Source organism: Candidatus Pelagibacter sp., assembly GCF_052049675.1.
GTDB lineage: Bacteria > Pseudomonadota > Alphaproteobacteria > Pelagibacterales > Pelagibacteraceae > Pelagibacter.
Window position 1 is genome coordinate 1,052,375 of sequence record NZ_JBNGZM010000001.1, and the last position, 113,342, is coordinate 1,165,716.

General features: G+C 30.0%; 127 protein-coding genes and 1 tRNA gene (2 of these 128 running past the window's edge). 88 read left to right on the forward strand and 40 right to left on the reverse strand.

What is annotated here, in order from left to right; all coding sequences use genetic code 11:
• The 8 genes from ACTT9L_RS05700 to hemE form a co-directional block, all read right to left on the reverse strand.
• Positions 1–712, reverse strand: the 5' portion of a protein-coding gene (locus tag ACTT9L_RS05700) for a ParA family protein (protein ID WP_440928351.1). 83 nt of this gene lie to the left of the window's left edge; the window shows 712 of its 795 coding nt (coding positions 1–712); the start codon lies at positions 710–712; its stop codon lies beyond the left edge, outside the window.
• Positions 713–732: 20 nt separating this feature from the next.
• The gene (locus ACTT9L_RS05705) at positions 733–1,377 is read right to left on the reverse strand and encodes a 16S rRNA (guanine(527)-N(7))-methyltransferase RsmG (RefSeq protein WP_440928352.1); all 645 of its coding nucleotides are present in this window, start codon (positions 1,375–1,377) and stop codon (positions 733–735) included.
• Entirely contained in the window at positions 1,377–3,248 is a 1,872-nt protein-coding gene (gene mnmG, locus ACTT9L_RS05710; RefSeq protein WP_440928353.1) for a tRNA uridine-5-carboxymethylaminomethyl(34) synthesis enzyme MnmG, read from the reverse strand. Before mnmG ends, ACTT9L_RS05705 begins: the two co-directional genes overlap by 1 nt.
• Before the next feature lie 117 nt (positions 3,249–3,365).
• Positions 3,366–4,697 (reverse strand): tRNA uridine-5-carboxymethylaminomethyl(34) synthesis GTPase MnmE, encoded by a 1,332-nt coding sequence (gene mnmE / locus ACTT9L_RS05715; RefSeq protein WP_440928354.1) that lies wholly within the window; start codon positions 4,695–4,697, stop codon positions 3,366–3,368.
• 62 nt (positions 4,698–4,759) lie between these two features.
• Positions 4,760–6,028 carry a transcription termination factor Rho gene (rho, locus tag ACTT9L_RS05720; protein WP_440643944.1) on the reverse strand — a complete coding sequence of 423 codons (1,269 nt, stop codon included), beginning with the start codon at positions 6,026–6,028 and terminating at the stop codon, positions 4,760–4,762.
• A 66-nt stretch (positions 6,029–6,094) separates the two neighbouring features.
• Positions 6,095–6,529: a protoporphyrinogen oxidase HemJ gene (gene hemJ, locus ACTT9L_RS05725; RefSeq protein ID WP_440928355.1), complete on the reverse strand. Its 435-nt coding sequence runs from the start codon at positions 6,527–6,529 to the stop codon at positions 6,095–6,097.
• A gap of 3 nt (positions 6,530–6,532) precedes the next feature.
• Entirely contained in the window at positions 6,533–7,528 is a 996-nt protein-coding gene (gene hemH / locus ACTT9L_RS05730; protein ID WP_440928356.1) for a ferrochelatase, read from the reverse strand.
• On the reverse strand, positions 7,525–8,529 hold the full coding sequence (gene hemE, locus ACTT9L_RS05735; RefSeq protein WP_440928357.1) for a uroporphyrinogen decarboxylase: 1,005 nt from the start codon (positions 8,527–8,529) through the stop codon (positions 7,525–7,527). Before hemE ends, hemH begins: the two co-directional genes overlap by 4 nt.
• A gap of 266 nt (positions 8,530–8,795) precedes the next feature.
• On the opposite strand from hemE, the gene ACTT9L_RS05740 reads away from it, so the two are divergent.
• The 5 genes from ACTT9L_RS05740 to dnaQ are packed head-to-tail and all read left to right on the forward strand — an operon-like array spanning position 8,796 to position 12,218.
• Complete coding sequence (locus ACTT9L_RS05740) at positions 8,796–9,623, forward strand: pyruvate, water dikinase regulatory protein (protein WP_440928358.1); 828 nt, start codon at positions 8,796–8,798, stop codon at positions 9,621–9,623.
• Positions 9,613–10,197, forward strand: a complete 585-nt coding sequence (locus ACTT9L_RS05745) for a Maf family protein (protein ID WP_440928359.1) — start codon at positions 9,613–9,615, stop codon at positions 10,195–10,197. The genes ACTT9L_RS05740 and ACTT9L_RS05745 overlap by 11 nt, the downstream gene beginning before the upstream one ends.
• Positions 10,197–10,991: a shikimate dehydrogenase gene (gene aroE / locus ACTT9L_RS05750; RefSeq protein ID WP_440928360.1), complete on the forward strand. Its 795-nt coding sequence runs from the start codon at positions 10,197–10,199 to the stop codon at positions 10,989–10,991. The genes ACTT9L_RS05745 and aroE overlap by 1 nt, the downstream gene beginning before the upstream one ends.
• Positions 10,984–11,553, forward strand: coding sequence for a dephospho-CoA kinase (gene coaE / locus ACTT9L_RS05755; protein WP_440928361.1), 570 nt, complete (start codon positions 10,984–10,986; stop codon positions 11,551–11,553). Before aroE ends, coaE begins: the two co-directional genes overlap by 8 nt.
• On the forward strand, positions 11,553–12,218 hold the full coding sequence (gene dnaQ / locus ACTT9L_RS05760; RefSeq protein WP_440928362.1) for a DNA polymerase III subunit epsilon: 666 nt from the start codon (positions 11,553–11,555) through the stop codon (positions 12,216–12,218). Before coaE ends, dnaQ begins: the two co-directional genes overlap by 1 nt.
• Here the strand turns inward: dnaQ and ACTT9L_RS05765 are convergent.
• Together ACTT9L_RS05765 and ACTT9L_RS05770 are read right to left on the reverse strand one after the other, a co-directional pair.
• Positions 12,211–12,633, reverse strand: coding sequence for a protein-export chaperone SecB (locus tag ACTT9L_RS05765; RefSeq protein ID WP_440928363.1), 423 nt, complete (start codon positions 12,631–12,633; stop codon positions 12,211–12,213). The genes dnaQ and ACTT9L_RS05765 overlap by 8 nt on opposite strands.
• Positions 12,617–13,042: an FxsA family protein gene (locus tag ACTT9L_RS05770; RefSeq protein ID WP_440928364.1), complete on the reverse strand. Its 426-nt coding sequence runs from the start codon at positions 13,040–13,042 to the stop codon at positions 12,617–12,619. Before ACTT9L_RS05770 ends, ACTT9L_RS05765 begins: the two co-directional genes overlap by 17 nt.
• Positions 13,043–13,100: 58 nt before the next feature.
• Between ACTT9L_RS05770 and ACTT9L_RS05775 the strand changes: the two genes are divergently transcribed.
• From ACTT9L_RS05775 to ACTT9L_RS05785, 3 genes are read left to right on the forward strand one after another with little or no spacing between them, the layout of a single operon-like run.
• Positions 13,101–13,697, forward strand: a complete 597-nt coding sequence (locus tag ACTT9L_RS05775; RefSeq protein WP_440928365.1) for a Tim44/TimA family putative adaptor protein — start codon at positions 13,101–13,103, stop codon at positions 13,695–13,697.
• The gene (locus ACTT9L_RS05780; RefSeq protein WP_440928366.1) at positions 13,698–14,111 is read left to right on the forward strand and encodes a Smr/MutS family protein; all 414 of its coding nucleotides are present in this window, start codon (positions 13,698–13,700) and stop codon (positions 14,109–14,111) included.
• A gap of 19 nt (positions 14,112–14,130) precedes the next feature.
• The gene (locus ACTT9L_RS05785; RefSeq protein ID WP_440928367.1) at positions 14,131–14,985 is read left to right on the forward strand and encodes a sulfotransferase domain-containing protein; all 855 of its coding nucleotides are present in this window, start codon (positions 14,131–14,133) and stop codon (positions 14,983–14,985) included.
• Between the two features lie 4 nt (positions 14,986–14,989).
• Here the strand turns inward: ACTT9L_RS05785 and hslU are convergent, their stop codons facing one another.
• Both hslU and hslV read right to left on the reverse strand, forming a co-directional pair.
• Positions 14,990–16,363: an ATP-dependent protease ATPase subunit HslU gene (gene hslU / locus ACTT9L_RS05790; protein ID WP_440928368.1), complete on the reverse strand. Its 1,374-nt coding sequence runs from the start codon at positions 16,361–16,363 to the stop codon at positions 14,990–14,992.
• Positions 16,363–16,878 carry an ATP-dependent protease subunit HslV gene (gene hslV, locus ACTT9L_RS05795; RefSeq protein WP_440928369.1) on the reverse strand — a complete coding sequence of 172 codons (516 nt, stop codon included), beginning with the start codon at positions 16,876–16,878 and terminating at the stop codon, positions 16,363–16,365. The genes hslU and hslV overlap by 1 nt, the downstream gene beginning before the upstream one ends.
• 89 nt (positions 16,879–16,967) lie before the next feature.
• Between hslV and hisB the strand changes: the two genes are divergently transcribed.
• Genes hisB through ACTT9L_RS05830 form a run of 7 tightly spaced genes read left to right on the forward strand, consistent with a single transcriptional unit; the run spans position 16,968 to position 20,799 of the window.
• Positions 16,968–17,558 carry an imidazoleglycerol-phosphate dehydratase HisB gene (hisB, locus tag ACTT9L_RS05800; RefSeq protein ID WP_440928370.1) on the forward strand — a complete coding sequence of 197 codons (591 nt, stop codon included), beginning with the start codon at positions 16,968–16,970 and terminating at the stop codon, positions 17,556–17,558.
• A 5-nt stretch (positions 17,559–17,563) separates the two neighbouring features.
• Positions 17,564–18,190, forward strand: a complete 627-nt coding sequence (hisH, locus tag ACTT9L_RS05805; RefSeq protein ID WP_440928371.1) for an imidazole glycerol phosphate synthase subunit HisH — start codon at positions 17,564–17,566, stop codon at positions 18,188–18,190.
• Positions 18,190–18,915, forward strand: a complete 726-nt coding sequence (gene hisA / locus ACTT9L_RS05810) for a 1-(5-phosphoribosyl)-5-[(5-phosphoribosylamino)methylideneamino]imidazole-4-carboxamide isomerase (RefSeq protein WP_440928372.1) — start codon at positions 18,190–18,192, stop codon at positions 18,913–18,915. Before hisH ends, hisA begins: the two co-directional genes overlap by 1 nt.
• Positions 18,908–19,663 carry an imidazole glycerol phosphate synthase subunit HisF gene (gene hisF / locus ACTT9L_RS05815; RefSeq protein ID WP_440928373.1) on the forward strand — a complete coding sequence of 252 codons (756 nt, stop codon included), beginning with the start codon at positions 18,908–18,910 and terminating at the stop codon, positions 19,661–19,663. The genes hisA and hisF overlap by 8 nt, the downstream gene beginning before the upstream one ends.
• A 1-nt stretch (position 19,664) precedes the next feature.
• Entirely contained in the window at positions 19,665–19,937 is a 273-nt protein-coding gene (gene hisE / locus ACTT9L_RS05820) for a phosphoribosyl-ATP diphosphatase (protein ID WP_440928374.1), read from the forward strand.
• Positions 19,934–20,299 (forward strand): histidine triad nucleotide-binding protein, encoded by a 366-nt coding sequence (locus tag ACTT9L_RS05825; protein WP_440928375.1) that lies wholly within the window; start codon positions 19,934–19,936, stop codon positions 20,297–20,299. The genes hisE and ACTT9L_RS05825 overlap by 4 nt, the downstream gene beginning before the upstream one ends.
• The gene (locus ACTT9L_RS05830) at positions 20,296–20,799 is read left to right on the forward strand and encodes a GNAT family N-acetyltransferase (RefSeq protein WP_440928376.1); all 504 of its coding nucleotides are present in this window, start codon (positions 20,296–20,298) and stop codon (positions 20,797–20,799) included. Before ACTT9L_RS05825 ends, ACTT9L_RS05830 begins: the two co-directional genes overlap by 4 nt.
• Here ACTT9L_RS05830 and ACTT9L_RS05835 read toward each other — a convergent pair.
• Positions 20,796–21,344, reverse strand: a complete 549-nt coding sequence (locus tag ACTT9L_RS05835; protein WP_440928377.1) for a LolA family protein — start codon at positions 21,342–21,344, stop codon at positions 20,796–20,798. The two genes, ACTT9L_RS05830 and ACTT9L_RS05835, sit on opposite strands and share 4 nt — an antisense overlap.
• Positions 21,344–23,428: a DNA translocase FtsK gene (locus tag ACTT9L_RS05840; protein WP_440928378.1), complete on the reverse strand. Its 2,085-nt coding sequence runs from the start codon at positions 23,426–23,428 to the stop codon at positions 21,344–21,346. Before ACTT9L_RS05840 ends, ACTT9L_RS05835 begins: the two co-directional genes overlap by 1 nt.
• A gap of 23 nt (positions 23,429–23,451) precedes the next feature.
• Between ACTT9L_RS05840 and ACTT9L_RS05845 the strand changes: the two genes are divergently transcribed.
• Positions 23,452–24,564: a ubiquinone biosynthesis protein UbiB gene (locus ACTT9L_RS05845; RefSeq protein WP_440928379.1), complete on the forward strand. Its 1,113-nt coding sequence runs from the start codon at positions 23,452–23,454 to the stop codon at positions 24,562–24,564.
• A gap of 7 nt (positions 24,565–24,571) precedes the next feature.
• On the opposite strand, the gene ACTT9L_RS05850 is transcribed toward ACTT9L_RS05845, so the two are convergent.
• A complete protein-coding gene (locus tag ACTT9L_RS05850) occupies positions 24,572–25,210 on the reverse strand; it encodes an LON peptidase substrate-binding domain-containing protein (RefSeq protein ID WP_440928380.1) in 639 nt (212 codons plus the stop codon).
• A gap of 36 nt (positions 25,211–25,246) precedes the next feature.
• Here ACTT9L_RS05850 and ACTT9L_RS05855 point away from each other — a divergent pair, with 36 nt between their 5' ends.
• The 3 genes from ACTT9L_RS05855 (at position 25,247) to ACTT9L_RS05865 (ending at position 26,585) form a co-directional block, all read left to right on the forward strand.
• Entirely contained in the window at positions 25,247–26,098 is an 852-nt protein-coding gene (locus ACTT9L_RS05855) for a sulfotransferase domain-containing protein (protein ID WP_440928381.1), read from the forward strand.
• Between the two features lie 57 nt (positions 26,099–26,155).
• A tRNA-Gly gene (locus tag ACTT9L_RS05860) sits at positions 26,156–26,230 on the forward strand.
• Positions 26,231–26,240: 10 nt separating this feature from the next.
• Positions 26,241–26,585 carry a 4a-hydroxytetrahydrobiopterin dehydratase gene (locus ACTT9L_RS05865; protein WP_440928382.1) on the forward strand — a complete coding sequence of 115 codons (345 nt, stop codon included), beginning with the start codon at positions 26,241–26,243 and terminating at the stop codon, positions 26,583–26,585.
• Here ACTT9L_RS05865 and purH read toward each other — a convergent pair.
• The 6 genes from purH to ACTT9L_RS05895 all read right to left on the reverse strand — a co-directional run bounded on the left by purH (position 26,575) and on the right by ACTT9L_RS05895 (position 32,927).
• Positions 26,575–28,113, reverse strand: coding sequence for a bifunctional phosphoribosylaminoimidazolecarboxamide formyltransferase/IMP cyclohydrolase (gene purH, locus ACTT9L_RS05870; protein WP_440928383.1), 1,539 nt, complete (start codon positions 28,111–28,113; stop codon positions 26,575–26,577). The two genes, ACTT9L_RS05865 and purH, sit on opposite strands and share 11 nt — an antisense overlap.
• Positions 28,113–29,738: a heparinase II/III family protein gene (locus ACTT9L_RS05875; RefSeq protein WP_440928384.1), complete on the reverse strand. Its 1,626-nt coding sequence runs from the start codon at positions 29,736–29,738 to the stop codon at positions 28,113–28,115. The genes purH and ACTT9L_RS05875 overlap by 1 nt, the downstream gene beginning before the upstream one ends.
• 4 nt (positions 29,739–29,742) lie before the next feature.
• Entirely contained in the window at positions 29,743–30,402 is a 660-nt protein-coding gene (gene rpe / locus ACTT9L_RS05880) for a ribulose-phosphate 3-epimerase (RefSeq protein WP_440928385.1), read from the reverse strand.
• 34 nt (positions 30,403–30,436) lie between these two features.
• Positions 30,437–30,787: a hypothetical protein gene (locus ACTT9L_RS05885; protein WP_072090963.1), complete on the reverse strand. Its 351-nt coding sequence runs from the start codon at positions 30,785–30,787 to the stop codon at positions 30,437–30,439.
• A 68-nt stretch (positions 30,788–30,855) separates the two neighbouring features.
• Entirely contained in the window at positions 30,856–32,670 is a 1,815-nt protein-coding gene (locus ACTT9L_RS05890) for a sodium:solute symporter family protein (RefSeq protein ID WP_440928661.1), read from the reverse strand.
• Positions 32,667–32,927, reverse strand: coding sequence for a DUF4212 domain-containing protein (locus ACTT9L_RS05895; protein ID WP_440928386.1), 261 nt, complete (start codon positions 32,925–32,927; stop codon positions 32,667–32,669). The genes ACTT9L_RS05890 and ACTT9L_RS05895 overlap by 4 nt, the downstream gene beginning before the upstream one ends.
• Positions 32,928–33,062: 135 nt before the next feature.
• Here ACTT9L_RS05895 and ACTT9L_RS05900 point away from each other — a divergent pair, with 135 nt between their 5' ends.
• Positions 33,063–33,686 (forward strand): esterase, encoded by a 624-nt coding sequence (locus ACTT9L_RS05900; RefSeq protein ID WP_440928387.1) that lies wholly within the window; start codon positions 33,063–33,065, stop codon positions 33,684–33,686.
• On the opposite strand, the gene acs is transcribed toward ACTT9L_RS05900, so the two are convergent.
• Entirely contained in the window at positions 33,683–35,779 is a 2,097-nt protein-coding gene (gene acs, locus ACTT9L_RS05905) for an acetate--CoA ligase (RefSeq protein ID WP_440928388.1), read from the reverse strand. The two genes, ACTT9L_RS05900 and acs, sit on opposite strands and share 4 nt — an antisense overlap.
• A 15-nt stretch (positions 35,780–35,794) precedes the next feature.
• Positions 35,795–36,208, reverse strand: coding sequence for an EVE domain-containing protein (locus ACTT9L_RS05910; RefSeq protein ID WP_440928389.1), 414 nt, complete (start codon positions 36,206–36,208; stop codon positions 35,795–35,797).
• An 82-nt stretch (positions 36,209–36,290) separates the two neighbouring features.
• Here ACTT9L_RS05910 and ACTT9L_RS05915 point away from each other — a divergent pair, with 82 nt between their 5' ends.
• Positions 36,291–36,809, forward strand: a complete 519-nt coding sequence (locus tag ACTT9L_RS05915; protein WP_440928390.1) for a 2OG-Fe(II) oxygenase — start codon at positions 36,291–36,293, stop codon at positions 36,807–36,809.
• 4 nt (positions 36,810–36,813) lie between these two features.
• On the opposite strand, the gene tsaD is transcribed toward ACTT9L_RS05915, so the two are convergent.
• Positions 36,814–37,887 carry a tRNA (adenosine(37)-N6)-threonylcarbamoyltransferase complex transferase subunit TsaD gene (gene tsaD, locus ACTT9L_RS05920; RefSeq protein WP_440928391.1) on the reverse strand — a complete coding sequence of 358 codons (1,074 nt, stop codon included), beginning with the start codon at positions 37,885–37,887 and terminating at the stop codon, positions 36,814–36,816.
• Between the two features lie 53 nt (positions 37,888–37,940).
• On the opposite strand from tsaD, the gene hemC reads away from it, so the two are divergent.
• Genes hemC through ACTT9L_RS05970 form a run of 10 tightly spaced genes read left to right on the forward strand, consistent with a single transcriptional unit; the run spans position 37,941 to position 44,907 of the window.
• Positions 37,941–38,858 (forward strand): hydroxymethylbilane synthase, encoded by a 918-nt coding sequence (gene hemC, locus ACTT9L_RS05925; RefSeq protein WP_440928392.1) that lies wholly within the window; start codon positions 37,941–37,943, stop codon positions 38,856–38,858.
• Position 38,859: 1 nt separating this feature from the next.
• On the forward strand, positions 38,860–39,558 hold the full coding sequence (locus ACTT9L_RS05930; RefSeq protein WP_440928393.1) for a uroporphyrinogen-III synthase: 699 nt from the start codon (positions 38,860–38,862) through the stop codon (positions 39,556–39,558).
• Positions 39,559–39,560: 2 nt separating this feature from the next.
• The gene (locus ACTT9L_RS05935; protein WP_440928394.1) at positions 39,561–40,646 is read left to right on the forward strand and encodes a mechanosensitive ion channel family protein; all 1,086 of its coding nucleotides are present in this window, start codon (positions 39,561–39,563) and stop codon (positions 40,644–40,646) included.
• Positions 40,643–40,933 (forward strand): YggT family protein, encoded by a 291-nt coding sequence (locus tag ACTT9L_RS05940; protein WP_440928395.1) that lies wholly within the window; start codon positions 40,643–40,645, stop codon positions 40,931–40,933. The genes ACTT9L_RS05935 and ACTT9L_RS05940 overlap by 4 nt, the downstream gene beginning before the upstream one ends.
• A 9-nt stretch (positions 40,934–40,942) precedes the next feature.
• Complete coding sequence (locus ACTT9L_RS05945; protein ID WP_440928396.1) at positions 40,943–41,788, forward strand: bifunctional 5,10-methylenetetrahydrofolate dehydrogenase/5,10-methenyltetrahydrofolate cyclohydrolase; 846 nt, start codon at positions 40,943–40,945, stop codon at positions 41,786–41,788.
• Positions 41,789–41,826: 38 nt separating this feature from the next.
• On the forward strand, positions 41,827–42,030 hold the full coding sequence (locus ACTT9L_RS05950) for a hypothetical protein (RefSeq protein ID WP_440643901.1): 204 nt from the start codon (positions 41,827–41,829) through the stop codon (positions 42,028–42,030).
• A gap of 3 nt (positions 42,031–42,033) precedes the next feature.
• Positions 42,034–42,309 carry an SHOCT domain-containing protein gene (locus ACTT9L_RS05955; RefSeq protein ID WP_440928397.1) on the forward strand — a complete coding sequence of 92 codons (276 nt, stop codon included), beginning with the start codon at positions 42,034–42,036 and terminating at the stop codon, positions 42,307–42,309.
• Between the two features lie 11 nt (positions 42,310–42,320).
• Complete coding sequence (locus ACTT9L_RS05960) at positions 42,321–43,208, forward strand: alpha/beta fold hydrolase (protein ID WP_440928398.1); 888 nt, start codon at positions 42,321–42,323, stop codon at positions 43,206–43,208.
• Positions 43,186–43,977 (forward strand): TauD/TfdA dioxygenase family protein, encoded by a 792-nt coding sequence (locus ACTT9L_RS05965; RefSeq protein ID WP_440928399.1) that lies wholly within the window; start codon positions 43,186–43,188, stop codon positions 43,975–43,977. Before ACTT9L_RS05960 ends, ACTT9L_RS05965 begins: the two co-directional genes overlap by 23 nt.
• Before the next feature lie 3 nt (positions 43,978–43,980).
• On the forward strand, positions 43,981–44,907 hold the full coding sequence (locus tag ACTT9L_RS05970) for an AEC family transporter (RefSeq protein ID WP_440928400.1): 927 nt from the start codon (positions 43,981–43,983) through the stop codon (positions 44,905–44,907).
• Here ACTT9L_RS05970 and ACTT9L_RS05975 read toward each other — a convergent pair.
• The 3 genes from ACTT9L_RS05975 to ACTT9L_RS05985 are packed head-to-tail and all read right to left on the reverse strand — an operon-like array spanning position 44,902 to position 47,666.
• Entirely contained in the window at positions 44,902–45,885 is a 984-nt protein-coding gene (locus tag ACTT9L_RS05975; RefSeq protein WP_440928401.1) for an MBL fold metallo-hydrolase, read from the reverse strand. The two genes, ACTT9L_RS05970 and ACTT9L_RS05975, sit on opposite strands and share 6 nt — an antisense overlap.
• Before the next feature lies 1 nt (position 45,886).
• The gene (locus ACTT9L_RS05980) at positions 45,887–46,981 is read right to left on the reverse strand and encodes a PQQ-dependent sugar dehydrogenase (RefSeq protein WP_440928402.1); all 1,095 of its coding nucleotides are present in this window, start codon (positions 46,979–46,981) and stop codon (positions 45,887–45,889) included.
• A complete protein-coding gene (locus tag ACTT9L_RS05985) occupies positions 46,956–47,666 on the reverse strand; it encodes an SDR family NAD(P)-dependent oxidoreductase (protein WP_440928403.1) in 711 nt (236 codons plus the stop codon). The genes ACTT9L_RS05980 and ACTT9L_RS05985 overlap by 26 nt, the downstream gene beginning before the upstream one ends.
• Before the next feature lie 27 nt (positions 47,667–47,693).
• Between ACTT9L_RS05985 and ACTT9L_RS05990 the strand changes: the two genes are divergently transcribed.
• Positions 47,694–49,184 (forward strand): cryptochrome/photolyase family protein, encoded by a 1,491-nt coding sequence (locus ACTT9L_RS05990; RefSeq protein WP_440928404.1) that lies wholly within the window; start codon positions 47,694–47,696, stop codon positions 49,182–49,184.
• A 2-nt stretch (positions 49,185–49,186) separates the two neighbouring features.
• Here ACTT9L_RS05990 and ACTT9L_RS05995 read toward each other — a convergent pair whose 3' ends face one another.
• Entirely contained in the window at positions 49,187–49,894 is a 708-nt protein-coding gene (locus ACTT9L_RS05995; protein ID WP_440928405.1) for a glycosyltransferase, read from the reverse strand.
• A 33-nt stretch (positions 49,895–49,927) separates the two neighbouring features.
• Here ACTT9L_RS05995 and ACTT9L_RS06000 point away from each other — a divergent pair, with 33 nt between their 5' ends.
• From ACTT9L_RS06000 to ACTT9L_RS06015, 4 genes are read left to right on the forward strand one after another with little or no spacing between them, the layout of a single operon-like run.
• Complete coding sequence (locus ACTT9L_RS06000; RefSeq protein ID WP_440928406.1) at positions 49,928–51,121, forward strand: hypothetical protein; 1,194 nt, start codon at positions 49,928–49,930, stop codon at positions 51,119–51,121.
• Between the two features lie 6 nt (positions 51,122–51,127).
• A complete protein-coding gene (locus ACTT9L_RS06005) occupies positions 51,128–51,256 on the forward strand; it encodes a DUF2256 domain-containing protein (protein ID WP_440928407.1) in 129 nt (42 codons plus the stop codon).
• 5 nt (positions 51,257–51,261) lie between these two features.
• On the forward strand, positions 51,262–51,981 hold the full coding sequence (locus tag ACTT9L_RS06010) for a type 1 glutamine amidotransferase (protein ID WP_440928408.1): 720 nt from the start codon (positions 51,262–51,264) through the stop codon (positions 51,979–51,981).
• Complete coding sequence (locus tag ACTT9L_RS06015) at positions 51,978–52,199, forward strand: hypothetical protein (RefSeq protein ID WP_440908485.1); 222 nt, start codon at positions 51,978–51,980, stop codon at positions 52,197–52,199. Before ACTT9L_RS06010 ends, ACTT9L_RS06015 begins: the two co-directional genes overlap by 4 nt.
• On the opposite strand, the gene ACTT9L_RS06020 is transcribed toward ACTT9L_RS06015, so the two are convergent.
• The 6 genes from ACTT9L_RS06020 to ACTT9L_RS06045 are packed head-to-tail and all read right to left on the reverse strand — an operon-like array spanning position 52,196 to position 56,967.
• Positions 52,196–53,335: an FAD-binding domain-containing protein gene (locus ACTT9L_RS06020; protein ID WP_440928409.1), complete on the reverse strand. Its 1,140-nt coding sequence runs from the start codon at positions 53,333–53,335 to the stop codon at positions 52,196–52,198. The two genes, ACTT9L_RS06015 and ACTT9L_RS06020, sit on opposite strands and share 4 nt — an antisense overlap.
• A gap of 6 nt (positions 53,336–53,341) precedes the next feature.
• A complete protein-coding gene (locus tag ACTT9L_RS06025; RefSeq protein ID WP_440928410.1) occupies positions 53,342–53,722 on the reverse strand; it encodes a phosphate-starvation-inducible PsiE family protein in 381 nt (126 codons plus the stop codon).
• Positions 53,722–54,180: a hypothetical protein gene (locus ACTT9L_RS06030; protein WP_440928411.1), complete on the reverse strand. Its 459-nt coding sequence runs from the start codon at positions 54,178–54,180 to the stop codon at positions 53,722–53,724. The genes ACTT9L_RS06025 and ACTT9L_RS06030 overlap by 1 nt, the downstream gene beginning before the upstream one ends.
• 57 nt (positions 54,181–54,237) lie before the next feature.
• On the reverse strand, positions 54,238–55,425 hold the full coding sequence (locus ACTT9L_RS06035) for an argininosuccinate synthase (protein ID WP_440928412.1): 1,188 nt from the start codon (positions 55,423–55,425) through the stop codon (positions 54,238–54,240).
• 4 nt (positions 55,426–55,429) lie between these two features.
• Entirely contained in the window at positions 55,430–55,942 is a 513-nt protein-coding gene (locus tag ACTT9L_RS06040; RefSeq protein ID WP_440928413.1) for an invasion associated locus B family protein, read from the reverse strand.
• Positions 55,933–56,967, reverse strand: a complete 1,035-nt coding sequence (locus tag ACTT9L_RS06045; RefSeq protein WP_440928414.1) for an aldo/keto reductase — start codon at positions 56,965–56,967, stop codon at positions 55,933–55,935. Before ACTT9L_RS06045 ends, ACTT9L_RS06040 begins: the two co-directional genes overlap by 10 nt.
• Positions 56,968–57,046: 79 nt before the next feature.
• On the opposite strand from ACTT9L_RS06045, the gene ACTT9L_RS06050 reads away from it, so the two are divergent.
• Positions 57,047–57,808 carry a Bax inhibitor-1/YccA family protein gene (locus ACTT9L_RS06050; protein WP_440928415.1) on the forward strand — a complete coding sequence of 254 codons (762 nt, stop codon included), beginning with the start codon at positions 57,047–57,049 and terminating at the stop codon, positions 57,806–57,808.
• A gap of 2 nt (positions 57,809–57,810) precedes the next feature.
• Here ACTT9L_RS06050 and ACTT9L_RS06055 read toward each other — a convergent pair whose 3' ends face one another.
• A complete protein-coding gene (locus ACTT9L_RS06055; protein WP_440928416.1) occupies positions 57,811–58,155 on the reverse strand; it encodes a DUF2794 domain-containing protein in 345 nt (114 codons plus the stop codon).
• Positions 58,148–58,699 (reverse strand): septation protein A, encoded by a 552-nt coding sequence (locus ACTT9L_RS06060; RefSeq protein WP_440928417.1) that lies wholly within the window; start codon positions 58,697–58,699, stop codon positions 58,148–58,150. Before ACTT9L_RS06060 ends, ACTT9L_RS06055 begins: the two co-directional genes overlap by 8 nt.
• Positions 58,700–58,786: 87 nt before the next feature.
• Between ACTT9L_RS06060 and hspQ the strand changes: the two genes are divergently transcribed.
• From hspQ to mmsB, 15 genes are all read left to right on the forward strand, one after another.
• Positions 58,787–59,107 (forward strand): heat shock protein HspQ, encoded by a 321-nt coding sequence (gene hspQ / locus ACTT9L_RS06065; protein WP_023854596.1) that lies wholly within the window; start codon positions 58,787–58,789, stop codon positions 59,105–59,107.
• A gap of 179 nt (positions 59,108–59,286) precedes the next feature.
• Positions 59,287–59,994, forward strand: a complete 708-nt coding sequence (gene ccmC, locus ACTT9L_RS06070; RefSeq protein WP_440928418.1) for a heme ABC transporter permease CcmC — start codon at positions 59,287–59,289, stop codon at positions 59,992–59,994.
• The gene (locus ACTT9L_RS06075) at positions 59,991–60,218 is read left to right on the forward strand and encodes a heme exporter protein CcmD (protein ID WP_440928419.1); all 228 of its coding nucleotides are present in this window, start codon (positions 59,991–59,993) and stop codon (positions 60,216–60,218) included. The genes ccmC and ACTT9L_RS06075 overlap by 4 nt, the downstream gene beginning before the upstream one ends.
• A 10-nt stretch (positions 60,219–60,228) precedes the next feature.
• Entirely contained in the window at positions 60,229–60,648 is a 420-nt protein-coding gene (ccmE, locus tag ACTT9L_RS06080) for a cytochrome c maturation protein CcmE (RefSeq protein WP_440928420.1), read from the forward strand.
• 1 nt (position 60,649) lies between these two features.
• Complete coding sequence (locus tag ACTT9L_RS06085; RefSeq protein WP_440928421.1) at positions 60,650–62,521, forward strand: heme lyase CcmF/NrfE family subunit; 1,872 nt, start codon at positions 60,650–60,652, stop codon at positions 62,519–62,521.
• Positions 62,518–63,039: a redoxin family protein gene (locus ACTT9L_RS06090; protein ID WP_440928422.1), complete on the forward strand. Its 522-nt coding sequence runs from the start codon at positions 62,518–62,520 to the stop codon at positions 63,037–63,039. The genes ACTT9L_RS06085 and ACTT9L_RS06090 overlap by 4 nt, the downstream gene beginning before the upstream one ends.
• Entirely contained in the window at positions 63,036–63,398 is a 363-nt protein-coding gene (locus ACTT9L_RS06095; protein WP_440928423.1) for a cytochrome c-type biogenesis protein, read from the forward strand. The genes ACTT9L_RS06090 and ACTT9L_RS06095 overlap by 4 nt, the downstream gene beginning before the upstream one ends.
• 44 nt (positions 63,399–63,442) lie before the next feature.
• On the forward strand, positions 63,443–63,922 hold the full coding sequence (locus ACTT9L_RS06100) for an acyloxyacyl hydrolase (protein ID WP_440928424.1): 480 nt from the start codon (positions 63,443–63,445) through the stop codon (positions 63,920–63,922).
• 12 nt (positions 63,923–63,934) lie between these two features.
• The gene (locus tag ACTT9L_RS06105) at positions 63,935–65,086 is read left to right on the forward strand and encodes an alpha-hydroxy acid oxidase (protein WP_440928425.1); all 1,152 of its coding nucleotides are present in this window, start codon (positions 63,935–63,937) and stop codon (positions 65,084–65,086) included.
• A gap of 103 nt (positions 65,087–65,189) precedes the next feature.
• Positions 65,190–66,353, forward strand: a complete 1,164-nt coding sequence (locus ACTT9L_RS06110) for a pyridoxal phosphate-dependent aminotransferase (protein ID WP_440928426.1) — start codon at positions 65,190–65,192, stop codon at positions 66,351–66,353.
• 3 nt (positions 66,354–66,356) lie between these two features.
• Positions 66,357–67,853, forward strand: coding sequence for an FAD-linked oxidase C-terminal domain-containing protein (locus tag ACTT9L_RS06115; RefSeq protein ID WP_440928427.1), 1,497 nt, complete (start codon positions 66,357–66,359; stop codon positions 67,851–67,853).
• Complete coding sequence (locus tag ACTT9L_RS06120) at positions 67,807–69,087, forward strand: FAD-binding protein (RefSeq protein ID WP_440928428.1); 1,281 nt, start codon at positions 67,807–67,809, stop codon at positions 69,085–69,087. The genes ACTT9L_RS06115 and ACTT9L_RS06120 overlap by 47 nt, the downstream gene beginning before the upstream one ends.
• The gene (gene glcF / locus ACTT9L_RS06125; RefSeq protein WP_440928429.1) at positions 69,087–70,376 is read left to right on the forward strand and encodes a glycolate oxidase subunit GlcF; all 1,290 of its coding nucleotides are present in this window, start codon (positions 69,087–69,089) and stop codon (positions 70,374–70,376) included. The genes ACTT9L_RS06120 and glcF overlap by 1 nt, the downstream gene beginning before the upstream one ends.
• A 5-nt stretch (positions 70,377–70,381) precedes the next feature.
• Positions 70,382–71,335 (forward strand): 2-hydroxyacid dehydrogenase, encoded by a 954-nt coding sequence (locus tag ACTT9L_RS06130; protein WP_440928430.1) that lies wholly within the window; start codon positions 70,382–70,384, stop codon positions 71,333–71,335.
• 1 nt (position 71,336) lies between these two features.
• Positions 71,337–72,251 carry a 3-hydroxyisobutyrate dehydrogenase gene (gene mmsB, locus ACTT9L_RS06135; protein WP_440928431.1) on the forward strand — a complete coding sequence of 305 codons (915 nt, stop codon included), beginning with the start codon at positions 71,337–71,339 and terminating at the stop codon, positions 72,249–72,251.
• A 6-nt stretch (positions 72,252–72,257) separates the two neighbouring features.
• On the opposite strand, the gene ACTT9L_RS06140 is transcribed toward mmsB, so the two are convergent.
• On the reverse strand, positions 72,258–73,346 hold the full coding sequence (locus tag ACTT9L_RS06140; protein WP_440928432.1) for a GAF domain-containing protein: 1,089 nt from the start codon (positions 73,344–73,346) through the stop codon (positions 72,258–72,260).
• A 146-nt stretch (positions 73,347–73,492) separates the two neighbouring features.
• Between ACTT9L_RS06140 and ACTT9L_RS06145 the strand changes: the two genes are divergently transcribed.
• The 16 genes from ACTT9L_RS06145 (at position 73,493) to ACTT9L_RS06220 (ending at position 91,029) form a co-directional block, all read left to right on the forward strand.
• On the forward strand, positions 73,493–74,248 hold the full coding sequence (locus ACTT9L_RS06145; RefSeq protein WP_440928433.1) for an SDR family NAD(P)-dependent oxidoreductase: 756 nt from the start codon (positions 73,493–73,495) through the stop codon (positions 74,246–74,248).
• 216 nt (positions 74,249–74,464) lie between these two features.
• Positions 74,465–74,593, forward strand: coding sequence for a hypothetical protein (locus ACTT9L_RS06150; RefSeq protein ID WP_440925813.1), 129 nt, complete (start codon positions 74,465–74,467; stop codon positions 74,591–74,593).
• 97 nt (positions 74,594–74,690) lie between these two features.
• Complete coding sequence (locus ACTT9L_RS06155) at positions 74,691–75,752, forward strand: NAD(P)-dependent alcohol dehydrogenase (protein ID WP_440928434.1); 1,062 nt, start codon at positions 74,691–74,693, stop codon at positions 75,750–75,752.
• A 25-nt stretch (positions 75,753–75,777) separates the two neighbouring features.
• Positions 75,778–77,313: an ABC transporter substrate-binding protein gene (locus ACTT9L_RS06160; protein WP_440928435.1), complete on the forward strand. Its 1,536-nt coding sequence runs from the start codon at positions 75,778–75,780 to the stop codon at positions 77,311–77,313.
• A 59-nt stretch (positions 77,314–77,372) separates the two neighbouring features.
• Complete coding sequence (locus tag ACTT9L_RS06165) at positions 77,373–78,239, forward strand: carbohydrate ABC transporter permease (protein WP_440928436.1); 867 nt, start codon at positions 77,373–77,375, stop codon at positions 78,237–78,239.
• On the forward strand, positions 78,239–79,087 hold the full coding sequence (locus ACTT9L_RS06170; protein WP_440925809.1) for a carbohydrate ABC transporter permease: 849 nt from the start codon (positions 78,239–78,241) through the stop codon (positions 79,085–79,087). Before ACTT9L_RS06165 ends, ACTT9L_RS06170 begins: the two co-directional genes overlap by 1 nt.
• Positions 79,087–80,166 (forward strand): ABC transporter ATP-binding protein, encoded by a 1,080-nt coding sequence (locus ACTT9L_RS06175; RefSeq protein WP_440928437.1) that lies wholly within the window; start codon positions 79,087–79,089, stop codon positions 80,164–80,166. The genes ACTT9L_RS06170 and ACTT9L_RS06175 overlap by 1 nt, the downstream gene beginning before the upstream one ends.
• Positions 80,159–81,232 carry an ABC transporter ATP-binding protein gene (locus ACTT9L_RS06180; protein ID WP_440928438.1) on the forward strand — a complete coding sequence of 358 codons (1,074 nt, stop codon included), beginning with the start codon at positions 80,159–80,161 and terminating at the stop codon, positions 81,230–81,232. Before ACTT9L_RS06175 ends, ACTT9L_RS06180 begins: the two co-directional genes overlap by 8 nt.
• Before the next feature lie 132 nt (positions 81,233–81,364).
• Positions 81,365–82,522 carry a TRAP transporter substrate-binding protein gene (locus ACTT9L_RS06185; protein ID WP_440928439.1) on the forward strand — a complete coding sequence of 386 codons (1,158 nt, stop codon included), beginning with the start codon at positions 81,365–81,367 and terminating at the stop codon, positions 82,520–82,522.
• Between the two features lie 89 nt (positions 82,523–82,611).
• Entirely contained in the window at positions 82,612–83,196 is a 585-nt protein-coding gene (locus tag ACTT9L_RS06190; protein ID WP_440925805.1) for a TRAP transporter small permease subunit, read from the forward strand.
• Positions 83,186–84,547 (forward strand): TRAP transporter large permease, encoded by a 1,362-nt coding sequence (locus tag ACTT9L_RS06195; protein WP_440928440.1) that lies wholly within the window; start codon positions 83,186–83,188, stop codon positions 84,545–84,547. Before ACTT9L_RS06190 ends, ACTT9L_RS06195 begins: the two co-directional genes overlap by 11 nt.
• A gap of 4 nt (positions 84,548–84,551) precedes the next feature.
• A complete protein-coding gene (locus ACTT9L_RS06200) occupies positions 84,552–85,889 on the forward strand; it encodes an amidase (protein WP_440928441.1) in 1,338 nt (445 codons plus the stop codon).
• Complete coding sequence (locus ACTT9L_RS06205; protein WP_440928442.1) at positions 85,882–86,058, forward strand: hypothetical protein; 177 nt, start codon at positions 85,882–85,884, stop codon at positions 86,056–86,058. The genes ACTT9L_RS06200 and ACTT9L_RS06205 overlap by 8 nt, the downstream gene beginning before the upstream one ends.
• A 127-nt stretch (positions 86,059–86,185) precedes the next feature.
• Positions 86,186–87,319: a TRAP transporter substrate-binding protein gene (locus ACTT9L_RS06210; RefSeq protein ID WP_440925801.1), complete on the forward strand. Its 1,134-nt coding sequence runs from the start codon at positions 86,186–86,188 to the stop codon at positions 87,317–87,319.
• Between the two features lie 71 nt (positions 87,320–87,390).
• On the forward strand, positions 87,391–88,374 hold the full coding sequence (locus tag ACTT9L_RS06215) for a TRAP transporter small permease subunit (protein WP_440928443.1): 984 nt from the start codon (positions 87,391–87,393) through the stop codon (positions 88,372–88,374).
• A 3-nt stretch (positions 88,375–88,377) separates the two neighbouring features.
• Entirely contained in the window at positions 88,378–91,029 is a 2,652-nt protein-coding gene (locus ACTT9L_RS06220) for a TRAP transporter large permease subunit (RefSeq protein ID WP_440928444.1), read from the forward strand.
• A 39-nt stretch (positions 91,030–91,068) separates the two neighbouring features.
• Here ACTT9L_RS06220 and ggt read toward each other — a convergent pair whose 3' ends face one another.
• On the reverse strand, positions 91,069–92,652 hold the full coding sequence (gene ggt, locus ACTT9L_RS06225; RefSeq protein WP_440928445.1) for a gamma-glutamyltransferase: 1,584 nt from the start codon (positions 92,650–92,652) through the stop codon (positions 91,069–91,071).
• 30 nt (positions 92,653–92,682) lie between these two features.
• On the opposite strand from ggt, the gene ACTT9L_RS06230 reads away from it, so the two are divergent.
• From ACTT9L_RS06230 to ACTT9L_RS06240, 3 genes are read left to right on the forward strand one after another with little or no spacing between them, the layout of a single operon-like run.
• Positions 92,683–93,894 carry an MFS transporter gene (locus ACTT9L_RS06230; RefSeq protein WP_440928446.1) on the forward strand — a complete coding sequence of 404 codons (1,212 nt, stop codon included), beginning with the start codon at positions 92,683–92,685 and terminating at the stop codon, positions 93,892–93,894.
• Positions 93,887–94,702: an alpha/beta hydrolase gene (locus tag ACTT9L_RS06235; protein WP_440928447.1), complete on the forward strand. Its 816-nt coding sequence runs from the start codon at positions 93,887–93,889 to the stop codon at positions 94,700–94,702. Before ACTT9L_RS06230 ends, ACTT9L_RS06235 begins: the two co-directional genes overlap by 8 nt.
• Before the next feature lie 48 nt (positions 94,703–94,750).
• The gene (locus ACTT9L_RS06240) at positions 94,751–95,314 is read left to right on the forward strand and encodes a hypothetical protein (protein WP_440928448.1); all 564 of its coding nucleotides are present in this window, start codon (positions 94,751–94,753) and stop codon (positions 95,312–95,314) included.
• Here the strand turns inward: ACTT9L_RS06240 and ftsY are convergent.
• Positions 95,307–96,224: a signal recognition particle-docking protein FtsY gene (gene ftsY, locus ACTT9L_RS06245; RefSeq protein WP_440928449.1), complete on the reverse strand. Its 918-nt coding sequence runs from the start codon at positions 96,222–96,224 to the stop codon at positions 95,307–95,309. The genes ACTT9L_RS06240 and ftsY overlap by 8 nt on opposite strands.
• Entirely contained in the window at positions 96,224–97,048 is an 825-nt protein-coding gene (dapF, locus tag ACTT9L_RS06250) for a diaminopimelate epimerase (protein WP_440928450.1), read from the reverse strand. Before dapF ends, ftsY begins: the two co-directional genes overlap by 1 nt.
• 160 nt (positions 97,049–97,208) lie before the next feature.
• Here dapF and ffh point away from each other — a divergent pair, with 160 nt between their 5' ends.
• The 17 genes in view from ffh to ACTT9L_RS06335 are tightly spaced (at most 39 nt apart) and all read left to right on the forward strand, a layout consistent with a single transcriptional unit that may run on beyond the window.
• Positions 97,209–98,567 carry a signal recognition particle protein gene (ffh, locus tag ACTT9L_RS06255; protein ID WP_440928662.1) on the forward strand — a complete coding sequence of 453 codons (1,359 nt, stop codon included), beginning with the start codon at positions 97,209–97,211 and terminating at the stop codon, positions 98,565–98,567.
• Between the two features lie 14 nt (positions 98,568–98,581).
• Entirely contained in the window at positions 98,582–99,031 is a 450-nt protein-coding gene (gene rpsP / locus ACTT9L_RS06260; protein ID WP_440928451.1) for a 30S ribosomal protein S16, read from the forward strand.
• A gap of 13 nt (positions 99,032–99,044) precedes the next feature.
• Positions 99,045–99,731 carry a tRNA (guanosine(37)-N1)-methyltransferase TrmD gene (trmD, locus tag ACTT9L_RS06265; protein WP_440928452.1) on the forward strand — a complete coding sequence of 229 codons (687 nt, stop codon included), beginning with the start codon at positions 99,045–99,047 and terminating at the stop codon, positions 99,729–99,731.
• 16 nt (positions 99,732–99,747) lie between these two features.
• Complete coding sequence (rplS, locus tag ACTT9L_RS06270) at positions 99,748–100,305, forward strand: 50S ribosomal protein L19 (protein ID WP_440928453.1); 558 nt, start codon at positions 99,748–99,750, stop codon at positions 100,303–100,305.
• Positions 100,306–100,316: 11 nt separating this feature from the next.
• A complete protein-coding gene (gene leuC, locus ACTT9L_RS06275) occupies positions 100,317–101,720 on the forward strand; it encodes a 3-isopropylmalate dehydratase large subunit (RefSeq protein WP_440928454.1) in 1,404 nt (467 codons plus the stop codon).
• Entirely contained in the window at positions 101,721–102,326 is a 606-nt protein-coding gene (leuD, locus tag ACTT9L_RS06280; protein WP_440928455.1) for a 3-isopropylmalate dehydratase small subunit, read from the forward strand. It begins immediately after the preceding gene.
• Positions 102,319–103,425, forward strand: coding sequence for a 3-isopropylmalate dehydrogenase (leuB, locus tag ACTT9L_RS06285; RefSeq protein WP_440928456.1), 1,107 nt, complete (start codon positions 102,319–102,321; stop codon positions 103,423–103,425). Before leuD ends, leuB begins: the two co-directional genes overlap by 8 nt.
• A gap of 26 nt (positions 103,426–103,451) precedes the next feature.
• Positions 103,452–105,215, forward strand: coding sequence for an acyl-CoA dehydrogenase family protein (locus ACTT9L_RS06290; RefSeq protein WP_440928457.1), 1,764 nt, complete (start codon positions 103,452–103,454; stop codon positions 105,213–105,215).
• Positions 105,215–106,831, forward strand: coding sequence for an acyl-CoA synthetase (locus ACTT9L_RS06295; RefSeq protein WP_440928458.1), 1,617 nt, complete (start codon positions 105,215–105,217; stop codon positions 106,829–106,831). The genes ACTT9L_RS06290 and ACTT9L_RS06295 overlap by 1 nt, the downstream gene beginning before the upstream one ends.
• Positions 106,832–106,838: 7 nt before the next feature.
• Entirely contained in the window at positions 106,839–107,615 is a 777-nt protein-coding gene (locus ACTT9L_RS06300; protein ID WP_440928459.1) for an alpha/beta fold hydrolase, read from the forward strand.
• A complete protein-coding gene (locus ACTT9L_RS06305; protein ID WP_440928460.1) occupies positions 107,612–108,721 on the forward strand; it encodes a dimethylsulfoniopropionate demethylase in 1,110 nt (369 codons plus the stop codon). The genes ACTT9L_RS06300 and ACTT9L_RS06305 overlap by 4 nt, the downstream gene beginning before the upstream one ends.
• 15 nt (positions 108,722–108,736) lie before the next feature.
• Positions 108,737–109,732 carry an aspartate-semialdehyde dehydrogenase gene (locus tag ACTT9L_RS06310; protein ID WP_440928461.1) on the forward strand — a complete coding sequence of 332 codons (996 nt, stop codon included), beginning with the start codon at positions 108,737–108,739 and terminating at the stop codon, positions 109,730–109,732.
• Positions 109,733–109,735: 3 nt separating this feature from the next.
• Positions 109,736–110,116 (forward strand): succinate dehydrogenase, cytochrome b556 subunit, encoded by a 381-nt coding sequence (gene sdhC / locus ACTT9L_RS06315; protein WP_075484702.1) that lies wholly within the window; start codon positions 109,736–109,738, stop codon positions 110,114–110,116.
• Positions 110,116–110,445 carry a succinate dehydrogenase, hydrophobic membrane anchor protein gene (gene sdhD / locus ACTT9L_RS06320; RefSeq protein WP_075484699.1) on the forward strand — a complete coding sequence of 110 codons (330 nt, stop codon included), beginning with the start codon at positions 110,116–110,118 and terminating at the stop codon, positions 110,443–110,445. Before sdhC ends, sdhD begins: the two co-directional genes overlap by 1 nt.
• Positions 110,442–112,217 carry a succinate dehydrogenase flavoprotein subunit gene (gene sdhA, locus ACTT9L_RS06325; RefSeq protein ID WP_440925781.1) on the forward strand — a complete coding sequence of 592 codons (1,776 nt, stop codon included), beginning with the start codon at positions 110,442–110,444 and terminating at the stop codon, positions 112,215–112,217. The genes sdhD and sdhA overlap by 4 nt, the downstream gene beginning before the upstream one ends.
• Positions 112,217–112,996 carry a succinate dehydrogenase iron-sulfur subunit gene (locus tag ACTT9L_RS06330; RefSeq protein ID WP_440928462.1) on the forward strand — a complete coding sequence of 260 codons (780 nt, stop codon included), beginning with the start codon at positions 112,217–112,219 and terminating at the stop codon, positions 112,994–112,996. The genes sdhA and ACTT9L_RS06330 overlap by 1 nt, the downstream gene beginning before the upstream one ends.
• A 39-nt stretch (positions 112,997–113,035) precedes the next feature.
• On the forward strand, positions 113,036–113,342 hold the beginning of the coding sequence (locus ACTT9L_RS06335; RefSeq protein ID WP_440928463.1) for a CoA-acylating methylmalonate-semialdehyde dehydrogenase. 1,187 nt of this gene lie beyond the right edge of the window; 307 of the gene's 1,494 nt are visible here — the first part of the coding sequence; the start codon lies at positions 113,036–113,038; the stop codon falls past the right edge of the window.

Consider the following 113,342-nt stretch of genomic DNA (forward strand, 5'->3'; position numbering starts at 1 on the left):
TGTCATAAATTAAAACTGGCATACCGTGTGAAGGTGCTTCAGATAATCTAACGTTCCTCGGTATTACCGTTGTATAAACTTTATCACTAAAATAGTCTCTCGCTTCTTTTTCAACTTGTGAAGAGAGTTTATTTCTTTTGTCATACATAGTTAAAAGTATCCCTCTGATTTTCAAATCTGGATTTAAACTTACTTTTATCCTTTCAATTGTTTTCATCAGCTGCGTTAAACCCTCCAAGGCAAAAAATTCAGTCTGAAGTGGTACCAAAAGTGAGTTTGAGCTTACAAGTGCCATTACCGTCAATAAGCTCAATGAAGGTGGGCAATCAATCAAAACATAATCATATATTCCTCTAGAATTGTTTAAATATGCGGCTAATTTAGTCTTTAATATAAAAGCTCTGTTACTATCATCAGCGGTCTCTACTTCAAGACCTGATAAATCCACATTTGATGTAATAATATCTAAATTTTCAAACTGTGTTTTTTTAATTATATCACTAATTTCTCTAGTTCCATTCAATACTCCATAGATAGTATCACTTGAGCTATCCATATTCGATAAACCCAGACCTGTAGTAGCGTTGCCTTGTGGGTCTAGATCAATTACTAAAATTTTTTTACCTATTTGAGATAAACCGGCTGCAAGATTTATCACCGTAGTGGTTTTTCCAACCCCACCCTTTTGATTTATGACTGAAATAATTTGCATTTAATTTTTTTTTAATCCTATTATTTTTTTTTTTTAATTTTTTTAATATTTATTAAAAATGAATCTTTGCTTGTTAAACTTTTTTTTTCCGTATACTCCATTTCCCAATTTTTTTTAGAATTTTCAAAAATTTTTTTTCCACTCTTCCCCATAAAAAAAATTAAATTTTTATATTTTGTAAAATTTTCATATACTAAATCCAAAACGACTGGCATTGGTTTGAATGCTCTTGACATTATTGTTCCTGTTTCTAAATTTTTTATTTCAAAAATGTTTTCTTGAAAAACTTTTGTTTTTAAATTTAATTTTTCTGAAACTTCCTTTAAAAAATGGCTTTTATGGTAGCTTTTTTCATACAGATGCACATTCATATTATTTTTCATATTTTTTAGTATAATTGCTACAATAATCCCAGGCATACCCCCTCCTGAGCCTATATCTGTGGTTGTATTGCAATTTAAGTCAACAAATTCAATTATTTGTGCTGAATCTATAATATGTCTCTCAATTATAGCTTTTTTTGATGCTGTATTTTGGCTAATTATGTTAATTTTTTTATTTTTTTCAAGAATCATAGATATATAGTTTTCAAAGTCCAAAAATGTTTCACGTGAAACATTTAAGTGATTGATTCTAGAATAAGAATTTAAAATTTCATGATCCATTAAGCTATATGCTTAATAGACTTTCTTTTGACATGTGACAACAAAATATATACAGCTGCAGGAGTTATTCCGTCAATTCTTAGAGCTTGACCCATAGTTTTAGGTTTAATTTGTTTAAATTTAGCTTTTACCTCATTAGACAAGCCTGATAGTCCATCATAATTGATTTTATCAGGGATAATTAGATTTTCATCCCTCTTAAATGCTAAAATATCGGCTTTTTGCTTCTTTAAATAACCCCTATAATGGGCATTTATTTCGACTTGCTCGTCAATTTCTTCACTAAAAAAAGGTATATCAGACCATATTTTCCTAATTTTGCTCATATTAATTCCTTTTTGTGTTAAAACTTCACTAGACGACCTCAATATTCCGTCTTTTGCAATTTTAATTCCAAATTTCTCTGCTTTAGATGGTGAAATCTTGGATTCGCTCATTTTTAGATTTATTTGTCTGATCTGTTCAAATTTACGCAAATATATATCTTTTCTGCCGTCACCTATTAAACCAATATCTATTCCCTTTGGGGTTAATCTTTGATCAGCATTATCAGATCTTAAACTTAGTCTATATTCTGCTCTTGATGTAAACATTCGGTATGGCTCAGCTACTCCTTTTGTCACCAAATCATCTATCATTACTCCAATGTAGGCATCAGATCTATCTAATATAAATGGTTCTAATTTTTTTATAGATAAGGCAGCATTTACTCCTGCTATAAGGCCTTGAGCAGCGGCTTCCTCATATCCTGTTGTACCGTTAATTTGGCCAGCAAGATAAAGATTACTTATCTTCTTGGTTTCAAGGGTTAAGAATAATTCACGTGGATCTATATAATCATATTCTATTGCATACCCTGGTCTTAATATTGTAACATTCTCTAAACCATTGATATTATTGCATATTTCTTGTTGAATATCAGCTGGGAGTGATGTGGAGATACCATTTGGGTAAATCGTGTGATCATTTAAACCTTCTGGTTCTAAAAATATCTGGTGACGAACTTTATCTGCAAATTTTACTATCTTATCTTCTATAGATGGACAATATCTTGGTCCCACTCCTTTTATACCACCTGAGTACATAGCACTCTTAGATAAATTCTTTTCTATAATTTTATGAACCTTCTCATTTGTATATGTCATTCGGCAAGACACTTGTTTGTTCAAATTTTTATTTGTTAAAAATGAAAAAAAATAAGGATCGTCATCTGCAAATTGTTCCTCTAAATTCTCAAAATTAATTGTTCTTGCATCTAACCTTGGTGGAGTTCCAGTTTTTAATCTTCCAATTTTAAAATCATATTTTGCTAATTGTTCACTTAAACCTGTAGAAGGTTTTTCATCGTATCTTCCAGCAGGAGTTCTTTCATCACCTATATGTATCAAACCATTTAAAAAAGTGCCTGTAGTGAGTATTATCTTGTTAGATAGAACTTTCTTACCTTCTTTGGTTGTAAAACCACTTATAGAATTTTTGCCAAAAATAAACTTTATTACGGGATCTGAAAAAACGCTTAAATTACAATAGTTTAGCAATTTTTCTTGCATATATTTTCGATAAAGAGATCTATCAGATTGAGTTCTTGGTCCTCTGACTGCAGGCCCTCTACTTCTATTTAATAATCTAAATTGTATACCTGATTTGTCTGCTACATCTCCCATAACTCCATCAAGGGCATCTATTTCTCTAACCAAATGACCTTTACCCAAGCCTCCTATTGCCGGGTTACAAGACATCTCACCGATAGTTTCTATTTTATGAGTAAATAGGGCGGTGTTCACTCCAAGACGAGCAGAAGCTGCTGCAGCTTCACATCCAGCATGACCCCCTCCAATTACAACAACATCAAATGACAAATCATTTTTCATAATCCAAATCTATATGTGATTATATAATTTACAAGATAGGCTTAATTTTTTGTAAATAAGCCTTATTTATCAACGTTTTTAGCTAAAAAAATGCAAAAAAACCAGCAAAATTAAGTATTATTTACCGATGCAAAAATCGTTGAAAATACTACCTAATATCTCCTCTACATCGACTTTTCCAACAATCATACCTAAATGTCGAGTAGCTAATCTTAAATCTTCTGCAGCTTTGTCGTAATCTTCGATTTCTTTTTTTTGATTAAAGTTATTTAGATAATCCAAACACTGTTGCAGATGTTGCCTGTGTCTCTCTCTTGTAATTAAAATATCATCACTTGTAAGAAATTTATTTTTCAAATTATGTTTTATTTTTAATATTAATTCTTCAATATTTTTATTTTCTTTAATCGAAATTAAAACATGATTTGTTTTTTTAATTTCAGGATCAATATCTTTTTCTAAAAGATCAGACTTATTTAAAACTAAAATTGCATTTTCATGCAACAAATCCTTCAAAACATCAGTAAAATCAGGGATTTTTGCGTCAACCACAACGAGCTTTAAATCTGCTTCTTCAGCTCTATTTAGAGATAATTTAACTCCTTTTTTTTCTATCTCATCCTTAGAATCTCTTATTCCGGCTGTATCAGAAATTATAACTGGATAACCGTCTATATTTAAATGGGTTTCAATCACGTCTCTAGTCGTACCCGCAATTTCAGAAACGATTGCAACATCGCGATTAGATAAGTGATTCATCAAGCTAGATTTGCCAGCATTAGTTGGTCCTAGGATAGCAATTTTAAAACCTTCTCTAATTCTTTCTCCAACTTTTTGATCATTTAATATTTTTTTAATTTTATTTATTACTTCATTAGAACTATTTTTAATTTCATTTAAAATATTATTTGGCAAATCCTCATCTGGAAAATCTATTTTAGCTTCAACATGTGATAAAATTTTCAAAAGTTTTTCTCTTAAAAAATTAAATTGGTCTGCTGATTTTCCATTCATAATTTTAATTGCTTGTTGTCTTTGAATTTCAGTTTCTGAAGAGATCAAATCAGCAATACTTTCTGCTTTAAGTAAATTTATTTTTCCATTTTGAAATGCTAGTTTTGTAAATTCACCTGGCTCTGCTAATCTACAATTTTCTATATCTGAAAGAGAAGAGTGCAGGGCATCCACAACAGCTTTGCTGCCATGAACTTGAATTTCAGCCATATCTTCGCCTGTGTAGCTCTCAGGCCCAGGAAACCAAAGGATTAGTCCCTCATCAATCAGCTCAGAAGTGTTGATTTTGTTGATTTTTCTTAATGTTGCTACTCTTGGTTTTGGTGGCTCTTTACCAGTTAAAAGTTGAATTACTTTTGACGTGTCTTGTCCTGAAAGTCTTATAACAGCTACACCTGATATACCAGGACCACTCGATAAAGCATAAATTGTCATTAAAAGATTATATCTTCAAATTTATGTCTCTGTAAAACTTAAAATTGTTATGAAAAATTCTTTTAAGCTGGTTTATTCATTGAGTTAAAAAACTCAGCATTATTTTTTGTATCTTTTAATTTTGAGTTTATAAACTCAATTGCATCCATTGTTCCCATTGGAGCAATTATTCTTCTAAGCACGTTCATTTTTTGTAAATCATTTTTGTCAAATAATAATTCTTCCCTTCTTGTGCCTGATTTTGTTATATCAATCGCCGGGTATATTCTTTTATCTGCGATTTTTCTATCTAGTATTGTTTCGCTATTACCTGTTCCTTTAAATTCTTCAAAAATAACTTCATCCATTCTACTTCCTGTATCAATTAAAGCTGTAGAGATAATTGTTAATGAACCACCTTCCTCAATGTTTCTTGCTGCACCGAAAAATCTTTTAGGTCTTTGGAGTGCATTTGCATCAACACCCCCTGTTAAAACTTTACCAGAACTAGGTATTACTGCGTTATAAGCTCTTCCTAAACGTGTTATAGAATCTAACAAAATAATAACATCCTTTTTATGCTCGGTAAGTCTTTTTGCTTTTTCAATAACCATTTCAGCTACTGCTACGTGCCTTTGAGCTGGTTCATCAAAAGTGGAGCTAATTACTTCACCTTTTACAGTTCTTTGCATATCAGTTACCTCTTCTGGACGCTCATCAATCAACAACACCATAAGATAACATTCTGGATAATTTTTTGCTATTGAGTTTGCAATACTTTGCAAAATCATTGTCTTACCGGCTTTAGGTGGAGAAATGATTATAGATCTTTGTCCCTTTCCGATTGGACTAACCAGATCAATAAGTCTTGGGGTTAAATCTTGTTTTTTTTCAACTTTTGTGGTTTCAACTTCCATGACCAACTGCTTGTCTGGGTACAAGGGGGTTAAGTTATCAAATGCAATTTTGTGTCTTGCTTTTTCTGGTTCTTCAAAATTTATCTTACTAACTTGTAATAACGCAAAATATCTTTCTCCTTCTTTAGGTGCTCTCACTGGACCTTCAACAGTATCTCCGGTTCGCAATCCAAATTTTCTTATTTGACTTGGACTCACATATATATCATCAGGTCCTGGAAGATAATTTGACTCCATTGCTCTCAGGAACCCAAAGCCGTCTTGTAATAACTGCAAAACACCTACACCAGTAATTTCCTCTTTTTCAGCAACTTTTTTAAGGATTGCAAAAAGTATTTCTTGTTTTCTTAATGTGCTGGCATTTTCTATACCAAGCTCTTCTGCTTGCGTAATAAGCTGTTCAGATGATTTTAGTTTTAGTTCTTGAATATTCATGATTAATTTTTTGATAAGGACTTATCAGATAAATCTAATATATATACTGCTGTCGTTATTTCAACCCTAGATTGGCTTAAAAATAGATAAAAATACAACAATAATTAAGATTACAGTGGGTATTTCATTAATAATCCTAAAGAATTTTGAAGATCTTGTGTTTGAAGAATTTTTTAGAGCAACAAGACATTTTCCTAAATAATCATTATATGCTGTTAACAATATCACCAAAACAATCTTTATTTGAAACCATAATTGATAAAAAATGTCTATTCCATTGAGATAAATTAATACTAACCCAAAAATCCAAGTAATAATCATTGCAGGTCGCATAATGTAAAAAAATAATTTTTTTTCCATCACCTCGAATATATCGGTTGCTTCTTTTTTTTCTTTATTTTCAACATGGTAAACAAAAATTCTAGGAAGATATAAAAGACCAGCCATCCAAGAAACAACAGCAATTAAATGTAAAGATTTAAATAATAAATACAAATTCATGTATCAGATATTTTTTTCTATTAAGGAATTTAGTAAAGTTATATGATCACTATTATCATTTAAACATGGGACCATATCAAAATTTTCTCCACCTGAATTTAAAAAACTTTCTTTAGCTTGAATTTGTATTTCCTCTAAAGTCTCCACACAATCAGAAGCAAACCCTGGACAGATTGTAAGGACATTTTTAACACCTTCTTTAGGCAAATTTTCTAAAGTTTTGTCAGTATATGGTTTAAGCCATTCTTGTGGACCAAATCTAGACTGAAATGTAGTTTTAATTTTAATTGAACTAAATTTTTCTGAAATCAATCTAGTCGTTTTATGACAATAACAATGATAGGGATCGCCTTTATCAAAATATTTTTTTGGTATCCCGTGGTATGAGGCTAAAATTAAGTCTGGTTTCCAATTAATTTCTTTTATTTTCTTATCAATCGAATTAACGAGAGCATCAATGTAAAGTGGGTCAGATTCATAATGAGGAATTATTTTTAAGGAAGGTTGCCACCTAATTTTCATTAAAGTTCTATACACTTCATCACAAACTGTTGCCGTTGTAGCTGATGCATATTGTGGGTAAAGAGGAAGTATCACTAGGTTTTCACAGCCCATTTTATGCAATTTATGAATTTTACTCCTAATGCTGGGATTTCCATATCTCATGGCAAAATCTATAATAACGTTTTCTTTTGACAGTGAGTTTGAAATTTTTTCAGTTTGCCTTTTTGTATAATAAAGAAGTGGTGACATATTTTCATCTTTCATCCAGATTTCTTTATATGCTTTAGCAGTTTTAGAAGGTCTAAAATTTAAAATGAATAAATTTAAAATTATTTGCCAAACTAACGGATTAACCTCGATAACTCTTCTGTCAGAAAGAAATTCTTTTAAATATTTTCTTATGTCAAACCAATTAGTAGAATCAGGTGTGCCTAAATTAATTATAAGTACACCAGTGTTACCATGTTTTATTGATGGGTGATTTTTTTCTATCATTTAAAATCTTTTACAATTTTAATTAAGTTTTCAACCATTTCTGGATTTGTTTCGGGCATAATACCATGACCAAGATTAAATATATATGGATGGTCTTGAAAAATTTCCAAGTATTTAGAAACCTCTTTTTTTAATGTTTCCTTGTCTGTTAATAAAATTTTAGGATCTAAACCACCTTGTATAGGTATTTTTATATCTCTGAGTATATTTTTAGGATCAACATTATAATCGATATTGACAGCATCAGGTTTAACAATGTTGCAGAATTCTTTATAATTTTTTATTTCCCTAGGAAAACATATTACTGGTACATTTAATGATTTTACATAATTTACCAGATTTAAAGTTGGGGCATAAACATAGTTTGGTAAATCTTTTTCCTCCAATAAACCAGCCCAGCTATCGAAAATTTGAATTACATTTGCACCATTATCAATTTGATTTTTTATGTGTACCTTTAGAAATTTTTCAATAATTAATAAAATTCTATTTATTAAAAATTTGTCTTGAAAAAAATTTTTTTTTAAATTTTTTTTGGGGGATTGTTGGTTGATCATATAGACTAATAATGTCCAAGGAGCGCCAACAAAACCAATAGTATTTTTATTTTTTAAACTAATATTAGAACTAACTTTTTTTATTGCTTTATAAACACGATGTATTTTTTCAACAAAGTCAATTTCATCAATCTTAGTAATTTCTTTTAAATTTAATTCTCCTAATTTTGGTCCAAAATTTTTTTCGAATTCTACTTTTTGACCCAATCCATAAGGAAGCATTAAAATATCAGAAAATATTATTGCAGCATCTAGATCAAATCTTTTTAAAGGTTGTAATGTTATTTCTGAAGACAAATCCTCATTTAAACACAAATTAATAAAATTAGGATTTTCTTTCCTTATTTCTCTAAACTCTGGTAAATATCTACCTGCTTGTCTCATTATCCATATGGGATTGAAAGAAGTATCTTTGTTAATTATTATTTTGTTTAAAGGTTTCATAAATAAGTATTATTTGTAATTGTAGTTGTAATATATCCTGTGAATAAAGGTGATTATTTTTTACAAACATTATATTCACAGTTTACCAACAATTTATGTGACCAAAATTGTTTAAAATGAAGCTTTTTTATCATATTAATTTTTGTGGATTGTTTTACCCTATTTATTATTAATGTTAATAAATAGCTGTTTTTACAAGGTTAATTTTAAAAATTTTAAATTATGTAATTTAGATAAAATAATACAAATTTGTTAACAATTTATTCATGAGTAATACATATCAAATATACTTAATTTCAGATTCAACTGGTGAAACTTTAGACAGAATATTTTTAGCTCTTAAGGCTCAATTTTTAAATATAGAATATAAAGTTCATTCTTATTCTTTTACAAGAACTGAAAATCAAATTTTAAAAATTTTAGAGGATGCAGAAAAAAATTCGAATGCAATAATTTTATATACAATTGTTGATAACAACTTGGCTAAATATTTAGCAAATGTGAGTGGTAAAAAAAAGATTCCATGTTTTGGTGTTCTTGGAAATTTGATTCTAAATTTTTCAAAAATTCTCAATCAAAAAGCAACTCACGAACCAAGCGGTCAACACATATTAAATGAAGAATATTATGACAGAATAGAAGCTATTCAATTTACAATGAATCATGATGATGGAAACTTAATAAATGAAGTGCATAAATCTGATATAATTCTTCTAGGTGTAAGCAGAACAAGTAAAACGCCTACATCTATATATTTGGCTAATAAAGGATTTAAAACATCAAACATCCCTTTGGTAAATGAAAATTCATTACCCGAAACTCTTAAAAAGAATCCTAAAATGGCTTGTGTGGTAGGACTAAGCACCGAGCCAGAAAGATTGGCTGATTTAAGAAAAAATAGAATGAATTCTTTAAGAGAAGCAGAAAATATTCAATATATAGATTTAGAAAATATTAAAAAAGAAGTGTTAGATGCTAAAAAAACGTTTCAAAAGTATAAATGGCCTCTTATTGATGTAACGAGAAAATCTGTAGAGGAAACAGCTGCCTCTATAATTAAAATCCATGAAATATATTTAAATAATGCCAGATAAAATTATTCTTGCTTCAAAAAGTAAAGTTAGAAAAGAAATTTTAGATAAAAATAATATTGAAAGTTTTGTTGTGCCCTCAAATGTTGATGAAGATATTGTTAAAACTAGTTTATTAAAAGAAAAGGCAAGCCCAGAGATTATATCAAAAAATTTAGCAGAATTGAAAGCAAACAAGGTCAGTTTAAAAAAAACAAATGAAATAGTTTTGGGGGCTGATAGTGTAATAGATCTAAACGGTGAGCTAATATCAAAGCCAGAGACTAGAGAAGAAGCAATGACAATACTAAAGAAACTTAATGGCAAATCACATTATTTAATTAGTTCAGTTTGTCTATCAAAAAATGGATCAATGATTTGGAATTATACTGATAAAGCTATGTTAACTATGAAAAATCTTTCTAACAAGGAATTAACAAATTATTTATCTAAAATACCAGATGAAACCCTTTATGCCTATAATGTTTATCAAATAGAGGGTGAGGGAAGAAATTTGTTTGCAAGTATTACAGGTGATGAAGATACAATTATGGGGCTTCCTGTTAAAAAAATAAAAGAATACATGGGATCACTATAATGAAAAAATATTTGGTTATTGGAAATCCTATTAGTCATTCGTTGTCACCAAGGCTTCATAATCATTGGATAAAACAAAATAATATTGATGCCATTTATGATAAGATAAAATTAGAGGAAGACGGAATTAAAGAAATTATCCAAAATATAAAGAGCCAAAAAATTGCTGGTTGTAACGTTACTGTTCCGTTTAAAAAAAAAGTAATTCCCTTTCTAGATATATTAAGTCCTCAAGCAGAAAAAACCCAGTCAGTAAATACAATTGTTTTTGAAAAAGGCAATTTGGTTGGACACAATACTGATATTTTTGGTTTTGATAAAGCAATTAAAGCTTTAAATTTTCATATGACGCAAAAAAAAATTTTAATTTTAGGTGCTGGCGGTGTGGTTCCATCATTGGTTTTTGCATTAGAAGAAATGGGTGTTTCAGAAATTACTATTAGTAATAGAACCAAACAAAAAGCAGAAAATTTAAAAATATTATTTGAAAACTTGAATGTCATAGAATGGGGAAATTTGACAAACTTTGATGTAGTTATAAATGCCACAAGTCTAGGTTTAAATAATGAAAAAATAAAGTTAGATTTCTCAAAATATGGAAAAAAAAAATTATTTTATGATGTAATTTATAATCCGATTGAAACAAATTTTTTAAAAGAAGGAAAAGAACTTGGAAACATCACTGAAAATGGTGAAAAAATGTTTATTTATCAAGCATCAGAGGCTTTTAAATTGTGGCACGATGTAGAACCATTGGTTAATTTTGAAACCTTAGAACTATTAAAAAATGATTAGAATTGCAATATTAGGAAATATTGGTTCGGGTAAAAGTTATGTTGCAAATAATTTAGGCTATCCTGTTTTTGATGCAGATCATGAGGTCTCAAAGCTTTATAAGAATAATAAAAAAATTTTTTTAAAGTTAAAAAAAATATTACCAAATAATATAAAATCTTTTCCTATTGAAAAAAAGGAAATTACCGAAGCTATATTGCAAAACAAAAATAATTTAAAAAAGATAATTAAAATAGTTCATGCTGAAATAAAAAAAAAAATGAATTTTTTTTTGTTTAAAAATAAAAACAAAAAATTTATAGTATTAGATGTTCCTCTTTTATTAGAAAATAAACTCAACAAAAAAGGAGATGTTTTAATATTTGTAGACTCAAAAAAATCAGATATTCTAAAAAAACTAAAAAAAAGGAAAAATTTTAATAAAAAATTATTTAATTTGTTCATGAAAATTCAATATTCATCAAAATATAAAATGAAAAAATCTGATTTTATAATAAAAAATGATTTTACCAAAAAAACAATTAATATTAATATTAAAGATATTCTTCAAAAAATAAGATAATGAAAGAAATAGTTTTAGACACAGAAACTACGGGGATATCCTTAGAAGATGGTCATAGAATAGTTGAAATAGGATGTATCGAGCTTGAAAATTTAATTCCAACCAAAAAAAAATTTCATTATTACTTGAATCCAGAACGAAAAGTTTCTGAACAAGCTTTAAAAGTTCACGGTTATACTGATAGTTTTTTATCAAAACAGAAAAAGTTTATTGATATTAGTGAAGAGTTTTTAGAATTTATCAATGGCAAAAGACTTATAATCCACAATGCTGAGTTTGATCTGTCCCATTTAAACAATGAACTTAAAAGGATTGGAAAAGAAATGATAAAAAATGAAATTAAAGATACATTGTTTATTGCAAGAAATAAATTTCCAGGATCTCAAAATAGTTTAGATGCCCTTTGTAAAAGATATAGAATAGACAATTCTAGAAGAGTTACACATACTGCGTTAGTGGATTGTGACTTGCTTGCTAAAGTCTATATCAATTTAATAGATCAAAAAGAACCAACATTAAATTTTAAAAATATTGAACAAGAAGACTTAAAAATTAAATCAGCTAATTCAGACTATTTTAAAAAAATAGTTAAGCCCACACCAGAAGAGTTAAAAAGTCATAAAGATTATGTTAAGAAAAATTTAAAAAACAATTATTTTAATTAAATTTTTGATTATATAAATTTTCAAAATCAACTTTTTTATCAAACTTTACATTTTTATATCCAGAGTTATGCAAAAGGTTTAAAAAAGATTTTTCTAAATCAGGATAAATTTGGTTTTGAACATCACACAAAATAATTTTCTCCAAGTCTTTTTTATTTTTGATTTCTTCATTAAGCTGAATAATTGTCGAATAAGTCATTTCAAAATGTGATTTTTTTTTATTTGTTTCTTTATCTTCAAATTTGAACTTTGTATTTATTTCTATCATTCGGTTTTTTAATGGTGTAGAAGTGATGTCAATACTAAGCTGGTACCTAGAAATGTTATCTCTGACAAATAGATATGTCTCAACATCACGTGTTTCACTTGACAAATCTTTAATATATTGGCCTAAAACTTTATATTTTTCTGTCATTGTCATCTTCTATATCTTCAAATTCACCCTCAATAAAATTATTTTTTTCTTTTTTGTCTTTTTTAAATTTTTTAGAAAATAAATTAAAAATAAAAGCACGACTTATTGGAAATATAAGTAAAAAACCAACTACATCAGTTATAAAGCCTGGAATAATCAATAGTAAAGCCGCAAAGGCTATTGCTGCGCCTGAAATCATTTCATAAGTAGGGGGCGTATTTTTGCTTAACTGAATAAAGCCTGATTTAAGTGTGTTTAAACCTTCGTATTTTGCATAGTAAACTCCCACGACTGCTGTTGTACAAATTAATAAAATTGTAGATAAAGCACCAATGTGGGATCCAATCTTAATTAGAAGATAAATTTCAATTACAGGAACTAAAATAATGGCAAATAATATTGAGTTCATTTGTCCTTAATCTAAATTGCTAGTTGAAATTAATCAATATAGTAATTACTATCACATTATGAATTACAGTTTCGAATACATCGATATTATATTGCTTGCTATGATAGCGGGATTTATCTTTTTAAGACTCAGGGGTATACTGGGTAAAAGAAGTGGGTTTGAAGGTAAAGCACCTGGACAGTTTCAAGAAGTTTTAAAAAAAGTAGAAAAGTTACAGACAAAAAAAAATAATGATATTTTTGATACAAACGCACAAAAAGAATTTTTAAAAGGAGCAAAAATTGCTTATGAAACAATAATAACTGACTTTAGTGATAATGATAACAAAATCATTTCAAGTAAGCCGCTATTAAATGATGAAATTTTGAGTCAATTTAATAAAGCTCTTAAAGACAGGATTGATAGGGGGCATTATGCAGAAATCACATTTATAGGTGTGAATTCAGCAAAAATAAAAGAGCATAAAAAAATTGGAAATATATTAAATGTAACAGTAGATTTTATAGCAGAAATAATTACTTGTATAAAAGATAAAGAGAAGAAAATAATTTCAGGTGACCCAGAAAAAATCAAAAAAATATATGATACATGGGTGTTTTCAAGAGATACAACTTCTGGAAATCCAAATTGGAAATTAATAAATATTTTAACTTAATTGAATTATAAAATCTCAGATAAAGATATAAGAGATTGGAACACTTTTATAAAAAGTGAAGACAAGATTCCAAATAAGGATCTTGAAAAAAAAAAAATTAATACTCTAGAAACAAAATCCATTGATTTACATGGTTTCTCACTTGAAGAAGCCAATGAATTTGTTGAAACTTTTATTAATAAAAGTTTTAAAGATGGTGTTAGAAAACTTATAATTGTAACTGGAAAAGGTTTGCATTCAAAAAATGAGGCAGATCCGTTTGTCTCAAAAGATTTAAGTATTTTAAAATATTCTGTTCCTGAATTTATTAAAAATAACGAAACATTAATGAAAAAAATTATTGAAATTAAAGAAGCAGAAGCAAAAGATGGTGGAAGCGGTTCTTTTTATGTATATTTAAAAAAAATAAAATAAATCAGCTTTTTTAGGAAAAATGTTTATTTGGCTAGCTTCATATCCCAAGAGTGGAAATACTCTATTGAGATCTATGTTAGCAGCTTATTTTTTTTCTACAGATGGTGTTTATAACTTTGATTTAATAAAAAATATTAAGCAATTTCCAAATATTACTTTATTTGAAAGACTTGGTATCGATATTAAAAATGAAAAAGAAGTTGTTAAAAATTATATTAAAGTTCAAGAAAGCTTTAATAATAAAAATTCAGTTCAGTTTTTAAAAACTCATAGTTATCTGTTTAACATAGACAACCATGCATTTACTGATCTTAATAATTCTTTAGGATCAATTTATATAGCAAGAGATCCAAGAAATGTAGTTACCTCTTATGCTAATCACACAAATATTGGAGTTGATGAGGCTGCTGATGATTTAATCAATTTAACTCAAATGGGAGGAGATCTAGGAAAAACAAAAGGTTCAGAAAGGACAAAAGTATTTACAGGTAATTGGGGTGGTAATTTTAACAGTTGGAAATCGTTTAAATTCCAGGATAGGTATTTGCTAATTAAGTATGAAGATTTAATTTCTGAAAAAGAAAAAACTTTTATTAAAGTTCTAAAATTTATTCATAAATTAAAAAAAGCTGATTTTAAAATTGATGATAAAAAATTAAAAAATGTAATTTTGACTACAGATTTTTCAAGAATGAAAAAACTCGAGCAGGAAGAAGGATTTTTTGAGAGTAAAATAGACAAAATAACTGGAAAAAAAATTCCCTTTTTTAATTTGGGAGAAAAAAACGATTGGAACAAAATACTTAATAAAGAGATTAAAAAAAAGATTGAGACCGCTTTTCAAAAAGAAATGAAAGAATTAGGATATATTTAGAAATTTAAAGAATAAATTTAGATAAATCTGTATCTTTTACCAATGTATCCAAATTTTTATTTATATATTCTTTATTAATAATAATTTTTTCACCAGCTCGATCAGTTGCAGTGAAACTTATTTCATCTAATATCTTTTCAATTATTGTGTGAAGTCTTCTTGCACCAATATTTTCAACTGTTGCATTGACTTCTGAGGCAATATTAGCGATAGCATCAATCCCATCATCTGAAAATTCAAGATCAACGTTTTCCGTTTTTAAAAGAGCCACATATTGTTTAATTAAACTAAAATCAGGTTCTCTTAAAATCCTTTTAAAATCATCACTAGTTAGTGCTTCTAACTCAACTCTTATTGGCAGCCTTCCTTGTAATTCTGGAAGTAAATCAGATGGTTTTGCAAGTTGAAAAGCTCCAGATGCAATAAATAATATATGATCAGTTTTTATAGGACCGTGTTTTGTATTAACTGTTGTTCCTTCGATCAAAGGCAACAAATCTCTTTGAACACCTTCTCTTGAAACATCTCCACCAACCCTATCTGTTCTTGCAGAAATTTTATCTATTTCATCTAAAAAGACTATTCCATTATTCTCTGTTGAAGCTTTTGCAGCTTTTATAATTTTATCTTGTTCAATTAATTTATCAGATTCATCATTAATTAAAATTTCATGAGACTCTTTAACAGTCATTTTTTTCTTTTTTTCTTTGTTACCCATAGATTTACCAAGCATATCACCAATATTGATCATTCCAACATTGGCTCCAGGCATCCCGGGAATTTCAAAAGAAGCACCACCTGAACCAGTATCACTCACAGCTATTTCAATTTCATTGTCATCCAAATCACCATTTCTAAGTCTTTTTCTAAAACTTTCTCTTGTGGCTAAACTTGCTTTTTTACCAACCAAAGCATCTAATACTTTTTCCTCAGCAGCTTTTTGAGCTTGTGCAAAAACTTCTTTTCTTTTTTTTACTTTTTCCATTGAGATAGCAATTTCAATTAAATCTCTAACAATTTGCTCCACATCTCTTCCAACATATCCAACTTCTGTAAATCTTGTTGCTTCAACTTTTACAAAAGGAGCTTCAGCCAATTTTGAAAGTCTTCTTGAGATTTCAGTTTTTCCAACTCCAGTTGGTCCGATCATTAAAATATTTTTTGGTAAAACTTCATTTTTCATTTCACCTTTTAGAGCTTGTCTTCTCCATCTATTTCTTAATGCAACAGCTACAGCTTTTTTTGCTTTATTTTGCCCGACAACAAAACGATCTAATTCTGAAACTATTTCCCTTGGAGAAAGAGAACTTACTAAAGAAGCTTTTTCTTTCTGGGTTTTTTCTTTTGGATGCAAAGGAGTTACGTTAGAATTGTCCATTATATTTTTTCAATTTTTACATTATCATTTGTGAAAACACATATATCAGCAGCAACTTTAATTGCTTTTTTTGCAACTTCTTCAGCTGACATATCGCCCTCCATTAAAACTTTTCCAGCAGCTAATGCATAATTTCCTCCAGAGCCTATTCCAATAACATCTCCTTCAGGCTCTAGTACGTCGCCAGTTCCAGAAATAATATAGCTATTGTTTTTATCTCCAACTGCCATAAGTGCTTCTAATCTTCTTAAATATTTGTCTGTTCGCCAATCTTTTGCTAACTCAACAGCGGCTCTTGATAAGTTGCCCGCATGTTTCTCTAATTTTCCTTCTAATCTTTCAAATAAGGTTAATGCATCTGCAGTTGATCCTGCAAATCCAGCGACCACATCTCTCTTTTCAATTTTTCGCACTTTTGAAGCAGTACTTTTTACAACAGTATTTCCCATGCTTACTTGTCCATCACCAGCAACTACCACTTCATTTTTTTTTCTAACTAGTACAATTGTTGTCATATCTAATAAATGGTAACTATTTTTGATACTTCAAGTGTTCAGACTGATATTGATATAGTGAGATTATGTATGTATACCATTAAAAATATATGGCAAGAAAAGGAAAAGTATCTCGAAAGACAAAAGAAACCAGCATTAATGTTGAAGTAAATATTGATGGCAAAGGTAAATACCAAATTGACACTGGTATTGGTTTTTTAGATCATATGCTTGAGCAGTTATCAAAGCATTCTTTAATAGATTTAAAAGTTAAAGCAAAAGGGGATACTCATATAGATCTTCACCACACAACTGAAGATACAGGTATTGCAATTGGCGAAGCTTTAAAGAAAGCTGCTAAAAAATTTGTAGGAATAAAAAGATATGCTCATAGAGTTATTCCAATGGACGAAACATTAACAAGAGTAGCTATTGATGTTTCAAACAGACCTTATTTGATTTGGAAAGTAAAATTGAAGGTTGAGAAACTTGGTGAAATGGATACTGAATTATTTAAAGAATGGTTTCAAGCTTTCTCTCAATCTGCAGGTATTACAATGCACGTAGAAAATATTTATGGTGACAATAGCCACCACATAATTGAGTCTTGTTATAAAGGTTTAGCAAGATCATTAAGAGATGCTTTAGAGATGGATCCAAGAAACAAAAAAAGTATTCCATCCACTAAAGGCTCATTATAAGTTTAATGAACGTCACAATTGTTGATTATAATTCGGGTAATATAAGCTCAGTGATAAACTCTTTTAAAGAGGTTGCTAAAGATAAGGTAAATATTGAGGTAACATCAGATTTAAACAAGATAAAATCATCAGATAAAGTAGTTTTGCCAGGACAGGGTTCGTTCAAAAGTTGTGTTGATGCACTTACTAATATTAATGGTTTGGTTGATACATTAAATGACTTTGCAATAAATAATAAAAAACCTCTTCTTGGAATTTGTGTTGGATTACAAATGTTTGCAGACGTTGGTTTTGAAGAAACTGAAACCAAGGGCCTTGGATGGATATCCGGCAAGGTGTCAAAAATAGATAATCAGAATGGAAAATACAAACTTCCTCATATTGGATGGAACCAAATTAATATTGTTAAGGATAGTAAAATTTTTAAAGGTATAGAAAATAATTCTCACATGTATTTTGTTCATAGTTATGAATTTATACCAGAAAATAAAAATTTAATTTCAGCAACAACCGAGTATTCATCAAATATTGTTTGTTCAGTTGAAAAGGAAAATATTTTTGGAACACAGTTCCACCCAGAGAAAAGTGATAAAACTGGACTTAAAATAATTGATAATTTTATGAGTATTTAATGAAAATATTTCCTGCGATAGATATCAAAGATAAAAAGTGTGTGAGGTTAGTTAAAGGAGACTTTGACAACAAAACTGAATATGAAATATCGCCAGTTGAACAAGCTGGTAAATATAAGGAACATGGTTTTAAAAACTTACACGTAGTTGATTTAGATGGCGCGTTAACAGGAGAAACAGTTAATTTGGAAATTATTAAACAAATAATAACTAAATTTGATCTCAAAATTGAAATTGGTGGTGGTATTAGAAACTTTGAAAGTATTCAGAAATATACTGATGCTGGTGTTGAAAAAGTTATTTTAGGAAGCGCTGCCATAAAAGATAAAAATTTTTTAAAGCAAGCTTGTGAAAAATTTCCAAATAAAATTGCTTTAGGTTTAGATGTAAAAGATGGATATTTATCTGTGTCTGGTTGGAAAGAAAATTCTAATCGACTAACACTAGATTACTTAAAAGAAGTAAATGATTATGGTGCAAGCAGATTAATTTACACTGATATCAATAGAGATGGGATGAAGCAAAGTCCCAATTTCGATGAGACAGCAAAGGTTGCAGATATTTCTAATTGCCCGGTAATTATATCTGGTGGAGTTTCTTCAATTGATGACATTAAAAAGGCCAAAGAATTAAATAATAATAACATTGAAGGTATCATAGTTGGAAAAGCTATCTATGATGGTGATATTAAATTAGACGAACTAGTGAAAGAACTAGATGCTTAAAAACAGAATTATACCATGTTTAGACGTTAAAAATGGACGTGTTGTAAAAGGAATTAACTTTGTTGATCTACAGGATGCAGGTGATCCTGTCGAACAAGCTAAAATTTATTCAGACGGTGGAGCAGATGAAATTTGTTTTTTAGATATAACTGCATCAAATGAAAATAGAGATACAATTTACGATGTTGTAGAGAAAACGTCGAAGAAATGTTTTGTTCCTCTGACAGTTGGAGGTGGTATTAGAAGTGTTGAGGACATCAATAGACTACTGAACTGTGGTGCAGACAAAGTATCAATCAATACTGCTGCAGTTCAAAATCCAGGAGTAGTAGTAGAAAGTTGTATAAAATTTGGCTCGCAATGTATTGTGGTGGCAATAGATGCTAAAAAAAATGGGGACAAATGGGAAATATTTACTCATGGTGGAAGAAACAATGCTGGAATTGATGCTATAGAATTTGCAAAAAAAATTGAAGATAGTGGAGCAGGTGAGCTCTTAGTTACATCTATGGATAGAGATGGTACGCAAGTTGGTTATGATATTGATTTAATGTCAAAGATCTCTTCAAAGGTAAATATCCCAGTTATTGCTTCTGGTGGAGTTGGAAATCTAGATCATTTAGTAGATGGAATTAAATTAGGAAATGCAAGCGCAGTTCTAGCAGCATCAATATTTCACTACGGTAAACATTCCATAAAAGAAGCTAAGGAATATTTGGACTCAAAAGGAATTCCTGTTAGAATTTAATATGTTTAATACATTAGAAAACTTAATAAAACTTGCAAGAGATAGAAAATCTTCCCCAGTTGAAGGTTCGTACACTAATAAGCTGCTTACAGATAAATCATTAAGTAAGGCAAAAGTTTTAGAGGAAGTTAATGAATTGATTGAGGCTGTGGAGGAAAATTCTAATAAGATCCATGAAGCTGCAGATGTACTTTACCATTTGCTAATTTATCTTGAAGCTAATGAAATAAAAATTGAAGATGTAATGTCAGAGTTAGAAAAAAGAAAAAAATGAGTTACGATGAAAATAATATTTTTGCAAAAATTTTACGTGGAGAAATACCTTGTAATAAAATTTATGAAGATGATTTTGTTTTATCGTTTCATGATATTAATCCACAAAAAAAAATTCATGCTTTAGTTATTCCCAAAGGGAAATATATTGATTTAGATGATTTTAGTCTGAATGCCTCTTCGGAGGAGATGGTTGGATTATTAAAAGGCATTAATATAGTTGCTAGAAAGCTTGGTATTTCAACAGAAGTAGGTAAGGGTTATAGAACTTTAGCAAATATCAGTGATCATGGTGGACAAGAAGTTCCCCATTTACACTTTCATCTTTTTGGAGGTGAACGAGTAGGAAAAATGGTTGAGTGACCGAAGAAGTTAAAAGAAATTATCTAGAATTAAACTCTCTTCAAGATCTTAAAGAAGGAAATATGCCCTCAGAGGATTATTCTTTAAGTTTAATTGATCCAATAAATTTTCAATTAAATAAATTTTTCTACAAAAATATTGGTAAAAATCATAAATGGGTAGACAGACTTACTTGGTCTGAGGAAAAATGGATTAAGTATGTGTCTAATAAGAACGTTAGATCGTATGTGTTTAAATTTAAAGATGATCTAGTAGGTTTTTTTGAGTTAATTTTTCACCCAGAAAAAAATGAGGCTGAAATTGCTTATTTTGGGATATTAGAAGAATATCAAAATAAAAAATTAGGTTCTTATTTATTATCTGAGGCTATTAAAAAATCTTTTGAAAATAAAGTTAAGCGTGTTTGGGTTCATACATGTTCATTAGATCATAAAAATGCTTTAAATAATTATATTTCGAGAGGTATGAAAATATTTAAAACTGAAATTTTGAACATTTAGTTCTGTGTAGGAATTTCAAATATGTTTTTTCGTAAAATCCTATTTTTTCTTATTGAGGAGAGAAAAGTTATATTAAAATTTTGATAAATATCTGTATTTTGCCAACCGACTAAATCATAAGTTTGATTATCAAAAAATATATTAATTTCGTTATTTTCATCAAAAATCGTAAAATTAATTAGACTGTTATCAACTACTCTTTCCTCAAGATCATAAATTTTATTTATAAGAAAATTTTTATCTAAAATTAAATTTAAAACAGTTTTTTCAAGTGGATATCTATAATAACTTGTTCTAGTCTTAATTACTAAAGATTTTCCATTTGAAACTAAAATTTTATTATTACTTCTTGCGTATTCACAAAAAATTTTTTTTGGATACTTAATAGTACAGTTTCCATTTTCTATTTTTCCATTAATATTTTGCTCGAATCTAAAATCTAGATTCTCTGTATCTTTTAAATTTTGTACTATTTTGTTTTTGATCTCAGCATTTGAGCTAGAGGTGGATATAAACAAAAAAAATATTATAATATACCGTAGCATTAAAGCACATCTCTTTTGCCAACATGATTTGCTTTGCTAACAATGCCTTCTGCTTCCATCATATCAATAATTCTTGCTGCTCTATTGTACCCGATCTGTAGTTTTCTTTGCAAAAAAGAAGTAGAGGCTTTTCCTTCAGATCTAATTATATCTAAAGCCTGCTCATAAAGTTCATCTTTATCACCTTGATTTTGATTATCACCAATTTCTTTCTCATCAGCAAAATTTAAAATTTCATCAATGTAATCTGGCTCTGCTTGAGATCTTAAAAAATTATTTATTTTTTCAATTTCACCATCAGATACAAATGGTGAATGAATTCTAACTATACGATTGGCTGAGGACATGTACAACATATCCCCCTTTCCTAACAATTGTTCAGCACCTTGTTCTCCAAGAATAGTTCTACTGTCTATTTTAGAGGTTACTTGGAAGGATATTCTGGTAGGAAAATTGGCTTTTATTGTCCCTGTAATAACGTCTACACTTGGTCTCTGAGTGGCCATTATAATATGGATACCTGCTGCTCTTGCCATTTGTGAAAGTTTTTGAATATAATTTTCAATTTCTTTACCAGCAACCAACATTAAGTCAGACATTTCATCAACAACAACAACAATATAAGGCATTGGAAGTTTATGTTTCGAATTGTAACCATCAATATTTCTGACACCTTCTTTCGTCATTAATCTATATCTGCTCTCCATTTCTTTAACTACCCAACCAAGTACTGAAGCAGCTTTTTTTGCTTCTGTAATAACCGGACACAGCAAATGTGGAATTCCTTCATAAGTAGATAGCTCTAACATCTTAGGATCAATTAAAATAAATTTACATTTATCAGGAGCGTGTCTGTAAAGAAGTGATAAAATAATTGTATTTATACAAACTGATTTTCCAGATCCAGTAGTTCCAGCAATGAGTAAATGTGGCATTGATGATAAATCACCAACTATTGGATTGCCTGATATGCTTTTACCTAGTGCAATTGGTAATTTTATATCTTTTTTTTTAAAATCACTGTTATTTAAAATTTCACTTAAATAAACATTTTCTCTATAATTATTTGGTAGCTCAATGCCAACAGTATTGCTTCCAGGAATTGTAGATATTCTTGCACTCTCCGAACTAGTATTTCTTGCTATATCATCTGATAAATTAATAATTTTTGAAACTTTTACTCCAGCAGCAGGCTCAAATTCGTTAAGTGTTACAACAGGTCCATGACTTACTTTTTTAATTTTACCATTAACTCCAAAATCTAATAAGATTTTTTCTAAAAATTCAGAATCATTATTTTCATTTTTCTCAGACCCCCCCCTTTCTTTTTTGGAGGGGATTTTTAATAAGTCTAAGCCTGGGAATTTAAATTTAATTTTACTACCTGCTTTGTTTTCAGCTTTTATAAATGGTAAATCTTCCTGGATTAGGTTTTTAATTTCATCTTGCGGAATATACTCGCTTATTATTTCACTTTTATCTGTATAATTCTTTTTCTCTTGTTTTTTAAATAAATTTAAAGGTATTGATATTAATTTATAAAATTTAAATAAATTAAAATTAATACTTTTTAGGAATAAAAAAGAAATTAAAAAAATTAAAATGTAATAAGATGCTTGACTGTTTATAAGTATGATTTGATTTAAAAAAGTTTGGTTAAGAAAATTGCCTATAAATCCACCATTACCATTTATATAAAGTGTAAACGCATCAGAATAAAAATGTGTTAAAAAAATGGATCCAAAAATACAATAAAGAACAGTAAAGAAAATGTTTTCAATAATTAAAATAAATTCTTTACTTTTCAACAGATTGATACCTGTAATAATAAAAGTCAAAGAAATTAGATAAGCAATTAATCCAACTGATTGGAAAAATAAGTCAGAAACAAAACTACCATTAAAACCAAAAAAATTATTAATTTCTGTGTTATCTGGAAAAATAAAGTTTGGATCCTCAGGTGAGTAGGTAAATAATGCAATAAATAAAGCTAAACCTAAAAAAAACAGAATTACACCAGAAATCTCAGCTAGTCGCTTACTTGCAAAATCAATGAATAAATTGGCTGTTTTTTTAATATCCATATTTATGAATCAATTATACCACTTTGTATCATCTAATTTTTGTTGTTAAAATTAAAAATAATATGAGAGTTTGTATCCTTGGCAGTGGTTTATCGAGCTTAGCTTTAGCAAAATCTTTAGTTAATCAAAAAATTCATGTTGATGTTTTATATTCAAAAAGAGGCTATGAAGCAAATAAAACTCGCACAATAGGTATTTCAAAAAGCAATGTAGAATTTTTTAACGAAAAAATAATTAATATTGAAAAAATTATTTATAAATTAAATAAAATAGAAATTTACAGCGACAATTTAGAAAAACAAAAGTTAATTAATTTTGGAAATAATAGTGATCATTTATTCTCAATTGTTAAAAATTATAAACTTCAGAAAATTTTAGAAAAAGATCTATTTAATAATAAATATTTTAAAATAACTAATTACAAAAAAAAAATAAATTATTCTAAAGATTATGATTTAGTCTTTAATGCTGACTATAATCACCAAATTACAAAAAAATATTTTTATAAAAAAATAGAAAAGAAATATAATAGTGTTGCTTATACTACGATTATAAAACATAATAAAATTTCAAATAAAGTTGCCATACAAATATTTACTAAAAGTGGTCCTTTAGCTTTTTTGCCTATATCAGAATATGAAACATCAGTAGTATACTCAATTAATAATAATTTAAAAAGTAATACAGAAATAAATAATTTAATTCATAATTATAATCTTAAATATAAATTAAAAAAAATTGATAAAATTTATTCCTTTGAGCTTAGCGGATTAAGTCTACGATCTTATTTTCATAAAAATATTTTAGCATTTGGAGATTTACTTCATAGAATTCACCCTCTTGCTGGACAGGGTTTTAATATGACAATTAGGGATATAAAGATCTTAAATGATATAATTCAAAACAAAATTGATCTTGGTTTACCTTTGGACTCAACTTTAAATTCAGAATTTGAAAATAATCAAAAGCATAAAAATTTTATATTTTCTTCAGGAATTGATTTAATTCATGAATTTTTTAATTTAGAAAGAAAAAATAAAAACAAATTTTTAAGTAAGACAATTCAATATTTTAACAAGAAACCTACTATTAGTAAAATTTTTACGAAAATTGCTGATGAAGGTCTTTTATTTTAATCAGTCTTTATTGCAGTGTAGTATTTTCGTAATCATCAAAAATATAAGTTTTAAGAATTTCTGCTATTTTATTTTTTCTGATATCTAAGTTTTTAGCTTCAAGTAAAATTTGTTTTTCTTCGAGTGAAAATGGTGATGCCATAGCTAAGGCATTAATAGTCTCATTTAAACTTTGTTTTTCTAACGCTTTCCAATTTATAATAAATCCTCTTTTTTCAAATAAAGACTTTAAATCTTTAAATATTAGTTCAAGATCAGAAAAATTTAATTCTTCTTTTTCATCACTTAAATCATCTAAATAATTGTTATAATCTACTTCTACACTTCTGTATTTTTTGTCTGTATTTATTTCATTTATAATTTGAAATCTGATTTTTCCTTTTAATTCGATTAGATAACGACCATCCTCTGTTTCTCTAAAACTTGTAATTTTACCTAAACAACCAACATGATGTAATTTAGGTACATCATTCTCATCTCTAGAATTTTTTGGTTGAATCATCCCAATTAATTTATCTGATTTCATGCTATCATTTACCATATCAAGGTATCGAGGCTCAAAAATATTTAAAGGCACTGTGGTATTAGGAAAAATTATAAAATTGCTAAGCGGAAATACATTAATTATTTTTGGAAAATTATTCATAACTTAATTTATAATATATTATTAAAAAAATTTTAAATGATATTTTGGATAGCTTCATATCCCAAAAGTGGGAATACATGGTTAAGAGCTTTATTATCGTCATATTTATATTCCGACGATGGGGTATTTAATCAAGATTTACTTAAAAATATTGGTCAATTTCCTGAAAAGAGACATTTTAGTGAATTTAATTATGATGCAAAAATAGTAACAGATACATCTAAATTCTGGATCAAAGCTCAGGAAAAAATTAACCTAAATAATAAATTAAATATTTTTAAAACTCATAATATCTTAGGATCAATTAATAATAATAACTTTACAAATAAAAAAAATACGTTTGGTGCTATTTATATTGTGCGTGATCCTAGAAATGTATTAACCTCATTGCAAAATCATTACGAATTATCTAAAGATGAAGCTTTGAAATTTATGTTAAGTGAAAAAAAATACATCCACGATTATCACATAAAAAACGATTTTAGCGATTTTCAATTTATAAGTTCTTGGGAAAAAAATTATAAATCTTGGATTAATCAAAAGATTTTTCCAGTAAAGTTAATTAGGTATGAGGATCTTAGTATTAAAACTTTTGAAATTTTAGCAGAAATAATTGAATTTATTCAAAAAGTTACCCAAGAAAAAAAAGACTTTAATAATTTAAAAGCTCAAAATTGTGTAAAATCTACTAATTTTGAAAACATGAAAAAAATTGAACAAAATAATGGTTTTATTGAGTCTGTCTTGTCAAAAAATGATCCTAAAAAAATTCCTTTTTTTCATTTGGGACCAAAAAATAATTGGCAAAGTATTTTTGATAAAAACTACCAAAAAAAATTAAACTTAATTTTTGAAAACAATTTAAGAGAGTTGAATTATACAGTATGAAACTTTTCTTATTTCTTGCAATTATAAAACCCTCTTACTATAATGTTATTTTAAGAAGCGGGCATAGCTCAGTGGTAGAGCGTCTCGTTGCCAACGAGAAGGTCGAGGGTTCGACCCCCTTTGCCCGCTCCAAAAAAAATTTATGAGTGATTTAGCAAATAAAAAATGTGTGCCATGTGAGGGAAATATTCCTCCTTTTAATTCTGAGGAAATACATAAATATCTAAAAAAAGTTGATGGTTGGGAGGTTTTAGAGGATAAAATTGATGGTTTTCATTTAATTAAAAATTTTAAATTTGATAATTTTTTGGAAAGTCAAGAATTTGTAAATAAAGTTGGAGAAATAGCTGAGTCAGAAGGTCATCATCCTGATTTATGGTTTGGATGGGGCTATGCGAGAATTAAAATATTTACGCATGCAATTAAAGGTCTAGCTGAGAGTGATTTTATTCTTGCTGCAAAAATAGATAAAATATCTAATGCCTAAAGTGTCTTGTCTTTGAAAAAAGAAGTACTGTATCAGTTTCATTTGCAAATTTAATTATCTCTTTGTCTCTGACTGATCCAGATGGTTGAACCACTGCTTTAACACCAGATTGAACCAATTTTTCAATACCATCTACAAAAGGAAAGTACGCGTCTGACGCAGCAACTAAATTATCATTCTGAAGATTAAATTTTTTCATTTTATTTATTGCTATTTCACAACTACCTAATCTACTTGGTTGACCAGACCCAATACCAACAGTTGTTTCATTAGATGCTAATACTATTGCATTAGATTTAACATACCTACATACATTGAAAGCAAAAATAAGATCTTTTAGTTGTTTTGACGTTGGTTTAACTTTTGAAACGATTTTAAAATTTTTAGTTGAAAATAAATTTAAGTCCTCTGATTGCACCATTATACCTTGGTTGAATGATACAAATTTAAGAAGTTCTTCTGATGTATAATTTGTTCCGTCAATTAATCTTAAGTTTTTTTTACCTTTTAATATTTTGATAGCACTACTTTCAAATCCATTTGCAATAATCACCTCTAAAAATAATTTATTTAATTCTAAAGCTAAATTTTTAGTAATTTTAAAATTACAAGAAACTATTCCGCCAAAAGCACTTACAGGATCACAAGATAGAGCGGACTTGTAGCTCTCTAAATGATCATTTGTGGTAGAAACTCCACATGGATTTGCATGTTTAACTATGACTGTTCCTTTACCCTTTGGTAAAGATTTTGAAATTGTTAGAGCGCTAAATATATCATTATAATTATTGTAACTTAGTTGTTTTCCGTGAATTTGTTTTAAATTTGTATTCAAACTACTTGAATAGATTGCACTTTGTTGATGAGGATTTTCTCCATATCTAAGTTGTTCTGTAAGACTTCCATACAAAACTTTTTTCTTAGGAAAAATAGTATTTGTTTTTTTATTAAAATAGTCTGAAATAATCGAGTCGTAATAAGCTGTTTCAGTAAAAGCTATCCTTGATAGCTTTTCCCTAAAACTTAAGGAAGTAGATCCTTTGAATTTTTTTAATTCTTCAATTAATTCCTTATACTGGTCTGAAGAGGTTATTACAGTCACATCATTATAGTTTTTAGCTGCAGACCTAACCATTGTGGGGCCACCTACATCAATATTTTCAATAATTTTTTTATGGTTTTTTGTTTTCTTAAGAGTGTTTTCAAATGGATAAAAATTAACAACGACTAAATCAATATTTTCAAAACTATTATCTTTCAGATCTTGTAAGTGAGATTTTTTCTCTCTTTTATTCAAAATTCCAGCATGGATTTTTGGATGAAGAGTTTTTACCCTACCTTCCAAAATCTCAGGTGAATTGGTAAAATTAGATACTTCTATACAGTTAAATTTTAATCTTTTAATTTCTTTATAAGTACCACCAGAGCTAATTATTTTAATTTTGTTTTTTTTTAAAATATTTAATAATGGTTTCAAGTAATTTTTATCAGATACAGAGATGAGGGCTGTTTTGATTTTTTTCTTCATTATAATTTACTTATATCCCACTTTATTACCTGTTCTTTTTCATTATTTATACCTGAGATAGAAATATTTTGGTTTTCTTTATATGAATTTTTTTTACCGAAATATAAACCATTATCAATATTAATATCAAAGTTTTCACAACTAAATTTCCAACCTTCCTCATCTAATTCAATTAGTATAGATTTGTTGTCTTGTGTTTTCATCACTTTTGAGTTTGGATCAAGGTGAAATCTAATATCAAATTTAATTTTTTTATTTGAACTTTTTTTAAATAACTTATCATAGCCAATAAATTTCATTTGTTCTGGGTAGAACACAATTTCTCTCTCATAGATGGTTCCAAATTTATTTACGTATCCATCATGTGTACCTGATATTTTCCAATAATTATTTTCAAAAACTACATTTTTTTTTGATACTTTTACTCCTTTATCAGCAATCAAATTTTGTTGATATTTTATAAAATTACAAGAAGAATAATCCTCAATTGTTAAAGCACAATGAAGAGAGGTACTTCTTGATAATTTATTAAATTTATTATTTCTATCTGAGTAATAACCAGCATTCGAAATTAATTTTTTATCATTTGAAAATATTTCAAAAGATAAGGCACCTGCTTGATAGTCGTTGGAAAAATTTTTATTAGGACTAGAACCTATATCAGCAGCAAGAATTATTTTTTTATTTTTAAGAACTGCATATCCACCAAGTTCATTAATTTGGTTTTTGAAAGTATAACCAAATCTTTTCAAATATTGATCAAATTCTTTATTTTCAGAGGAATAATTACCATTAAAAAATAAATCTTGTTTTATATTTTGCCAAATAAAAGCATAACTTGATCCTAAATAATAAATGGTCTCATCAATATATTCAGGAATTAAACTCTGAGATTCTTTGAACCACTCTCTAATAATTATAAAGTATTTTAAATAAAATATAAGTTGTCGAATATTTCTAGATTTCGGAAATCCCTGATTATCAATAGAGGATTTAATTATAATTTTTAATAAATTCAAACCATTTAAAAGATATTGTTTTTCATTTTTATAAGCCAATCCAGTTAAAATGATTGCTGCACACCCAATCATCTTATTTTCTACTTCTTTTGAATTTTTGATTTCATTTAATAAATGATTAGTTTGTTTTTGAATCATATGATCAAAAGTAGATCTGTATTTTTGATCACTATCTTCATAAGTAAGTTGATGATTTGATAACCATGAAATAATTCTTTTTGCTGTTAAATCAAATTCCCAGCTTTTCTTTTGATATTTACTATTATTTGAAATCCAATTTTTTACAACTGTTTGTGTTGTTTTTTTGGAAGATTTTAAATCTAAGCTAAAAAACCAAAAAAAATTATTTAATTTTTCATAATCTTTTGAGCTTAAATTATTTTGCCAAATTGACTCAATAGCAAAGTCTTCAATTTTGTATTTTTTATTATGATATTTTATTATAGACGAAAGCAAATGAGGACTTGGTTTATATTGAAAACTATTATCAAAAGTTTTTGATATTTTTTTTTCGTAAAAATTTGAATTTTGATAAATTAATTTAAAGCTTTTTTTTATATTAAAATAAAATTGACCTAAAATGCCTAAGGAATTTGTAATAATCATTAACTTATTTTAATTTTAATAAATTAATATTTTTCTTTATATCTCCATCATTACTTTTGAATACTGTAGTACCAGACACAAGAATATTAGCACCGGCATCAATTGCACTTTTACAATTATCAAAATTGATTCCACCGTCAATTTCTATGTCAAAAACAAACTTTTTTTGCTCTTTTATTTTTTTTAGTTCTTTAATTTTATCTAAAACTTCTGGCATAAATTTTTGGCCTCCAAATCCAGGATTTACACTCATAATTAAAACTAAATCAATTTGATCTAATAGATCTAATATTAAATCAATTTTAGATTCAGGATTTAGTGAAACTCCAACTTTTTTATTTTTTTCTTTTATTTTTTTTATTGAATTTTCTAAATTTTCAGTAGCTTCAGGATGAATAGTAATAATATCAGCTCCTGCATCGGCGTAAGCATCTATATATTTATGCACTGGTGATATCATTAAATGAACATCAAATTTTAGTGAACAGTGTTTTCGAAGGGCTTTAATTACAGGTGGCCCGATTGTTAAATTAGGAACAAAATGACCGTCCATTACATCTACATGGACCATGTCAGCGCCACCTTCTTCGAGTCTTTTAATTTCTGAGCCTAATTGACTAAAGTCAGCTGATAAAATTGATGGTGAAATTTGTATATTTTTCATTGATTGCTAGATTAACTAGTATCAATTTTAAAAATTAAAATGAATTAAAAAATTGATAAATTTGTCTAGAAATTTCACTCTCCAAAGGAAATGACAACATTCCCATCACCGAATAGCCCAAGATCCAAGGCATTAGATAAAATCTAATCATGTAGAAGAACCAAGCAACATACAAGGGTACCAATGGCCCAATGATAAATGAGGGTGTTATTGGTTTAAATAATTTTATTAGAGGATTGGTGTATTTAACAAATACTCTCATGAAAAAAAACTGCGAGTCTTCTCTTTGAAAAATATTCATCGCTACTCTTCCAATAAGAGTCCACATGATGATCCCGAGCAAATAATCAATAAAATATATTAAAGGATGAAAATTTGCTGACATTCAAAATTTATATTGGAAAATGTATTGAAATAAAAGGGGCGAAATTAATCGCCCCTTTAAAAGATTATTTAGTGTGATTTACCAAGAATTGATTTACCACTCGGTACACGAACATCATCAACCATTTTTTGAGTAGCTTTATCTGGTTCTGCAGTCATTAAACTAACTACTACCATTAAAACTAAACTAACAGCTGATCCGAAGATACCAAATGTTAACTGTGTAATTCCTAGGAATCCACTTCCACCAGTTCGTACCCAAACTAAGTACCACGCACCGGCGACCAGACCACCTAGCATGCCAGCAATCGCACCTTGTCTATTAGCTCTCTTCCACCATACACCAAGTACAAGTGGGAAGAACAATCCAGACATCGCAAAATCAAAAGCCCAGATAACCGAACCTAAGATTCCTTGTATCTCCATTGCTGCAATAGTTGCTCCAGCAAAACCAATTATTACAAGTAATACCCTTGCAACAAGTAGTCGTTTTGCAGTTTCCGCTTTTGGATCAATGATCTTATAGTAAACATCATGTGATATAGCGTTTGCAATCGCTAGAATCAAACCATCGGCAGTAGACATGGCAGCTGCCATACCCCCTGCAGCAACTAGACCTGAAATTACATAAGGTAATCCAGCTATCTCTGGTGTTGCTAATACAACGGCTTTACCACCCATGAAGAACTCATTTAATTCAAGAGTTCCATTTCCGTTAAAGTCGCTGATAAACATTAGGTTTGCTTGGTTCCAGTTTTGGTACCAGTCTATCGCTTCCACTTCTGCAAATGTCTTACCGATAATACCTGTTGGTAAATTCGGGTCGATCAATGATAACTTAGATAAAGTAGCTAACATTGGAGCAGAAGAATAAAGTAGGAAGATAAAGAATAATGACCAACCTACTGATTTTCTAGCTGCTTTTACACTTGGAGTAGTAAAGTATCTCATCATCACGTGCGGTAATGATGCTGTTCCCATCATCATCGCTAATGCTAATGAAATAAATGCCCAAGGTGTAGCGTTCACTGCAGAGTGAGCTTTAGTTATTCCTGCTAAGCCTTTAGGTACTGATTTTAGATCAGCAGCTGCGTTTTTAACAAAACCAAACTGTTGTTCTAATTCACCAATTCTAGCTACCTCGTCAGCTAACATAAAGTGAGGGAAGAAACCCGCACCCATTTTGTTACTGATCCAGAATACTGGAAGTAGGTAAGCTATAATCAGTACGATATATTGTGCAACCTGTGTCCAAGTTACCCCTCTCATACCACCTAACATTGAACATAATAAAATACTTATTAGTCCAACATAAACTGCGTATTGGAATGGGATATCAAGTGCAACAGATGCAATAGTACCCGTAGCGTTAATTTGTGCAGTCACATACGTAAATGAAGCAACAGTTAAAACTACAACTGCGCTAAATCTAGCTAAATTACCACCGTATCTAGTACCTATAAAATCTGGAACTGTATAACAGCCAAATTTTCTTAAGTATGGTGCTAATAGAGATGCAACAAGCACGTAACCACCAGTCCAACCTACAAGTAGAGCCATATAGCCGTAACCTTTAAAGTAAATACCACCCGCCATTGCAACGAATGAAGCACCAGACATCCAGTCTGCTGCAGTCGCCATTCCGTTGAAGACTGTTGGTACTTGCCTACCAGCTACGTAATATGCATCTGCTTGGGCTGTTCTTGATAGCCAACCGATTAATGCATAGATGAATACAGTAAAAGCAACAAAAGCGATACCGATCGCTTTAGCTGTCATACCCATCTGTTCAGCAATTGCCATAATGATTATGAAACCTATAAATCCTCCGGTATAGATCCCGTAAACTTTAGGCAAATTATCTATGAAATTACCTTTCATTATTCGTCCTCTCTTTCGCTAAAGCCGAACTCTTCATCGATTTTTTCTTGTCTATTCGCAAACCAGAAAATTAGGATTACGAAAGCACCAAGAGATCCCTGACATGTAAACCAGTATGTCCAAGGATAACCGAAAGGTCCTGTGACCTTGTTCATTTCAGCTCCAAAGAGAAAGATGCCAATTGAGAAAACAAACCAGATTGCTAGTGTTATAAATAACAATCCCCTGGTTTTTTCCCAGTGTTTTTGTTGATTTGACATTAATACCTCTCTTTTTAGTTATAACTGGGTGAAACCATAACCATTATGAGGGTTTTGAAAAGACCTAAAATTCACCATATTAGGTACTTATTTACTTACTTTTTTAAGATATAATTGGCGCACTTACAAATTAACATGGGAAAATACAAATTAACCTGGAGAGATATAAAACTTGAGGATTTTAAAACATATTTATTCGCTATGTTTAAGGCGTTTATTCCCAAAAAAAAAATAAAAAATTTAGATGAGCTAGAACAATTTATCCAAACAAAATCTGCCTGGGCAACTCAAGTTACTTTATATAATTATCTAAAAACTAGAATGGGAACAAGATACGTTCTTCATTTTGATAATGATGAATTCATGTCATCAGTAAATCTTGCTAAATGGAATATTTATTCAGTCGCATTACAAGATTTAACTTTTTTTACTTTTTCATATTTAAAAGTTAATTTTAATTATCAAGATATTCACAAAGCGAACGAAATTTTTAATAAAATTTTAGATGATGAAATTTCTAATAAGATGCCGTTAGATATTATCGATGAAGCCAGGAAAAGTTTTGATGAACGATTAGAGAAAATAAATTGGGATGTTTATTATCAGGACTTGCCTTTTAATCCTAGTGCGCTCTCCTTATATAAATGGGCTCCGATAGCTGATGAGTTAAAAACTTTAGATCGAAAGATAGTTTTAAATTCGATGATTTTAAAATGGGATGTTGTTAAACAAGAGTTTAAAGATTTAATTCAGTTTTAAATATTTTTTCTATTGTCAACTAAACTATCAACTACACTCGGATCTGCTAGAGTAGTTGTATCCCCTAATTGACCATGCTCGTTAGCAGCAATCTTTCTTAGAATTCTTCTCATTATTTTTCCTGATCTTGTTTTAGGAAGACCTGGTGTAAAATGAATTAGATCTGGGGTTGCAAGAGGTCCAATTTGTTTTCTCACCCAAAGTTTAAGATCCCTTTCAAGTTCGCCCGTTTCGTTTTCTCCTGCATTTAATGTTACATAACAATATAAACCATTACCTTTTATATCGTGAGGGTAACCAACTACAGCAGCCTCAGCTACTTTTGGATGTGCAACAAATGCACTTTCAATTTCAGCAGTTCCTAAGTTATGACCTGAAACAATAATTACGTCATCTACACGACCAGTGATCCAGTAATACCCATCTTTATCTCTTCGACATCCATCTCCTGTGAAATATTTTCCGTTAAATTGAGAAAAGTATGTATCTATAAATCTTTGATGATCACCATAAACAGTTCTCATTTGTCCAGGCCATGATTGAGCTATACATAATCTTCCTTCTCCAGCTCCTTTAATTTCTTTACCGTTTTTATCTACAAGCACTGGCTTAATTCCATAGAAAGGTTTTGTTGCAGATCCAGGTTTAAGAGGAATTGCACCTGTTTGAGGAGCAATCATTATACCTCCCGTTTCCGTTTGCCACCAAGTATCTACAATTGGGCATTTAGAATTACCTACAGTTTTATAATACCACATCCAAGCTTCTGGATTTATTGGTTCTCCCACTGTTCCTAAAAGTTTAAGTGATTTTCTAGTTGTTTTCTTAACAGGTTTATCTCCCTCACGCATTAAAGCTCTGATTGCAGTTGGTGCTGTATAAAAAGTATTTACTTTATATTTATCAACTATTTGCCACCACCTAGAACTATCAGGATAATTTGGAATTCCTTCAAACATTATGGTCGTTGCACCATTCGAAAGTGGTCCATAAATAATATAACTATGTCCAGTTACCCAACCAATATCAGCAGTGCACCAATAAATATCTTTTGGTTTGTAGTTAAAAATATATTGATGTGTCATTGAAGCATAAACCATATAACCACCAGTGGTATGAAGAACTCCTTTAGGCTTACCTGTTGAACCCGAAGTATATAAAATAAATAAAGGATCCTCTGCATTCATTTCTTCAGGTTCACAATGATTAGGAACATCTTTAATTAGATCATGATACCAAACATCTCTATTTTGATCCCAGTTAATGTAGTTACCTGTTCGTTTTACAACAATACATTTCTTAACATTTGGGCAACTCATTAAAGCTTCATCGACTGTATATTTCAGTGGAATAGTTTTTCCACCTCGCACTCCTTCATCTGCAGTAATAATATATTCAGATTCGCAATCATTAACTCTTCCCGAAATAGAGTCTGCTGAAAAACCTCCAAAAATAATTGAATGTACCGCACCAATTCTTACACAGGCCAGCATTAAAATTGCCAACTCTGGTATCATAGTTAAATAAATTGTTACTCGATCTCCTTTTTTGATTCCTAATTTTTTTAAACCATTTGCAGCTTTAGAAACTTTTTGATAAAGTTGTTTATAAGAAATCTTTTGGCTGTCTTTTGGATCATCTCCTACCCAGATAATAGCAGTTTTGTCTTTCTTATCTTTTAAATGTCTATCAATACAATTTGCAGAAGCATTTAAAGTTCCATCTTCAAACCATTTAATTTTTACCTCTTTTGTACTGTATTTGACATCTTTGATTTTTTTATATGTTTTTATCCAAGTAATTCTTTTTCCTTCTTTTCTCCAAAATTCATCATTACTTTTTATAGACTGAGAATATTTTTGTTGGTACTTACTTTTATTTGCTAAACTACTTTTAATCCATTCAGGTTTTGTTTTAATAATTATTTCAGGAGGTGTATTTCCATTTTCTTTTTTTGCTTTAATTCTTGTTTTTATTTTTTTTGAAGATTTTTTTCTAACTTTAGATCTTCTCTTTACCTTTTTTGAGGTTTTTTTTCTAACTTTAGATTTTTTTTTTCTTACCTTGCTTTTCTTTTTCTTTTTTTTTGGCATAGGATAATTTTTTTTTCAAATTCTACTCATGTTATTTATAATTTTCCAGCTTTTATAATCAACAGGCATTACTGAAAGCCTACTTTGCCTTATCAGAGCTAAGTGGCTTAATTCCTTATTTTTTTTGATATTTTCAAGTGTTACAGGCTTAGAAAATTTAGTTTTAAACTGAACAGTCACAGCAACGAACCTCCCTGTTTTGTCAGTTTTATCTAAAAAAGATTCTTTTATAATTTTTACGATTCCAACAATCTCTTTTCCTATGTTTGAATGATAAAAAAAACAAAGATCTCCTTTCCTCATATTCTTTAAATTCTTTGCAGCCTGATAATTTCTAACACCATCCCAAGGCGCACCTTTAATACCAGCTTTTTTTTGTTGATCAATTGACCAAACATCTGGTTCAGATTTCATTAACCAATATTGCATTAAATTACTTTGTATTATTTTAAGGAATTTATCAATTTATTTTGATAGTTTTAATATAATGAGAGCTGCGAATTACACTTCAATGAATATATTTAATGAAGCTGAGATTAAAGAAATAAATAATGTAATTAAACAAAATTTAGTTTTAGGTAAAGATAATTACGCTCAAGAATCTTTAAAAACTTCTGAGGTAAAATTTGTTAATCTAGGAAAAATTCAAAATTATATAAATCCTTTTTTAGAATTCTGTTTAACTGCTAATAACAATTTCTTTGGTTTTGATCTTCATCCATTAACTTCTTTTAAAAAGCTAAATTATAATATTTATGATGAGGGAACAGAATATAGTTGGCATATTGATGCAGTTCCTGCAGACCCAGTTAGAGATATTAAACTTACAGCTTTATTAAATTTATCAGAAGAGAGTTATGAAGGTGGAGAATTAGTATTGTTTAGAGCAAATGAAATTATTTGTAATGAATTTAATACTCCGGGAAGTGCAATTATCTTCCCTTCATATATTAATCATAAAGTAAATAAAATTATCTCTGGAAAAAGACATACCTTAGCTATTTGGATGTCAGGACCAAAATTTAGGTAATAAACTATAATTTAACACCAGCACCTTTAAGAAACTTGGCTCTTTCGTCAAGCGGCCACCTAGGTTTTGCAGGATAATCTAAATTATTAAATTGTTTTAATTTATATTTTTCTAAACCTACCATTGCAATCATTGCTGCATTATCTCCACAAAACTCTATAGGTGGAAAAATACTTTTGTAATTATTTTCTTCACATAGATTAATTAACATAGATCTAATTTTTTTATTTGCCGCTACCCCTCCAGCAACAACAAAAATTTTTTCATTTAATTCATTTATTTTTTCAAATTCAGTAAAGGCAATCTTAGTTTTTTTATATAAAATTTCCTCAATTGTTTTTTGAAAAGATGCTGCAAGATTATATCTATCTTGTTCTGATTTAATTGTTTTGCTTATTTTCAACACAGCAGTTTTTAGACCTGCAAAAGAAAGATTGCATCCTCCTTTGCTGAAAATTGGTTTTGGTAAATCATATTTTTCTGGATCACCTTTTTTAGCTAAAATTTCTATTTGTGGTCCTCCTGGAAATTCTATTCCTAAAAGCTTTGCCGTTTTGTCAAATGCCTCACCTAATGCATCATCAATAGTTGTTCCTAATCTTTTATATTTACCAAGGTTCTGAACACTTAAATATTGTGAGTGCCCACCTGAAATTAAAAGAAGTAAATATGGATAATTTAAGTTTGTATTTAATTTTGGACTTAGAGCATGTCCCTCTAAATGATTAACAGCAATAAAAGGTTTATTCATTGCAGTTGCGAAAGCTTTACCAAAACTTAACCCAACTGATAAACAAACAATTAATCCAGGACCAGCGGTAGAAGCAACCGCATCTATTTCTTCAATTTTTCTTCCACTTTCATCAATAGCTTTTTTGACAATCCAATCAATTTTTTCAATGTGTGAACGTGCTGCTAGTTCAGGAACAACACCACCAAACTCCCTATGAACCTCCACTTGGCCAGAAACAATGTTAGATAAAACTACTGGGAATCCCTGTTCATTTTCAGTTATTAAAGAAGCTGCTGTTTCATCACAACTAGACTCTATTCCAAGAATTAAGGGTTTTTTGCTCATTCAAATAGTTTTTAATAATTGTACAATCTTTATACAAGTAAGAAATAATATTTATGAGAAAAAAAATAATAATTGGATCTAGGGGTAGTAAGCTTGCCTTACTTTATGCTCAACAAGCTAAAGATAAGATTATTGAAAATACCGACCTTGGTAATGAAGATATTTTAATTAAATCAATTACAACTAAAGGTGACGAAGTACAGGATATAAGATTATCTGAGCTTGGTGGCAAAGGTTTGTTTTCTAGTAATATTGAAAAAGAACTTCAGTTAAAAAATATTGATATTGCAGTCCATGCACTGAAAGATATGCCTGCTAATGAGACAGAAGGATTAAGGACAGACTCTTTCCTTGAAAGAAATGACCCTAGAGAGATTTTAATTACAAAGAACAAAAAAAAACTTAAAGACTTAGATCAAAAGTCAATCGTTGGTACCTCATCATACAGAAGAGAATTTCAAATAAAAAAAATTAGACAAGATTTGAACTGTAAACTAATTAGAGGAAATGTAGATACTAGAATTAGAAAATTGAATGAAGGGATTTATGATGCAATTATTTTGTCTTATGCTGGTATCAAATTTTTAAAATTTGAAAATGAAATTTCAGAAATTTTTTCAGCTGAAGAAATAATTCCTAGTGCAGGACAAGGTGTAATTGCTCTTCAGTGCAGGGAGAATGATGATGAGACAATTTCTATTTTAAATAAAATTAATCATGAGGAAACACATAAAAGAGCTCACCTTGAGAGAAATATTTTAAAAGTTTTAGATGGAGATTGTGAAACAGCAGTTGGTGCTCATTCAGTGGTTGATGGAGATAAGATTATGGTAGTGGCTGAACTTTTTTCTTTAGATGGTAAACAAAGGTTTTATGAAAAAAAAATTGGTAATTTGAATGAGTTTAAAGAAATTGGTAAAGAGATTGGATTACTTTTAAAAACAAAATCAAATAATTCATATAAAAGATAATATGCATATTTTGTTAACTAGACCATTAGAAGATTGTTCCAAAATGATATTAAAATTTCAATCATTAGGACATCAAGTTTCTCATCTTCCATTAATAAGAATTGAAAAGGTTAATTACGAAGAAATTAACTTTTCTGAATATGGTGGAATTGTTTTTACTAGTGCAAATGCAGTAAAATTTTTAAATACAGTTAAATTAGATAAAAATATTAAATGCTTTTGTGTTGGAAACGCTACAGAAAATAAAGCAAGAAGCGTTGGTTTTCAAAATACAATTGCGGCTGATGGAAATGTAACAAACTTAAAGGAGTTAATTATACAAAGTTATGAGTCCAAAAATAAAGAATTACTTTACTTTAGTGGTGAAACAATATCGATTGATTTAGATCAACAGTTATTAAGAGAAGGTTTTAAGGTAAAAAGAATTATTAATTACAGAGTAAATCATAATCAAAAATTTGATGAGAAATTTGTTAATGAATTAAAATTAAATATGCCTGATATGGTCTATGTTTTCTCTCAAAATAGTGCGTCAAGTTTCTTAAATTTCATAAAGATTTACCAAACGGAAAATTTATGGATGAATACAAATTTGATGTGTATAGGCGAAAAAACCTCGTCAATACTGAACGAAATCAAATGGAAAAAGATTTTTCTTTTTAACCCTGGAGAAGAAGAGTTTTTGTTATATAAAATTTAGAAATGGAATTAATTAATAATTTTTCGGAGATTTTTTTATCAGTATGGAATAAAGGAATTCTTGGTGTTGATATTTTTCAAATCTTAATTGGTATTGGAATATTTTTACTATTCTTAATTTTTAGAGGTCTAATAAGCAAATTAGTTATTAAAAAATTAGAAATTATCTCGAAAAGAACCACAAATAAATTAGATGATACTTTTGTTCAATCACTTGTAGGTCCAGCAAGATTTTTACCAATTGTATTAGGATTTTTTATTGCAAGTTACTATATGACTTTCTCACTAGAAGGAAGAGAAGTGGTAGATACAATCAATAGAACGTTGATCACTATTTTAATTTTTTGGGTAATTCACCAAATCATAGAACCAATTTCATACATATTAAGTGGTTTAGACAAATTGTTAACAAGAGAACTTATTGGCTGGATAATTAAGTCACTAAAAATTTTAATTTTTATTTTAGGTTTAGCAGCAGTTTTAGAATTGTGGGGAATTAAAATAGGTCCAATCATTGCAGGTCTTGGATTGTTTGGTGTTGCTGTAGCATTAGGGGCACAAGATTTATTCAAGAATTTAATATCAGGAATTTTAGTTTTAGTAGAAAAGAGATTTAAAATTGGAGACTGGATAGCTGTTGAGGGTATTATTGAAGGTGTAGTAGAAAAGATTGGATTTAGATCAACAACAATAAGAAAGTTTGACAAATCTCTTGCTATTATCCCAAATTTTCAATTTGCCGAAAACGCAGTTGTAAATGTAAGTGAAACTTCAAATTGGTTAATTAGTTGGATTATTACACTTCAATATGACACTACCGTAGGTCAGTTAAAAAAAATTAGAGATGAAATCGAAAGCCATATTAATTCAAGTGAAGATTATAATACCTCAATTGGTGTTGCGGTAAGAGTTGATAAATTTTCTGATAGTTCCATAGATATGTATGTAAGATGCTTTACAAAAACAGGAAGTTGGAATAATTGGCTTGATGTAAAAGAAAGATTAGCAATTGCGATTAAAGAAATTGTAGAAAAAAATGGTGCTTCATTTGCTTTCCCAAGTCAGTCGATCTACGTTGAGAAAAAATGATAGCTATTTTTTATTTAGTTTTACAAATTTTAAAATTGTACTCTTATGTTGTAATCGCTAATGTTATTGTAAGTTGGTTAATAGCTTTTAACGTTCTTAATACTCAAAATAGGTTTGTGTACGCAATTTTAGAGTTGAGTTACAAATTAACCGAGCCTTTCCTGAATAAAATTAGACATTTTTTGCCAAATTTAGGTTCACTAGATATTTCTCCAATCATTCTTCTTTTATTGATTTGGTTTATCGAAATGTGTATGAAGCTGTACATCGCACCAATGATTTTTTAAGAAAGAAATATGATTTTAATTGATGGAAAAAAAGCAGCCGCAGAATTAAGAGCAGATTTAAAAGAAGAAGTTGCAGAGTTAAAATCAAAACATAATAAAGTACCAGGTTTAACAGTAATACTTATTGGTGATTTAACACCTAGTCAAATTTATGTAAGAAATAAAGAGAAGTCAGCAAATGAGGTAGGATTAAAATCTGAAGTTATTAAATATTCCGACTCAGTTGAAGAAAAGACTGTTCTTGAAAAAATTCAAGAACTAAATAGTGATGCAACTGTTTCAGGAATTTTAGTTCAACTTCCTTTACCTAAGCATATTGATAAACAAAAAGTTATAGAAGCAATTGATCCTTCAAAGGATGTGGATGGATTCCATCCAATGAATGTAGGCAATCTGTCATCTGGATATGAAAGCTCTATTCCTTGTACACCACTTGGTTGTTATTTGTTAATTAAAAAATTTGAACCCAACCTTAGCGGAAAGAAAGCTGTAGTTGTAGGTAGATCAAATTTAAATGGAAAACCAATGACACAACTCCTTTTAAAAGAAAATTGTACTGTCACAATCACACATTCTAAAACTAAAGATTTAAAAGCAGAGTGTCTAGGGGCAGATATAATTGTAGCAGCTGTAGGTATACCCGAACTTGTTAGAGGAGATTGGGTTAAGAAAGATGCTATCGTAATTGATGTTGGTATTAATAAAACTGATAAAGGTATAGTTGGTGATGTACATTTTGATGAAGTTTCAAAAAATGCAAAAGCACTTACACCTGTTCCAGGTGGAGTTGGACCTATGACTATTGCTTGTTTACTTAAAAATACCATAGACTGTTTCAAAAGATCGCAAATTTAATAATTAAACCCCAAGCTGTAATCTGTTAATTTAATGGGATGAAAAAACCTAAGCGACCTTACAGATTTGGTATAATTTTTTTACTTCTTACTGTTCCACCTATTGGAGCCACACAGCTAGGTTGGTATTTGCATGACAAGCAAACTGGTTTTGATTATGGTATGATTGTAGGAACTGTATCAGTAATATACGCTGCATATTTAATGTATGAAAAAAATTGGCGCGAAGAAGATGAAGATTAAATTATGGAAAAAATAATTTTTTTTGGATTGATTATTCCTATTATGGCTTATGTTTTATACTTAGGTGGAACGGCAATTATGAATGGTTTTAAGTCTAAGGAAGCTAATAGAGCTGAAAAGGAACAATCCAAAAGTGAGACTGATGAGATAAGCGAGACTACTTCCGAACAAACTAGCAATCTTAGTGATGAACTTAGTAAATTAAATGATTTAAAAGAAAAAGGAATTATTTCTCAAGAGGAATTTGAAAAGGCGAAAAATAAACTATTAAATAATTAAATAGTTTAATCATGTTTAATGGTTTTAAAAAAAAATTTGTTAAAGTAACCAAGGGTAAAATTTTTTGTAGATTTAAAGGTAGCGGTCCTCCCTTATTATTACTTCATGGATATCCTCAAACACATGTTATGTGGCACAAGACTGCCCCTGAACTTAGTAAATATTTCACTGTAATAGTTGCTGACCTTAGAGGATATGGAGATAGTTTAGTTTTACCTGGTGGCACTAATCATAAAAATTATTCTAAAAGAGAAATGGCTAAAGATATGGTTCAATTGATGAGTAATTTAAATTTTAAAAAATTTTTTGTTGCAGGACATGATAGAGGTGGGAGAGTTGCACACAGAATGGCAAGAGATTATAAAAATAAAATTATGGCTTTAAGTGTATTAGATATTTGTCCAACTCTTGATATGTACGAGCATACAGATATGAAATTTGCAAAAGGATATTTTCACTGGTTTTATTTAATACAGCCAGCACCTTTACCAGAGAAAATGATAATGGCAGATCCTAAAAGATGGTTAAAAAGTCGTTTTAATAGGTCATCAAAACGTGCGATTGGAAAAACTGAAGACGAATATTTAAGAGCCTTTAAACAAAAGAAAAGAATTCATGCATCTTGTGAAGATTATAGGGCTGCTGCAACCATAGACTTAGATCATGATAAAAAAGATAGAAATAAAAAATTAAATATTCCTATTCATGTTTTGTGGGGAAAAAAAGGAGTAGTTGGAAAGCAATTCAACCCAATTAAAATATGGCAAAAATATACAAACAAAAAAGTTTATGGAGCAGAAATTAATTCAGATCATTTCATTCCAGAGGAAAGTCCAAAACAAACTATAAATTATTTAAAAAAATTTTTTTTAAAAAATGTTAAAAATAATACCAAATAAAAAAAATATTGGTGCGGAAATAATTTTAAATTTAAATGAAATTACAAATAAAGATATTTTTAAAATTAAAAAAGCACTTAACAAATATGGAATGTTATATTTTAGGGAACAAAAATTAACTTCAAAACTTTATATTAAGTTTGCAAAATATTTTGGAAATTTAGCCAACTATCCAAGATTAAAAGGTTTAAATAAAAAATTTCCTCAAATTACAGTGGTGCAAAGAAAATCAACTGATAAAGGACCAAGTTTTGGTGAACAATTTCATACCGACTCAATTTATACAAAAAAGCCACCAAGATTTACAATGTTGTTTTCTAAACTTGTGCCAAAAAAAGGAAAAGCTAATACAGAATTTTGTTCTCAATATCTTGCTTATAAAGAATTACCAAATTCAGTGAGAAGAAAATTTAAAAATATTAAAGCTAAATATTCCTCTGAAGGTCCAATTTCGGTTACAACAAAAGAGAGAGTAAAAGAAAAAGGAAAAAATACTAAAGAACTTAGATCTTCACATAAAATCATCAGGAAAATAAATACAAATTATTCGATTTATTGTAGTCCAGGACATTTTGTTGGTTTTAGTTCAAAAATAAAAAATCAAGAAAAATTAAAAAAATTTCTTTTTAATCATCAAATAAAAAAAAAATTTCAATTTTCATTACCTTGGGAAAAAAATCAATTAGCTATATGGGATAATAGATCTATGCTTCATCAAGCAACACCCTTTAGGGGAAATAGAATAATGCATAGAATAACGATTAAATAATTTATGTTCGCAATTTTTTTAGGACTAACTCCATTTATATTTATTACTTTTTTAGGGTTTGTATTTGGTAAGTTAAAAGTTTTAGACCTTAGTCATGCTAAAATTTTAAATCTTTTTTTGTTCTATATTGCAGTTCCGGCATTGATAATTAAACTAATATCACAAAATGAAATTGGACAAGTAGATTTCAAACAAATTTTTTCTTATTTAATTATGCAATCGATATGTGGAATTATCGCTTACTTAATTACTTCAAAATATTTTAAAAGATCAATCCCAGAGTCTATAATTTGGGCTTTAACAGTTGCATTATCAAACCATGTGACTTTGCTTTTGCCAATAACAGAAATTTATTTTCAACAAAATGTAATTACACAAGTTGCAAGCATCATATTAATGGATGGGATAATTTTACTATCAATAATTGCTTTCTTTCTTGAACTATCTACAAAACAAAATGTAAATTTATTTAATTTTATTAAAAATTTATTTTTAAACCCATTTATTCTTTCAATAATTATAGGCCTATTATTTTTATTATTAAATTTTAATATTGATCAAACACCGATTGAATACACTTTGTCTAAACTTGCAGCATGTGTTTCACCAGTTGGATTGTTTGCAATTGGTATAATTCTTTCGTTTTATACTAAAAATGTAATTAATAAATTATCTGTTTCTATTTCAGTTTTAAAATTAGTCATTTCCCCAATAATTTTATTGTTAATTGGATTAGTGATTTTTAATGCAGGATTGCCAGCTGAAATTCCAGGTGCTTTTTTTGTGAGTGTTGCGCCCTGCGGAGTTACTTCTATAGTTTTATGTGCTGCTTATAATGTAAGTCCTGAAAATATAATAAAAGCAATTTTTCTCTCTACTATTGCTTCTATAGGTACTATATTTTTTACAATTAAGTATTTAACTCTATAACAATTTATCTAGAGGACTAACTTCCCCAATTTTAAAAATAATTGCATCTTTTTTATTAAAACCATATTTTTCAGCACTATCTTTAAATCTAATTGGGGGTTCCATAATTGGCTCTAATGACAAAACAAATGTTCCCCAATGCATTCCCAATACTTTTTTACTTTTTAGGTCCTGTGCAACATTCAGGGCTTCTTCTGGTGTAGTATGATAAATGGTTTTATCAAACATTGGTTTGAAATTATAAGCACCAATATTAATCATTGTCAGATCTACAGGACCATATTTTTCTCCTAGTTCTTTGTAGATTTCACCATAACCTGTATCACATGCAAATAAAATTTTTTTATTTTTATATTCTATAAGAAAATTACCCCACAAAGTTTTATTTGTGTCTGTTAAACTTCTCTTTGACCAATGAACTGCAGGAAGTAAAGAAATTTTCAAATTCTCATTAATAATTATTTGATCATACCAATCCATTTCATTTACATCTTTATATCCTTTAAAATATTTACCAAGATTTAGTGGAGTTAATACTTTTGCACTCTTAAAAGGAAAATTTCTAATTGTTGACATGTCCTGATGATCGTAATGATTATGAGTTAGTAAAAATATATCCGTTTTAGGTATTTCGTTTAATTTTATTGCAGGATTAGTAAATCTTTTTGGACCAAAGATTAATGGTCCAGCGTTCTTTGAAAATACAGGATCTGTTATAATAGTGGTTTTACCTAATTTTATAAGGTATGTCGCGTGACCTATCCAAGCAATATAATCATTATCTTTATATTTTTCTAAATCAGCTAATACTTTTTCTTTTTCAATCACATGCTCTTTTGGATATGATAAATTAACTTTTTTTCTTAATTTACTGAAAGTTCTATAAGAAAATTTTCCTGACCTAGATATTATAACTGGGGATCCTTTTGGATTCCTAAAAGTACCATCAGGCAAATGATGATAAGGCCTTTCTTTCATATTATTTTTTTTTCTCCATTAACCATAAGCTATTTCCCGCAAGAAAATATATTTTTCCATTTACTGGATGAACTTGTATATCTCTTATTCTACCAATTTTATCTTTGAAAATAATTGTTTCTTCAATTTTAGATGAATTTTGAAAGTTTAATTTTCTCAATGATTTATCTTTTAAAGAAGTAATGAGCGCTTCGCCGTTCCACTCATCAAATTCATTTCCCTTATAAATAGTTATTGCACTTACAGCTATTGAAGGCACCCAATATTGGATAGCTTTAGTAAAACCTGGTTTCCATTTAGGTCCGATCTTTGACCCTGAATAATTCGTTCCACCCCAACCTAAAATTTTCCAACCGTAATTCTCTCCCTTTTTTACTTCACCAAACCAATCACCACCTTTTGCACCATGGTTGCTTGCATAAATTTTTCCATCAAAGAAGGAATAGGTTAGACCTTGAGGATTACGAACACCAATTTGATAAATTTCTGGTAACCAATTTGATTTACCCTCAAACTTAGGGTTATCTTTTGGAATACTGCCATCTAAATTAATTCTGATTATACTTCCTGGGTGACTTGTTGGATCTTGAGCAATCATACCCCCACCTCTTTCACCAGCTGATGCAAAAAGATAATTTTCTTTTATAGCCAGTCTTGAACCGAAATGATAACCAGATTCTATTGGTGGTTCAGCTTGAAATATATTTTCGAAGTCTAAATTTTTTTTATTTAATTTAGCTTTTGCAATTGATGTACTAGTTTTCCAATCCCCTCTATTTTCTGAATAAGAAATCCATAAGTAATTATCTTGGTAAATAATATCTAGTAAACCTCCTTGTCCATGTACAAAATAATTTAAGTTATGTTCAACTTCATAAACTTCTTCAGAAATAATATTTACTATTTTTATTTTCCCAGTTTTTTCTGTGATAATAAGCTCTTCATTACTTATAAAAGATGATCCCCATGGATCACTTAAATCTCCCAATTTTTTAAAAGTAAAATTTTCAGAAAAACTTTTCGATGAAAATAATAAAAAGAAAAATATTGATAAAAAATTTTTTACCACTTTATGAAAGTTTAGATCTACCACCATCTACAGCAATTATTTGGCCTGTAACCCAAGAACTATCGTCTGTTAGTAAGAATTTAGCAAGAGCAGCGGAGTCTTTACCTTCACCTAATCTTTTAAGGGGATGTGCTTTTGCAATACCTTCGGCTATAGCAGTATTTTTTAACATTGGTTCTGCTATTTTAGATTTTGTTAAACTTGGTGCCACACAATTTACTCGTATGTTTGGAGCGAATTCTGCTGCAAGAGAAACCGTCAATCCTTCAACAGCAGCTTTTGTTGAGGCTATGATCGCATGATTGGTAAAACCTCTTTGAGCAGCAACAGTTGAAAATAACACTATTGAACCTTTATTTTTTTTTAAACTTTCCTGATATCCTTTAATAGCTTCTACAGCAGAATAAAGATTAAGTTTCATGCATTTTTGAAAGTCTTGTTCATTTACCATTCTTAATGGTTTCAAATCAATTGAACCGACACAATAAGCTATGCCTTTAATTTCAGAAATATCTGATTTAACTTTTTCTATAAACCCTTCCTCTAAAACATCTGCAACGGTATGTGAGCATCCAAGTTTTTCAGAGACAGAACTAAGTTCACTTTCGTTTCTTCCAACTAAATGAATATCTTTTCCAGATGTTTTTAATTGTTCCGCTAAACTTGACCCAATAGAACCTGTCGCACCAAAAATTACATATTTTTCTGACATCAAAAATTTTATTAGTTATATTTAACTATGAAGTTATTTTTTATACTTGGTAATCAATTATTTCCAACAAAATACTTAGACCGCTTCAAAAAAGACCACCTATTTTTTATGGCTGAAGATAAGGGTTTATGTACTTATGAAAAGCATCATAAACAAAAAATTTTATTATTTTTATCCTCTATGCGTTCTTTTGCAGATGGATTAAGAAAAAACAAATTTAAATTAGATTACTTTAAAATAGAAGATAAAGAATTTAATTATGATTATTTAAAAAAATTAAAAAAAACAATTACACAGAAAAAAATAAAAGAAATTTCAAGTTTTGAAGTAGAAGATAAATTTTTTGAAAAAAAAATTTCACAATTTTTAAAAAAAGAAAAAATACAGTGGAATGTTTTCCAAACTCCAATGTTTTTAAATTCAAGAGCAGAATTTAAAAATTATTTATCGAAATCAAATAAACCTTTTATGGCAACTTTCTATAAAGATGTTAGAAAAAAAACTGGAATATTGATGGGTTCAGATGGTATTCCAATCGGGGGCAAATGGAGCTTTGATGAAGATAACAGAAATAAATTACCTAAAAATATTTCAATTCCTAAATTTCCAAAAATAAATGAAACCAGTCACACAAAAAAATTAAAGCCTATTATTGAAAAGGAATTTAAAACTCACCCAGGGAGTACAAATAATTTTTGGTTTGCAACAGAATACGAAGATGTAGTTAAACTTTTAAATTTTTTTATAAAAGAAAAATCAAACTTATTTGGTGATTATGAGGATGCAGTCGATCAAAAAGATAATATCCTGTTTCATAGCGCATTAAGTCCTTATATAAATTTAGGTATAATTACTCCTGAATTTGTTATTCAAAAAGTTTTAGACTTTCACAAGAAAAATAAAATTAGAATAAATTCTTTAGAGGGTTACATCCGCCAGGTGATTGGTTGGCGAGAATTTATGCGTGGAATTTATCAGTCGTATTCCCAAGAAATGGAAATTGGAAATTTTTTTAAACAACATAGAAAAATGAAAAGTTCTTGGTACGATGGCACAACTGGTCTTCCACCTTTAGATTATGCAATTAAAAATGCAGTTAATTATGGTTGGTCACACCACATTGAAAGATTAATGATCTTATCAAACATAATGAACCTTTGTGAAATAAAGCCAACAATTGTTTATAAGTGGTTCATGGAAATGTTTGTAGATTCCTCAGATTGGGTAATGGTTCCAAATGTGTATGGAATGGGATTATTTAGTGACGGAGGAATTTTTGCAACCAAACCTTATATTTGTGGATCTGCATATTTTATGAAAATGATGGATTTTAAAAAAGGTGAGTGGTGTAACACCATGGATGGCCTTTATTGGAGGTTTATAGATCGAAACAGAAAATTTTTTTTAAAAAATCCTCGTCTATCGATGATGGTAAGAATATTTGATAAAATGAAATCTGATAGAAAAAAATTAATTTTATCAGAAGCTGATAAATTTATTAGACTAAACACAGATTAATATTACTTTTTAACCATATACATTAACAAATTTTTTAAAGTTCTGAATATTTCTAACTTTGGTATTTTAGAAATCCCTTTTTCTCTATCGTAGAAAGTAATTGGGATTTCTTTGATACTAAATTTTTTTTTATTTATTTCAAACAATGTTCCCATAAAAAAACTATATCCAGTTTCCTTAACATTCTTTAAATGAAAACTATTAAGTTTTTTCAAGTTAAAACCCCTATAAGATGTTGTGAATTCATTACATTTAATATTTGAAAAATGTTTTATAACTAAATTACCAACTCTGCTCATAATTAGCCTGAAGCCTTTCATTAAGCATCTACCACCTGAAATGTATCTAGATCCTATTATAAAAGGATTTTCCTCTAAATTTATAACAAAGTTTACTAACTCTTTAGGATCATGAGATAAATCGGCGTCCATTGTAATAAAATAATCGAAATGATTTTTTAGAGCAAATTCATATGCAGTTTTATGAGCTGTATCTAATCCTAATTTTTTTTCTCTTATTATTAAATGTAAATTTTCTACTTTATTTTTTAATTTTTTTACTATTTCATTAGTTTGATCTGGAGAGTTATCATCTATTATTAAAATAGAGCTATCTGGTAAAAATTCTTTAATTTTGAATATTAATTTTTCAATATTATCCTTTTCATTATAACAAGCAGTAAAAACTAATATTTTTTTTTTATTATTCATATTATTTATTCTATATAAGTTACTCAAATATATATGAAAAAAATAAACAATTATCTTAAAATTTATTTATTAATTTTATTAAGTTTTTCATATTTTTTTTTATATATGAAACATCAGGTTATTAACGACTCCACAATATCTGAATGGTTGATTAACTATGAGGGAGGATTTACTAAAAGAGGGCTCACTGGACAAATTGCTGTTGAGTTATCAAGATTTTTTGAAACAAACTTAAGGTTAGTAATTTTATTATTACAAAGTTTAGTTTACACTTTATACTTTTTTTTATTACACAAATTATTAAAAAATCTAAAAAATAACAGAATAGTTTTATTATCAATATTTACACCTATTTTTATTTTATATCCAGTTGCAGAAATCGAGGTTTTGGCTAGAAAAGAAATAATAGTTTTTCTAATTTTGCTTGTCTACTTTTTAATTCCAAGAAATAGTAGATTTAAATCTACTTCATTTATTATTTTTACTTCTTTGGTGATGTTAATTTGGGAACCAATAATCTTTTTTTTCCCATTAATACTTATTTATGAAATTATAGATAATAATATTAAAAAATTCGATTTTAGATTATTAAAAATTTTTATTTTTTTTATTCCTAGTATTTTTATTGCTTTGATAATTATTATTAATCCACTTACGAAAGATGAACATGAGTTAATGGTTTCAGTTTTAAATAGTGAATTTGGTCAAACTTGTTACATGTCGTGTGGTTTATTATCATCAAAATCTACTATAATTCAACAATTTGAGGGAAATTTTGATCGATATTCATTAGAAGTATTTGTCAGGTATATATTGATAATTTTAATTGGTTCATACCCTTTAATTACTTTGATAAAAAATTCATCATTAAAAAATAACAAATTTTATTTAATAAAATATTTAAAAAATCCTTTAAACATTTTTTTTATATGCCAATTACCTGTAATCTTTTTGTTTGCTATGGGATTAGATTGGGGCAGGTGGGTAAATATTATGTACGTTATTTTAGCTTTAATTTATTTTAAATTGTTAAAAGATAATCATATAAATTTGGATTATGAAAAATTAAATAATACTTTTTTTTATAAAATAAAATTTAAAACATTCATTGTTTTTTTTGTTATTTTTTGTTTTAGCTGGAACCCTAAAACAGTTATTACTGGTGATGTTGCATCATTTCCTGGATACAGAATTCCCTATAAAGTCTTTAAAATAATAACAAATTAAACTGTTTTGAAAAAAAATAATCTCCCTTCAAAAATTTGTCCAGTTTGCAAAAGACCATTTACTTGGCGAAAAAAATGGAAGTTGAATTGGGATAGAGTAAAATATTGTTCCAAGAAGTGTTCTAAGCTAAGCTAAGCTTAGTGAATATAATAGTATTACAACATATTAAAATAGAAGACCCAGGTTACATTAAAGATTTAATGTTGGCTGATGGATTTAAACTTACCACTATAGAGTTAGATGCAGGTGAAAAAATACCAGACAATTTAAGTAAATTTAATGGAATGTTTTGCATGGGAGGTCCAATGGATACCTACATGGAACAAGAATATCCTTGGTTAATAGAAGAAAAGAAAAAAATTAAAGAATTTGTTTTAAATTTAAAAAAACCTTATTTAGGTTTTTGTTTAGGTTGTCAGCTTTTAGGAGAAGTGGTGGGCGGAAAAGTGGTTAAATCTAAACCAGCAGAAATTGGTATTATGGATATAAATTTCTCTAATGAAAAAAAGTTAGATAAATTATTTTCTAAATTTCCTGACAAAATTAAAAGTTTACAATGGCATTCTTATGAGGTTCAGGGTATTGAAAATAATAAAGATGTAACTTTATTAGCCTCTTCCCCAATTACAAAGTATCAAATTTTTAAATATCAAAATCATGCTTATGGAATTCAATTTCATATAGAAATAAAAGATAGTACAGTAAATGAATGGGGGTGTGTTCCGGAATACAAAAAAACTTTGGAAGAGCAGTTTGGTAATGATGCATTAGAAAAGTTTGACCAATCTGCAAAAGATAATATGAAAGATATGAATAATTACTCTACAATCCTTTATAATAATTTTAAAAAACTTTTATGAATAATAAAATTTTTGAATGGGCAGGAGTTATAACTGCAATATTGTATTCTTTGTTTGTCGCTTTAAATATAGGCATAGAATTTTTCGGCTTTTGTCTACTGTTATTGTCAGCCATATTAATTGGAATTTGGGCTTATAGAGGTGGTCACAAAGGAATTTTATTTTTGCAATTTTTTTATGCAACTGCCGGAATTATTGGGATGGTTCGTTGGTTTTAATTAAAACTTGAAACTATTTTAGGAATATAATTTTTAAAATTAAAAAAACCTTTATTGCAGTATTGCCAAGCCAATTGGTCAAGATTTCTATATAAAAAATCTATATTTAAATTATTAGAATTTAAAAAATCTAAATTTTCACCTACAGTTGGATACAAACCGTAATAATTTTCATTATTTGTTAATTCACTTATATCTATAATTTGACAATCAATAGATTGATTTTTTAATCTTTGTTCTTGGTCTTGTATTAAATTAAATTTAAATTTCACTAATTTTTCACTGAGTTTTATTGCTCTATTTTCATTTTTATTAGAAACTAGGTAAATTTTCTTAAAGTCGCTTTCCTTAAAGTCAGTGATTTCAAATGAGAGATTATTTTCAAAAATTAAAAGATTCTTATTCTCAATATTTTGTGGGTTATTGAAATCCTGTTTAATTATTTGGTAAGATTTTTCAGATACTTTTGGAGGAGCATTTTCATTTAATTTTATATTTTGAAATCTATTGTTAGTGAATTTTTTAATATTCCATTCATTTGCAAGGTAATGTTTTCCTTGAGTTTGAACTCCAGCCACCCATCGCCATCCAAGAGTATTTGATGCAGCATCTCCATCATAAAGATGTTGCATAAAAAATTCAGCACCTAATTGCCAAGGTAATTCTAAAGTAAAAATCCAAATACTAGCAAACCACATTCTTGTGTGGTTATGTAAATAATTATTTTCTTTTAGCTCGTTTACCCATTCATTAAAGCAATCTATATTTGTTTTTCCCTTAATTGCAGAAAGATAATTTTGATCATTTTGAAATTCATTTTTGATTTGATTTAATTCGACAAGATAATCAGCCCAAACATTTGGTCTAAGTTCTAACCAACCTTTCCAATAAGTTCGCCATAGAACTTCTTGAATAAACTTTTCATTTTTTGAAAAAGAAAATTTACTTAGAGCTTTCTGAATGACTTCTTGTTCATTAATTATTCCATGAGTTATATAAGGTGATAAGCAAGATATATTAGATCTTTTTTCAGGTCCAAAATCAAAATTTCTTAATTTTGAATATTCTCCAAGATTATTCTCAACAAAATTATTTAATTGATTTAAGGCCTTAGCCCTTGAAGCTTCAAATATCATTTTAAATTATTTTGATTTTTTTTTCTTAAGACCTAATTTATCACTATGTCTTAATCTTAAAACAACAATTGCTCCAGCTATTAATAAAATAGCTACTGCTTCATAAACAAGTGCAGTAGGATCCATTTCTTTGCCTTGAAGAATAATAAATCGTGCAAGGGCGGTAATCGCAATAAGAAGTGGTAGGGTAATACTAATAGATTGTTGGTTCCAAAAAACCCTAACCATTGCTAGTACTTCCAAATAAAGAAACATTAAAAGCAAATCTGCTAATGTAACAGATTCATTTAAAAACATGTTTCTCATTTCAATCCCAACAGCAATAACAGTACTGATTAAGATAATAACCATTAATGCTAACTGTAAGTTTTTTGCTATCTTATCCATTATTTATCTTTACTAAAAGGTAACCATTTTTCAATTGCAGATTTTAAGGGACCATCATAAGGGATTGAATAAGAGTTCGGGTTTGGACTTGTCAAAACCTCAATTCCTTTTGAAAATACGAATATAAATACTATTACAAAAACTATGACCATGATTTTAAAAGGATCAAAATTTTTTGTTTGAAAAACACTTGTAGACTTCTCTTCTGCTCTATGGAATTGTTTAAAAGTCGTATAGACGGCAAATATTAAACCTATATGAGCTAAAAAAAGTCCAGCCCATCCAAATGCGAAAGTTGTGTAAGAAAAAACATATAAACTAAAAACAGTAGTCCAAATAAAACTTAAAACTAAAAGAATTTGTAATCTAACTGTTTTAGGAAGTGCGCGTAGATCATTCTTACTATCATCAAATAAAATATTTGCAGCATCTCTCATCCAATTCTTTATTGATTCCATGATCTAAGGATATAATTTTTAGTGATTTAAACAAATGTTAATTTGTCCTAAACGTTACTAAGAACGAAGCTTTTTTTTGTGAAAATTGATAAATCTTTCAACGTTAGATTTATTAAATGACTTATTTTCTTCAAATGAGACTTTTTTCATCGAGTAAGCACTGCTATTAGTAACTCTAGATTGAATTGTAATATTTCCTTTATACAATTTAAGTTTAACTGAGCCATTAACTTTGCCTCTTTTTAAATCTACAATTTTTTGAAGTTTAAATCTTTCTTTTGAATACCAATAACCATTGTAAATTAACTCTGCATATCTAGACATTATCTGATCTTTTTTATGCATAGTTTCTTTGTCTAAGGTAACAGACTCAATTGCTCTATGAGCATCTATTAAAAGAGTCCCACCAGGTGTTTCATACACTCCTCTAGATTTAATACCTAAAAATCTATTCTCTACTAAGTCAACTCTTCCAATTCCATTTTTGCCTGCTATATCATTTAACTTTGTTAATAATTTAGCTGGAGATAATTTTTTTCCATTAATTCCAAAAGGATCACCATTTTTAAAATTAATAGTAACAAAAGATGGTTTGTTAGGTGCTTTTTCAGGAGAAACTGTTCGTTGAAAAATAAATTCTGGAGCGGAATTTTTTGGATTTTCTAAAACCTTACCTTCAGTTGATGTATGAAATAAATTATCATCCACTGAAAAAGGAGGTGCACCTTTTTTATCTTTAGGAATAGCTATGCTATGTTTTTTTGCATAATTAATTAAGTCTGTTCTAGATTTTAGTTTCCAAATTCTCCACGGAGCTATGATTTTAATTTTAGGACCAAAATAATGATAGCCTAATTCAAATCTAACTTGATCATTGCCTTTACCAGTTGCTCCGTGTGAAACTGCATAGGCTTTAAATTTTTTAGCTACTCTTATTTGATCTTTTGCAATAAGAGGTCTTGCTATTGATGTCCCTAATAAATAAACACCCTCATAGATCGCGTGTCCTCTGATCATGGGATAAACATAATCCTTAACAAAAATATCTTTTAGATCTTTAATAATTATATTTTTAACACCAAATTTTTTTGCATTAGTAATAATTTTTTTTCTATCAATTTCTTGTCCAACATCTGCTGTATAACAAATTACATCTGCATCATAATTTTCTTGAAGCCATTTTAAAATTATAGAGGTATCGAGCCCTCCAGAATAAGCTAGAACAATTTTCTTTTTTGATTTCATTCAATTAACTACAAGCTTTTCTTGAAGCGTTATAAGCTTTAGTAAATCCTAATAATGAGTAATGATCAATTGTTTGAGAACCTTGTTGATTGTATCCAGTGATCATAATTCTAGATCCTTTTCTCATTTGTTTGATCATTTTTAATTCGATTTTATTATCTGCAATCCACGCAAAACCTTGTTCTTTAATATCAAATTTAAACTTATTCTTCCCTGAAGCAGCTGTTACAGAATTATTTTTGTTGAATTCATAACCTGGGGTAACACTTACTTCATTTTTTATATTGTCGTTTGGTCTAAATGCTACAAATAATTTTGCATCTCTTTTATTAGTTTTGGGTGCTTGCAAAATAGGTAAAGATTGCGCAAAGCATACTTTACCGTCAGCATCCATTACGACCATTGCCTCCCAATCTTTATATTTACCAATTTTTTTAATTTCCTGAGCTGAAACTTGAACAACACCACTTATAAAAAATATTCCTAACAATATTGTAATTTTTTTAATTATGGACATGGATTTGGATAAATTGTTTGCACATGGTTAATTTCTTTAATGAGATCATCAGATAAGTTTACATTTACACTTTCTATATTTGTTTTCAACTGCTCCATTGTAGTTGCTCCAATTATTACACTAGTCATAAAGTCTTGGATTTCACAAAATTTTATAGCCATCTGACTCATATCTAGACCAAACTTTTCACTAATTTTATAATAATGTTCAACGGCATCCTCAGTATTTGGCTTTCTATACCTTGTCCAGAAATCGAAATCTCTCTCCATTCTTGATCCTTTGGGGAAATTCTTATTTCTATACTTTCCACTTAAATATCCACTCGCTAATGGTGAGTAAGCTAAGCAGCCAATGTTTTCTCTTATAGAAACTTCAGCCAGTCCAACTTCGTAAGATCTATTTAATAAACTATAAGGATTTTGGATTGACATCATTCTTGGCAACTTTTTATCTTTGGATAACTGAAGATAATTTAAAACTCCCCAAGGGGTCTCATTTGATAAACCAACGTATCTAATTTTTCCCTGATCAATATATTTATTTAACTCTGCAAGAACATCTTCAAATTTGTTCCATTCATTTTCCTTATGAACATAACCAAGTCTTCCAAAATTATTTACATTTCTTTCTGGCCAATGAAGTTGATATAAATCTATATAATCAGTTTTAAGTCTTTTAAGACTGTAATTTAAAGCAGTTTCTAAATTTGGACCTGTAAAACTATTTTCTCCATTTCTTAAGTAATCCCTTGCTGGGCCAGCAACCTTTGTTGCAAGAATGACTTTGTCTCTTTTTTTTGTTTTTTCAAACCACTTACCAATTATTTCTTCAGTATCACCATAGGTTTCTTTTCTAGGAGGTACTGCATATAATTCAGCAGTGTCCCAAAAGTTTACTCCTTGATCTAAAGCAAAATCCATTTGTTCAAATGCTTCAAGATCAGTATTTTGCTCACCCCACGTCATAGTACCGAGACAAATTGTACTTACTTTGATATTGGTATTACCTAAATTTTTGTAATTCATTAGAAATATTAAGTTAAATTTTTGTTAATCTTTTAAGGTATCTTGAATAATTAGTAAAAGAATATATATATTACACATTATGGAATTTGATAAAAACGGAATACTAAATAGAGCAAAAGCAGCACAACAAACTGCTGCTGTGATGGATGAAGGCTTAAGAGCCTACATGCTAAAAGTTTATAACTACATGGCAACAGGTATATTGCTAACTGGAATAGTAGCACTGTTAACATTCAAAATGTCTGTTGTTACTAATGATGCAGGTTCAATCGTTGGTCTAACGCAGATGGGGAATGCAATTTATTTGTCAGGTCTTAAGTGGCTTGTAATGCTAGCACCTCTGGGCATTGTTTTTTATATGAGTTTTGGAATTAATAAGATGAGTGCATCAAAGGCACAAACCACGTTTTGGGTTTTTGCAGCTTTGATGGGTCTATCTTTATCTTCAATATTATTGGTTTACACTGGAATGAGTGTAACTAGAGTTTTTTTCATTACATCTGCAACATTTGGAGCAATGAGTATCTATGGATACACAACTAAAAGAGATCTTACAAAATTTGGATCATTTTTAATGATGGGTTTAATTGGAATAATTATAGCTTCAATTGTTAATATCTTTATGAAATCTTCTATGATGTACTTTGTGATTTCAATTTTAGGTGTTTTAATATTTGTTGGTTTAACAGCTTATGACACTCAGAAGATCAAAAATATGTATGTTGCGTCAGACTCTGGAGAGTTAATGGGCAAGAAAGCTGTAATGGGCGCTTTAACTTTATATCTAGATTTTATAAATCTATTTATAATGTTGCTAAGATTATTTGGTCAAAGAAGATAAATTTATTTTTGAAGTTTCTTCCAGTTGGTATTTTTTAATAAAATTCTAAGATCGTAAGAATTTTTTAGTATTTTACCACTCGTGTCAGTAATCAAATATTTAAGATTTTTATTCTTAGGCTTAAAGTTTTTACAAATTTTATAAAGGGCATTTTCAGTAGCATTTCTAAAAACACTAAACCCCACTTGTTTACTTGAAATACTTAAACCGTAATCTTTCCAAGAACCTTCAGAAACCATCTTGGCATATAAGTCTAATATAAATTTTAGCTCATTTTTTTCAAAAAAGTGTTTTTCCTCAATTTTATTACGAGGATTATTTACTACTAATTTTAAATTACTACGCATCAATCTTATGTTTATTAATTAATGGTATTTGGAACCCTGTGAATATTATTGTGATTGGAAGCATTCCCCACACTTTAAAATTAACCCAAAATTCTTCTGTTTGTGTTCTCCAAATAAATTCATTTAATAAAGCAAGACCAAAGAAAAAATACATCCATCTTTTATTAAGAATTTCCCATCCAATATCAGTTAGTGGAATAGATTTACCCATAATTTTTTTAAGAATTGGCTCATTGGTAAAATATTTCCCAAAAAACAATGCAAGAGCAAACATAATATTAATGATTGTTGGTTTAAGATAAATAAATATAGGATCATTAAAGTAGATAGTTAATCCACCAAAAAAAGTAATTAAAATTCCACTCACCAAAGGCATTGGAGGAATTTTTTTTTCAAAAAACCAAACCACTGCTAATGCAACTAAAGTTGCAACTATCAATGGAGGTATTGCTACTGATAAATTTTTACCACTATTGTAATAATAGAAAAAAAATATTGCTAAAGGACCAAAATCAGTAACAAATTTTAAAAAAGATTTATTCACCAAAAAGATATTAACATATTTGCCACATCACAAAACATTTATATTTTTAGCATTGATTTTTATTTTTAAATACCCATACTAAGATTAATGCCAGTTCAAAAAGCCAAATTTTCAATTGGAGACATTGTAAAGCATAAACACTTTGAATTTAGAGGTGTGATTTATGATGTTGATTTTGAATTTAATAATTCAGAAGAATGGTATCAATCTATTCCAAAAAATGTGAGACCAAGAAAAGATCAGCCATTTTATCACCTATTAGCAGAAAATGATGAAATAACTTATGAGGCTTATGTATCAGAACAAAATTTGCTAATGGACGATTCTGATGAGCCAATAAAACACCCTTTAATTGAGGAGATTTTTTCAGGCAAAAAAGGGTCTAGTTATTTTAAGCTCTCGAATTAAGGCAACCATCATTCAACCACATTTAGTTCAAATCTAGGCCATATAAATTAGCTATATTTTTAGCATCTTCTGGTCAAGAGTGTTAAACGTTAATTTCAATCTTATTATCTCCCCTCTGCATTCTTGATCAGAAAACTATTTCATAATAGAAATCTCCAAAATAAATTCTAAATTAAAATATGTTTAAACTTTTTGAACCTAATAAGATTTTCAAAATTACGTCAAAAGCACCTAAGTACGTTTTATTTTTGTTTATTGTTGTATTAACTGTTGGTTTAGTTGAGGCATTAATTATATCTCCTGAAGATTATAAACAAAGTGATGCAGTTAGGATTATGTATGTTCATGTTCCTGCCGCTTGGATTTCACTTGGAATATTTTCTTCTATAACTTTGTTATCTATTTGTGGTTTTGTATTTAGAAATAAAAACTTTTTTTTAATTTCTAAAAGTTTAGCTCCTTCGGGATTTGTTTTTAATATTATTGCTTTAGTTACAGGATCAATTTGGGGAAAACCGACTTGGGGAACATGGTGGGCTTGGGATGCAAGAATTACTTCAATGCTAATATTAGCTTTGTTCTATGCAATGTATTTAATTGTATGGAGAATTTATGATAAGGAAGAAAAAGTCTATAAGATTTCAACTTTTATAACTATTTTAGGAATTATTAATGTTCCAATTATAAAGTACTCAGTTGATTGGTGGAATACACTCCATCAACCTGCATCTATTAATATTTTGTCAAAAAGCTCAATTCATTCATCAATGCTTTACCCATTATTGATAATGACTGCGGCATTTGCTCTTTTTTCATTGTTAATTTTCTTAATGAAATATAATACAGAACTGATAAAAATTAAAAATAAAGGCTTAGATAGATTATGATAAATGAATTACTTTTTATGAATGGATATGCAGCGTATGTGTTATCTGCTTTTAGTTTTACCTTATTAAGTTTCCTAGGTTTATATTTGGTAACTAAAATGCAATTTGTTAAAGAACAAAACAAATTTGTTGCTAAATTTGGGTCACTTACTACCGAGCAAGCTGATTCTGCAAAATCACAAAGAATAAATAAAGAAATTTTAGCAAACGCAACAAATAATTAACTTTTAAACCATGTATGGTCGAAAAGTTAAATTAAGATTTCTGTTTGTAGTAATAGTCTTAATTACTTTAATTTTAACAACATTTTTGATTTTAAAATCATTAGAAGAAAATGTTGTATATTTTCAATCTCCTTCTGAAATAAAATTACTTACTGAAATAGACAAAAGCAAAATAAGAGTTGGTGGAATGGTTAAAAAAAACTCTATTTCTATAAGTTCAAATGAAGTTAATTTTATAATTACTGACCTTAAAAATGAAATAAATGTTACTTATTTAGGAGCAGTACCAAATTTATTTGCTGAAGGAAAAGGGGTTGTAGCAGAAGGTTTTTTAAAAGATAGAAACTTTTTCTCTGCAACAAAAATTTTAGCAAAGCATGATGAAAATTATATGCCACCAGAAGTAAAAGCAGCGTTAGGGGAAAAATAAATTGATCTATAGTCTTGTTGGATATTATTCGTTAATATTAGGATTAATTATTGGATTATCGTTATTTTATTTTTCATATAAAAATTTTAATAATCCAAACATATTAGATACCAAAATATTATCATTTACGTTTTTACAATTATTTTTTGTTGTCATAAGTTTTTTATGTTTAATCTTTTCTTTTGTTTTTTCGGATTTTAGTAATGAAACAGTATTTAATAATTCTCACACTACTAAACCATTATTTTACAAAATAAGTGGAACTTGGGGGAACCACGAAGGTAGTTTATTATTGTGGTTACTTGTTTTAACTTTATTTATTTTCATCTTTTTAGTACGAACAAAAAATCAACCAGTAAAATACAAAATTTTAACTTTAGTTTTTCAACAAATAATAATCATTGGATTTTTTTTATTTTTAATCAAAACATCAAATCCATTTAATTATATTTTTCCAATTCCTACTGAAGGTCTTGGATTGAACCCAATTTTACAAGACCCAGCTTTAGCAATTCATCCACCTATTCTATATTTAGGCTATGTTGGTTCTTCAATCATTTTTTCATCTGTCTTGGCAGCAACAAGTTTAAAAATTATTTCTACCAGTTGGGCATCGCATATAAAAAAATGGATCTTAATTTCTTGGATATTTTTGACTTTAGGAATATTGCTCGGATCAATTTGGGCTTATTATGAATTGGGATGGGGAGGTTTTTGGTTTTGGGATCCAGTCGAGAATGTTTCTCTAATGCCGTGGCTAGCATTAACCACTCTTTTACATTGCATTTTAGTATTAGAGAAAAAATCTATTTTAAATTCATGGGTAATAATTCTCTCTATTGCGACATTCACATTAAGTATGTGTGGAACATTTTTGGTAAGATCAGGGATATTAAATTCAGTTCACACATTTGCTAATGATCCTGAAAGGGGTTTATTTATTCTTGTTTTTTTATTCATTTTGATTTTTTTATCTATTTTAATTTTTTTCTTTTTTCACAAAGATAATGACAAAAAATCTTATAATTTTTTTTGGTTGAGCAAAGAAACTTCAATATTAATCAACAACTGGTTTATGATGTATTTTTTATCAGTTGTATTAATAGGTACCGTATATCCAATTTTTTTAGATGTAATTTCTTCACAAAAAATATCAGTTGGTCCTCCATTTTATCATAAGTTAATGATACCATTTTTAATTCCTTTTTTACTTATGATGGCGATTGGTCCAAAATTAAAATGGATAAAATCTCAACTTAAAGATAAGATTTATTTAATTTCTTTTTTTATTATCTCAATTTTATTAGCTTTTTTAATATTAAAAAATTTTAATAAAAATATCTTAATTAATACAATTTTGATATCGAGTGCACTATATTTATTCTTTATTACTTCGAGAGATTTTTTTGTAAAAAAATATAAAAATATTTCACAAAATATTGCTCATTTTGGATTTAGTTTATTAATCCTAAGTATTTTATTTAATAATTTATTTGCAAGTGAAATTATAACGAATCTTAAAGTTGGTGAAACTTATGAAAATTCAAAAACCAAGATAGTTTTTGAAAGTGTTGATCAGAAAAAAGAACAAAATTATAATGCTATTATTGCAAATTTTTCCATCAGCAATCTGAATGGCGAAAAAGATAGATTTTCGCCTGAGTTGAGAATTTATAATCAACCTGTAATTGCCACAAGTGAAGCTGATATTAAAACAACTCTTATGTCAGATAAATTTATTGTAATTAATCTGGTTCAAAACCAAGATTTTTTCAATGTAAGATATCAAGTTAAACCATTTATGATATGGATTTGGTTATCAGTAATTCTAATATGTTTTGGAGGTATTGTTAGCTTTTTACAAAAAAGATGATGAAAAATAAAATTTTACCTTTTTCAGTTATTATGATTTTTGGAACAATATTTTTTATTTTTTACAAAGGTCTAGAAGATTCAAAAATATATACGCCTGAAGTGAATACAAAAAAAGAGATACCAGTGTTTAATACTAAGGAATTTTTTTCTGGAGAAAATGTGAAATCATCAAGTATCTTTGAGTTAGATAAGATTTATTTATTAAATATTTGGTCATCTTGGTGTGTTCCATGTCGACAGGAGCATCCTTTTTTGATGAATTTAAATTTAGATAATAAATTAAATATTATTGGGTTGAATTATAAAGATAGTTTTAAAAATGCAGAAAATTTTTTAAAAGAGCTAAGAAACCCTTATAAAGAAATATTTATTGATTTAGATGGTACAATTGCAATTGAGTGGGGAGCATATGGGGTTCCTGAATCATTTTTAATTTATAATAATAAAATTATTAAAAAATATATTGGACCTCTTAACCAAGAATTAGTTGATGAAATTAAATTATTGATAAAATGAAATTTTTAAAATTTTTTTTAATTTTTATAATATTATTTACTTTAAGCGGTGTTAATGCTGAGGATAATGACAAAAGAAATAAAATAACTAAAAATTTAAGATGTCTTATATGTCAAGGTCAATCGGTTTACGATTCAGACTCTGAATTTGCGAACAGTTTAAAAATTGTAGTTGATAAAAAGCTTCAAGAAGGTCTTTCTGAAGATAAAATTTATGAATATTTTAAAACTAAATATGGAGAATGGATACTTTACGATCCTGGTTTAAATAAAAATACATATATTCTTTGGTTATTGCCGATATTGATATTTTTAATCGGAGGTGCAATAATCTATAAAAGCTTTATAGTTAAAAAATAAATTAGTTAGTGATGAAATTAAAAAAATTTTTAATCAATCTGTTAATGATCACATTCGCATTTTCTTCGATTGCAGACGAAAAAGTTTTAAAAGATCAAAATACAGAATTCAGTGTTTACACAGGAATGTTTGATTTTAGCGATGATGGAAAAAAATCAACTTTAATTGGTTTTCAACATCAAAATGAAAATTTAAATAGAGATACTTTTTTAGGAAATCTTTCTCCTATAACTGGATTTTTATTTACAGCAGATAATGCAGGATATTTTTATACAGGCGTCCAGGCCCAATATAAATTAGGGGTATTAAATTTAACACCAAGCTTTACACCAGGAATATATCATGAAGGAGATGGTAAAGATTTAGGACATTTAATAGAATTTAAAAGTGAATTGCAAATTTCACTTGATCTGTCTAAAACAAGTGAATTAGGTTTTTCCTACAATCATATATCTAATGCAAGTCTAGGAGATAAAAATCCTGGGGCAAATAGTTATATGTTTAATTTCTTTAAAAACTTTTAAAAAAGACACATCATGAATATCAATGACTGTTATAATTTTGATGATTTTCGAAAATTAGCTAAAAAGAAATTACCGGCTCCTATTTTTCATTACATTGACGGTGGAGCGGATGATGAAGTCACTTTGAAAAGAAATACAGATGCTTTTAATGACTGCGATTTAGTTCCCAATATTCTTAATAGTGTTGGCGAGCCAGACTTAACCACTTCTGTTTTTGGTAGAAAAATTGGTATGCCTTTATTTTTATCTCCTACTGCAATGCAAAGTTTGTATGATCCTGAGGGCGATAAAGCCTCTGCAAGAGCTGCAGAGAAGTTTGATACAATTTATAGCATGTCGACAATGGCATCTTTTTCAATTGAAGAGGTTGCAAATGTTTCTAGTGGGCCAAAACTTTTTCAACTTTATATTCACAAAGACAAATCAATAACAGATGATTTAATCGAAAGATGTAGTAGGGCTAATTTTGATGGCATGTGTATTACTGTCGATACACTTGTTGCAGGAAATAGAGAAAGAGATCATAGAACTGGTTTTACAACACCACCAAAATTTACTTTGGATAGTTTAATAAGTTTTGCAATGAGACCAGGATGGGTTTTCAAATATTTTACTAATAAAAAATTTGAATTAGCAAATATTAAAAACAAAACTGATAAAGGTACTAATATTGCAAAATCAGTGATGGATTATATCAATGAACAATATGATCCAGCAATGAACTGGAAAGATGCCGAATACTGTATTAAAAAATGGAATAAACCGATGGCACTTAAAGGGGTAATGTCAGTTGAAGACGCTAAAAGAGCAATTGATATTGGTTGTACGGCAATTATGATATCAAATCATGGAGGTAGACAACTTGATGGATCAAGATCTCCATTTGATCAAGTTAAAGCAATTTCAGATGCAGTTGGTGATAAACTAGAAATTATTCTTGATGGTGGTGTGAGGCGAGGAACACATGTTCTTAAAGCTTTAGCAGCAGGAGCAACAGCATGTAGTTTTGGAAAGGCATTCCTTTTTAGCTTAGGTGCTGGTGGACAAAAAGGTGTTGAAAGACTTTTAGAAAACATGCAAAAAGAAATTAGAAGAAATATGATTTTAATGGGTTGTAAGTCTGTTAAAGACCTTGATGCGTCAAAAATAATATATAGAGACTAAAAGATAAGAATTTTTACCATTTATTTGATAAATTAAATTTTCAAACTAAATAGACAAAAAACTAATTTTCGTTTAGTTTGGCGACTTTGAATTTAAATTTATTATGGAACTTGCAAAATCATTAAATAGACTTGGAACTGAAAGCGCTTTTTCTGTTTTAGCTGAAGCAAAAAAACTTGAAGCGCAAGGAAAACCTATGATTCACTTAGGGCTAGGTCAACCAGATTTCAAAACTCCAAAGCACGTTGTCGAAGCAGCAAAAAAAGCTTTAGATGATGGCCATCATGGATATGTGCTGTCAAACGGAATTTTAGAATGTAGACAGTCAGTTACTAGATGGATAAAGAAACGATATAGTGCAGATGTAGATCCTGAAAGAATTATTATTATGCCAGGTGGTAAACCAACAATGCATTATGCAATTCAGTGCTTTGGTGAGCCAGGAGCAGAGATAATTCATCCAACCCCAGCTTTCCCTATTTATGAATCAATGATTAATTATACTGGTTCTACTGCAGTGCCTTACGATCTAACTGAAGATAAAGATTTAAAGTTTAGTGCAGATAAAATTTTATCTCTAATTACTGATAAAACTAGATTATTAATTTTAATAAATCCAAACAACCCTACTGGAAGTTTTGTAGAAAAATCAGAAATAGACAAATTAGCTGAAGGTTTAAAAAAACATCCTCACGTGACTATTTTAAGTGATGAAATTTATAGCAGACAAATTTTCGATGATAAGGAAATGCCAACATTCTTTAATTATCCTGAGTTAAGAGAAAGACTAATTGTTTTAGAGGGTTGGAGTAAAGCTTACTCAATGACAGGTTGGAGACTTGGTTGGAGTTTTTGGCCAGAAAATTTAGTTGAGCATGTAAATAAATTATTAATTAATAGTGTCTCATGTGTAAATGCTGCCGCTCAGTTCGCAGGTATTGCTGCTTTGGATGGACCTGATGACTCAATTGACGAGATGATGGAAAAATTTACTTTGAGAAGAAAATTAATTCATGAAGGCTTAAATAGTTTACCAGGTGTAGAGTGTAGTTTACCCGGTGGAGCGTTTTATGCATTCCCTAAAGTCATTGGAACGGGTATGGACGGCTCAGAATTTTGTAAAAGAGCAATGCATGAAGCCGGTGTTGCTATCGTTCCGGGAACAGCTTTTGGACAAACATGCAAAGATTATGTAAGATTTAGCTTTGCTGCTTCAAGAGATAACATTTCCAACGCATTGGAAAATATCAAAAAAATGTTAGGTTAAGTTATGTCTGAATTAGCTTTACCAAAAATTGATAACTCTATTTTAAATAGAAAAAGTGAGATAGTAAAAAATCTCTCAAAATTAACAAATAAAGAAAATGTTCTAAGTGAAGCTGACGAATTGAGACCTTATGAAACTGATGCTCTGTCAGTTTATACGCAAACACCTTTAGCAGTAGTACTTCCAGAAAATACTGATGAGGTAAGTGAGATATTAAAATATTGTTATAGTGAAAACATTAAAGTAGTTCCAAGAGGTGCAGGTACAGGTTTATCTGGAGGTGCATTACCCCTTCAAGATGCTATTCTTCTTGGTTTAGGAAAATTCAATAAAATACTTGAAATTGATTATAAAAATAAATGTGTAGTAACACAGCCTGGAGTAACAAATCTTGGAATTACTAATGCAGTCCAACACAAAGGGTTTTATTATGCGCCAGATCCTTCTAGCCAGTTAGCATGTTCTATAGGTGGAAATGTTGCTGAAAATTCTGGTGGAGTTCATTCACTAAAGTATGGAACGACAACAAATAATATTCTTGGCGTACAGATGGTAATGATGGATGGAACAGTTTGTAGATTTGGAGGAAAGTCTTTTGATCAAGAGGGATATGATCTTATGGGTTTAATTTGTGGATCAGAAGGTTTATTGGGAGTTGTTACCGAAGTAACAGTTAAAATTTTGAAAACACCTGATGTGGTAAGAGCGGCTTTAATAGGCTTTCCATCGATAAAAGAAGGAGGAGATGCTGCTTCAGAAATTATTTCAAGTGGAATAGTGCCAGCAGGAATGGAAATAATGGATAAAGCTTTAATTGAGGCAACAGATAATTTTAGTAAAGCAGGATATCCAAGAGATGCGGAATTATTATTAATAGTAGAACTTGATGGAACAGAATCAGAGGTAAATGAATTAATTAGAAAAGTAGAAGCTATCTGTAAAAAAAATAATTGTTCTAGTCTTAAACTAAGCAATAGTGAGAAAGAAAGACTTTCTTTCTGGGCTGGAAGAAAAGCTGCTTTTCCAGCTTGTGGAGCTATGGCCCCTGATTATTATTGTATGGATGGATCTATTCCAAGAGGTAAGCTTGCTGAAGCATTATTAGAAATTAAAAAATTATCAGTAAAATATGAATTACCGGTTGCAAATTGCTTTCATGCAGGTGATGGAAATTTACATCCACTTATTATGTTTGATGGAAATGATAAAGAACAACTTAGAAAAACTGAGGAATTTGGTTCCGAGATATTAAAAACATGTGTAAGACTTGGTGGAGTGATTACAGGTGAGCATGGTGTTGGTATAGAAAAAAGAGAACTTATGTGTGAAATGTTTAATGATAACGATATACAACAACAACTGAGTATTAAAAAATCATTAGATGAAAAAAATCTATTAAATCCTGGAAAAGTTTATCCTATACTTAGAAAATGTGCAGAGGAAGGAAGGGTTCATGTCCATAAAAATAAAGATAAATTCCCAGATCTTCCAAGATTCTAATAACGTATATTACCCCAAAGATGAAGTTGAAGTTTCAGATTTAATTCGGGAACTATATAAACAAGATTCTCCAACGGAAATTATCGGTAACAATTCAAAAAACTTTATTGGAAACAAAACTCAATCGGCTAACACTACTTCTTTATCTAAAATTTCTGGTATCATCGACTATAGACCTGAAGAATTGTATATTAAAGTAAAAGCCTGCACACCAATTAATGAAATCGAGAAGGTCTTAAGTGAAAATAGTCAGGAGCTAGCTTTTGAACCAATAGACTTCGGATATATTAAAGATGGCAAATCAAATAAAGGAACGATAGCAGGATACTTATCATGTAATTATGCAGGTTCACGAAGATTTAAAGTTGGAAGTGTACGAGATCATGTCCTAGGTTTTAAAGGAGTTAATGGAAAAGGAGATATAATTAAATCAGGAGGTACTGTTGTTAAAAATGTTACGGGTTATGATTTATCAAAACTTATAGCTGGTTCGTTTGGAACACTTGTTGCTTTGACTGAAATTACATTAAAGGTACTACCAAAGAAAGATTCTTCTAAAACTGTAATAATTTATCCTAATAATTTTGAACAAATTTATGATTTGTTTAATAAATTATCTAGTTCAAGTAGTGAAATTTCTGGTGCTGTCTTTATTCCAGAGCAATCAAATGATAAAGAATTTTCAGCTAAAAGAAATAATGTTTTTAAGTTTAATGATCTTAAATCAAAAGTTTCGTTTGTGGCATTTAGAGTTGAGGGGGATAAAATTTCAATTGAGGAAAAAATTAATAATTTAAAAAAAGAACTTGAATTAAACAATTCAGATACTTCTATTCTTGATGTTTATCAATCAGAACCATTTTGGGAAAAAATAAATAATTTAGAGGTATTCGAAATGACCGAACACAATTTAATAAGAATGGTGATACCACCAGGGAATGGTTCAAAATTATGCAAATATTTGGAAAATAACCATAATTATTTTATTGATTGGTGTGGGTCGTTATTCTGGATTGAAGTTAATAGTAAAAAAGAGGAAAAGATTAAAGATTTAAAAAAAATGGCAAAAGATTTTGGAGGTTATTTGACAGTAATTAAAACTTCATCCGAATATGATTATGGTGAACCTATTTTTACTGTTGATAAAGTACGTTTGATGATTTCTGAAAAAGTAAAACAAAGTTTTGACCCAAAAAGAATTTTAAACCCAGGTAAAATGTATAGAGGTGTTTAATGCAAACAAAATTTACTGAAGAACAGCTTAGAGATCCAGATAATTTTGCAAACGAAAAAGTTTTTAAAAAATGTGTGCATTGTGGAATGTGTAATGCTACATGTCCTACTCATCAACTTTTGGGTGACGAGCTAGATGGACCTAGAGGACGTATCTATCTCATTAAAGATATGTTGGAGAATAACAGGAAGCCAACTGAAAAAGTTGTAAAGCATATCGATCGATGTCTCTCATGTTACAGTTGTATGACTACTTGCCCAGCTGGTGTAAATTATATGCACATAATTGACCATGGAAAAAAATATATCGAAAAAAATTATCAAAGATCATTCTTTGATAAGTTAATAAGATATTTTTTATCTATCACTCTTCCAAATACAAAAGTTTTTAGATTATCAAGTTTATTAGTAAAATTATCGAAGCCGTTTAAATTCTTAATGCCTTCAAAAATTAAGGACATGATTGAGTTAATGCCTACAAAATTTCCTAAAAAAAGCTTACCAATTAAAGAAGTTTACAAACCCTCTTCTAAACAAATAATTGCTAGAGTTGCTCTTTTAACAGGATGTGTACAAAAAGAAATATCTCCTCAAATTAATGAAGCAACAATAAGACTATTAAACAGACATGGTGTAGAGGTAGTTGTTCCAAAAAAAATTCGTTGTTGTGGATCTTTAAATCATCATCTTGGAAAAGAGGAGGATGCACATCAAGATTTTAAAAACAATATAAACACTTGGTATGAGGAGCATCAAAAAGGAAATTTAGATGCAATTTTATCAAATACATCAGGTTGTGGAACAACAATGAAAGACTATGGATTTATTTTTCGTGAGGACAAAGAACTAAGTAAAAAAGCAAAAGTAATATCAGAACTTACAAAGGATATATCGGAATATGTATTTGAAAGTTTAAAACTCGATATTAAAGATAAGGAAAAAAAATATAAAGTAGCTTATCACTCTGCGTGTTCTATGCAGCATGGTCAAAAAGTTCATTCTCAGCCAGTATCACTACTTGAAAAAACAAATAACGAAATAATGGAAATTCCTGAAGGACATATATGTTGTGGATCAGCTGGTACTTACAACATATTACAATCAAAAATTGCAAAACAATTATTGAAGAAAAAAGTAAATAATATTGAAAGTTTAAATCCAGATTTTATTTCTACTGGAAATATTGGTTGTATTACACAAATCGCTCATGGCACTAAAGTTCCAATATTACATACAATTGAAGTTTTAGATTGGTACACAGGTGGACCAAAACCTGAAATTTTAAAATAGAAATTATGAAAAAAGTTTTAATTACAAGACGCTTGATAAGAGAAAGTGAAGACAAAGCATCTAAGTTATTTGATGCTAAATTTAATACTAATGATGAACTTTATTCACAAAAAAAAATTGTTGAAATGAGCCAAGGATTTGATGGCATATTATCATCACTAACTGAAAAATTAGATGCAGAAACAATCAATCAATTACCAGATACAATTAAAATAATTTCAAATTTTGCAGTAGGATTTGGAAACATTGATTTAGAAGCAGCAAAAAATAAAGGCATAGCAGTAACAAATACACCAGAAGTTTTATCAGATGCTACAGCAGAAATTGGAATTTTATTAATTTTAGGAGCATGCAGAAGAGCATCTGAAGGAATAGAGTCTGCAAGAGAGGGTGGATGGAAATGGTCAGCTGACTACTTAATTGGAAAACAATTAACAGGAACAAGATTAGGAATATTAGGAATGGGTCGTATTGGTCAAAAAATTGCAAAAATTGCAAAATCTTTAGGCATGATCATTCATTATCATAATCGTTCAAAATTAAGTGAAGGCAAAGAACAAGGTGCAACATATCATGACAGTATAAAAAGTCTTTTTTCAGTTTCAGATGTTTTATCAATTTGTTGTCCAGCCACAAAAGAAACAGAGAACTTAATAAATAAAGAGACTGTTGAGTATTTTCCTAAAGGTGCTGTGATAACTAATGTTGCTAGAGGTGATATAGTTGATGATGAAGCTTTAATTGATGCATTGAATAGACGAAAAATTTATGCAGCAGGATTAGATGTTTATAAAAATGAACCAAATTTAAATCCTGGTTATTTAAAAATCCCAAGTGCTTTTGTTTTACCTCATCTTGGGAGTGCAACAAAAGATACAAGAATTGCAATGGGAAATTTAGCAATTGATAATCTAGATGAGTTTTTTAGAACTGGAAACTGTATCAATAAAGTAAATTAAAATGTCTCAATCAATAGCTTTCATTGGCGTTGGCAACATGGGTTGTCCAATGGCTGAAAATCTAATGAAGGCAGGTAAATCTGTAAAAGTTTTTGATGTCTCAAAAAAAATGCTTGAAATTGCAAAAGATAAAAATCTTGAAACAACCAAAAATTTAGATGATTTAATCACAGCTGATGTTGAAACGGTGATAACCATGCTTCCAGAAGGTAAGCATTCTAAGGAAGTTTTTTTAGGAGAAAACGGAATAATAAATAAAGTTTCAAAAGATTGTCTTTTAATAGATTGTTCAACAATTGATATACAAACTTCTATTGAGATTGGAAAAAAGGCTTCAGAATTAGGAATAAAAATGATTGATGCCCCAGTTAGTGGTGGAGTAATGGGAGCTCAAAAAGCAACTTTAAATATAATGGTTGGTGGATCAAAAGAAGCATATGAAAAAGCGCTTCCTTTATTAGAAATTATGGGAAAAAATATATTTCATGCAGGTGATTTAGGTAGTGGGAATGGTGCTAAGATTTGTAACAATATGGCCCTAGGCATTGCAATGATTGCTGCTTCAGAGTCATTAATGTTAGCAAAAAGATTAAATATAGATATCAAAAAAGTTCATGAGATCATGAAAAACGCATCAGGTAACAGTTGGCCAATTTCTGTTTATCCACCATTACCTGGTTTAATTGATGGAACGCCTTCGAACAATAATTATCGTCCAGGTTTTTCTGCAGGTATGATGAACAAAGATCTTAAACTTGCTAACGATTGCGCAAAAAGTGTTAGTGCTGAAACACCACTAGGAAAAATGGCATTAGAAATTTATGATCAATTTTGCAAAGATGGAAACGATGCAAAAGATTTTTCTGCTATTTCAAAAGTTATTGGTGGTAGCGCTTGGGATTATCCAATTGATTAAATAATTTTATTGCAAGTGTTTATAAATTGTAGTTCTAGATATACCTAGTTTTCTTGATGCTGCAGAAATATTATTTGTCTCACTAAAAGTTGATCTAATTAGAATACATTTCTCTCTTTTAATTTTGGTGTCTTCACAATTTTTACATGGATAAATTTTATTTTGTTTATCAGTATCTACAAATTTATTTTCTTTAAAAATTTGACTTTTAACTAAAAAAACAGACGAGCCTAAGTGATCAGTAATTTTTAATATTTTATTATTTAAGATGTCTGTTGCAATAGATGAAAATGAATTGGTAAAAATTTTATTAAAATCTTCATTTTTTAGATATACTAGTCCGTTAAGCATAACTTTTGCATTACTGTTTGCACCCACAATAACACCGTCTCCATTAACAGCTAATAACCCAACACTAGTTGTTGATAAATACTCTTGTCTAGGATGAAAAGATAAAATTAATTCGTTTTCAAACTTCTTAATAAATAATTTGGTTTCGATACTTCTAGTTGCAAGTTTTACTAAAGCTAGAGTGTGTTGTTCTCTGGACATATAATCAGTTGAAGCATCTATGATACCAATGGTCTTGCCTTCATGATTAATTATTGGACTTGCAAAACAAGATATATTTTCATGAGCTGTAAAAAAATGTTCTTTACCAGATACTATTGTTGGTTTTTTTAACTCAACTGATAATCCCAAACCATTTGTACCACAAATTTTTTCTGTCCATATTGAACCTGGTATTACAGTTTTACCTACGTCTGTATTAAGACATGTTTTATCATACATTGTATCAAGTACTAAACCGTTCTCATCTGAATATGCGATCATAAAATTAGTTCCAGCAATTTGTGAGTATAAAAGTTCCAATTCTGGGAGCACTATTTTTCTAAGAGCTTCATTTTTTTCTTTGATCTCTTTTAATTGAATAGAGGATACTACGCTTTGTTTTGGATCTTTAAATGGATCAAGACCCTTAGCGATGCATCTTGACCAACTATCTGAAATCTCCTTGCCCATTTCATAGGACATCATTCCTCTTTTTTTTAGGATGTTTTTAAACTCTTTTTTTTGAGAAGATAAATTTTCCATTTCAAAAAGATAATTAAAATAAGGGTATTCAACAACTAACCACAGGTTGTATTTGTTAATTTTTTGGACAATTTAAAGCTTGGTTGACTCCTTTGTTAAACGTTTTTCCAATAGATTTTTAGAAATTAATTTAGGAGGCGATAACGATGCCAAATGAAAAACTTAAAGGTAAAAAAGCAATTGTGACCGGAGGGTCAAGAGGAATAGGGCGTGGAATTGCTCTAACGCTTGCCGCTGCTGGAGCAGATGTTGCATTTTGCCATCACAAAGACAATGATAAGGCTAAAGAAACTTCATCTGAAATTGAAAAACTTGGTCGTAAAAGTTTTGCTGCTGAATGTGATGTTTCATCAACTTCATCAGTTAAAGAATTTTATGCAAATGCAGTAAGCCAGATGGGTGATATTGATATCTTGGTTAACAATGCCGGTCATAACATAACTGAGAATTTTGAAGAAATAAGCGAAGAAAGTTTTGACAGAATGTTGAACGTACATGTCAAGGGTACTTTCTTCATGACGCAGGCAGTTTATAAAGATATGAAGAAAAGAGGTGCTGGACGAATTATAAATATCACCTCGCAACTTGCATATAAAGGTGCTGGAACTTTAACACATTATTGTGCAGCTAAAGGAGCAAATACAACATTCACAAGAGCTTTGGCTCTAGAATGTGCTGGTACTGGTGTATTGGTTAACGCAGTAGCACCAGGTGTAACAAATACCGATTTGTTAACACCTCTTGCTGATGAACTTCTTGATACTTTGAAGAAGGCCATACCTCTTAATAGATTCGCAGAAGTTGATGAAATTGCACCAGCTGTATTGTTGCTAGCTTCTCCTGAAGGAAGTTTTTTTCATGGAAGTTGCATATCACCAAATGGTGGTGAGGTAATGTTTTAGTCTATGTATTTTAAAAATAAAATTATAGATGTAAAAACAATAAAAGAAAATTTAGTGGGAACGTGGTCTAAATTATATGAATTAGACGATGCTAATAAAGCACTCATTTATCTTAACGATGATAAGGTTAAGGGACGAGCTGTTTTAGTTCCGTAAAAAAAAAGAGAGGTGATAATGAAAATAATAAAAACCTGCTTAACGGCTGTAATATCAAGTATGATGATATTTAGCCCTATGGCATATGCTGATAAGTGGAGCGATCAGTTTCCACATATCAAAGCTACAGGAGATATTCCAGGTGATTGTTCTAAAATGTGTTTTATAAAAGGATTTTCTCTACTGTGAGTTGTATTTATCTAATATCCGAACGTTTAAAAGTGGCATTGACTCCTGATCCGATTAATTTTTTAATGATGTTTTAAATTTAATGGGAGAGTAAGCTATGAAAGCACAAGTATTACACAAGTACGATCCGAATATGAAAGAAAAAGTTTGGGTCACAGGTGAAGAGTTACCAAATCCAAAAATAGAGAAAGCCAGTGATGTAATTGTTAAAATTGGAGCTGCAGGTGTTTGTAGAACTGATTTGCATATTATTGAGGGTGTTTGGAGACACATTACAGACCAAAATAATGATCTATTACCAATGGTTATGGGACATGAAAATGCTGGTTGGATAGAAGAAGTTGGTAAAGATGTTACAGGATTTAAAAAAGGTGATGCAGTTATATTACACCCTAAAGTTTCTGGTACAGGAGGGACATGTTTAGACTGCAGAAGAGGAAATGATATGCATGCGGAAGATCCTATCTTTGCAGGTTTGAATGTTAAACATGGAGGATATTCAGAATTACTTCAAACAAGTGTTAGAAATTTAATAAAAATTCCAAAAGTTCTTGGTCCAATAGATGTAGCTCCTTTTTCTGACGCTGGCTTGACGGCGTACAGAGTAGTGAAAAAAGCTACAAGACATCTTCTGCCTGGAGAAACTTGTGTAATTATAGGTGCTGGTGGATTAGGGCATATAGCAATTCAATGTATGAAAGCGATGTGTGCTGCAAATATTATTGTAGTTGAAAAAGCTAAAGCACCTCTAGATCATGCAATGGAGCTTGGAGCAGACCATGGAGTTTTAATAGATGGTAATGAAATAGAGAAGGTAAAAGAGCTTACTAAAGGTAAAGGAGCAGAGGCTGTCATAGATTTTGTCGGTGAAAAAGGTTCAACACCAATGGGAATTAAAATGACCAAAGCAACTGGAACTTTTTATATTGTAGGCTACGGTGAAGAAATAAGAGTTTTGGCGATTGATATGATCGATCAAGAGAAGAGTATAGTTGGAAGTCTTGTTGGTACATGGGCTGAATTATACGAATTAATGGAACTAGCTGATAAAGGTTTAGTTAAACTTTCTATGAAAGAATATAAACTTGAAGATGCTAACAAAGCTTTACATGATCTTAATGATGGAAAGATTAAAGGTCGTGCTGTTTTGGTTCCATAATTAACAACAAAAAGAGGGGAAAAACATGAAGACAATAAAAACCTACGTAGTAGCACTTATCTCGGCTTTGTTGGTATTAAGTCCTGTTGCGTATGCTGATAAGTGGAGCGATCAGTTTCCACATATCAAGGCTACTGGAGATATTCCAGGCGAGTGTTCTTACGAGTCTATGTCTAAGAAAAATTACAAAGGTAAGACACTTAAAATAAATACACATGCTGTTCCAGTTATGGGAGAACCAACAGCTTTACATGCAGAGCAATTTGCTAAACTTACAGGAGCAAAAGTTGATGTAACACATACACCTGCTGGTGATTTGTATGCAAAAGCTATGGTTCCATTTCAAGCAGGTCAAGCTCCATATGATATAGTTTTTGGATTTTCAAACTTTATTAATGATTGGAAAAGATACTTAGAACCAGTTCCAAAAAAATATGTTGAGATGAAACAAATGCAAGACGTTACCCCATCTCACATTGGTATAGCATCTTGGGATGGTGTTATGTATCAGTTTCCAGTTGATGGTGACAGACATTATTTAAAATATAGAAAAGACGTAATTGACAATCCTAAGTATCAAAAAAAATATAAAGCTGATACTGGAAAAGAGTTAAGGGTCCCACAAACATGGAAAGAGTATGGAGAAATGGCTGCGTACTTTAATGGTTGGGATTGGGATGGTGATGGCGAGAAGGAATATGGATCTGCAGAAGTTATGAAAAAAGATGACTTGATGTATGCAGCTTTTTATTCAAGATCTGCCGCTTACTCAAAAAATCCTAAAACTCCAGGTGGTTTTTTCTTTGACTTAAAAACTATGAAACCATTAATTAATAATCCAGGTTTTGTGGAAGCTTTAACCGACTGGGTCGCAGCTACTAAATATGTTCCTCCAGGAGGAATAAACTTTGGTCTAGGTGATGAAATTGGATCATTTGGCGGAGGACAAACTTTGTTTAGTTTCTCATGGGATGATGCATTTGTTGCTGCTATGCAACCTGACAGCCCAATTAACAACAAAGTTGGTGCCGCTCAATTACCTGGCGCAATGAAAGTTTGGAATAGAACAACTAACTCTTGGGATGAAGGCTTTAACCAAGCTCCTTTCTTCGTATGGGGATGGGCAGTTGGTGTTGCTAAGAAAAGTAAAGAAAAAGAAATGGCTTTTGATTACTTGTGTTTCTTTGCAAATGAAGCAAATCACCAAGCTGACATAGGTATTGGTCGTTTTGGAGTAAATCCATTTAGAAATGATGACTTTAAAGCAGATGTTTGGACTCAAATCGGTTGGGATAAAGATATTGCCCAATCATATGTTGATACCCTAGCTCAAATGGAAGAAAGTAAAAATAGAGTTTTCCCTTTGAGAGTTCCGGGTACATTTGAGTTTAATGCTGCATTAGCTACAGCTGCAGCAAAAGCTTTAGCTGGACAGTTATCACCGCAAGCTGCTTTAGACGAGGCTGCTAAGCAGTGGGAAGATATACTTAATAGAGTAGGAAAAGATAATGTAAGAGCAGCTTACTCTGTTGGTGTAGCAATGGAAGATAACAAGCTTTAAAAAAATTTTGTGGCCGTCTTAACGACGGCCACAACTAACAAATTCCAAAAATTACAATTATGAATTTTAAGCACAAATATGTTTTTTTATTTCCTGGTTTATTTGTGCTTATAGGAATACTTATTTTTCCAATTATTTTTACTATCAGATTAAGTTTATCAGGCTGGAATAGTTATACGCCTGAAATGAATTTTATAGGAATTACAAATTATATAAGACTTTTTACTGATGACCCAAGATTTTGGGAGTCTTTCTTCAGACTGAGTTTTTTATCAGTTACTACTGTTATTCTTCAATATATTATAGGTTTTGCATTAGCGCTTATAGTTTGGAGAGAAATTAAATTTAAAAGATTTTTTAGAGTTATTTTTTTAATTCCTATGATGACTACGCCTGTAATTATGACAGTAATTTGGAGAACTTTTTTTCACGAGTCTCTAGGTCCTGTGAATGATCTTTTGGGAAACTTAGGAGTAAAGCCTATATTATGGCTTAGTGACCCTGTCATTGCTAAATTCACTGTAATTATTGTTGAGGTATGGCAATGGACACCGTTTATGTTTTTGTTGTTACTTGCAGGTTTATTATCTCTGCCCAAAGAACCTTTTTTAGCTGCAGCCATAGATGGTGCAAGTTCTTTTAGAAAGTTTGTATATGTTACTTTTCCACTAATGGCGCCAATCTCAATTGGGGCAATTATTATTAGATTAATTGAGGCCTCAAAGATAATGGATACAGTTTTTGTATTAACTTCTGGAGGACCGGGTACAGCAACAGAAACTTCAAGTTTTTATATTTATATTAAAGGCTTAAGGGAGTTCCAAATGGGTTATGCTGCAACCCTTTCTTTTACGTATTTAGTTATAATGATCATAAGTTTAACGATCATTGCAAAGGTTTTAACAAAATTAATGATTAAAGAATAATGGAAAAACTATACAAATTTTTAAAATACACTTTTATTATTCTCTGGACAGTTTTTATTGTAGCTCCTTTTCTGTGGGCTATCTCTACTTCTTTTAAAGATTTCCAGTCAGTGAATAGCAAGGTTACTTACATTCCATGGTTAGATTTTGAACCAACACTTGAAGGATGGCGTGTATTAGTTAAATCACCCGCAAGAGGTGGGGTGGATATTGTTGAACCTTACTTTAATAGTCTTTTTGTAACCTGTACAGCAAGTTTAATAAGTATAGTTTTAGGAACTTTGGCAGCTTATGCTCTATCAAGATTTACTTTTAAAGCTGGTTTTGTCAGAAACAACGATATTACTTTCTTTTTTATATCACAAAGAATAATGCCGCCCATTGTTTTATCAATTCCCTTCTTCATATTTTTAAGCACAATTGGATTATTAGATAGTTTGATAGGACTAGTGGTAGTTTATATAGTTCTTTTAATGCCTATTGCAGTTTGGATCATGGTAGATTTTTTTAACCGAGTTCCAAAAGAGTTAGATGAAACTGCACTGATTGATGGATGTAATCCTTATCAAGCATTTTATAAAGTGGTATTGCCTAATTCTATACCAGGATTAATAGTAGCTGGAATGTTTTGTATTATATTTGGATGGATAGATTTTTTCTTCGCATTTATTTTAACATTCACCGAGGTTCAATTATTACCAGTTAAAGTTGTAGCATTAAATTCATCCATTACTCCATGGTGGAGCTTATCTGCCTCAGCATTAATATCGGTAGCTCCTTTAATTATAGTAGCCTTTGTCGTAGAGAGATATTTATCTAAAGGAAATTTATCTGGAGCATTAAAATAATGAATTTAATCGGAGAAAATTTAACATACAAACCTGATAATCAGTTTCATCTTAATAATGTTTCATTTGAATTCAAAAAAGGTAATTTATACACAATCCTAGGAAGAACATTATCAGGAAAAACTACATTTTTAAAAACAATAGCTGGTCTGCTAAATCCAGATAGTGGAAACATATCATTCGAAGGTAAAGATTTTACTAAAATTCCTGTTTGGGAGAGAAACGTAGCAATGGTCTACCAACAATTTATAAATTATCCTCATCTTAATGTTTATGAGAACGTAATTTTCCCACTTAAACAGAGAAAAATGAGTGAAGATAAATTTAAGACAGATGTGGAGGAGGCACTAAAGACCGTTGGGTTAATTGGTTTTGAAAATCGTAAAATTCAAGAATTATCTGGAGGTCAACAGCAAAGGGTTGCTCTAGCTAGATCATTAGCAAAAAAAGCAAAGATACTACTTCTTGATGAGCCATTGGTTAATCTTGATTATAAGCTTAGGGAGCAATTGAGAGAAGAATTTAAAAAAATATTTTCTAAGGGGCTATCGGCAGAGGCAATTTTAATCTACTCAACAACTGATCCACAAGAAGTTATGGAGCTAAATGGTGAAGTTATTGTATTAGATGAAGGAAAAGTTTTACAAAAAGGTTCCGCAAAAGAAATATTTGAGAATCCTAGAAACTTGAAAGTAGCTGAAATTTCAAATGATCCACCAATGAATATATTAAAAGGAACAATAAGATCAGATAAGTTAAATTTTGAAAATATCTCGATTAATAGACCAACCCATTTCAAAAATTTAGCTGATCTAGACTATAATTTTGGAATAAGAGCTTCTGAGATAAAATTAAATGATTCAGGAGAGGAATTTGAAATAGAACTTGCTGAAATAAGTGGTTCAGAAACTTTACTTCACTTAAAAAAGGGAAACTCAAAAGTAATTGTATTAATAGAAGAAGTAATGAATTTTAAAATTCATGAGAAGGTAAAAATAAAATTTAATGAAAAAAAATTCTATGCATTTAATAAAGAAGAAAAATTAATTTCTTCTCCTTATGGAGTTTCTAATGGCTAAAATTGAATTATCAAATATTTCTCATACTTATAATCCAAATGACATAAATCCTACCTATGCATTAAATCCATTTTCGATGACATGGGAAAATGGAAAAAGATATGCAATTTTAGGACCATCTGGATGTGGGAAAACTACAATGTTAAATATTGTTTCGGGTTTGGTTAAGCCCTCAAAAGGAAATATTTTATTTGATGAAAATGATGTAACTAATCTTATCACTGAAGAAAGAAATATAGCACAAGTTTTTCAATTTCCTGTAATTTATAATACGATGACTGTCTATGACAATTTAGCTTTTCCTTTGAAGTGTAGAGATTTTTCTAAAGAAAAAATAGAGGAGAGAGTTAAATCAGTTTCAGACACATTAAGACTTTCATCCTTTTTAAACATGCCAGCAAGGAAGCTTACAGCTGACCAAAAACAACTCATTTCATTAGGAAGAGGACTAGTAAGGGAAGATGTAGCTGCTGTATTAATGGATGAACCATTAACAGTAATTGATCCAGACTTAAAATTTAGATTGAGAAGAAATTTAAAAGAAATTAATGAAGAATATAAAACAACATTAGTATATGTTACTCATGATCAAAATGAAGCGATGACATTTGCTGACAATATTATTGTAATGGATCAAGGTGAAATAGTTCAGGTTGGGCTTCCCAAAGATTTATTTGAAAGACCTAAAACTACTTTTGTTGGCTATTTTATTGGTTCTCCTGCAATGAATTTATTTGAAACCCAATTACACACAGACAATAGTGTAAAAATTAACGACACAACAATAAAAACAAATACAAATTTATCAAAATTGAAAAATAATAATATCAAACTAGGAATTAGATCAGAATTTGTAAAAGTAGCAAAAGATGAAAGCGAGAATTTGGTAGAAGTTAATATTCAAAAAATAGAAGACTTTGGAAACTTCAAACTATTAACCACAAGAATGGGTCAATTAACAATAAAGTCAAAAATTAATAGAGAGATTGAAATTGCTAATGATAAGTTAAAATTACATTTTCCTCCCGAAAAATGTTGTGTGTACCAAAATAACAAATTGATTTAAGTAAATTTCTACTCAGGATTGTAAAAAAATTTAATTAGCTTTAAATAGTGACAATCTGTGCCTCTTTTTAGAAAGACTCTAATATGAATCTATGTTTTACTTTACCTCAGTTAATTAACTAGAGGAGAAGAAATGATTAAGAATAAAAAATCATTGAAGGGTTCTAAAACTCCTTCAAGAAGAAAGTTCTTCAAAGCCGCAGCAGCAACTGGTGCAGCCGCAGCGACAGCTGTAGCAATGCCGAATGTTGCTTTTGGTGCTCCGCAAACATTAAAGATGCAAGCAGCATGGCCATCAGGTGCTAACATCTTTTTTGAAATGGCCGGAGACTATGCCAAAATGGTCGGAGACATGTCAGGTGGAAGTTTAAAAATTGATCTTCAACCTGTTGGAGCAGTTGTAAAAACTGGAGAAATTGGACAAGCTGTAAGTGACGGTGTTCTTGATATGGGACACTGGGTTACTGCTTATTGGTATGGAAAAAATCCTGCCGCGTCTCTTTTCGGAACTGGCCCATCTTACGGTCTATCATCTCAAGAAGTAATGGCTTGGATGGAAGAAGGTGGTGGAAGAGCATTGTATGAAGAAACATTAGCAAAAGTTGGATACGACTATGTTGGTGTTTTCGCAATGCCTATGCCAGCTCAACCATTTGGTTGGTTCAAAAAGAACGTAACTAAAGTAAGTGACGTTAAAGGTATGAAGTATAGAACAGTTGGTCTTGCAACTAACGTTCTTACTGCAATGGGTATGGTAGTTAGACAATTACCAGGTGGTGAAATTCAGCCAGCTATGAAAACTGGTTTGATTGAAGCTGCAGAGTTTAATAACCCAACTTCAGACTCTCAATTTGGTATGCAAGATGTTTCTAAGCATTATCACTTAGGATCTTTCCACCAATCTCAAGAGATGTTTGAAATACCTATTAACAAAAAAACATTTAATAGCTTATCTCCTGCAAACCAAGCAATATTAAAAAATGCTTCTTATGCAGCAAATACCGCTAACTACTTTAAAGCTTTGGTAAGATACTCAGCTGATTTATCTAAATTGATGAATGAGCACAAAGTAAACGTTTACCAAACTTCAGATGCAATTTTAGCAGAGCAGTTAAAAGGTTGGGATAAAGTTGTAGGTGATTTCTCTTCTAAAGATCCATTCTTTAAGAAGATTGTTGATTCACAAAAATCTTATGCGAAAAGAGTAATGAAATACTTACTAATGAATCAGCCTAACTACAGACTTGCTTACGAAAACGAGTTTGGTCCGTTAGCGAAAGTTAAAATCTAAGGTTTAAAAATATAAAAAATTAAGGGGGCTTTTTAGCCCCCTTTTTTTTAATTGAATTAATTAAGAAAATTAAGATAAGTTAGTTAAATATGTACTCTTATATAAAATTTGCAGATACTCTTAGTACCTCAATGGGTAAAGCCTTCTCATGGTGTATAGTAATTTTGATGGGAGGAACATGTTATGAGGTTATCATGGCTTACGCATTTAATGCTCCTACTTTATGGAATTTTGATTTCAGTTTACAAATGTATGGAGCGATATTTATGATGGCTGGAGCTTACACTTTAGCAACAGAAGCTCACGTTAGAGGAGATGTTATTTACAGATTGTTCCCAACTAAAGTTCAAGGATGGATTGATTTAATATTATATTTTATCTTCTTTTTTCCAGGGGTGATTGCACTTGCATTTTATGGATATGAATATGCAGCTAAAGCATGGATGGTGAAAGAAACAAGTTGGAATAGTCCAGCACAAATTCAAATTTATATGGCAAAATCATTAATACCTTTATCAGGGATACTTCTTACTCTCCAAGGAATTAGTGAAGTTTTTAGAGCAATTATTTGTATTAGAACGGGACATTGGCCAGAGAGAGATGCTGGTGCAGAAGAAACAGAGAAAATTTTAATGAGAAAATCTAAAGAGGAAGAAAAAATAGATGTTGTTTAGTCTAACAAATCCAGAAATTGCAATTTTAATGATGGTGATATTTCTGTTTGCTGTATTACTAGGATTCCCTATTGCATTTACTTTAATGGCAATGGGTTTAGGATTTGGGTATTACGCATATTTTGATCCCTCAAGAATGGATCATCTATTAGACAATAGGATATTTAATTTATTTGTTTCAAATACCTACTCCGTCATGGATAATCATGTCCTCACCGCAGTGCCCTTATTTTTATTTATGGGCTATTTAGTTGAAAGAGCAGGTATAGTTGCAAGATTATTTTATGCTATAAGACTTGCATCTCATTCGCTACCGGCTTCGATGGCTGTCGCTGCCCTTGTTACTTGCACTTTATTCTCTACAGCAACAGGTATAATTGGAGCAGTTGTAACTTTAATGGGTTTGCTTGCTTGGCCTGCAATGGTCAAAGCTGGTTATGATAAAAAATTTGCATCAGGAGTGATATGTGCTGGAGGATGTTTAGGAATTTTAATTCCCCCTAGTATTATGCTTATTGTTTATGCAGTAATTGCTCAGTTATCCCCATTAAGATTATTTGCTGCAGCAATATTTCCTGGTTTGATGTTAGCAGGTTTATATATTTTATATGCAATTATTTTGGCTTATTTTAATCCATCAGTTGCACCCAAGCCTCCTAAAGAAGAAATCCCTCCAAGATCAGTGATCTTAAAAGAAGTTTTGGTTTCATTCTTACCATTATTTTCATTAATTATTTTAGTATTAGGAAGTATTCTTGCTGGTTTGGCTACTCCTGCAGAAGCAGCAGGTGTTGGAGCTTTTGGAGCATTAGTTTTATCTTTCTTTTATAAATCTCTAAAATGGAAAAATTTTAAAGAGTCTGTCTTTCTTACCGCAAAAACTACTGCAATGATTATGTGGTTATTTATTGGATCTTGGACGTTTGCGTCAGTATTTTCATATTTAGGAGGACATGAAGTATTTGAGCATTTTTTTAAATCAATGGATATACAGCCTTGGCAATTTTTAGTAATTACACAAATTATAATTTTCTTATTAGGCTGGCCATTAGAGTGGACTGAAATATTAATTATATTTGTTCCAATATTTTTACCTTTAGTAGAATTTTTTGGAGTTAACCCTTATTTTTTTGCTATGTTAATTGCGTTAAATTTACAAACATCATTTTTAACGCCCCCCATGGCCATGTCGGCTTATTATTTAAAAGGTGTGCAATCTAAAAATGTTGAATTAATTGAGGTATTCAAAGGCATCATGCCATTCTTGGCGATAGTTATTTTTGGAATGGTTTTGATGTATTTATTTCCAGGTATAGCTCTGTGGTTACCTGATCAATTATTTGCAAACTAATTTAATGAATGAAATTGTAAGTTATTCTGTTGAAGAATTAATAAATAAAATTTCAAATTCTCAAATTACTTCTGTCGAAATATGTGAAGCTTATATTGAGAGAGTTAATAAGTTTGAAAAAGATATAAATGCTTGGGCTTTTTTTGACAAAGAATTGTTATTAGAAAAAGCCAAAGAGTCAGATGCTTACAAAAAATCTGGAAAACCTACCGGTCCGCTGCATGGTATTCCTGTAGCGGTTAAAGATATTGTTGGCACTTTAGATATGCCAACTGAATGTGGTACACCGATAAGAAAAGGTAAATCTTATTCACAGAATGCAGAAATAGTTGATTTATTAACATCTTCAGGAGCAATTGTGATGGGTAAAACAGTTACTACAGAATTAGCATATTTAAATCCCTCTAAAACAAAAAATCCACACGATTATTCACGAACTCCGGGAGGATCATCAAGTGGTTCTGCTGCAGTTATTGCATCTTATATGGCCCCGCTTTCAATTGGATCACAAACTGGTGGCTCAATAATTAGACCAGCATCTTATTGTGGTGTTGTTGGATACAAACCTTCATTTGGTCTTATTTCTAGAAATGGAGTATTAAAGACTTCTGAAAAACTTGATCATTTAGGAGTTTTTGGAAAATCAGTTGAGGACATAGCTTATTTAGTTAAAGAGTTAATTAAAAAAGATTCCCATGACCCTGCCACTGTATATTACTCTTCAAGTAAGATGGTCGATGCTGTAAAAAAAGGTCCTTTGTATGAACCAAAATTTATTTTTTATAAAACTGAATTTTGGAAAACAATTGATAAAAAATCTAAGGAAGCTTTTGAATATTTTATAAAGTCGTTTAAAAAAAATATAGAAGCACATGATACTCCTTCTTATTTTAAAGATATCCATAAATATCATCAAATAATTTATGAAACTGATTTAGCTAATAATTTTAGTGATTATTACAAAAATTATAAATCGAAACTTTCAAAAATTATGCAAAATGCAATTGTAAATGGAAGAAAACATACTGCAAAAGAATATGCTGAAGCAATAGATTTTATGAAAAGAAGTTATGACTCTTATAAAGAAGTATTTGAGGATTATCATGGGGTTTTATCCCCATCTAGCCCAGGTGTTGCTATAAAGGGTCTTAAGAGCACTGGATCAGCTGATTTTAATAAAGTTTGGTCTTATTTAGGAACTCCTTGTATTTCACTTCCTTTACTTCAGGGTGAAAATAATTTACCATTAGGCATTCAAGTTATTGGAGAGAAATATGACGATAATCGTTTCTTAGGAGTTTGCAGTTGGCTTGAAAAGGAAAGCGAAAAATTTAATGAATAAACTTGTAACACTTATAGGACTTTCTTTTGCAATCTTTTTTCTTGTGGGTTTAGCAACAACACTTACAAGATCCATGATGATAGGTTTTCTTGATGTATTACCAGTTTATATATTGATGATACTTGCGATATCCATGATGTTATACGAAGCTTTCTTTGATAAAAAATAAATTTAATAATTCGTAAATTTACTACCTCTGATTGTATTATATTCTTTAATAGGAATTTTAACCTAGACTTAAACGTCCAATTGTAATTTAATCTGTGCAGTTAATTAACAAAGAAGAGGAGATACTAATGATTAAAGAAAAAAAATCATTGAAGGTTTCTAGATCACCTTCAAGAAGAAAGTTCTTTAAAACTGCAGCTGCAACTGGTGTTGCTGCTGTTGCAGCATCATCTTTATCTGCTCCAGCTGTTGCCAAAGAGAGAATAGAAGCTTCTATGGTAGCTACTTGGCCAAGAGATTTTCCAGGCCTTGGAACTGGTGCACAAAGACTTGCTCAAAGATTGAGTGATATGAGTGACGGTAGAATTCAAGTTACTTATTATGCTGCTAATGAAAGGGTAAAAGCATTTGACTCGTTTGATGAAGTTGCTTCAGGCAATTCTCAAATGTATCACGGTGCTGATTACTACTGGGTTAAAAAACACCCTGCATTTGGATATTTTACTGCCGTTCCATTTGGTTTCACATATGCTGAAATGAATGCGTGGTTAAAATTTGCTGGTGGACAAGAGCTGTGGGATGAATTGACTGACGATTTCGGAACACAAAGTTTTGCTGCTGGTAACACTGGAGTGCAAATGGGTGGTTGGTTTAACAAAAAAATTAGATCAGCTAATGATATTAAGGGTTTAAAAATGCGTATGCCTGGTTTAGGTGGACAAGTACTTGGAAAACTTGGTGGTTCTCCAATTTCACTTCCAGGTGGACAAATTTATGAAAACCTTGTGTCTGGTGCAATTGATGCAACGGAATGGGTAGGACCTTGGAATGATGAGGCTTTCAAGTTTTATGAAGCAGCCAAGTATTATTACTATCCAGGAATGCACGAACCAGGATCAACCCTATGTTGTGGTGTAAATAAATCTTGGTTCACAAGTCTAACTAAGTCAGATCAGTTGATTATAAAAACTGCTTGTGATTGGGCTGATACAACTACTATGGCAGAATATAATGCAAAAAATGGAGCAGCATTAGATCGTTTAGTGAACGAAAATGGAGTTAAACTTGAGAAGTTTAACGATAAAGTTTACGACGCTTTTGCTAAAGGTGCTGCAGAAGTTTTTGACGAAGTTCAGCAACATAGTGCTCTTGCTCAGAAAGTGCATGCTGCTTTTGTTAAAGGACGAAAAGAAATAGGTGCTTGGACAAACTTGTCTGACTCACCGTACATTTCTCAAAGAAATAGAGCATTAGGAGTATAATTTAATTCTAATTAATACTAGAGGGCCCTTAAACGGGCCCTCTTTTTATACATCATTAAAAGTTTTGTCATATGATTGAGAAAAAAAACTTATCTATTTTAATAAGAATATTTAGTTATTCTATCTTAACATTAACATTAATTTTTTTAATAAATAATGTTTTAACAGTTTGGTTTGATTGGCCAGGAGTTAAAAAACTTTTTTCTCACTATGAAATATTTGGATTTAAAAAATTAAATGAACCTTTAGAAGGACTTGCAATGAGTCTGTCGTATATTCAATTATTATTTTATTTTTTGTCTTTTATAGGAGTTATATTGTTTGTTTTAAAATCTTTAAAACAAACATTACAAACAGACTCAGAAATACTAAAAAAAATAACAGCATATATTATTAGATCTTCATTCTGGGCAGTGCTAATTGTTGGAGTAGCAGATTTTTTAATCTCATTTATGGTTGTAGAAAAATTGGTTGAGCCAATTTTTGGGGAACAAGTTAAAATTAATTTAGTAAAACCTGCTTTCAGAATTTCATATATACATTTCCCACTTATATTAGCTTCTTTTGTAATTGGTTATTTCACAAGATCTGTAGGATTTATTTGGTTAGCAGTTTTAGTAGTTGGAAGTGAATTCTTGATAGTAGTATCAAGATTTATATTTCAATATGAACAAGCTTTTCAAGGAGATCTTGTTCGTTTTTGGTATGCTGCACTTTATCTTTTCGCAAGTGCATATGCATTAATTCACGAAGGTCATGTAAGAGTTGATGTTTTGTATGCTAATTTTAGTGAGCGAAAGAAGGCATGGACTAATGCAATTGGATCTCTCATTTTAGGCATTCCTTTATGTTTGATAGTTATATTTTTGGGTATGGGTGGTAAAGCTAGTATCATTAATGGTCCAGTAATTTCATTTGAAATTACTCAGCAAGGTTCGAATGGATTATATTTACTTTATTTAATGGCAGTTTACTTAGCGGTATTTGCAGTAAGTATGTTAACTCAATTCACAAGTTATTTTATGAGCAGTAGTCACAAACTTTTAAATAATTAAATAATGGAACATTTATTTTTAGCTTTACTGGTAATTATAATGATTGGAGCTTTGGCATCTGGTTTTCCAGTAGCTTTTGCACTACCTGGATCAGCAATAATTTCAATAGGACTAGCTGCTTTTTTCGGTTATTTATTTGCAGGAGACCCCAGTGCTTATTTTGCTGTTGATGGGCCTAAAGAATGGTTAACCGCTGGTATTACTAATTTTAGGAGTAATTATTGGGATGTAGAAACTGACACCTTAATTGCGATCCCATTGTTTATCTTTATGGGGATAATGTTGCAAAAATCAAAAATTGCAGAAGACCTTTTAGTTACTATGGGACAACTATTTGGACCAATTCCAGGAGGGCTTGGTATTTCTGTTATCTTTGTTGGTGCATTACTTGCAGCGACAACCGGAATAGTTGGAGCAACAGTAATAGCAATGGGACTAATTTCCTTACCCACAATGTTAAATAATAAATATGACAAAAGATTAGCAAGTGGAATTGTTTGTTCCTCTGGTACACTTGGTCAAATTATACCTCCTTCAATTGTCTTAATTATAATTGCTGATCAATTGGCAAGTGCCGCTGATGTTGCAAATACTATGCGTCAGACTGATTATAAAATTTTAACTGGCGAATTTAATATGCCTGGAGAATTTAGAGTAGGGTCTACTTCAGCTGGAGATATGTTTTTAGGAGCATTATTACCAGGATTAGTTTTGGTTGGGTTGTATATGCTTTACATATTTGTGTATGCAAGATTAAACCCAAAAGCAGCTCCTCCTGTTCCATTTAAAGGAAATTTCGACTCTAAATTTTGGATCAAAGTTATTTTAGTAATTATTCCACCACTTGCTCTAATCTTTGCAGTTTTAGGATCTATACTTATGGGTATTGCTACAGTAAATCAGGCTGGATCAATAGGTGCTATTGGTGCAACAATGATGGCAGGCTATCGATTGCATCAAGGTAAAAAGAATGCATACTATCCAATAATAATTTCAATCGTATCTTTAATTCCAATTTATTTTTTGTCTAAAAATTATAACTTAAATATTAAAGCAGTTGACACTAGAGATCTAGGCGCAATATTAATTGCATTATTTTTTACAATTACATTTTTAGCAAGTGTTGTATGGAGTTTTTGGAGAGCATTTAAAATAGATGATGTTTTAAAAGAAGTTGTTGTAGAAACTTGTGTAACTACCTCAATGGTATTTATAATTCTACTTGGAGCAGCAATGTTAACCTCTGGATTTAGGGCATTTGGAGGTGAAGAGTTAGTAAGAGACTTTCTTCAAGATTTACCAGGAGGGTTTTGGACTCAGTTCGTTGTTGTAATGGTAGTAATCTTTTTATTAGGTTTCTTTCTTGATTTTATTGAAATAGCTGTAGTTGTTGTTCCTATTATTGCTCCTATATTATTAGCAGAACCAGGTGCGAATGTAAGTGCAATTTGGCTTGGTGTTATGATTGGGGTAAATTTACAAACTTCATTTTTAACCCCACCATTTGGATTTGCTTTATTTTATTTAAAAGGAGTAGCTTCAAAACTTGTTACTACTTTAAATATTTGGAAAGGAGTTGTTCCGTTTATTATTTTACAATTGATAGGTCTTGGAATTGTTGGTTTTTATCCTTCATTGGTAAATTATTTACCAGCAAGAACATATTTAACTTCTAATGTAGCTCCACCACCAATGAATCCAAAACTACAATATTGCTTACAAGAATATAAATTTGCAATTTATAATAATGAAGAACAAACAATTACAAATGTAATTAAGAATATGCAGATGTTAACTCCAGCAAATCTTCCAGTAGATAAATTAGATATTTTTGAAGAGCATTTTGATAATGCTTTAGGAACTTTTGCTATAGTTAAAAAATTGCAAAAAACTGAGCAAGAGTACGATTTATTTACAAAAGATTATAAAGATCTTCATTTCGATGTAAGAAAAATTCAGAAAAAAGTTAGAAAAATTGACCAAAAAATAAAAAAATTAAAAGCTGAAATTAGAAACTTAGATGAAGATAATTTTTCAGTTAAAAATAAATTAGAATTAAAAATTGAGAATTACGAGTTAGAAATTAAAGAACTTCAAAATAAAGTTCCTGAAAACTGGAAAATAAAAAATGGAGAGTTTGAAATTTTACACAAAGCAAAAAACACAAGAACTAAGAGATATAGAAAAAACGTTGATGAGGCTTATGAAACTTTGGATCAAATAGTAATGTTTATAAATGATAATGAAAAATTAAAAGAACTTTCGCCAGAAATAAAAGAATTAAGAAATACTATTGATAATAAAAATTTTGAAAAATCCATTTTAATAATCGATAGCCTTTTTGAAAATCTTGGAGAAATCTCTGGGACAGAAGAATTTGCAAATAAACTTGATGATCTAATTTCTGTCATCGATAATGATGAGATTGATGAGCAGAAGTTAATTGAAACCAGTTCAGAAACTTTTGATCTTTTCAACCTAGAAGTTTCATGGAGAGATGATGCTAATAAAAATTTATTACCTGAATTAATTAAATACAATGATGTAATTAAACACAATATTGGACTAAGACTTCAAAGCAGGTTAACTAAAGAACAAGCTAAATTTGTTGCAAGATGTAACTCAGTTCACCGAGATATATCTTTAAACTTTTAATTCTTTGGAATTTGTTTTTCAATCATTCTTTGATGAGAATTAATATCCTTTAGCATACCCATCTTTTCTAGGATCTGATCCACCTAAGAGGTCACCCTCACTTCTATTTATTTTTATTGCTTGGCCCCCACCATGTGTACCATCGAAATATTCTACATTATGACCTATTTCTTTGAGTCCTTGGAAAATTTCTTTATCAACAGTTTTTTCTAGTTTGTAAATATTATTAAAATGAAAAGCTCTTGGAAAACCCAAAGCTTCTTGTGGTCCCATTCCAAAATCAATCATATTATTTAAAACATGAACTTGTCCCACTGGTTGATATTGGCCTCCCATAACGCCATAACTTAAAGTTGCTTTGTTGTTTTTATCAATAAGCATACCAGGAATAATAGTATGTAAGGGTCTTTTTAAGCCTGCTATGCAGTTTGGATGTCCATTTTCTACTCTGAAATTTGTACCCCTATTATGTAAAAGTATTCCACTTTTATTTGTAGTAATACCTGATCCGAATACATAACAAACAGAATTGATTATTGATACACTATTTAAATCCTTATCTACTACTGTTAGATATATTGTTTCTGGATGAGCTGGAATATTTAAGTCACCAACATAACTGCATGAATTTAAATTAATTTTATTAAATATATCATTAATATTTTTATCACTCAATATTTCGTCTAAATCAAATTTTACAAAACTTGGATCACCTAAAATAGTTTCTTTAATCTTATAAGCTTGTTTTGTAACTTCTGCTTCAAGATGGAATCTTTCTGTACTATTTAATTTATAATTTTGAATATTTAGTTTTTCTAATAATTTCATCATAATCAATACTGTAACACCAGGACCGTTGGGAGGGCATTGATGAATAAAATCACCCTTATAATCAGATTTTATTGTATCTGATTTTATTGTGCTTTGTTTTGAAAAATCCTCAAAAGTATGTACACCACCTAATTCATTTAAAGTTTCAATTATATCTTTTGCAATTTCTCCTTCATAAAATTCCTTACTTCCTTTTTTGCTAATTAATTCAAGCGTTTCTCCTAAAGCAATATTTTTCATTAATTCATTTTCTTGATAAGTACGACCATCTTTCAAAAAAATTTTTTTTGAATTTTCATTACCATTGATTTTATTCAAACTATTTTTCCAAGCATTTGATACGACTTTTGTAATTCTATGACCATTCTTTGCAATATCAATTGCACCTAAAAATAATTGTTCAAAATCTAGCTTACCAAATTCCTTATGAATTTTTTCCCAAGCATTAAGTGCACCAGGAATTGTGACTGAATGTGGACTAGTTAATCCAATTTTATCAATATTCTTATCTTTAAAAAAATTGTAATTTAATTTTTCAGGTGCTAAACCTGATCCATTAAAAGACACAGCGTCCTTGTTATCCATTTTAACTATTGCAAAACAGTCGCCACCAATACTTGTTGCATTAGGCTCTACTACAGATAAAACAATCGAGGCAGCAATTGAAGCATCCACTGCATTTCCACCCATTTTGAGTATTTTTAATGCTTCCTCTGTTGCTAAAGGATGTGAAGTTGCAGCCATTGCATTTGAAGAGCGTGCATCTTTATCTTTTGTTGACTGATTATTCATAGTACAGATTAATTCTCAAAAAATTTATAAATGATTACTAAAGTAAATAAAAGCATTATCATATTCTGTATTTTTGCCTTTGGTTTTTTATTATCTAATCTGGTAAGATCTATCACAGCAACATTAACACCCGTCCTCACATATGAATTCGATTTAACAGCTGGAAATTTGGGGCTATTAGCTGGAGGTTATTTTATAGGTTTTTCAATAATGCAAGTTCCAATAGGACTACTCTTGGATAAATTTGGGCCAAAAAAAGTTGTTGGATATTTTTTAATTATAGCATTAGTGGGAACGATTTCATTTGCATTAGCAAAAAGCTTCTCTGGATTACTTGTTTCTAGAATATTTATCGGTATTGGTGTGAGCGCTTGTATGATGGGACCACTGACAGGGTACAGAGTTTGGTTTGCTGAAAAGTATCAACAGAGAGCAAATTCTTGGATGTTAATGGTAGCAAATATAGGCTTTGTCTCTTCGACTTTACCTGTTCAAATTTTATTACCTTACATAGGCTGGAGATGGATTTTTATATTAATAGCTACACTCATCCTAATAAGTATTATTTTAATATTCTTATTTACACCTAATTGGGAGCAGACAGAAAATTCTACAATTGATGCCGAAAAAAAAGGCCTAGCTCAAATCTGGAAGAATAAGTTTTTTATAAGTTTGGTACCATTAGCATTTATTAATTATGGCGGTATCCAAGCAATTCAAACGCTTTGGGCTGGACCTTGGATGTTAAATATAACTGGATATTCACCATTTCAAAGCGCTACAGGGTTATTTTGGATCAATGTAACAATGTTGGCATCATACTTTTTATGGGGTTATATTTTGCCCAAACTTTCTGATTATGGCATAAGCAGTATTAAATTAATTAAATTTGGACTGCCAATAAGCTACTTTGTTTTTTTTCTGATAATCTTCCTTGGGACTAAAGCTGGAGCATTGTTATTTGCAATATATATTATGACTTCAATTGTAATTTCACTTACACAACCAGCAATAGCTTTAAATTTTTCGCAAAGTCTTGCAGGCAAATCACTCACCTCTTACAATGTATTCATTCATTCAGGAACATTTTTTATGCAATGGGGAATTGGACTATTTATAGACTTATTTAATTCAAAAGGATTTGATATTTTAAGCAGTTATAGGATTTCTTTTTCGATTTTTTTAATTCTTTGTATATTAAGTTATATTTTTTTCATTTATTTAAATAAAAATAATGATTAATAAAAAAATGACATTAATAAATATATTTTTATTTATATTTACAATTTATACTTTAATCTGTATTTTTCTTTTTTTTTATCAAAGAAATTTGATGTATCATCCAAATGAGAATAATTATTCTGGAGATAATTTAGAGGTTAAAATTGAAAAAGTAAGTATTCAAACAACAGATAATATCAATCTTTTAGGCTGGTTTCATAATAAAAATTTAAAAAGTTATAAAACAATAGTTTATTTTCATGGAAATGCAGGGACACTTGAAAACAGAATCCATAAATTAAATCATTTTAAAGACATGGATGTTAATTTTTTAATTATTGCATGGAGAGGATTTAGTGGCAATAAAGGAAAACCAAGTGAGGAGGGTCTTTATACAGATGGTGCTAGTGCAATAAACTGGCTTAAAGAAAAAGGTCTGAAAGAGGAAGATATAATTATTTATGGAGAGTCATTAGGAACTGGAGTTGCTACTGAAATTACTCAGAATAAAAATTTTGCAGGATTAATCTTAGAAACGCCTTTTACATCAATGATAGAGGCTGCAAAAAATTTTTATCCATATATCCCAGTAGGTTTAATATTAAAAGACAAGTATGAAAATTATGAAAAAATTAAAAATATTGATATCCCAGTATTAGTAATGCATGGTGAGGTCGACCAAATAGTTCCATTTTGGATGGGTAAAAAAATTTTTAATTTAGCAAGTGAACCTAAATATTCATATTTTACAAAATATGACGATCATATGATGGAATATGATGATAAACTTGTATTAGCACTTAAATCATTTGTTGATAGTTTAAATTAAGCCACAATCTAAACAAACATAACCCAAATTATTATTTGAATTTATTTTATGAAAAATTTTTTCATATTTTTTATTATCTTTTTTTCTCTAAGCAATTTATCAAATGCTAAAGAAAATTTAGCATCTGTAGATAATCTTTTTCATATTGATCAAATGAATTCGCACGACGAAAATTTTGCATTATATTTCAAAACTCGTGAAAAAGCTGTCTTAGCTCGAGGAGAAAATTCAAATTATATAAATGATTTCCCAAAAGATCTTTATATTTACAATTATAAAACAAAAGAGTCTATGCCATTGATTTCATATGAATGGTTTCCAAAAACTGCAAAATATTTTTTACAGGAATATGATTTTCCAGTTTTTCCAGATGACTTTGCATATTATCTTTTAAAAGATAATAAAACTTTAGTAATGATTAGTGCTGTAAAAAGTTTAAAAGCCAATTTTAAATTTGATATTGTTGAAAAAAAGTTAGAACTTTATCCTGTAAATGGAAAATTTGATTTTATTATTTCCTCGATAGCTAAAAATTGTGGACATTACGAATTTAAAGAAAATTATAAATGTAGTTTTTATAAACCTTTAATTTCTAGTACTTTAATTAATTGACTTGGGTAAATGCTTCTGCAAATTTTTCAGCTTCAAAAATTTGCAAATCATCTTCTTTTTCCCCCAACCCAAGTGCAATAATTGGTAGTTTATATTTTTTAGCAACAGCTAAAAGAATACCTCCTTTTGCTGTGCCATCTAATTTTGTCATAATAAGACCAGTTATAGGAATAATTTTATTAAATTCCTCAACTTGATTAATTACATTTTGACCCGAAGTTGCATCTAAAACCAAAATAACATCATGTGGAGCATCAGGATCAATTTTTTTAGTAACTTTTGCAATTTTTTTATATTCTTCCATCAAATTTTTTTTATTTTGTAATCTTCCAGCTGTATCAATTAAAACTTGGTTAAAATTATTGTTTAATGCTTCTTCAATAGCCTTGTAAGCAACTGATGCAGGATCAGAGCCTTGAGATGATTTTGTAATTTGAACATCAACTTTATTTGCCCAACTTTCTAATTGTTCTATGGCTGCTGCTCTAAAAGTATCAGATGCAGCTAACATTACTTTATTTCCATTACCTTTTAATATTTTACTTATTTTTCCAATAGTAGTTGTTTTCCCAACGCCATTAACACCTGAAATTAATGTTGCGTTTAATTTTTCTTTTTTTTGGAAGAATTCAATTTTTTCCAATGGTTTCATTATTGAAATAATATAATTTTTAAGAATATTGTTTATTTCATTTGTTAAATCTTTATTGGGATCAATTTTTGTTTGAGAAATTATTTCTCTTATTTCTGAAGCTGAAACAATTCCAACATCTGATTGAATTAAGTAATCTTCAATTTTATCTAATGTTTTGTCGTCAATCTCTTTTTTTACAACTATGTCTCTTAAGCCAGTAGTTAAAGCTGAAGCACTTTTTTTAAAACCTGATTTAAATTTTTCAAAAATTCCCATTAAATTTTAAAATTTATCTCCTCAATATCTGAAACTGGTCCTTTCATGTGGATACTGTTGTTTTCGTCAATAGAAATTGTCAATTTACCTGTAGAAAATTCAATATCAACTTTATCATTTACTAGTCCATTTTGTTTTGCTGCAAAAGCTGTCGCACAAGCTGCTGTACCACATGCCTTAGTAAGTCCAGCTCCTCTTTCCCACACTTTAACTTTAATCAATTCTTTGTTAACAACATTTGCTAATGTAACATTACATTTTTCTGGGAATAGAGAATGGTTTTCAATTTTTGGTCCAATTTTTTCTATCTCGAAATTTTCATTATTATCAACAAAGAAAACTACATGTGGGTTTCCAACATTTACAGTTATACCACCAGAAAACTCGTTGTTATTTTTGTCATTAATTTTTATACCTAGATTATTAGTATTTAATTCCTTAGACAAAGGGATCTCATCCCATTTTGTTTTTGCAATTCCTATTTCTGTAGAAACTATTTTATCTCCAACAATTTTTGATTTTAAGTTGCCAGATAAAGTAGTTAAAATGATTTCTTTTTTGTTGCTTTCTTTCCCTAATAAATCTGCAATACATCGTGTGCCATTTCCACATGCTCCAGATATTCCTCCATCTGAATTATAAAATTCTAGTGAAGCATCTGAAGTATCATTTTTTTTGATAAATATTAATTGGTCACAACCAATATATTTTCTGTCGCAAATTTTAACGATTTGTTCTTTTGTCAAATTAGTAATTGTTTGCCTGTTATCTATTATGACAAAATCATTCCCTAATCCGTCCATTTTAAATGCTTTAATATCCATATATAGATACTTAACTTATTTATTGACTTTTTGAACCTCTATTATAATTTGATGCCGTTTCCGCAAAAACATTAACTTTGCGGTGTCTTTGGAAACAAAGAGATCGACACTAGTCAGCGAGGGTTCGCCCACTAGTGCGTTAATGCTGTGCGTAATAAATATGTTTGAAAATTTAACAAATAAATTTGAAGAAATTTTTTCTTCTCTGAAAAAGTCACCTTCACTTGATGAGGCTCAAGTAGATGAAGGTTTGAGAGGCATTAGACAAGCTTTGCTTGAAGCTGATGTATCTTTAGAAGTCGCAAAAGATTTTATTGAAAAAGTTAAGCCAAAAGCATTAGGTCAGGAAATTATCAGGTCTACTTCACCTGGAGATATGGTTGTTAAAATTGTTTATGACGAACTCGTAAATTTACTAGGCTCCACAAATAATGAAATAAACTTAAATGCAGTCCCACCCGTACCAATTATGTTAGTTGGATTACAAGGTTCAGGGAAAACGACAACAACAGCAAAATTAGCAAAATTTTTAGAAACTAATAAAAAGAAAAAAGTAATGATGGTAAGTTTGGACATTTATAGACCAGCTGCACAAGAGCAACTAAGATCTTTAGGTGAACAGAATAATATTTTAACTTTACCTATTATAGATGGCCAACAACCTGCGGATATTTGTAGAAGAGCTATAAGTGCTGCTAATTTAAATGGTGCTGAAATAATTTTATTTGATACTGCTGGAAGAACTCAAATCGACTTACAAATGATGAGTGAGATCAAACAAATTGAGGGTGTGATTAATCCAACAGAAACCTTATTAGTAGCAGACTCTCTAACAGGTCAAGTTGCAGCTTCTGTCGCAAAAGAATTTAAAAATACAGTTAATTTATCTGGAATTATTTTAACTAGGGCTGATGGTGATGCAAGAGGTGGAGCTGCAGTGAGTATGAAATATGTTTCTGAAGTACCAATTAAATTTTTAGGTATAGGAGAAAAAATAGATAATCTTGAGGTATTTCATCCTGATAGGATTGCAAACAGAATACTTGGAATGGGGGATATCGTATCTCTTGTAGAAAAAGCTGCACAAGATTTAGGTGAAGAGAATATTAAAAAAGCAGAGGAAAATTTAAAAAAGGGTCAATTTTCCATGGAGGATTATTTATCTCAATTAAGACAAATGAAAAAAATGGGTGGTATCGAAGGAATTATGTCTTTTATGCCAGGAGTATCTAAAATTAAATCTCAAATGGACTCTGCAGGTATTGATGAAAGTATAATATCAAAAAATGAAGCTATTATTTTATCAATGACAAAAAAAGAGAGAGAGAACCCAAAAATAATTGACGGTTCTAGAAAAAAAAGAATTGCTAATGGCTCTGGCACAGATCCGGCCACTATCAATAAATTGCTTAAGCAATTTAAAATGATGTCTGAAATGATGAAAAAGATGTCAAAAGGAAATCTGAAAGGTATGTCTGATAAAGGTATACCGCCAGAGCTATTTAACCAATTAAAGTAAAAAAAGGAGAAGAAATGTTAAAATTAAGATTATCAAGAGGTGGAACAAAAAAACGTCCTGTTTATAAGGTTGTTGTTGCCGACAGTCGTTTTGCAAGAGATGGAAGATTTATAGAAAAGGTTGGTTTCTTTAACCCTCTATTACCAAAGGAGAAAAAAGAAAGAGTGGGTCTAGAAGCTGAGAGAATTAAATATTGGCTTGGTCAAGGTGCTAAACCAACAACTAGAGTAGCAAGAATTTTAGGTGAGAACGAATTAATGCCTATGCCTGCTAATGGAAATAATCCAATTAAAGCAGTACCAAAAAAAGAGAGAAATAAAAAAGAAGAAGATAATAAAGAAGCTCCTAAAGAAGAAGCTCCTAAAGCAGAAGCAGCTCCTAAAGAAGAAGCTCCTAAAGCAGAAGCAGCTCCTAAAGAAGAAGCTCCTAAAGCAGAAGCAGCTCCGGCTGAGGAGAAAAAATAATTTAAAATTATTTATGTGGCAAGCTCAAGTATTTACCCTTTATCCAGAAGTTTTTCCTGGTCCTTTATCTAAAGGACTTTACGGCAAAGCTTTATCTAGTGATTTGTGGAAACTTAAAGTTGTAAATATAAGAGATTCAGCTGATGACAAACACAAAACTGTAGATGATACACCATATGGAGGTGGTACAGGAATGTTGTTAAAAGCAGATGTTCTTGCAAAGTCTTTAGATGAAAATAGAAATGAGAATGAGAGAATTTTATACTTGTCACCAAAAGGAAAAAAATTTGATCAAAATTTAGCTAAAGAACTAGCTAATGAAAAATCTCTGTCTATAATTTGTGGTCACTTCGAGGGTATAGATGAGAGAATACTTTCAACAAGAAACATTGAAGAAGTTAGTATTGGTGATTATGTTTTATCTGGCGGGGAGTCAGCAGCGTATGTAGTGATAGATAGTATTTTAAGATTACTGCCAGGTGTTTTGGGAAATGAAAACTCTAAATTAGATGAAACCTTTGAAAATGGCCTTCTAGAGTATCCTCAATATACAAAACCTCAAATTTGGGAGGAAAAAGCCGTTCCAGATGTACTATTATCAGGTGATCATAATAAAATTAAACACTGGCGTTTATCTCAATCAGAGGCTATAACACGCGTCCGAAGACCAGATTTATGGGAAAAATATAAGAAGAATTAACTTGATAAACATTAACATGAAAACAATTGAAGAAATAAACCAGCATAACGTAAAGAAAATACTTTCAGAGAAAAAAATTCCTGAATTTTATCCTGGTGATGTTGTTAAAGTTGGTGTGAGAATTACAGAGGGTAAAAAGGAAAGAATTCAGTATTTTGAGGGAGTATGTATCGCTAAGAAAAGTAGAGATCTAAACTCATCTTTTACAGTCAGAAAAATTTCTTTTGGTGAAGGTGTTGAGAGAACTTTTCCTCTATATGGAACATTAATTGACTCAATCAAGGTAATAAGATCTGGTAAAGTTAGAAGAGCTAAACTTTATTATCTAAGAGACAGAACTGGTAAATCAGCAAGGATTGCAGAAAAAATTAGAAAAAAAATTGGAATCGATATTGATGTAAAACCGGAAACAGTTACAGAGGAAAATGTAGCTCCAGCAGCAGAAGCTCCTAAAGAAAAAGCTCCTAAAGCAGAAGCAGCTCCAGCTGCAGAGGCTCTTAAGAAAGAAGCACCTAAAGCAGAAGAGGCTTCTAAAGCAGAACAAAAATCAGAAAGCCTTAAAGAAAAAAAATAATTTTTTTTTCAATGTCTACAACACTTTACGATAAAATTTGGAACGATCACTTAGTCGATCAACAGGATAATGGTACATCTTTACTTTTTGTAGACAGACATTTAATTCATGAAGTAACAAGTCCACAAGCTTTTGAAGGACTAAGAAATTCTAAAAGAAAAGTGAGACATCCAAATTTAACTTTAGCAGTTGCAGATCATAACGTTCCTACCACTGATAGAACAAAAGGTATTTCTGATCAGGAATCAAAAATTCAAGTTGATACATTAGAAGCGAATTGTAAAGAATTTGGTGTGCAATTATTTGGCATGGATGATAAGAGACAAGGTATTGTTCATATAATTGGACCAGAGCAAGGTTTTACTCAGCCGGGAACAGTTATTGTTTGCGGAGACAGTCATACAGCAACACATGGAGCGTTTGGTGCTTTAGCATTTGGAATAGGAACTTCAGAGGTTGAGCACGTATTAGCTACTCAAACATTAGTTCAAAAGAAGGCTAATAATTTTAGGATTAATGTAAATGGTGAACTTCCTCTCGGTGTTACTTCTAAAGATGTAATACTTCAAATAATTGGAAAAATTGGTACTGCTGGTGGAACAGGATGTGTTGTAGAATACGCTGGAGATTTAATTAGATCTTTGACAGTCGAGCAAAGAATGACAATCTGTAATATGACGATTGAAGGTGGTGCAAGAGCAGGATTAATTGCACCTGATGAAAAAATTTTTGAATATTTAAAAGGGAAACCAATGTCTCCAAAAGATGAAAATTGGGAGAAAGCTGTAAATTATTGGCAAACTTTAAAAACAGATACTGGTGCAAGTTTTGATAAAGAAATTAGTTTAAATGCAGATGAAATTTTACCTATGATTACATGGGGCACATCACCTCAAGATGTAATTACAATTGATGGAAAAGTTCCTAATCCTGACAATGAGACAGATCGGGATAAAAAGAACTCAATTGAAAGAGCTCTTAACTATATGGGTTTAAAGCCTAACATGGCAGCTACAGATATAAAAATAGATAAGGTATTCATTGGTAGTTGTACTAATGGCAGAATTGAAGATTTAAGAGAAGCGGCAAAAATTTTAAAGGATAAAAAAATTTCCTCACATGTAAACGCTATCGTGGTTCCAGGCTCTGGTTTAGTTAAAGAGCAAGCAGAGCAAGAAGGATTAGATAAAATTTTTGTTAGCTCAGGCTTCGAATGGAGAGAACCTGGTTGTTCCATGTGTTTAGCGATGAATGCAGATAAATTAAAACCTGAAGAAAGATGTGCCTCTACATCAAATAGAAATTTTGAAGGTAGACAAGGACGAGGTGGAAGAACACATTTAGTTAGTCCTGGAATGGCAGCTGCTGCCGCTATATCAGGTAATCTTGATGATGTAAGAAAGTATCAAAATTAAATGCAAAAATTTAATAAATTGAGGAGTATTCCAGCTTATCTTCCAATAGTTAATATTGATACGGATATGATAATTCCAAAACAATTTCTAAAAACAATAAAAAGAACAGGACTTGGAAAAAATTTGTTTTTTGAAATGCGATATGACGATAATGGAAAGGAGATCAATGATTTTGTGTTAAACAATGATCCTTACAAACAGTCAAAAATTTTAATTGCAGGAAAAAATTTTGGGTGTGGATCATCAAGAGAACATGCTCCTTGGGCACTATTAGATTTTGGTATTACTTGCGTAATAAGCTCAAGTTATGCAGATATTTTTTATAGCAATTGTTTTAAAAATGGAATTTTACCTATAATCCTTGAAGAAGAAAAAATAAAAGAGCTGTCTGATTATGCAAATAGAAAAGAAGAAATCTATATTGATTTAAGTGAGGAAAAAATAGTTTATGGAAATAATGAGCTAAAGTTTGAGATTGATCCGTTTAAAAAGAAGTGCTTGCTTGAGGGACTGGATGATATTGCTTTATCATTAAATAAATCAGAAAAAATAGAAAAATTTGAAAATAATCTAAAAAACGAAAAACCTTGGGTTTTTAATGATTAAAGTAAAAAAAAGAAAAATATTATTATTACCTGGTGACGGTATCGGTCCAGAAGTTATTGCTGAAGTAAAAAAAATTATAAACTGGTTTAATGATAAAAAATCATTAGATTTTGAAATAGATCAAGAGCTTGTAGGTGGTTGTTCTTATGATAAACATGGCACTCCAATTACTGATGAAGTATTTTATAAAGCTTTGGAGAGTGAGGTAATTATGTTAGGGGCAGTAGGTGGCCCTACATGGGACGGTTTAGAATTTTCAAAAAAACCTGAAAGAGCATTATTAAAACTTAGAAAGGAATTAAAATTATTTGCAAATTTAAGACCTGCAATTTGTTTTGAACAATTGGTAAGTGCTTCAACACTTAAACCAGAAGTAGTTTCAGGTTTAGACATAATGATAGTAAGAGAGTTAACGGGTGGCATATATTTTGGCGAACCTAGAGGAATAAAGCCAATTGAAAATGGTGAAAGAAAAGGAATTAATACTCATACATATACAACTAGTGAAATTACAAGAGTAGCTAGAGTTGCTTTTGATTTAGCTAGAAAAAGATCTAACAAAGTTACATCATGTGAAAAGTCAAATGTAATGGAAGCTGGACAATTATGGAAAGAAGAGGTTCAAGAGCTACATAATAAAGAATATAAAGATGTAGAATTAAGCCATATGTTAGCAGATAACTGTGCAATGCAACTTTTAAGAAACCCAAAACAATTTGATGTGATTGTAACTGATAATTTATTTGGGGATATGCTGTCTGATCAAGCTTCGATGTTAACTGGATCTTTAGGACTTTTACCGTCCGCGTCTTTGGGTGCAAAAAATAAAGATGGTGAGATGAGAGCAATGTATGAGCCAATACATGGATCAGCTCCTGATATAGCTGGACAAGGTATTGCAAATCCAATTGCTTCTATTTTAAGTTTTGCTATGGCTTTGAGGTACTCTTTAGATCTTGATAAAGAAGCAGATGTTTTAGAAAAGGCAGTTCAAGATGTTCTAAATGATGGTTTAAGAACAAAAGATATAATGTCAGATGGCATGAAAGAAACGTCCACTTCAGCAATGGGTGATGCGATAATTTCAAAATTGCAATAAAACAAGAATTATTTTAAGGTTTAAATATGCCAAGTTATACAGCTCCTGTAAAAGACATGATGTTTCTCTTTGAAAAACTTAGAGATAATAAAAACTATAATGAACTGGAAAAATACAATGAAGTTAGTTCAGATCTAGTGAAAGATATTTTAGAGGAAGCAGCTAAGATAAATCAAAATTTAATTTTACCTCTTGCTAAATCAGGAGATGAAAATCCAGCAGTTTTAGAAAATGGTGTTGTCAGAACACCCCCAGGCTACAAGGAAGCGTATCAAAAGTATATTGAGGATGGTTGGACTTCTTTGTCTTGTGATCCAAAATATGGTGGTCAAGGAATGCCAAAAACAGTAAGTGCATTTTTTGATGAAATGCTATCTTCAGCAAGCTTATCATTTAAATTATATAGTGAACTAAGTATTGGTGCTTATAATTGTATCAATCATCATGCCTCTGATGAAATAAAAAATAAATATTTACCAAAAATTGTTGAAGGTAAGTGGAGTGGTACAATGTGTTTAACAGAACCAGTCTGTGGTACTGACCTTGGCTTGTTAAAAACTAAAGCTATTAGACAATCAGATGATACTTATAAAATCAGTGGTCAAAAAATATTCATAACTTCAGGAGACCATGATTTAACCGAAAATATTATTCACTTAGTTTTGGCAAGATCACCAGACTCCCCATCTGGTACTAAGGGAATTAGTTTATTTTTAGTTCCAAAATATATTGTAAACCAGGATGGTAGTATTGGTCCAAGAAATGGAATTTCAACTGGATCAATTGAAAGCAAGATGGGTATTAAAGGTTCTGCAACTTGTGTTTTAAATTTTGATGACGCAACTGGTTATATGATTGGTAATAAAGATAAAGGTCTAAGTGCAATGTTCACAATGATGAATTTAGAGAGAATTGTTGTAGGCATTCAAGGTTTAGGTATTTCTGAAATTGCTTATCAAAACTCACTTACTTACGCAAAAGAAAGAAAGCAAGGAAAAACAAATAATTCAAAATCTAATAATGGTGCAGATTTTATAATTGATCACGCAGACATAAGAAGAACTTTACTTAATATGAAGTCAATAATTGAGGGTGAAAGAGCACTATGTTTTTGGCTTTCTCAACAAACAGAAGTAAGTCTTTATCATCCAGACGAAAAAATTAAACAAGCTGCTTTAGATTACGTTTCATTAATGACCCCTGTGGTTAAATCACTTTTTACAGATTTAGCTATGGAAATTACTAGCGATGCAATGCAGATACATGGAGGATACGGATATACTAAAGACCAAGGTATTGAGCAATTATATCGAGATAATCGTATTACCCCAATTTATGAAGGAACAAATTCCGTACAGGCTGCAGATTTAGTATTTAGAAAATTATCTAACAAAAAAGGCGATGTTATAAATAAGTTTTTAGAAATGATTAAATCTGAATGTGAGAGCAAAAATGAAAAAGTAAAAACATTTTCTAAAGAGTTAAACCATTATTTAGATATTTTATCTAAATTCACAGATTGGATAAATGATAAAAATAAAATTGAAAAGGATGATGTTAGTGCTGCAGCAAATGATTATTTAAAAAGCTTAGGTTATGTTTCAATTGCTTATGCTTGGATTAAAATATTAGAGGTTAGTTTTAATGATTTTGATACAAATAAAGAATTTTATAGTGATAAAATAAATACTGCTAAATTTTACTTTGATAAGGTATTACCTCGGGCTGAGTATCACTACAAATCAGCGATCTCAGGAAGCTCAAATATAATGAATTTTAAGTTTAATTAATGAGCCATTACGAGACAAATTTAGATAAAAATAAAGCAAATCACGTACCTCTCACTCCATTAACTTTTTTAAAAAGAGCAAAAGAAATTTACCCAAATTATGAGGCTATAATTTATGAAGAAAGAAATTATACCTGGGCTGAAGTTTATAAAAGAGTTGTAAAATTTGCTAGTGCATTGACAAAAATAGGTATTAAAAAAGGTGAAACGGTTTCATTCTTAGCCTTCAATACACCAGAGATTTTTGAAGCACACTACTCTGTACCTATGACTGGTGCAGTTCTTAATACTATCAATATAAGATTAGATGCCAAAACAATTTGCTATATTTTAGATCACAGCGAAGCAAAAGTGTTAGTTGTGGATAGACAACTTCATGGAGAAGTAAAAAAAGCATTAAAAACTCTTAATAAAAAAATAACTATTATTGACATAAACGATAAATATGCTGACCAATCAAAATTGGAAAAAATTGGCGATTTAGAATATGAAAGTTTTTTAAATACAGGTGATGAAAATTATCAATGGCAAATGCCTGAAGATGAGTGGCGGGCTATATCACTAAGTTACACATCAGGCACTACAGGAAATCCCAAAGGTGTCGTCTATCATCATAGGGGAGCATATTTAATGTCTACAGGAAGTTCAGTTGCTTGGAATATGCCAAATAGATTAAATTTTTTAACAGTTGTTCCAATGTTCCACTGCAATGGCTGGTGTTATCCATGGACTGTGCCGATGCTAAACGGAAGAACAATATGTTTAAGAAATATAGATATTAAAAAAATTTTTGAACTTATTGATAAATATGAAATCACTCATTTTGGTGGTGCTCCAATAGTATTGAATATGATTACTGGAGCGCCAGAAAGTGATAAGAAAAAATTAAAACAAAAAGTTTATGTTCTAACTGCTGGTGCTCCTCCACCAAGTATAATTTTTAAAAAAATGAGAGCTCTTGGATTTGAAGTAATGCATGTATATGGTTTAACAGAAACTTATGGTCATGTAACTCAGTGTGCCTGGAATGATGAATGGAATAATTTTGATGAAGAAAAACAAAACGAGATTAAAGCAAGACAAGGTGTGAAGTACCCTAATACGGAAGGTGTAGTTGTTTTAGACCCTGAGACAATGAAAGAGGTTCCTAGGGATGGAAAGACAATTGGTGAAATCATGATCAGAGGAAATGTCGTAATGAAGGGATATTTTAAAGATAAAGAGGCTACCGAAAAAGCCATGAAAGATGGTTGGTTTCACAGTGGTGATTTAGCTGTAATGCATTCTGATGGATATATTAAAATACAAGATAGATCAAAAGATATAATTATTTCTGGAGGAGAAAATATTTCTTCAATTGAAATTGAAAATACTTTATCCAAACACCCATCCGTTTCGATTGCAGCAGTTGTAGCAAAACCAGACGAAAAATGGGGTGAGGTGCCATGTGCATTTATCGAAGCAGTTAAAGACAAACCAGTTAGCGAGAAAGAATTAATTGATTTTTGTAAAGAAACTTTGGCGGGATTTAAAGTTCCCAAGAAAGTTGTCTTCTGTGAGTTGCCAAAAACTTCGACAGGAAAAATACAAAAGTTTGAATTAAGAAAACAAGTTTAGGTAATTTTTGAATTTTCAATTGGAAAATAAAAATATTTATGCTTCTGATGCAGGACAGGGTATTGATAAAAATAAAGAAACAATAGTATTTCTGCATGGAAGTGGTCTCTCGCATATTGTTTGGTCTCTAACTGAACAGTTTTTTTTAAATAATAATTTTAACGTATTATCTATAGATTTACCTGGGCACGGTAATTCAGATGGCCCCTGCTTAGATAGTATTGAAAAAATAGCTGATTGGCTAGAACAAGTGTTTGTAAAATTAAATTTAAAACAACTAATTATTGTTGGGCACTCTCAAGGATGTTTAGAGATACTTGAATATGCATCCAAATATAAAAAAAGATTAAAAAAATTAGTTTTTATTGGTGGTTCAAATAGAATGCCAGTTCATCCAGATCTAATCGATTTAGCAAAAAATGGAGATACTGATGCTGTTAAATTGATGATGAAGTGGGGTTATGAAGGTTCAAAAAAATTTATAGGAGGTAATCCAGTGGAAAGAATAATACAGTCACCAAGAGATATTAGAGAAATATTAGCAGTCGATTTAATTGCATGTAATAATTATACCAATGGTTCTGATGCTGCTAGATCAATAGACTGTCCCTCATTGTTGATATTTGGATCATTAGACAAAATGGTAAATCTAGAGTCAGGTAAAAAGTTTTCTAGTTTCATTAAAAATTCAACAACACATATAATTGAGGGTTGTGGTCATATGATTATGATTGAAAAAGCATTCGAAATGAGAGACAAGGTTTTAGAATTTTTAAAAAAATGAAAAGTTTTTCAATTGCAAAATCAAGAAGACTGAGAGGCACTCCTTATACCTCTAGAATAGAAAAACAAGGGGTTACGGCTTATACAATATATAATCATATGTTGCTTCCCGCAGCGTTTGGTTCAATTGAGGACTCATACCATCACTTAAAACAGCATGTTCAAATTTGGGATGTAGCTGCTGAAAGACAGGTGGAAATTTCTGGTAAAGACTCAGCGAAATTAGTTCAGTTGATGACTTGTAGAGATTTATCTAAATCGAAAGATGGAAGATGTTATTATTGTCCAATAATTGATGATAACGCAGGCCTGATTAATGATCCAGTTGTACTTAGATTGAATGAAAATAAATGGTGGGTTTCTCTTGCTGACTCAGATGTAATATTATTTGCAAAAGGGTTAGCTATTGGAAATAAATTTGACGTCAAGATTTTTGAACCTGATGTTGATATAATGGCTATACAAGGTCCAAAGTCATTTGAATTAATGGAAAAAGTTTTTGGAGATAAGATAGTTAATTTAAAATTCTTTGGTTTTGATTATTTCGAATTTGGTGGTGATAAACATTTAATTGCAAGATCTGGTTGGTCTAAACAAGGTGGTTACGAAATTTATGTTGAGCACAATGTTTCTGGATTAAAATTATATGATCATCTTTTTGAAATTGGAAAAGAATTTAATATCAAACCAGGTTGTCCAAATTTAATAGAACGTATTGAAAGTGGATTATTATCGTATGGAAATGATATCGATAATGGAGACAATCCATATGAATGTGGATTTGATAAATATATTAATATAGACAGCGAAGTTAATTTTTTAGGAAAAGAGAAATTAAAAAAAATTAAATCTGAAGGAATTAAAAAAAAATTAATGGGAGTAATGCTTGATATAGATAAAATAAGTATTACAGGATCATTAGACTTAAGTGATCAAGACAATAATATAATTGGAGAATTGAGATCAGCTTGCTATTCACCACATTTTAAAAAAGTAATTGGTATTGCTATGATGAAAAAATCTCATTGGAATATAGACCAGAACGTAAAAGCAAGCATAAATGGTGATATTTGTAGTGGTAAAGTTTGCGATTTACCTTTTATTTAGTATAACAACTTTAAAATGAACATAGCTATAGTAGGTGCAACAGGAAACGTTGGGAGGAAAACTCTTGAAGTATTTGATAAAAAAAACTTCAAGTTTGATAATCTATATTTAGTTGCCTCAGAAAAAAGTGCGGGGAAAAAAATCTCTTTTAGAGATAAAGAGTATGTTATTGAAAATTTAGAGACATATGATTTTTCAAAAGCAGATATAACTTTTTTTGCAGCAGGAGGAACAATTGCTGAAAAATTTGCAGAAAATGCTGCCAAGCACACAATTGTAATAGATAATTCAAGTTTTTTTAGGATGGATCCTGATGTTCCATTGATCGTTCCACAAGTGAATGCATCCGAAATTAAAAATATGAAAAAAAATATTATTGCCAATCCAAATTGTTCTACAGCACAACTTGTTATAGCACTTAAACCACTACATAATTTATTTAAAATTAAAAGAGTTGTAGTTTCAACTTACCAATCTGTTTCAGGTGGTGGCAAAAGTCCAATGGACGAATTAATTGATCAAACTAAAAAATATTTAGATGGAAAAAAAATAGAGTCAAAAAATTTTACTAAACAAATCGCTTTTAATGTTATTCCACATATCGATGTTTTCACTGATGATGGATATACAAAAGAAGAATTAAAAATGACAAATGAAACAAAAAAAATCTTAGATGATTCAATTGAACTTACAGCTACATGTGTGAGAATTCCTGTTTTAGTATCTCATTCGGAGTCTGTAAATATAGAATTTGAAAAACCATATACTTTAGAAAAAGTGAGAGATGTTTTAAGTAAAGCAGATGGTTGTGAGGTTATCGATAGAAGAGAAAATGGAGGTTATAGCACACCATTTGAAGCAGCAGGAAGTGATGAGACATTTATATCTAGAATTAGGGAAGACAAAACAAAAAAAAATTCATTAAATTTGTGGATTGTATCAGACAACCTATTGAGAGGTGCTGCACTTAATTCAGTTGAAATTGCTGAAACAGTTATTAATTCAAAATAAAATATGGAAAACAGACCTTTATCACCACACATACAGATATATAAATGGCATATTTCTTCATTAGTATCTATTTCACATAGAATTACAGGAATAATTAATTTTTTTGCAATTACATTAATTTGTATTTGGTTTGCATTAATGCTTCTAGGAGAAAGTAATTATCAAATTATAAAAATATTTTTAGAAACCTTTTTAGGTAAATTTATTTTAATTGGAATAACCTGGTCATTTAGTTTTCAAATGTTAAGTGAAATAAGACACTTAATTATGGATTTGGGCTATGGATTTGAATTACAAACAACAAGAATTACAGGTTTGCTAGTTATTTTTGGCTCGATTATTTTAACTATTCTGATTTATATAATTGGCAGAGGATTAATATAATGCTGCCAGTAACAAAAAAATGGTTATTCTTAAAAATTAGTTCTGCAATCTTATTACCTTTAATGCTTTGGTTTATTATAAATTTAGTGAATATTTATGATAAAAGTTATTTGGAAATAGTGAATTTTTTAACAACACAACCATCCAAATTCTTAATTGGGTTATTTTTAGTTATTGCTTATTTTTTTTCAGCTTTAACTATAAGTGAGGTTTTTGAAGACTATATTAACGATAAAAAAATCAAAAATGCCGCAAACAAAGTCCTAAATTTTTTTGCTATAACAATCCCAGTAATTACAATAATTGTAATTTTAAACTTAAATACATGAAAGCATATAATATTATAGACCATGAGTACGATGTTGTTGTACTTGGTGCAGGTGGATCAGGTTTAAGAGCGGCAGTAGGGCTTAGCGAGGCTGGCTTAAAAACAGCATGTATCTCAAAAGTATTTCCTACCAGAAGTCATACATCAGCTGCACAAGGTGGAATATCAGCAGCACTAGGAAACATGGGGGAAGATGATTGGAGATGGCACATGTATGACACTGTCAAAGGTGCAGATTGGTTAGGTGATCAAGATAGTATTGAATATCTATGTAAAGAAGCACCTAAAGCAGTTTTAGAATTAGAGAAATATGGAGTTCCATTTAGTAGAACTGAAGAGGGAAAAATTTATCAAAGACCATTTGGTGGAATGACAAAAAATTATGGGAACGGAATAGTTCAAAGAACTTGTGCAGCAGCCGATAGAACAGGTCATGCTATTTTACACACATTATATGGACAAGCGTTAAAGCATAATACAGAATTTTTTATAGAATATTTTGCATTAGATTTGTTGATGAAGAATGGAGAATGCAAAGGTCTAATTGCTTGGAATTTGAATGATGGAACAATTCATAGATTTAGAGCACATTCAGTAATTATTGCTACAGGTGGTTATGGAAAAGTTTATTATTCAGCAACATCAGCACATACTTGCACTGGTGATGGTAATGCAATGGTTTTAAGAGCTGGATTGCCGCTTCAGGATATGGAGTTTGTTCAATTTCACCCAACAGGAATTTATGGCCACGGTACCTTAATAACAGAAGGTGCGCGAGGAGAAGGGGGTTATCTTACAAATTCTAAAGGTGAAAGATTTATGGAAAGGTATGCTCCAAATGCAAAAGATTTAGCATCAAGAGATGTTGTTAGCAGATCAATGTCTATAGAGATTAATGAGGGAAGAGGTGTTGGAAAAGATCAAGATCATGTCCATTTGAACCTAAGTCACTTAGATAAAGATATTATTGAAAGCAGGCTTCCTGGAATTACCGATGCAGCAAGATTATTTGCAAATGTAGATGTAACTAAAGAACCAATCCCTGTTGTACCAACAGTTCATTATAATATGGGCGGCATTCCAACAAATTATAAAGCAGAAGTATTAACTGTAAATGGCTCAGAAAAAACTGTTCCAGGTCTAATGGCTATAGGAGAAGCGGCATGTGTCTCTGTTCACGGAGCAAATAGACTTGGCTCTAATTCTTTAATCGATTTAGTAGTATTTGGAAGAGCAGCAGCAAAAAGAGCAGCTGAATTAGTTAAGCCAGGAACACCTCATGAGGAAATTCCAGAGTCAGAAACACAAAAATGTTTAGATAGATTTGATAAACTTAGAAATGCACAAGGAAATAATAGTACTGCTGAACTTAGACTTTCAATGCAAAAAACGATGCAGTCGAAATGTGCAGTTTTCAGAACAGAAAAAAACCTTAAAGAAGGTGTTGATGAGATTAAAAAAACTTATGATGGCATGGACTCAATTTCAGTTAAAGATAGATCTTTAGTATTTAATACTGATTTAGTTGAAACATTAGAATTTGATAATTTAATAAGACAAGCAGTAACTACTGTAGAGTCTGCATATCATAGAAAAGAGAGCAGAGGTGCTCACGCGAGAGATGACTATCCAAAAAGAGATGACGAAAAGTTTATGCAACATACTCTTGCTTGGTGTGATGGGAAAAATACAAAGATAAGTTACAGAGAAGTACACAAATCAACTTTAACAAACGAAGTTCAATATTTTCCACCACAAGAGCGAGTATATTAATGGCTCAGCTAAGCTTACCTAAAAATTCAGAGGTTAAAAAAGGCGAATATTTTAAAGACAAAACTGGATCTAAAAATTTAAGAAAGATCAATATTTATAGATGGGATCCATCAACAGAAGAAAATCCTAGAATTGATACATACGAAGTTGATATGGATAATTGCCCATCTAAGGTACTGGATATTCTAAATAAAATTAAAAACGAAATTGATCCGACATTGGCCTATAGAAGGTCTTGTGCTCATGGTGTTTGTGGCTCTTGTGCTATGAATATGGGAGGAAAAAATGGATTGGCTTGTACAACTCCACATGCAGAGATAGATGGTGACATCGATATTTATCCTCTACCTCATTTAAAAGTTAAAAGAGATTTGATCGGCGATTTAGATGGCTTATATAAACAATATCAATCTATTGAACCTTGGTTAAAAAATAACTCAACAAAACAGTCAACAGAAATTTATCAGTCTAAAGAAGATAGAGCAAAACTTGATGGTGCATATGAGTGCATTATGTGTGCCTGTTGTTCTACATCTTGCCCAAGTTATTGGTGGAATGGAGATAAATATTTAGGTCCTGCAGTTCTGCTACAGGCCTATAGATGGATTATTGATAGTAGAGATGAAGAGAGAAAAGCTAGATTAAAAAAAGTTTCCGATGAATTAAAATTATATAGATGCCATACAATATTAAATTGTACAAATGCATGTCCTAAGGGCTTGAATCCAGCAAAAGCTATAGCTGAAATAAAAAAAATGTTAGCAACAGCTAATGTTTAAATAGACTATTCGATATTTTTGATCTAAAACACCGTATTCATGAAATTAATAGAACATTTCGTAAACGGTAAAATAATTCCGGGATCTTCAGATAAAAAAGGAAAAGTTTTTAATCCAGCAACTGGCGAACAAGAGTCAGAGGTAAGACTTGCTTCAAAATCTGATTTAGACAGTGCTGTTGAGACAGCAAAAAAAGCATTTGAAACTTGGTCTTTAAAACCCGCTTTACAAAGAGCAAGAATAATATTTAAATTTAAAGAATTAATTGAAAAAAATTCTGATGAATTAACAAAGTTAATTGTTTCAGAACATGGAAAAGTTTACGAAGATGCAAAAGGTTCTTTAA

What these genes read in the sequence shown, in the direction of transcription:
- ACTT9L_RS05705 (WP_440928352.1), bottom strand. Translation starts at nt 1,377, where the DNA reads ATGGATCATGAAATTTTAAATTCTTATTCTAGAATCAATCACTTAAAT.
- mnmG (WP_440928353.1), bottom strand. Translation starts at nt 3,248, where the DNA reads ATGAAAAATGATTTGTCATTTGATGTTGTTGTAATTGGAGGGGGTCAT.
- mnmE (WP_440928354.1), bottom strand. Translation starts at nt 4,697, where the DNA reads ATGACAATTTATGCTTTATCGAGTGGTCCTGGTATATCAGGTGTAGCT.
- rho (WP_440643944.1), bottom strand. Translation starts at nt 6,028, where the DNA reads ATGAATATTCAAGAACTAAAACTAAAATCATCTGAACAGCTTATTACG.
- hemJ (WP_440928355.1), bottom strand. Translation starts at nt 6,529, where the DNA reads ATGAATTTGTATTTATTATTTAAATCTTTACATTTAATTGCTGTTGTT.
- hemH (WP_440928356.1), bottom strand. Translation starts at nt 7,528, where the DNA reads ATGATAGAAAAAAATCACCCATCAATAAAACATGGTAACACTGGTGTA.
- hemE (WP_440928357.1), bottom strand. Translation starts at nt 8,529, where the DNA reads ATGAAACCTTTAAACAAAATAATAATTAACAAAGATACTTCTTTCAAT.
- ACTT9L_RS05740 (WP_440928358.1), top strand. Translation starts at nt 8,796, where the DNA reads ATGAGTAATACATATCAAATATACTTAATTTCAGATTCAACTGGTGAA.
- ACTT9L_RS05745 (WP_440928359.1), top strand. Translation starts at nt 9,613, where the DNA reads ATGCCAGATAAAATTATTCTTGCTTCAAAAAGTAAAGTTAGAAAAGAA.
- aroE (WP_440928360.1), top strand. Translation starts at nt 10,197, where the DNA reads ATGAAAAAATATTTGGTTATTGGAAATCCTATTAGTCATTCGTTGTCA.
- coaE (WP_440928361.1), top strand. Translation starts at nt 10,984, where the DNA reads ATGATTAGAATTGCAATATTAGGAAATATTGGTTCGGGTAAAAGTTAT.
- dnaQ (WP_440928362.1), top strand. Translation starts at nt 11,553, where the DNA reads ATGAAAGAAATAGTTTTAGACACAGAAACTACGGGGATATCCTTAGAA.
- ACTT9L_RS05765 (WP_440928363.1), bottom strand. Translation starts at nt 12,633, where the DNA reads ATGACAGAAAAATATAAAGTTTTAGGCCAATATATTAAAGATTTGTCA.
- ACTT9L_RS05770 (WP_440928364.1), bottom strand. Translation starts at nt 13,042, where the DNA reads ATGAACTCAATATTATTTGCCATTATTTTAGTTCCTGTAATTGAAATT.
- ACTT9L_RS05775 (WP_440928365.1), top strand. Translation starts at nt 13,101, where the DNA reads ATGAATTACAGTTTCGAATACATCGATATTATATTGCTTGCTATGATA.
- ACTT9L_RS05785 (WP_440928367.1), top strand. Translation starts at nt 14,131, where the DNA reads ATGTTTATTTGGCTAGCTTCATATCCCAAGAGTGGAAATACTCTATTG.
- hslU (WP_440928368.1), bottom strand. Translation starts at nt 16,363, where the DNA reads ATGGACAATTCTAACGTAACTCCTTTGCATCCAAAAGAAAAAACCCAG.
- hslV (WP_440928369.1), bottom strand. Translation starts at nt 16,878, where the DNA reads ATGACAACAATTGTACTAGTTAGAAAAAAAAATGAAGTGGTAGTTGCT.
- hisB (WP_440928370.1), top strand. Translation starts at nt 16,968, where the DNA reads ATGGCAAGAAAAGGAAAAGTATCTCGAAAGACAAAAGAAACCAGCATT.
- hisH (WP_440928371.1), top strand. Translation starts at nt 17,564, where the DNA reads ATGAACGTCACAATTGTTGATTATAATTCGGGTAATATAAGCTCAGTG.
- hisA (WP_440928372.1), top strand. Translation starts at nt 18,190, where the DNA reads ATGAAAATATTTCCTGCGATAGATATCAAAGATAAAAAGTGTGTGAGG.
- hisF (WP_440928373.1), top strand. Translation starts at nt 18,908, where the DNA reads ATGCTTAAAAACAGAATTATACCATGTTTAGACGTTAAAAATGGACGT.
- hisE (WP_440928374.1), top strand. Translation starts at nt 19,665, where the DNA reads ATGTTTAATACATTAGAAAACTTAATAAAACTTGCAAGAGATAGAAAA.
- ACTT9L_RS05825 (WP_440928375.1), top strand. Translation starts at nt 19,934, where the DNA reads ATGAGTTACGATGAAAATAATATTTTTGCAAAAATTTTACGTGGAGAA.
- ACTT9L_RS05835 (WP_440928377.1), bottom strand. Translation starts at nt 21,344, where the DNA reads ATGCTACGGTATATTATAATATTTTTTTTGTTTATATCCACCTCTAGC.
- ACTT9L_RS05840 (WP_440928378.1), bottom strand. Translation starts at nt 23,428, where the DNA reads ATGGATATTAAAAAAACAGCCAATTTATTCATTGATTTTGCAAGTAAG.
- ACTT9L_RS05850 (WP_440928380.1), bottom strand. Translation starts at nt 25,210, where the DNA reads ATGAATAATTTTCCAAAAATAATTAATGTATTTCCGCTTAGCAATTTT.
- ACTT9L_RS05855 (WP_440928381.1), top strand. Translation starts at nt 25,247, where the DNA reads ATGATATTTTGGATAGCTTCATATCCCAAAAGTGGGAATACATGGTTA.
- ACTT9L_RS05865 (WP_440928382.1), top strand. Translation starts at nt 26,241, where the DNA reads ATGAGTGATTTAGCAAATAAAAAATGTGTGCCATGTGAGGGAAATATT.
- purH (WP_440928383.1), bottom strand. Translation starts at nt 28,113, where the DNA reads ATGAAGAAAAAAATCAAAACAGCCCTCATCTCTGTATCTGATAAAAAT.
- ACTT9L_RS05875 (WP_440928384.1), bottom strand. Translation starts at nt 29,738, where the DNA reads ATGATTATTACAAATTCCTTAGGCATTTTAGGTCAATTTTATTTTAAT.
- rpe (WP_440928385.1), bottom strand. Translation starts at nt 30,402, where the DNA reads ATGAAAAATATACAAATTTCACCATCAATTTTATCAGCTGACTTTAGT.
- ACTT9L_RS05885 (WP_072090963.1), bottom strand. Translation starts at nt 30,787, where the DNA reads ATGTCAGCAAATTTTCATCCTTTAATATATTTTATTGATTATTTGCTC.
- ACTT9L_RS05895 (WP_440928386.1), bottom strand. Translation starts at nt 32,927, where the DNA reads ATGTCAAATCAACAAAAACACTGGGAAAAAACCAGGGGATTGTTATTT.
- ACTT9L_RS05900 (WP_440928387.1), top strand. Translation starts at nt 33,063, where the DNA reads ATGGGAAAATACAAATTAACCTGGAGAGATATAAAACTTGAGGATTTT.
- acs (WP_440928388.1), bottom strand. Translation starts at nt 35,779, where the DNA reads ATGCCAAAAAAAAAGAAAAAGAAAAGCAAGGTAAGAAAAAAAAAATCT.
- ACTT9L_RS05910 (WP_440928389.1), bottom strand. Translation starts at nt 36,208, where the DNA reads ATGCAATATTGGTTAATGAAATCTGAACCAGATGTTTGGTCAATTGAT.
- ACTT9L_RS05915 (WP_440928390.1), top strand. Translation starts at nt 36,291, where the DNA reads ATGAATATATTTAATGAAGCTGAGATTAAAGAAATAAATAATGTAATT.
- tsaD (WP_440928391.1), bottom strand. Translation starts at nt 37,887, where the DNA reads ATGAGCAAAAAACCCTTAATTCTTGGAATAGAGTCTAGTTGTGATGAA.
- hemC (WP_440928392.1), top strand. Translation starts at nt 37,941, where the DNA reads ATGAGAAAAAAAATAATAATTGGATCTAGGGGTAGTAAGCTTGCCTTA.
- ACTT9L_RS05930 (WP_440928393.1), top strand. Translation starts at nt 38,860, where the DNA reads ATGCATATTTTGTTAACTAGACCATTAGAAGATTGTTCCAAAATGATA.
- ACTT9L_RS05935 (WP_440928394.1), top strand. Translation starts at nt 39,561, where the DNA reads ATGGAATTAATTAATAATTTTTCGGAGATTTTTTTATCAGTATGGAAT.
- ACTT9L_RS05940 (WP_440928395.1), top strand. Translation starts at nt 40,643, where the DNA reads ATGATAGCTATTTTTTATTTAGTTTTACAAATTTTAAAATTGTACTCT.
- ACTT9L_RS05945 (WP_440928396.1), top strand. Translation starts at nt 40,943, where the DNA reads ATGATTTTAATTGATGGAAAAAAAGCAGCCGCAGAATTAAGAGCAGAT.
- ACTT9L_RS05950 (WP_440643901.1), top strand. Translation starts at nt 41,827, where the DNA reads ATGAAAAAACCTAAGCGACCTTACAGATTTGGTATAATTTTTTTACTT.
- ACTT9L_RS05955 (WP_440928397.1), top strand. Translation starts at nt 42,034, where the DNA reads ATGGAAAAAATAATTTTTTTTGGATTGATTATTCCTATTATGGCTTAT.
- ACTT9L_RS05960 (WP_440928398.1), top strand. Translation starts at nt 42,321, where the DNA reads ATGTTTAATGGTTTTAAAAAAAAATTTGTTAAAGTAACCAAGGGTAAA.
- ACTT9L_RS05965 (WP_440928399.1), top strand. Translation starts at nt 43,186, where the DNA reads ATGTTAAAAATAATACCAAATAAAAAAAATATTGGTGCGGAAATAATT.
- ACTT9L_RS05970 (WP_440928400.1), top strand. Translation starts at nt 43,981, where the DNA reads ATGTTCGCAATTTTTTTAGGACTAACTCCATTTATATTTATTACTTTT.
- ACTT9L_RS05975 (WP_440928401.1), bottom strand. Translation starts at nt 45,885, where the DNA reads ATGAAAGAAAGGCCTTATCATCATTTGCCTGATGGTACTTTTAGGAAT.
- ACTT9L_RS05980 (WP_440928402.1), bottom strand. Translation starts at nt 46,981, where the DNA reads ATGGTGGTAGATCTAAACTTTCATAAAGTGGTAAAAAATTTTTTATCA.
- ACTT9L_RS05985 (WP_440928403.1), bottom strand. Translation starts at nt 47,666, where the DNA reads ATGTCAGAAAAATATGTAATTTTTGGTGCGACAGGTTCTATTGGGTCA.
- ACTT9L_RS05990 (WP_440928404.1), top strand. Translation starts at nt 47,694, where the DNA reads ATGAAGTTATTTTTTATACTTGGTAATCAATTATTTCCAACAAAATAC.
- ACTT9L_RS05995 (WP_440928405.1), bottom strand. Translation starts at nt 49,894, where the DNA reads ATGAATAATAAAAAAAAAATATTAGTTTTTACTGCTTGTTATAATGAA.
- ACTT9L_RS06000 (WP_440928406.1), top strand. Translation starts at nt 49,928, where the DNA reads ATGAAAAAAATAAACAATTATCTTAAAATTTATTTATTAATTTTATTA.
- ACTT9L_RS06015 (WP_440908485.1), top strand. Translation starts at nt 51,978, where the DNA reads ATGAATAATAAAATTTTTGAATGGGCAGGAGTTATAACTGCAATATTG.
- ACTT9L_RS06020 (WP_440928409.1), bottom strand. Translation starts at nt 53,335, where the DNA reads ATGATATTTGAAGCTTCAAGGGCTAAGGCCTTAAATCAATTAAATAAT.
- ACTT9L_RS06025 (WP_440928410.1), bottom strand. Translation starts at nt 53,722, where the DNA reads ATGGATAAGATAGCAAAAAACTTACAGTTAGCATTAATGGTTATTATC.
- ACTT9L_RS06030 (WP_440928411.1), bottom strand. Translation starts at nt 54,180, where the DNA reads ATGGAATCAATAAAGAATTGGATGAGAGATGCTGCAAATATTTTATTT.
- ACTT9L_RS06035 (WP_440928412.1), bottom strand. Translation starts at nt 55,425, where the DNA reads ATGAAATCAAAAAAGAAAATTGTTCTAGCTTATTCTGGAGGGCTCGAT.
- ACTT9L_RS06040 (WP_440928413.1), bottom strand. Translation starts at nt 55,942, where the DNA reads ATGTCCATAATTAAAAAAATTACAATATTGTTAGGAATATTTTTTATA.
- ACTT9L_RS06045 (WP_440928414.1), bottom strand. Translation starts at nt 56,967, where the DNA reads ATGAATTACAAAAATTTAGGTAATACCAATATCAAAGTAAGTACAATT.
- ACTT9L_RS06050 (WP_440928415.1), top strand. Translation starts at nt 57,047, where the DNA reads ATGGAATTTGATAAAAACGGAATACTAAATAGAGCAAAAGCAGCACAA.
- ACTT9L_RS06055 (WP_440928416.1), bottom strand. Translation starts at nt 58,155, where the DNA reads ATGCGTAGTAATTTAAAATTAGTAGTAAATAATCCTCGTAATAAAATT.
- hspQ (WP_023854596.1), top strand. Translation starts at nt 58,787, where the DNA reads ATGCCAGTTCAAAAAGCCAAATTTTCAATTGGAGACATTGTAAAGCAT.
- ccmC (WP_440928418.1), top strand. Translation starts at nt 59,287, where the DNA reads ATGTTTAAACTTTTTGAACCTAATAAGATTTTCAAAATTACGTCAAAA.
- ACTT9L_RS06075 (WP_440928419.1), top strand. Translation starts at nt 59,991, where the DNA reads ATGATAAATGAATTACTTTTTATGAATGGATATGCAGCGTATGTGTTA.
- ccmE (WP_440928420.1), top strand. Translation starts at nt 60,229, where the DNA reads ATGTATGGTCGAAAAGTTAAATTAAGATTTCTGTTTGTAGTAATAGTC.
- ACTT9L_RS06090 (WP_440928422.1), top strand. Translation starts at nt 62,518, where the DNA reads ATGATGAAAAATAAAATTTTACCTTTTTCAGTTATTATGATTTTTGGA.
- ACTT9L_RS06095 (WP_440928423.1), top strand. Translation starts at nt 63,036, where the DNA reads ATGAAATTTTTAAAATTTTTTTTAATTTTTATAATATTATTTACTTTA.
- ACTT9L_RS06100 (WP_440928424.1), top strand. Translation starts at nt 63,443, where the DNA reads ATGATCACATTCGCATTTTCTTCGATTGCAGACGAAAAAGTTTTAAAA.
- ACTT9L_RS06105 (WP_440928425.1), top strand. Translation starts at nt 63,935, where the DNA reads ATGAATATCAATGACTGTTATAATTTTGATGATTTTCGAAAATTAGCT.
- ACTT9L_RS06110 (WP_440928426.1), top strand. Translation starts at nt 65,190, where the DNA reads ATGGAACTTGCAAAATCATTAAATAGACTTGGAACTGAAAGCGCTTTT.
- ACTT9L_RS06115 (WP_440928427.1), top strand. Translation starts at nt 66,357, where the DNA reads ATGTCTGAATTAGCTTTACCAAAAATTGATAACTCTATTTTAAATAGA.
- ACTT9L_RS06120 (WP_440928428.1), top strand. Translation starts at nt 67,807, where the DNA reads ATGTCCATAAAAATAAAGATAAATTCCCAGATCTTCCAAGATTCTAAT.
- glcF (WP_440928429.1), top strand. Translation starts at nt 69,087, where the DNA reads ATGCAAACAAAATTTACTGAAGAACAGCTTAGAGATCCAGATAATTTT.
- ACTT9L_RS06130 (WP_440928430.1), top strand. Translation starts at nt 70,382, where the DNA reads ATGAAAAAAGTTTTAATTACAAGACGCTTGATAAGAGAAAGTGAAGAC.
- mmsB (WP_440928431.1), top strand. Translation starts at nt 71,337, where the DNA reads ATGTCTCAATCAATAGCTTTCATTGGCGTTGGCAACATGGGTTGTCCA.
- ACTT9L_RS06140 (WP_440928432.1), bottom strand. Translation starts at nt 73,346, where the DNA reads ATGGAAAATTTATCTTCTCAAAAAAAAGAGTTTAAAAACATCCTAAAA.
- ACTT9L_RS06145 (WP_440928433.1), top strand. Translation starts at nt 73,493, where the DNA reads ATGCCAAATGAAAAACTTAAAGGTAAAAAAGCAATTGTGACCGGAGGG.
- ACTT9L_RS06150 (WP_440925813.1), top strand. Translation starts at nt 74,465, where the DNA reads ATGATGATATTTAGCCCTATGGCATATGCTGATAAGTGGAGCGATCAG.
- ACTT9L_RS06155 (WP_440928434.1), top strand. Translation starts at nt 74,691, where the DNA reads ATGAAAGCACAAGTATTACACAAGTACGATCCGAATATGAAAGAAAAA.
- ACTT9L_RS06160 (WP_440928435.1), top strand. Translation starts at nt 75,778, where the DNA reads ATGAAGACAATAAAAACCTACGTAGTAGCACTTATCTCGGCTTTGTTG.
- ACTT9L_RS06165 (WP_440928436.1), top strand. Translation starts at nt 77,373, where the DNA reads ATGAATTTTAAGCACAAATATGTTTTTTTATTTCCTGGTTTATTTGTG.
- ACTT9L_RS06170 (WP_440925809.1), top strand. Translation starts at nt 78,239, where the DNA reads ATGGAAAAACTATACAAATTTTTAAAATACACTTTTATTATTCTCTGG.
- ACTT9L_RS06175 (WP_440928437.1), top strand. Translation starts at nt 79,087, where the DNA reads ATGAATTTAATCGGAGAAAATTTAACATACAAACCTGATAATCAGTTT.
- ACTT9L_RS06180 (WP_440928438.1), top strand. Translation starts at nt 80,159, where the DNA reads ATGGCTAAAATTGAATTATCAAATATTTCTCATACTTATAATCCAAAT.
- ACTT9L_RS06185 (WP_440928439.1), top strand. Translation starts at nt 81,365, where the DNA reads ATGATTAAGAATAAAAAATCATTGAAGGGTTCTAAAACTCCTTCAAGA.
- ACTT9L_RS06190 (WP_440925805.1), top strand. Translation starts at nt 82,612, where the DNA reads ATGTACTCTTATATAAAATTTGCAGATACTCTTAGTACCTCAATGGGT.
- ACTT9L_RS06195 (WP_440928440.1), top strand. Translation starts at nt 83,186, where the DNA reads ATGTTGTTTAGTCTAACAAATCCAGAAATTGCAATTTTAATGATGGTG.
- ACTT9L_RS06200 (WP_440928441.1), top strand. Translation starts at nt 84,552, where the DNA reads ATGAATGAAATTGTAAGTTATTCTGTTGAAGAATTAATAAATAAAATT.
- ACTT9L_RS06205 (WP_440928442.1), top strand. Translation starts at nt 85,882, where the DNA reads ATGAATAAACTTGTAACACTTATAGGACTTTCTTTTGCAATCTTTTTT.
- ACTT9L_RS06210 (WP_440925801.1), top strand. Translation starts at nt 86,186, where the DNA reads ATGATTAAAGAAAAAAAATCATTGAAGGTTTCTAGATCACCTTCAAGA.
- ACTT9L_RS06215 (WP_440928443.1), top strand. Translation starts at nt 87,391, where the DNA reads ATGATTGAGAAAAAAAACTTATCTATTTTAATAAGAATATTTAGTTAT.
- ACTT9L_RS06220 (WP_440928444.1), top strand. Translation starts at nt 88,378, where the DNA reads ATGGAACATTTATTTTTAGCTTTACTGGTAATTATAATGATTGGAGCT.
- ggt (WP_440928445.1), bottom strand. Translation starts at nt 92,652, where the DNA reads ATGAATAATCAGTCAACAAAAGATAAAGATGCACGCTCTTCAAATGCA.
- ACTT9L_RS06230 (WP_440928446.1), top strand. Translation starts at nt 92,683, where the DNA reads ATGATTACTAAAGTAAATAAAAGCATTATCATATTCTGTATTTTTGCC.
- ACTT9L_RS06235 (WP_440928447.1), top strand. Translation starts at nt 93,887, where the DNA reads ATGATTAATAAAAAAATGACATTAATAAATATATTTTTATTTATATTT.
- ACTT9L_RS06240 (WP_440928448.1), top strand. Translation starts at nt 94,751, where the DNA reads ATGAAAAATTTTTTCATATTTTTTATTATCTTTTTTTCTCTAAGCAAT.
- ftsY (WP_440928449.1), bottom strand. Translation starts at nt 96,224, where the DNA reads ATGGGAATTTTTGAAAAATTTAAATCAGGTTTTAAAAAAAGTGCTTCA.
- dapF (WP_440928450.1), bottom strand. Translation starts at nt 97,048, where the DNA reads ATGGATATTAAAGCATTTAAAATGGACGGATTAGGGAATGATTTTGTC.
- ffh (WP_440928662.1), top strand. Translation starts at nt 97,209, where the DNA reads ATGTTTGAAAATTTAACAAATAAATTTGAAGAAATTTTTTCTTCTCTG.
- rpsP (WP_440928451.1), top strand. Translation starts at nt 98,582, where the DNA reads ATGTTAAAATTAAGATTATCAAGAGGTGGAACAAAAAAACGTCCTGTT.
- trmD (WP_440928452.1), top strand. Translation starts at nt 99,045, where the DNA reads ATGTGGCAAGCTCAAGTATTTACCCTTTATCCAGAAGTTTTTCCTGGT.
- rplS (WP_440928453.1), top strand. Translation starts at nt 99,748, where the DNA reads ATGAAAACAATTGAAGAAATAAACCAGCATAACGTAAAGAAAATACTT.
- leuC (WP_440928454.1), top strand. Translation starts at nt 100,317, where the DNA reads ATGTCTACAACACTTTACGATAAAATTTGGAACGATCACTTAGTCGAT.
- leuD (WP_440928455.1), top strand. Translation starts at nt 101,721, where the DNA reads ATGCAAAAATTTAATAAATTGAGGAGTATTCCAGCTTATCTTCCAATA.
- leuB (WP_440928456.1), top strand. Translation starts at nt 102,319, where the DNA reads ATGATTAAAGTAAAAAAAAGAAAAATATTATTATTACCTGGTGACGGT.
- ACTT9L_RS06290 (WP_440928457.1), top strand. Translation starts at nt 103,452, where the DNA reads ATGCCAAGTTATACAGCTCCTGTAAAAGACATGATGTTTCTCTTTGAA.
- ACTT9L_RS06295 (WP_440928458.1), top strand. Translation starts at nt 105,215, where the DNA reads ATGAGCCATTACGAGACAAATTTAGATAAAAATAAAGCAAATCACGTA.
- ACTT9L_RS06305 (WP_440928460.1), top strand. Translation starts at nt 107,612, where the DNA reads ATGAAAAGTTTTTCAATTGCAAAATCAAGAAGACTGAGAGGCACTCCT.
- ACTT9L_RS06310 (WP_440928461.1), top strand. Translation starts at nt 108,737, where the DNA reads ATGAACATAGCTATAGTAGGTGCAACAGGAAACGTTGGGAGGAAAACT.
- sdhC (WP_075484702.1), top strand. Translation starts at nt 109,736, where the DNA reads ATGGAAAACAGACCTTTATCACCACACATACAGATATATAAATGGCAT.
- sdhD (WP_075484699.1), top strand. Translation starts at nt 110,116, where the DNA reads ATGCTGCCAGTAACAAAAAAATGGTTATTCTTAAAAATTAGTTCTGCA.
- sdhA (WP_440925781.1), top strand. Translation starts at nt 110,442, where the DNA reads ATGAAAGCATATAATATTATAGACCATGAGTACGATGTTGTTGTACTT.
- ACTT9L_RS06330 (WP_440928462.1), top strand. Translation starts at nt 112,217, where the DNA reads ATGGCTCAGCTAAGCTTACCTAAAAATTCAGAGGTTAAAAAAGGCGAA.